At 71.5% G+C, this 115,343-nt stretch carries 68 protein-coding genes and 1 tRNA gene (2 of these 69 only partly in view); 40 read left to right on the plus strand and 29 right to left on the minus strand.

Going from position 1 to position 115,343, the window contains the following annotated elements; translation table 11 throughout:
• The 8 genes from tilS to tsaE form a co-directional block, all read left to right on the plus strand.
• Positions 1-1,124, plus strand: partial view of a tRNA lysidine(34) synthetase TilS gene (gene tilS, locus AABA78_RS28470; RefSeq protein WP_338267728.1) — the 3' portion only. 244 nt of this gene lie to the left of the window's left edge; the window shows 1,124 of its 1,368 coding nt (coding positions 245-1,368); the start codon falls outside the window, past its left edge; its stop codon occupies positions 1,122-1,124.
• Positions 1,125-1,306: 182 nt separating this feature from the next.
• A complete protein-coding gene (gene ftsH, locus AABA78_RS28475; RefSeq protein WP_171412748.1) occupies positions 1,307-3,223 on the plus strand; it encodes an ATP-dependent zinc metalloprotease FtsH in 1,917 nt (638 codons plus the stop codon).
• Positions 3,224-3,386: 163 nt separating this feature from the next.
• Complete coding sequence (folP, locus tag AABA78_RS28480; RefSeq protein ID WP_338267730.1) at positions 3,387-4,610, plus strand: dihydropteroate synthase; 1,224 nt, start codon at positions 3,387-3,389, stop codon at positions 4,608-4,610.
• Positions 4,611-4,774: 164 nt separating this feature from the next.
• Entirely contained in the window at positions 4,775-6,169 is a 1,395-nt protein-coding gene (gene glmM / locus AABA78_RS28485; RefSeq protein WP_171412750.1) for a phosphoglucosamine mutase, read from the plus strand.
• Between the two features lie 101 nt (positions 6,170-6,270).
• Entirely contained in the window at positions 6,271-6,996 is a 726-nt protein-coding gene (locus tag AABA78_RS28490; RefSeq protein ID WP_338267733.1) for a pyridoxine 5'-phosphate synthase, read from the plus strand.
• Between the two features lie 6 nt (positions 6,997-7,002).
• Positions 7,003-7,377, plus strand: coding sequence for a holo-ACP synthase (locus AABA78_RS28495; protein WP_171412752.1), 375 nt, complete (start codon positions 7,003-7,005; stop codon positions 7,375-7,377).
• 14 nt (positions 7,378-7,391) lie between these two features.
• Positions 7,392-8,924, plus strand: a complete 1,533-nt coding sequence (locus AABA78_RS28500) for an NAD(P)H-hydrate dehydratase (protein ID WP_338267737.1) — start codon at positions 7,392-7,394, stop codon at positions 8,922-8,924.
• On the plus strand, positions 8,921-9,406 hold the full coding sequence (gene tsaE / locus AABA78_RS28505; protein WP_338267739.1) for a tRNA (adenosine(37)-N6)-threonylcarbamoyltransferase complex ATPase subunit type 1 TsaE: 486 nt from the start codon (positions 8,921-8,923) through the stop codon (positions 9,404-9,406). The genes AABA78_RS28500 and tsaE overlap by 4 nt, the downstream gene beginning before the upstream one ends.
• Position 9,407: 1 nt before the next feature.
• Here the strand turns inward: tsaE and AABA78_RS28510 are convergent, their stop codons facing one another.
• From AABA78_RS28510 to AABA78_RS28530, 5 genes are all read right to left on the minus strand, one after another.
• The gene (locus AABA78_RS28510) at positions 9,408-10,277 is read right to left on the minus strand and encodes a class II glutamine amidotransferase (protein WP_338267741.1); all 870 of its coding nucleotides are present in this window, start codon (positions 10,275-10,277) and stop codon (positions 9,408-9,410) included.
• Positions 10,278-10,364: 87 nt separating this feature from the next.
• Positions 10,365-11,630 carry an imidazolonepropionase gene (hutI, locus tag AABA78_RS28515; RefSeq protein WP_338267744.1) on the minus strand — a complete coding sequence of 422 codons (1,266 nt, stop codon included), beginning with the start codon at positions 11,628-11,630 and terminating at the stop codon, positions 10,365-10,367.
• A gap of 3 nt (positions 11,631-11,633) precedes the next feature.
• The gene (locus AABA78_RS28520) at positions 11,634-12,353 is read right to left on the minus strand and encodes a hypothetical protein (RefSeq protein ID WP_338267746.1); all 720 of its coding nucleotides are present in this window, start codon (positions 12,351-12,353) and stop codon (positions 11,634-11,636) included.
• Between the two features lie 10 nt (positions 12,354-12,363).
• A complete protein-coding gene (hutU, locus tag AABA78_RS28525; RefSeq protein ID WP_338267748.1) occupies positions 12,364-14,019 on the minus strand; it encodes a urocanate hydratase in 1,656 nt (551 codons plus the stop codon).
• Positions 14,020-14,127: 108 nt separating this feature from the next.
• The gene (locus AABA78_RS28530; protein WP_338267750.1) at positions 14,128-14,559 is read right to left on the minus strand and encodes a hypothetical protein; all 432 of its coding nucleotides are present in this window, start codon (positions 14,557-14,559) and stop codon (positions 14,128-14,130) included.
• Between the two features lie 177 nt (positions 14,560-14,736).
• On the opposite strand from AABA78_RS28530, the gene AABA78_RS28535 reads away from it, so the two are divergent.
• The 5 genes from AABA78_RS28535 to AABA78_RS28555 all read left to right on the plus strand — a co-directional run bounded on the left by AABA78_RS28535 (position 14,737) and on the right by AABA78_RS28555 (position 23,596).
• Positions 14,737-17,097, plus strand: a complete 2,361-nt coding sequence (locus AABA78_RS28535) for an FdhF/YdeP family oxidoreductase (protein ID WP_338267751.1) — start codon at positions 14,737-14,739, stop codon at positions 17,095-17,097.
• Positions 17,094-19,328, plus strand: a complete 2,235-nt coding sequence (locus AABA78_RS28540; protein WP_338267753.1) for a hypothetical protein — start codon at positions 17,094-17,096, stop codon at positions 19,326-19,328. The genes AABA78_RS28535 and AABA78_RS28540 overlap by 4 nt, the downstream gene beginning before the upstream one ends.
• A gap of 193 nt (positions 19,329-19,521) precedes the next feature.
• Positions 19,522-21,276: a hypothetical protein gene (locus tag AABA78_RS28545; protein WP_338267755.1), complete on the plus strand. Its 1,755-nt coding sequence runs from the start codon at positions 19,522-19,524 to the stop codon at positions 21,274-21,276.
• Positions 21,277-21,324: 48 nt separating this feature from the next.
• Positions 21,325-22,671, plus strand: coding sequence for a sigma-54 interaction domain-containing protein (locus tag AABA78_RS28550; protein ID WP_338267757.1), 1,347 nt, complete (start codon positions 21,325-21,327; stop codon positions 22,669-22,671).
• Between the two features lie 52 nt (positions 22,672-22,723).
• Complete coding sequence (locus tag AABA78_RS28555) at positions 22,724-23,596, plus strand: MaoC family dehydratase (protein ID WP_338267760.1); 873 nt, start codon at positions 22,724-22,726, stop codon at positions 23,594-23,596.
• A 48-nt stretch (positions 23,597-23,644) separates the two neighbouring features.
• Here AABA78_RS28555 and AABA78_RS28560 read toward each other — a convergent pair whose 3' ends face one another.
• Positions 23,645-24,106 (minus strand): helix-turn-helix domain-containing protein, encoded by a 462-nt coding sequence (locus AABA78_RS28560; RefSeq protein WP_338267762.1) that lies wholly within the window; start codon positions 24,104-24,106, stop codon positions 23,645-23,647.
• Between the two features lie 110 nt (positions 24,107-24,216).
• Here AABA78_RS28560 and AABA78_RS28565 point away from each other — a divergent pair, with 110 nt between their 5' ends.
• From AABA78_RS28565 to AABA78_RS28590, 6 genes are all read left to right on the plus strand, one after another.
• Positions 24,217-24,624 (plus strand): (deoxy)nucleoside triphosphate pyrophosphohydrolase, encoded by a 408-nt coding sequence (locus AABA78_RS28565; RefSeq protein WP_171412763.1) that lies wholly within the window; start codon positions 24,217-24,219, stop codon positions 24,622-24,624.
• A gap of 29 nt (positions 24,625-24,653) precedes the next feature.
• Positions 24,654-25,580 (plus strand): hypothetical protein, encoded by a 927-nt coding sequence (locus AABA78_RS28570; RefSeq protein WP_338268043.1) that lies wholly within the window; start codon positions 24,654-24,656, stop codon positions 25,578-25,580.
• A gap of 148 nt (positions 25,581-25,728) precedes the next feature.
• On the plus strand, positions 25,729-27,774 hold the full coding sequence (gene ftsH, locus AABA78_RS28575) for an ATP-dependent zinc metalloprotease FtsH (protein WP_370469489.1): 2,046 nt from the start codon (positions 25,729-25,731) through the stop codon (positions 27,772-27,774).
• A 105-nt stretch (positions 27,775-27,879) separates the two neighbouring features.
• Positions 27,880-28,128, plus strand: coding sequence for an RNA polymerase sigma factor region1.1 domain-containing protein (locus AABA78_RS28580; RefSeq protein WP_120527041.1), 249 nt, complete (start codon positions 27,880-27,882; stop codon positions 28,126-28,128).
• An 84-nt stretch (positions 28,129-28,212) separates the two neighbouring features.
• Positions 28,213-28,803 (plus strand): nucleotide exchange factor GrpE, encoded by a 591-nt coding sequence (locus AABA78_RS28585; protein ID WP_338267765.1) that lies wholly within the window; start codon positions 28,213-28,215, stop codon positions 28,801-28,803.
• A 93-nt stretch (positions 28,804-28,896) separates the two neighbouring features.
• On the plus strand, positions 28,897-30,432 hold the full coding sequence (locus tag AABA78_RS28590; RefSeq protein ID WP_338267767.1) for a trypsin-like peptidase domain-containing protein: 1,536 nt from the start codon (positions 28,897-28,899) through the stop codon (positions 30,430-30,432).
• A gap of 9 nt (positions 30,433-30,441) precedes the next feature.
• Here AABA78_RS28590 and AABA78_RS28595 read toward each other — a convergent pair whose 3' ends face one another.
• Positions 30,442-31,077 (minus strand): DUF6066 family protein, encoded by a 636-nt coding sequence (locus tag AABA78_RS28595; protein WP_338267769.1) that lies wholly within the window; start codon positions 31,075-31,077, stop codon positions 30,442-30,444.
• A gap of 199 nt (positions 31,078-31,276) precedes the next feature.
• Between AABA78_RS28595 and AABA78_RS28600 the strand changes: the two genes are divergently transcribed.
• Complete coding sequence (locus AABA78_RS28600; RefSeq protein ID WP_120555309.1) at positions 31,277-31,636, plus strand: PilZ domain-containing protein; 360 nt, start codon at positions 31,277-31,279, stop codon at positions 31,634-31,636.
• An 82-nt stretch (positions 31,637-31,718) separates the two neighbouring features.
• Here AABA78_RS28600 and AABA78_RS28605 read toward each other — a convergent pair whose 3' ends face one another.
• Positions 31,719-33,269 (minus strand): Glu/Leu/Phe/Val dehydrogenase dimerization domain-containing protein, encoded by a 1,551-nt coding sequence (locus AABA78_RS28605; RefSeq protein ID WP_171412767.1) that lies wholly within the window; start codon positions 33,267-33,269, stop codon positions 31,719-31,721.
• A gap of 298 nt (positions 33,270-33,567) precedes the next feature.
• Here AABA78_RS28605 and AABA78_RS28610 point away from each other — a divergent pair.
• The 3 genes from AABA78_RS28610 to AABA78_RS28620 all read left to right on the plus strand — a co-directional run bounded on the left by AABA78_RS28610 (position 33,568) and on the right by AABA78_RS28620 (position 35,407).
• Positions 33,568-33,643, plus strand: a tRNA-Thr gene (locus tag AABA78_RS28610).
• Between the two features lie 67 nt (positions 33,644-33,710).
• The gene (sitA5, locus tag AABA78_RS28615; protein ID WP_440588514.1) at positions 33,711-35,060 is read left to right on the plus strand and encodes a SitA5 family polymorphic toxin; all 1,350 of its coding nucleotides are present in this window, start codon (positions 33,711-33,713) and stop codon (positions 35,058-35,060) included.
• Positions 35,057-35,407 carry a DUF2019 domain-containing protein gene (locus tag AABA78_RS28620; RefSeq protein ID WP_338267776.1) on the plus strand — a complete coding sequence of 117 codons (351 nt, stop codon included), beginning with the start codon at positions 35,057-35,059 and terminating at the stop codon, positions 35,405-35,407. The genes sitA5 and AABA78_RS28620 overlap by 4 nt, the downstream gene beginning before the upstream one ends.
• 7 nt (positions 35,408-35,414) lie before the next feature.
• Here AABA78_RS28620 and AABA78_RS28625 read toward each other — a convergent pair whose 3' ends face one another.
• A complete protein-coding gene (locus tag AABA78_RS28625) occupies positions 35,415-40,271 on the minus strand; it encodes a diguanylate cyclase domain-containing protein (protein ID WP_338267778.1) in 4,857 nt (1,618 codons plus the stop codon).
• A 222-nt stretch (positions 40,272-40,493) separates the two neighbouring features.
• Between AABA78_RS28625 and AABA78_RS28630 the strand changes: the two genes are divergently transcribed.
• On the plus strand, positions 40,494-41,267 hold the full coding sequence (locus AABA78_RS28630; protein ID WP_338267780.1) for a ferredoxin--NADP reductase: 774 nt from the start codon (positions 40,494-40,496) through the stop codon (positions 41,265-41,267).
• Positions 41,268-41,269: 2 nt separating this feature from the next.
• Here the strand turns inward: AABA78_RS28630 and AABA78_RS28635 are convergent, their stop codons facing one another.
• The gene (locus AABA78_RS28635; RefSeq protein ID WP_338267783.1) at positions 41,270-42,412 is read right to left on the minus strand and encodes a hypothetical protein; all 1,143 of its coding nucleotides are present in this window, start codon (positions 42,410-42,412) and stop codon (positions 41,270-41,272) included.
• Between the two features lie 225 nt (positions 42,413-42,637).
• On the opposite strand from AABA78_RS28635, the gene AABA78_RS28640 reads away from it, so the two are divergent.
• Positions 42,638-42,889: a hypothetical protein gene (locus tag AABA78_RS28640; protein WP_171419585.1), complete on the plus strand. Its 252-nt coding sequence runs from the start codon at positions 42,638-42,640 to the stop codon at positions 42,887-42,889.
• Between the two features lie 39 nt (positions 42,890-42,928).
• On the opposite strand, the gene AABA78_RS28645 is transcribed toward AABA78_RS28640, so the two are convergent.
• A complete protein-coding gene (locus AABA78_RS28645; RefSeq protein ID WP_338267787.1) occupies positions 42,929-44,134 on the minus strand; it encodes a DUF418 domain-containing protein in 1,206 nt (401 codons plus the stop codon).
• 341 nt (positions 44,135-44,475) lie between these two features.
• On the opposite strand from AABA78_RS28645, the gene AABA78_RS28650 reads away from it, so the two are divergent.
• Positions 44,476-45,510: a GNAT family N-acetyltransferase gene (locus AABA78_RS28650; protein ID WP_338267789.1), complete on the plus strand. Its 1,035-nt coding sequence runs from the start codon at positions 44,476-44,478 to the stop codon at positions 45,508-45,510.
• Here the strand turns inward: AABA78_RS28650 and AABA78_RS28655 are convergent.
• The 11 genes from AABA78_RS28655 to AABA78_RS28705 form a co-directional block, all read right to left on the minus strand.
• Positions 45,494-46,906: an acyltransferase gene (locus AABA78_RS28655; protein ID WP_338267791.1), complete on the minus strand. Its 1,413-nt coding sequence runs from the start codon at positions 46,904-46,906 to the stop codon at positions 45,494-45,496. The two genes, AABA78_RS28650 and AABA78_RS28655, sit on opposite strands and share 17 nt — an antisense overlap.
• Before the next feature lie 30 nt (positions 46,907-46,936).
• Positions 46,937-47,572, minus strand: coding sequence for an FMN-binding negative transcriptional regulator (locus AABA78_RS28660; RefSeq protein WP_338267793.1), 636 nt, complete (start codon positions 47,570-47,572; stop codon positions 46,937-46,939).
• Positions 47,573-47,592: 20 nt separating this feature from the next.
• Complete coding sequence (locus tag AABA78_RS28665) at positions 47,593-48,723, minus strand: GNAT family N-acetyltransferase (protein ID WP_338267795.1); 1,131 nt, start codon at positions 48,721-48,723, stop codon at positions 47,593-47,595.
• Positions 48,701-49,585 (minus strand): aspartyl/asparaginyl beta-hydroxylase domain-containing protein, encoded by an 885-nt coding sequence (locus AABA78_RS28670; protein WP_338267798.1) that lies wholly within the window; start codon positions 49,583-49,585, stop codon positions 48,701-48,703. Before AABA78_RS28670 ends, AABA78_RS28665 begins: the two co-directional genes overlap by 23 nt.
• 13 nt (positions 49,586-49,598) lie before the next feature.
• Positions 49,599-50,678, minus strand: a complete 1,080-nt coding sequence (locus AABA78_RS28675; protein WP_338267800.1) for a DUF3419 family protein — start codon at positions 50,676-50,678, stop codon at positions 49,599-49,601.
• Between the two features lie 10 nt (positions 50,679-50,688).
• Positions 50,689-51,411: an iron-containing redox enzyme family protein gene (locus tag AABA78_RS28680; RefSeq protein ID WP_171419600.1), complete on the minus strand. Its 723-nt coding sequence runs from the start codon at positions 51,409-51,411 to the stop codon at positions 50,689-50,691.
• Positions 51,408-52,142 (minus strand): GNAT family N-acetyltransferase, encoded by a 735-nt coding sequence (locus AABA78_RS28685; protein WP_338267804.1) that lies wholly within the window; start codon positions 52,140-52,142, stop codon positions 51,408-51,410. Before AABA78_RS28685 ends, AABA78_RS28680 begins: the two co-directional genes overlap by 4 nt.
• Before the next feature lie 226 nt (positions 52,143-52,368).
• A complete protein-coding gene (locus tag AABA78_RS28690) occupies positions 52,369-53,166 on the minus strand; it encodes a DUF3014 domain-containing protein (RefSeq protein WP_338267807.1) in 798 nt (265 codons plus the stop codon).
• A 29-nt stretch (positions 53,167-53,195) separates the two neighbouring features.
• On the minus strand, positions 53,196-53,717 hold the full coding sequence (locus AABA78_RS28695) for an OmpA family protein (protein WP_338267810.1): 522 nt from the start codon (positions 53,715-53,717) through the stop codon (positions 53,196-53,198).
• An 88-nt stretch (positions 53,718-53,805) separates the two neighbouring features.
• The gene (locus tag AABA78_RS28700) at positions 53,806-55,179 is read right to left on the minus strand and encodes a sigma-54-dependent transcriptional regulator (protein ID WP_338267812.1); all 1,374 of its coding nucleotides are present in this window, start codon (positions 55,177-55,179) and stop codon (positions 53,806-53,808) included.
• Positions 55,169-57,295, minus strand: a complete 2,127-nt coding sequence (locus AABA78_RS28705; protein WP_338267815.1) for a sensor histidine kinase — start codon at positions 57,293-57,295, stop codon at positions 55,169-55,171. Before AABA78_RS28705 ends, AABA78_RS28700 begins: the two co-directional genes overlap by 11 nt.
• Positions 57,296-57,453: 158 nt before the next feature.
• On the opposite strand from AABA78_RS28705, the gene AABA78_RS28710 reads away from it, so the two are divergent.
• The gene (locus tag AABA78_RS28710; protein WP_171412252.1) at positions 57,454-58,005 is read left to right on the plus strand and encodes a glutathione peroxidase; all 552 of its coding nucleotides are present in this window, start codon (positions 57,454-57,456) and stop codon (positions 58,003-58,005) included.
• 2 nt (positions 58,006-58,007) lie between these two features.
• On the opposite strand, the gene AABA78_RS28715 is transcribed toward AABA78_RS28710, so the two are convergent.
• Complete coding sequence (locus AABA78_RS28715; RefSeq protein ID WP_338267822.1) at positions 58,008-58,709, minus strand: MBL fold metallo-hydrolase; 702 nt, start codon at positions 58,707-58,709, stop codon at positions 58,008-58,010.
• A gap of 154 nt (positions 58,710-58,863) precedes the next feature.
• Between AABA78_RS28715 and AABA78_RS28720 the strand changes: the two genes are divergently transcribed.
• From AABA78_RS28720 to AABA78_RS28750, 7 genes are read left to right on the plus strand one after another with little or no spacing between them, the layout of a single operon-like run.
• On the plus strand, positions 58,864-60,078 hold the full coding sequence (locus tag AABA78_RS28720) for an NAD(P)/FAD-dependent oxidoreductase (protein ID WP_338267824.1): 1,215 nt from the start codon (positions 58,864-58,866) through the stop codon (positions 60,076-60,078).
• Between the two features lie 55 nt (positions 60,079-60,133).
• Positions 60,134-60,772 carry a carbonic anhydrase gene (locus AABA78_RS28725; protein ID WP_171412255.1) on the plus strand — a complete coding sequence of 213 codons (639 nt, stop codon included), beginning with the start codon at positions 60,134-60,136 and terminating at the stop codon, positions 60,770-60,772.
• Positions 60,773-60,781: 9 nt separating this feature from the next.
• Complete coding sequence (locus AABA78_RS28730) at positions 60,782-62,506, plus strand: sigma 54-interacting transcriptional regulator (RefSeq protein ID WP_338267828.1); 1,725 nt, start codon at positions 60,782-60,784, stop codon at positions 62,504-62,506.
• Positions 62,507-62,548: 42 nt separating this feature from the next.
• Positions 62,549-63,091 (plus strand): latent transforming growth factor beta-binding protein, encoded by a 543-nt coding sequence (locus AABA78_RS28735; protein WP_338267830.1) that lies wholly within the window; start codon positions 62,549-62,551, stop codon positions 63,089-63,091.
• A 52-nt stretch (positions 63,092-63,143) separates the two neighbouring features.
• Positions 63,144-65,174 (plus strand): serine/threonine-protein kinase, encoded by a 2,031-nt coding sequence (locus AABA78_RS28740; RefSeq protein WP_338267832.1) that lies wholly within the window; start codon positions 63,144-63,146, stop codon positions 65,172-65,174.
• A complete protein-coding gene (locus AABA78_RS28745; RefSeq protein ID WP_338267834.1) occupies positions 65,171-65,902 on the plus strand; it encodes a hypothetical protein in 732 nt (243 codons plus the stop codon). Before AABA78_RS28740 ends, AABA78_RS28745 begins: the two co-directional genes overlap by 4 nt.
• 32 nt (positions 65,903-65,934) lie before the next feature.
• The gene (locus AABA78_RS28750) at positions 65,935-66,759 is read left to right on the plus strand and encodes a GNAT family N-acetyltransferase (protein WP_338267837.1); all 825 of its coding nucleotides are present in this window, start codon (positions 65,935-65,937) and stop codon (positions 66,757-66,759) included.
• A 3-nt stretch (positions 66,760-66,762) separates the two neighbouring features.
• On the opposite strand, the gene AABA78_RS28755 is transcribed toward AABA78_RS28750, so the two are convergent.
• Positions 66,763-68,106 carry a GON domain-containing protein gene (locus AABA78_RS28755; RefSeq protein WP_338267838.1) on the minus strand — a complete coding sequence of 448 codons (1,344 nt, stop codon included), beginning with the start codon at positions 68,104-68,106 and terminating at the stop codon, positions 66,763-66,765.
• A 227-nt stretch (positions 68,107-68,333) separates the two neighbouring features.
• Entirely contained in the window at positions 68,334-100,727 is a 32,394-nt protein-coding gene (locus AABA78_RS28760; RefSeq protein ID WP_338267841.1) for a non-ribosomal peptide synthase/polyketide synthase, read from the minus strand.
• 281 nt (positions 100,728-101,008) lie between these two features.
• Here AABA78_RS28760 and AABA78_RS28765 point away from each other — a divergent pair, with 281 nt between their 5' ends.
• Complete coding sequence (locus tag AABA78_RS28765) at positions 101,009-101,482, plus strand: GNAT family N-acetyltransferase (RefSeq protein WP_338267843.1); 474 nt, start codon at positions 101,009-101,011, stop codon at positions 101,480-101,482.
• Position 101,483: 1 nt separating this feature from the next.
• Here AABA78_RS28765 and AABA78_RS28770 read toward each other — a convergent pair whose 3' ends face one another.
• On the minus strand, positions 101,484-102,500 hold the full coding sequence (locus AABA78_RS28770) for an oxidoreductase (protein WP_338267844.1): 1,017 nt from the start codon (positions 102,498-102,500) through the stop codon (positions 101,484-101,486).
• Positions 102,501-102,941: 441 nt separating this feature from the next.
• On the opposite strand from AABA78_RS28770, the gene AABA78_RS28775 reads away from it, so the two are divergent.
• Both AABA78_RS28775 and AABA78_RS28780 read left to right on the plus strand, forming a co-directional pair.
• Positions 102,942-104,513, plus strand: a complete 1,572-nt coding sequence (locus AABA78_RS28775) for a VOC family protein (RefSeq protein WP_338267846.1) — start codon at positions 102,942-102,944, stop codon at positions 104,511-104,513.
• Positions 104,514-104,568: 55 nt separating this feature from the next.
• Positions 104,569-105,591, plus strand: coding sequence for an isopenicillin N synthase family dioxygenase (locus AABA78_RS28780; RefSeq protein ID WP_338267849.1), 1,023 nt, complete (start codon positions 104,569-104,571; stop codon positions 105,589-105,591).
• A gap of 7 nt (positions 105,592-105,598) precedes the next feature.
• Here AABA78_RS28780 and AABA78_RS28785 read toward each other — a convergent pair whose 3' ends face one another.
• From AABA78_RS28785 to AABA78_RS28795, 3 genes are all read right to left on the minus strand, one after another.
• Positions 105,599-106,240, minus strand: coding sequence for an RNA polymerase sigma factor (locus tag AABA78_RS28785; RefSeq protein ID WP_338267851.1), 642 nt, complete (start codon positions 106,238-106,240; stop codon positions 105,599-105,601).
• A 79-nt stretch (positions 106,241-106,319) separates the two neighbouring features.
• Complete coding sequence (locus tag AABA78_RS28790; protein WP_171420428.1) at positions 106,320-106,796, minus strand: redoxin domain-containing protein; 477 nt, start codon at positions 106,794-106,796, stop codon at positions 106,320-106,322.
• Positions 106,793-107,344 (minus strand): carboxymuconolactone decarboxylase family protein, encoded by a 552-nt coding sequence (locus tag AABA78_RS28795; protein ID WP_338267852.1) that lies wholly within the window; start codon positions 107,342-107,344, stop codon positions 106,793-106,795. The genes AABA78_RS28790 and AABA78_RS28795 overlap by 4 nt, the downstream gene beginning before the upstream one ends.
• A gap of 283 nt (positions 107,345-107,627) precedes the next feature.
• Between AABA78_RS28795 and AABA78_RS28800 the strand changes: the two genes are divergently transcribed.
• From AABA78_RS28800 to AABA78_RS28810, 3 genes are all read left to right on the plus strand, one after another.
• A complete protein-coding gene (locus AABA78_RS28800; RefSeq protein WP_338267855.1) occupies positions 107,628-108,194 on the plus strand; it encodes a carboxymuconolactone decarboxylase family protein in 567 nt (188 codons plus the stop codon).
• A 245-nt stretch (positions 108,195-108,439) separates the two neighbouring features.
• Entirely contained in the window at positions 108,440-113,956 is a 5,517-nt protein-coding gene (locus tag AABA78_RS28805) for an acyltransferase domain-containing protein (protein ID WP_338267858.1), read from the plus strand.
• 2 nt (positions 113,957-113,958) lie between these two features.
• Positions 113,959-115,343, plus strand: the 5' end (the start) of a protein-coding gene (locus AABA78_RS28810) for a type I polyketide synthase (protein WP_338267861.1). It continues 1,639 nt past the right edge of the window; only the first 1,385 of its 3,024 coding nucleotides appear in the window; it begins with the start codon at positions 113,959-113,961; its stop codon lies beyond the right edge, outside the window.

The following is a 115,343-nucleotide window of genomic DNA, read 5'->3' on the forward strand; positions in this document are numbered from 1 at the left end:
CGCGCCTGGGCCTGACCTGTCACGTCCGGCGGCTCGCGCTTTCGCCCGGCGCGGGCGTGGAGGCCCGGGCCCGCGAGGCGCGCTACGCGACCCTGGAGGTCCTGCGACAGGAGCGCGGACTGGACGCCGTGGCCACCGGTCACACGCTCGACGACCAGGCGGAGACGCTGCTGATGCGCCTGTCCCGGGGCGCCGCGCTCCGGGGCGCGCGAGGCATCCACGCGCGCGCACCCACGCTCGTCCGGCCGCTGCTCACGTGCTCGCGCGAGGACGTGCTCGCCTTCCTGGCCACCGAGGAGGTGGGGTTCGTGCGCGATCCGATGAACGCGGACCCCTCCTTCCTGCGCACGCGCATGCGCCTGGACGTGCTGCCCGCGCTGAACCGCGCGGCGGGCTTCAGCACCGTGGAGCACCTGGCCACCTTCGCGCGCCTCGCCTCCGAGGACGAAGCCCTGCTCACCGGGCTGGCGGACGCGGCGTGGGAGCGGCTGGCGCTGGAGGGAGGCGGCCTGGACGCCGTGGGGCTGCGCGCCCTGGAGCCGCCGCTGTCGCGCCGCGTGCTCGCGCGGCTCCTGGTCGCGGCGGGCGCACGGGTGGACCACGGCACGCTGGAGCGCGGGCGGGACGTGGTGGCGCGTGGGGGCGTCATGCCGCTCAGCGACGGCTTCCTGCTCAAGGCCACCGGCGGGCGGGTGCGCTGCGTGGGGCCCGGACCCCAGGCGCCTCCCGCGCCGCTGGTGCTGGCGGGGCCGGGGGCGCGGGGGGACTTTGGCGCGTGGCGCTTCCAGGTGGCGGAAGGATCCGCGCCCCCGGGAGTGTTGGCCCTGGTGTTGGAGGAGGGGACGGCGTGGCCACTCACGGTGCGTTCGAGGAAACAGGGAGATCGCGTCCGCACGCGCGCGGGCCACCGCAAGGTGCAGGACGCGCTGGTGGATGCCCGCGTTCCGGCGGAGGCGCGCGACGCGCAGCCGGTGGTGGTGGACGCGCGCGATGCCCTGCTGTGGCTTCCCGGGGTCGTGCCGCGCATCGTCGAGCCTGGCGCCGCTTCCCACACGGCGTCTTGCCGACACTCGCTGTGGGCATTCCCGCCGGCTTCAAGCGAACGGCGGACCCCTCCGTTATAGAGTCGAAGCTTCGAAACAGGGGATGGTCGCGGTCCCCTAAATAGTTGAGGGCTTTTTGCTGTTGCTGATACGGTCCGTCGCTGGCCTGCACACGGGCGGGCGCCGGGCAACATGACGAAACTCGCCGGGGTTCTTCCTGGCACGGCCCTCATCCCGCCGAGTACCGAAAGGGCAGCTGAAACGTGCGTTCGACCTACAAGACCATCGGGCTCTGGGTCATCCTGATCGTCCTCTTCGTCGCCTTCTACAATTTCTTCTCGCAAGGCAACGAGCAGGTGCAGGAACCGACCTTCACCCAGCTTCTGACGAAGGTGGAGGAGAAGAAGGTCCGGGCCGTCTCCGTCAAGGGCAACACCTACTCCGGTACGTTCAGCGACTCGAACGACAAGTTCCGGACCACGGGTCCCGCTCCGGACGTGGCCGTGCTCAACCAGCTCCGCGCCTCCGGCGTGGACGTGAAGTACGAGCGCGAGGAGCAGAACAGCCTCTGGCTGACCATCCTCGGGCAGTGGATGCCCGTCGTCTTCCTGTTCCTGTTCTTCATCTTCTTCATGCGCCAGCTCCAGGGCGGCAGCGGCAAGGCGATGACGTTCGGGAAGTCCAAGGCGAAGCTCCTCAGCGAGAGCCACAACAAGGTCACGTTCGCGGACGTGGCCGGCGTGGACGAGTGCAAGGAGGAGCTGGAGGAGATCGTCGCCTTCCTCAAGGACCCCAAGAAGTTCACCAAGTTGGGCGGCCGCATCCCCAAGGGCGTCCTGATGATGGGCCCCCCGGGCACGGGCAAGACGCTGCTCGCCCGCGCGGTGGCCGGTGAAGCGGGCGTCCCGTTCTTCTCCATCTCCGGCTCGGACTTCGTGGAGATGTTCGTGGGCGTCGGCGCCAGCCGAGTGCGCGACCTCTTCGAGCAGGGCAAGAAGAACGCCCCCTGCATCATCTTCATCGACGAAATCGACGCCGTGGGCCGCCACCGTGGCGCGGGCCTGGGCGGCGGTCACGACGAGCGCGAGCAGACGCTCAACCAGCTGCTGGTGGAGATGGACGGCTTCGAGTCCAACGACGGCGTCATCCTCATCGCCGCCACCAACCGTCCGGACGTGCTGGATCCGGCGCTCCAGCGCCCGGGCCGCTTCGACCGCCGCATCATCGTCCCCCGTCCGGACCTCAAGGGCCGCCTGGGCGTGCTGAAGGTGCACACCCGCCGCGTGCCGCTGGCCCCGGAGGTGGAGCTGGAGGTCATCGCCCGCGGAACGCCCGGCATGACGGGCGCGGACCTGGAGAACCTGGTCAACGAGTCGGCCCTGATGGCCGCGCGCCAGAACAAGGAGCGCGTGGACCTGGCGGACTTCGAGCAGGCGAAGGACAAGGTCTTCATGGGCCCGGAGCGCCGGTCCATGATCATGACCGACAAGGAGAAGCGGAACACGGCCGTCCACGAGGCCGGCCACGCGCTCCTCGCCAAGCTGCTGCCCGGCTGCGACCCCTTGCACAAGGTCACCATCATCCCGCGCGGTCAGGCCCTGGGCGTCACCTGGAGCCTGCCCACCGAGGACAAGGTGAACGGCTACCGCAAGCAGATCCTCGATCAGATCACCATGGCCATGGGTGGCCGCATCGCCGAAGAGCTCATGTTCAACGAGATGAGCAGCGGCGCGGCGAACGACATCGAGCGTGCGACGGAGACGGCGCGCGCCATGGTGTGCCGCTGGGGCATGAGCGAGAAGATGGGCCCGCTGGCGTTCGGCAAGAGCGACGGTGAGGTGTTCCTGGGCCGCGACTTCAACTCGTCCAAGGACTACTCCGAGGACACCGCCCGGCAGATCGACGCGGAGGTCCGCAGCATCGTCGTGGGCTGCTACACGACCGGCAAGCAGCTGCTGACGGACAAGCTGGACGTGCTCCAGCGCGTGTCCGACGCCCTGGTGGAGTACGAGACGCTCGACGCCGAGGACGTGAACATCATCCTCCAGGGCGGCCAGCTCACCCGTGAGCGCCCGGCGCCGCGCGTGTCCTCCTCGCCGAAGCCGACGGAGAAGAAGGACAAGCGGAAGATCCTCGACGCGCTCGAGGGCCTGCCCAACATGGAGCCGAAGAAGGCGTAGCGCCTCTCAAGGCCTCCCGCCTGAAGTGACGAAGGCCCTTCCCGCTACCGGGGAGGGCCTTCTGCTTTGTGAGCCCGCTTCCCGCCGTCCTCCCTTCCCTGGACCGGGCGAAGCGGCGACACTGACCCATTGCCGCCCTCACGCTCTTGAAGGGGTCCTGACCGTGCTGCGCGCCCGCCTCGTCTGCCGTGACCGTCCCGACGACCTGTCGCTGGTCCTCCGCCGCCTGAACCTGTCCGTCCGCAACCGCGAACACCTGACGCGCGAGCTGGGCCACGCGCACGTGCTCGTCACCGGGGGCCGTCCCTCCTACGAGGAGGAGCTGGTGCCGCCGCACGGCTCCAAGGAGCGCGAGAAGCTGCCCACCTGGACGCCGGGCGGACACGTGGACCATCCCGGCGAGGTGCTGCTGTCCGGCAGCCGCCAGCAGTTCGACCGGCTGATTTCGCTCGCCCGCAAGTCGCCCCGCACGGACGGCCTGGCGCGCGTGCTGGAGGAGGTGCTGTCGCCCCCGCCTATGCCGGCGCTGACCCTGAGCGGGCGCCGGTTCGAGTGGGGCACGCGCACGTACCTCATGGGCGTGGTGAACGTGACGCCGGACAGCTTCTCCGACGGCGGCAGCTTCCCGGACGCCTCCAGCGCGGTGGAGCACGCGCTGAAGCTGGTGGACGCGGGCGCGGACATCCTGGACGTGGGCGGCGAGTCCACCCGGCCCGGCTCCCTGCCGGTGTCCGCGGAGGAGGAGCTGTCGCGCGTCCTCAAGGTCGTGGAGGGCATCAAGCGCCGCTCCACCGTGCCCATCTCCGTGGACACCATGAAGGCGGCCGTCGCCAAGGAAGCGCTCAAGGCCGGCGCCCACCTCATCAACGACGTCACCGGCTTCCACTCGGACCCGGCGCTGGCCGGCGTGGTGGCCGCCGCGGGCGCCGCGTGTTGTCTGATGCACACCCAGGGCACGCCGAAGACGATGCAGCAGTCCCCCCGCTACGACGACGTGGTGGGCGAGGTGATGGACTACCTGGAGGAGGGGATGTTCCAGGCCACCGAGGCGGGCATCCCTCGCGAGCGCATCCTCCTGGACCCGGGCATCGGGTTCGGCAAGACGCTGGAGCACAACCTCTTCCTGCTGCGCCGGCTGGAGGAACTGAGAGGGCTGGGGCAGCCCCTGCTGGTGGGCACCAGCCGCAAGTCCTTCCTGGGGAAGCTGACGGGCGGCAAGGGCCCCCAGGAGCGCCTGTCGGCCACCCTGGGCTCCGTGGCCGCCATGGCCGTGCTGGGCGGCGCGGACGTGGTGCGGGTGCACGACGTGGGGGAGGCCCGGGACGCGCTGGCGGTGGCGGACGCCATCCGGCGGGCCCGGGGCGGCGGCGACCTGTACGGCGGCTGACGGAGACAAGCCCTGGCGTCCGGGCTGTTCAGGTCCGCACGCCCGGGTGCTTGCCTGGGTGGCACCGCATCCCTAGCTTCGGGCCCACGTGCCGGACGGGGTATAAGCCCCCGGACGTGAGTGGCCGGAGCCCTTCCGGCAATGGGAAAGGTGGAGCGGCACACATGGCGTACAGGATGGACATGCCCCCCAAGGAAGCGCAGAAGACGGAGCGGCTGTTCGGCACGGACGGCGTCCGTGGCGTCGCCAACGTCTATCCGATGACGGCCGAGGTCGCGATGAAGCTCGGGCGCGCCCTGGCGTACCTCATCCGCAACGGTCCGCACCGCCACCGCGTCATCGTGGGCAAGGACACGCGACTGTCCGGCTACATGCTGGAGCAGGCGCTGTCCGCCGGCCTCATCTCCATGGGCGTCGACGTGGAGCAGGTGGGCCCGCTGCCCACGCCCGGCATCTCCAACCTCACCACGTCCATGCGCGCGGACGCGGGCGCCGTCATCTCGGCGTCCCACAACCCGTACCAGGACAACGGCATCAAGTTCTTCTGGCGCGACGGCTTCAAGCTGCCGGACGAGACGGAAGCCAAGATCGAAGAGCTGGTCTCCAGCGGTGAGATCGACAACATCCGCCCCACGGCGACGAAGATCGGCCGGGCCATCCGCCTGGACGACGCGCGGGGCCGCTACATCGTCTACCTGAAGGCCACGTTCCCTCGCGAGCTGACGCTGGAGGGGATGACCATCGTGGTGGACTGCGCCAACGGCGCGGCGTACCGCACGGCGCCGGCGGTGCTGGAGGAACTGGGCGCGAAGGTCATCGCGCTGGGCGTGTCCCCGGACGGCAAGAACATCAACCACAAGTGCGGCGCGCTCCACCCGGAGGGCCTGTCCAAGGCCGTGGTGAAGCACGGCGCGCACCTGGGCATCGCGCTGGACGGCGACGCGGACCGCCTCATCGTCGTGGACGAGAAGGGCAACGTCGTGGACGGCGATGCCATCATGGCCATCTGCACGGGTGAGCTCGTCGCGCGCAAGGAGCTGAAGAAGAAGACGCTCGTCTCCACGGTGATGAGCAACATCGGCCTGGAGCGCGCGGTGGCGCAGTGGGGCGTGAAGGTCGTCCGCACGCGCGTCGGTGACCGGCACGTCGTGGACGAGATGCGCCGCAACGGCTACAGCCTGGGCGGCGAGCAGAGCGGCCACCTCATCTTCCTGAACCACACCACCACGGGCGACGGCACGCTCGCGGCGCTCCAGCTGCTGGCCGTGATGTGCCGCCAGCAGAAGCCGCTGTCGGAGCTGGCCTCCATCTTCCAGCCGGTGCCGCAGACGCTGCTCAACGTCGTGGTGAAGCAGAAGAAGGAGCTGGGTGAGCTGCCCACGGTGATGAAGGCCATCAAGAACGTGGAGCAGAAGCTGGGCAACGCCGGCCGCGTGCTGGTGCGCTTCTCCGGCACGGAGCCCAAGGCCCGCGTGCTGATTGAAGGCGAGGACGCGGCGCGCAACGAGGCGTACGCCCGCGAAATCGTCGAGGCGCTCTCCAAGGCGCTCAACGGCTAGCGACAGCGGTTGACTTCCGGACGCCGGCCACGAATAGAGGGGCCGGCGCGGGCCCGGGCCTTTGGACCCTCCCGCACCGCGCCAGCGCAAGGAGCGGGACGATGGGACAGCGACTGGGTGTCAACGTGGATCACGTGGCGACGCTGCGTCAGGCGCGGCGCACCGTGTATCCGGATCCGGTGACGGCCGCGGCGATGGCGGAGCTGGCCGGCGCCCGGCAGATCACCATCCACCTGCGCGAGGACCGGCGCCACATCCAGGACCGGGACCTGCGCATCCTCCGCGACACGGTGCAGACCCTCCTCAACCTGGAGATGGCCGCCACCGCGGAGATGGTGAAGATCGCCTACGAGTACAAGCCGGACGTGGTGACGCTCGTGCCCGAGCGGCGCGAGGAACTCACCACCGAGGGCGGCCTGGAAGTGGCCGGCCAGCGCGAGTCCATCGCGAAGCTCATCAAGAACCTCAAGGACGGGGAGATCGCCGTCTCGCTGTTCATCGATCCGGACCTGGACCAGGTGCGCGCCTCGCACAAGGTGAACGCGGACCGGATTGAACTGCACACGGGCCGCTACTGCGAGGCGCGCAACGAGAAGGAGCGCGCGCGGGAGCTGGCGCGCATCGTGGACGCGGCCAAGGCCAGCGCGAAGCTGGGCATGGGCGTGGCCGCGGGCCACGGGCTCAACTACGACAACGTGCAGGCCATCGCGCGCATCCAGGAGATCGACGAGCTGAACATCGGTCACGCCATCGTGGCGCGCGCGGTGCTGGTGGGCTTCGAGCGCGCGGTGCGCGAGATGCTCGAACTGATGCGCGACGCGGGGTAGCCGGCCATGCCCATCGTCGGCCTGGGGTTGGACCTCTGCTCCATCGAGCGCATCCAGCGCATCCTGAGCGGTCCGCGCGCGGAGGCGTTCCTCGCGCGCGTGTACACCGACGGGGAGCGGGCCTACTGCGCTCCACGGCATGACGCGGCCAGCGCGTACGCGGCCCGGTTCGCGGCGAAGGAGGCGCTGGTGAAGGCGATGGGCGTGCCTCCTGGCGTGAAGTGGCGGGACATGGAGGTGGTGCGCGAGGGCGGTCCGCCGCGCTTCGTGCTCTCCGGCGTGGCCCGTGAGGTGATGGAAGCGCGGGGGTGGGAGGCGATGCTCGCGCTCACCCATGATGCCGGCGTGGCCGCGGCCACGGTGGTGCTCCAGACGAAGTAGGGAGGTTGGAAGCCATGCAGCGCGTGCTCACCGCCGTCCAGATGCGTGAGGCCGAGAAGGCCGCCCAAGAGCAGCACGGGATGCCGTCCGGGTTGTTGATGGAGAACGCGGGCCGCGCGCTCGCGGAGGCCGCCCGGAGCCTCGCGGGCCCGGGCGGGCGCTTCACGGTGCTGTGCGGCCCCGGCAACAACGGCGGGGACGGCCTGGTCGCCGCGCGCTTCCTGCTGGAGGGGGGCGCTCGCGTGGTGGTGTCGCTGGTGGGGGACACCGGGAAGCTCACCCCGGAGGCGAAGCGCAACCTCCAGGCGCTGGAGGGCTTCGGGGAGTCGCCGCGCGCCTTCGAAGTCCTGCCTGAGGCGGGCCCGGGCGACGTGGTCGTGGATGCCCTCTTCGGCACCGGCCTGAAGCGCGCGCCGGAGGGCGTCTTCGCGGACGCCATCGGCACCGTGGCGCGGTGGCGGCGCGCGGGGGCGAAGGTGGTGGCCGCGGACGTGCCGTCCGGCCTGCAGAGCGACACGGCGGAGCCCTTCACGCCATGCGTGGAGGCGGACGTCACGGTGGCCTTCGGCTTCGTGAAGCCCGCGCACGAGCTGGAGCCCGGCGCTTCGCTGTGCGGCGACGTGCGGCGCGTGGACATCGGCCTGGGCGGTGAGTCCACGCGCGCGGTGTCCGGGGCGGAGCTGTTCCGCGTGGAGGAGAAGGACGCGCGCGACGCGCTGCCGAAGCGCCGCGCGGATTCGCACAAGGGCACGTACGGCCACGTGCTGGTGGTGGCGGGCAGCCCGGGCAAGACGGGCGCGGCGGCGATGGTGGCCCTGGCCGCGCTGCGCAGCGGGGCGGGGCTCGTCACGGTGGCCACGCGCGCGGAGGCGCTGCCGTGGGTGATGGCGCACTCGCCGGAGATCATGGGCGTCGCGCTGCCGGGTGAAGGCCCGCTGGGCAAGGGCGACCTGGAGGCGCTCAAGGCCGCGCTGGAGGGCAAGGACGCGCTGGTGATGGGGCCGGGCATCCCCCGGGGGCCGGAGACGGGCGCGCTGATTGGCGACCTGCTGGCGTCGGTGGAGGTGCCCGCGGTGCTGGACGCGGACGCGCTCAACGCGGTGGCGGAGGACCTCAAGGTCCTGCGGCAGGCGAAGGGGCCCGTGCTGCTCACGCCGCACCCGGGGGAGATGGCTCGGCTTTGGGGCCGGACGACGAAGGACGTGCAGGCGCACCGCGTGGGCGTGGCGCTCAACATGGCCACGTCGCTCAACGTCACGGTGGTGCTCAAGGGCTCGCGCACGCTCATCGCGGAGGCCGGCGGGCGCGTGTACATCAACCCCACCGGCAACGCGGGCATGGCCACGGGCGGCACGGGCGACGTGCTGTCGGGCGTGTGCGGCGCGTTGCTCGCGCAGGGCATCCCGCTGCCCAGGTCCGCGCGGACGGCCGTCTACGCGCACGGGCTGGCGGGCGACCTGATGGCGCAGCAGCGCGGGCTGATGGGCCTCATCGCCACGGACCTCCTGGTGGGCCTGGGCCACGTGTGGACGCGGTGGGAGCGATGAGCGGAGCGGAGCAGCCCACGCGCTCGCGGCGGCTCGTGTCTCCTTCGCCGGAGGAGACGCACCGGCTGGGCGTGAAGCTGGGGCAGCTGCTCCAGCCCGGGGACTTCGTGGGGCTGATTGGCGACCTGGGCGCGGGCAAGACGCACCTGGTGCGCGGCGTGGCGGAAGGGGCGGGCGTCGCGCAATCCGAGGTGGCCAGCCCCACCTTCGCCATCGTGTACCCGTACGAGGGCCGCATCCCGCTGTACCACGCGGACCTCTACCGCCTGACGGACTACGACGAGCTGTACGCCACCGGGTTCCTGGACCTGGTGGGCGGCGACCACGCGATGCTGGTGGAGTGGTTGGACCGCATCCCCCAGGCCGCGCCGCGCGACTTCCTGCGCGTCACGCTGCGCCATGAGGGCGAGGACGCGCGGAGCCTCGACGTGGAGGCCTTCGGCGCGCGTCCCGCGGCACTGCTCGACGCGTGGCTGGGCTGAATCAGGCCAGGGAGCGCTGGGCCTGCGGCCGCGGGTTCAACACCCCGTCCGCCAGCGTCTGCACCTTCCAGCGGTGGAACACGAGCCGCGAGTCCACGCCCACCACGTCCTCTTCATCCACCTGGACCCAGTGGGGCCCGCCGCAAAGCGACTCGCTGGCCACGAGGAACTGCTGCAGCGGCACGCCCGTGTTGGGCGCGCGCAGGGACTCCGGGCAACCGCCGATTCCGGAGGAGATGAAGAGGGTGCGGTTGCGGCGCGTGGCCACCATCGCCTCGCCGTCCGTGACGAGGAAGTTCATCGCGGAGCGCTCCTTCGGCTCGCGGCTCCCCGGCACGTCCGTCAGCGTGGACACCAGCGTCATCGTCTCCGCGAGCGCCTGCGCCATCGCCTCCACGCTCACCGTGCCGTCGAGCGGCCCGCGCGCCGACAGCCGCGACAGGAAGAGGTAGAAGCAGCGCTCGCTGTCCGTCGTGCCCTTGATGTTGACGCGCAGCTCCGGGTGGATGAGCGCCTCCACGGTGGCCTTGTGCTTCGCGAACTCGCGCAGCGTGCCGTTGTGCACGAAGGACCAGCGGCCGAAGTAGAACGGGTGCGAGTTGCGCAGCTCCACCGCGCCCACGCTCGCCTGACGGATGTGCGCCACCACGGTGCGCGCGCTCACCTGGCTCGACACGCGCTCGAAGTCCGGGTCGCTGTGCGCGGGGCCCACACCATGCGCGACGAGCGGCGAGCACTCCTGTCCGTAGGTGGCGATACCCCAGCCGTCCTTGTGCTCACGCGACTGGATGAGGAGGGAATTCCTCTCCGTGACCAGGGCGGTGTGCACAGCGGCGGGAACAGCGGATCTGAATCCAAATAATCGGCACATGGTGGCAGCTGATCTCTACAACGGCCGGCCCACGAGGGAAGTTCCACCTGCCCCCTCGGCCGATGCCAGTTGTTCAGCGGCATCCACTCAGGGGCAGTGATTCATTCGCGCGCGAAACACCACACGTCCACCCTTCACCACCACGCGCGCGTGACTGATACCCAGATGATAAGGCAGATGCCTGTAGCTGCGACAGGCGAAGACAACAAGGTCGCCCGCATCACCCACGGCCAGTCGTCCCTGCCGTTGCAACCCCAAGCATTGCGCGGCCCCTCGGGTGGCGGCCCAGTAGGCCTCCGCGGCTGACAGCCCGTTCTCCAGGCAGGCGAGCCCCAGCACCAGCGCCGTGTTCTCCGTCATGGAAGAACCGGGATTCACGTTTGAACCCAAAGCAATGTTGACGCCCGCGTCGCGCAGCTTCCGGCCGGGCGCGTAGGGGCGCATGCGCAGGAAGAGGGTGGAGGTGGGCACGAGCACGGCGGTGACGTTCGCGGCGGCGAGCGCGCGGATGCCCTCGTCCGTCACCTGCTCCAGGTGGTCCGCGCTGGCGGCGCCCACCTCCGCGGCCAGCGCCGAGGCACCACATGCGGTGAGCTGATCCGCGTGCAGGCGCGGCGTGAGCCCCAGCGCCTTGGCCGCGTTGAGCAGGCGGCGCGACTCGTCCACGGTGAAGGCGCTCTCCTCCGTGAAGACGTCGCAGAAGCGCGCCAGGCCCTCGCGCGCCACGGCGGGCAGGATTTCGTTGATGCAGAGGTCCAGGTACTCGGCGCGGCGGTCCTTGTACTCCGCGGGCACGGCGTGCGCGCACAGGAGCGTGGGCACCAGCTCCAGCGGTGACAGCGCGCTCAAGCGGCGCACCGCGCGCAGCATCTTCAGCTCGTCGTTCAGCGACAGGCCGTAGCCGCTCTTCACCTCCGCGGTCGTCACGCCCTGCGCCAGCAGCCGCTCCAGGCGGGGCAGGGCGAGCGTGGCCAGCTGCTCCTCGCTCGCCGCGCGCGTGGCGCTCACCGTGTTGACGATGCCGCCGCCCGCCTTGGCAATCTCCAGGTACGTGGCGCCCTGGTTGCGCAGGTCGAACTCCGCGGAGCGCTCGCCCGCGAAGACGAGGTGCGTGTGTGGATCCACGAACCCCGGGCCCACGAAGCCGCCCTCGGCGTCGATGAGCTCTGTCGCGTCCGTGAGCGCGCCCCTGGGGAGGCCGGACTCCGGGCCCACGTAGGCCACGCGCCCGTCCTTCACGCCAATGCCCGCGCCCGGGCGCGGGGTGAGGGCGGCTTCCGCGGGCTCGCGGTGGGTGCCCTCCACGGTGAGCACCTCGGAGGTGTTGCGCACCCACAGGTCCAGGGCTTCCATGCTCTAGCGTCCTCCGCGCACGCCCACGACAGGCGCGTTCCAGCTCGTGTCACCCGAACGCGCCCGGCCGAAGCCGCCGGACAGCTCCACCTTCGTGCGCGTCTCGCCGAACTTGACCTGCGCCGCCACCACGGCGCCGTAGAAGTGCGTCGTCACCTGCGAGCCGGGGTTCACCAGCGACTGCTGCACGCTGAAGAACGGCACCAGGCCCAGCGACATGCCGGGCTCCGGCTGCACGGTGAAGGCGCAGGTGGCCTCCACGCCGAAGAGGCTGCTGGTGCTGTCGTTGTTTCCCAGGCCGAAGTCGGACGCGCCCCGCACGGAGAGGGCCGGGGACAGGCCCAGCCGCTCCGAGCCGACGTAATACGAAACGCCCGTGTAGACGCCGTAGGCGGGCACCGGCAGGCCGACGAACTCGCCCTGCAGGCCCAGGTGCCACGACAGCCGGTCGTCCACGGGCACCGTCACCGAGCCGTCCAGGTCGATGCCCCACTGATCATTCTGGAAGGGCTTCGCGTCGCCCTGGAACGTGCTGTTCTCCCCGCGCTCCGACAGCTGCGGGGCGTTGAGGCGGGGACCGGCGCGCAGGCCCAGCTGGAAGAAGTTCTCGTCGGGCATGCCCGGGCCCATGCGCATCACCATGGGCCCGGCGGTGGTGGGCGTGCAGCCGGCGAGCACCCCCATCACCGCTGTCATCACGAAGGCTGGGACGCGTCGTGGCATCCGGCGCACTCTAGGCGGTGAGGCCGGGAATGCGCACGCCCCGCTCCTTCGCCACGTCGATGGCCTCCGGGTAGCCCGCGTCCGCGTGACGGAGCACGCCCATGCCGGGGTCGGACGTGAGCACGCGCTCGATGCGGCGCGCGGCCTCCGGCGTGCCGTCCGCGACGATGACCTGGCCCGCGTGCAGCGAGTAGCCCATGCCCACGCCGCCGCCGTGGTGGAACGACACCCACGACGCGCCGTTCACCGCGTTCACCAGCGCGTTGAGGATGGGCCAGTCCGCCACCGCGTCCGAGCCGTCCTTCATGGCCTCCGTCTCGCGGTTGGGGGACGCCACGCTGCCGCAGTCCAGGTGGTCGCGGCCAATCACGATGGGCGCCTTCACCTCGCCCTTGCGGACCAGCTCGTTGAAGGCGAGGCCCGCCTTGGCGCGCTCGCCGTAGCCCAGCCAGCAGATGCGCGCGGGCAGGCCCTGGAACGCCACGCGCTCCTGGGCCATGTCCAGCCAGCGGTTGAGCGACGCCTTCTGCGGGAACAGTTCGCGCACCGCGCGGTCCGTGCGGCGGATGTCCTCCGGGTCTCCGGACAGCGCCACCCAGCGGAAGGGCCCCAGGCCCTCGCAGAACAGCGGGCGGATGTACGCGGGCACGAAGCCGGGGAACTCGAAGGCGTTCTGCATGCCGCCCACCTTCGCCTGGCCGCGCAGGTTGTTGCCGTAGTCGAAGACGTGGCTGCCGGCGGCCTGGAAGTCGTTCATGGCCTGCACGTGCATGATCATCGACTCGCGGGCGCGCTTCACGTAGCCCTCCGGGTCGCGCTTGCGCAGCTCCGCGGCGGCCTCCAGCGACAGGTCCGTGGGGATGTAGCCGTTGAGGGGGTCGTGCGCGCTCGTCTGGTCCGTCACGAGGTCCGGCTTGATGCCGCGCTTGTACAGCTCCCGGAACACCGACGCCGCGTTGCCGATGATGGCGATGGAGCGGCCCACGCGCTTCTGTTGCGCGTCCTTCGCCAGGGCCAGCGCCTCGTCCAGGTCCCTGGCCACGACGTCCAGGTAGCGCGTCTCCACGCGGCGCTGGGCGCGGTGCGGATCAATCTCCACGCCCAGGAACACGGCGTTGTTCATGGTCGCGGCCAAAGGCTGCGCGCCGCCCATGCCGCCCAGGCCGCCGGAGAGGATGAGGCGGCCGGCCAGGTCCTCGCTGCCGAAGTGGAAGCGGCCCGCGGCGGCGAAGGTCTCGTAGGTGCCCTGCAGGATGCCCTGCGTGCCGATGTAGATCCACGAGCCGGCCGTCATCTGGCCGTACATCATCAGGCCCTTCTTCTCCAGCTCGTGGAAGTGCTCCCAGTTGGCCCAGTGGCCCACGAGGTTGGAGTTGGCGATGAGCACGCGCGGCGCGTCCGGGTGCGTGCGCAGGATGCCCACGGGCTTGCCGGACTGCACGAGCAGCGTCTCCTCGTCGGTGAGGCTCTGGAGGCTCGCGACGATGCGGTCGAACGAGGGCCAGTCCCGGGCGGCCTTGCCGGTGCCGCCGTAGACGACCAGGTCCCCGGGCTGCTCGGCCACCTCCGGGTCGAGGTTGTTCATCAGCATCCGGAGCGCGGCCTCCTGCACCCAGCCCTTGCAGGAGAGGGTGGTGCCGCGAGAGGCGCGGATGATGCGGGACATGCGGAAGACTCCTGGAGAAGGGGGCGCCCACCCTAACCGAACCCCCGGGGCCGCGGGGGGCTTGCGTGCAGGGACAGCGTCACTCCGGAGCCGGCTGGACGCCGTGCGTCAGTAGTCCTTGCGCGCGTCGATGTAGGCGCTGAAGTGGAACACGTTCGTGGAGTCGTAGAACTTGAAGTAGTTGCCGACGGGCAGGCTCAGGCCGTACGCGGTGCCCGAGCAACCCGTGCAGATGAACGCGCCGTTGCGGCGGATGTTCCAGATGCCGCTGATGTCGTCCACGCTGGTCGCGATGGCGGGCGAGCCCACCAGCTCGAAGTCGTACTCGTTGCCGCCCGCGAACCCGTGGAAGTTCACGAACGCGGTGTTGGTGGACTGGTTCCAGGCGACGACCGCGTTGGAGCTCGTCACAGTGTAGTGACCGGTGTTGTCGTCGACGTAGAGGCCGCGGCTGGACCAGATGCTGTGGACCACCGGGGCGGCCAGGGCGGGGAGGGACAGGAACAGCGCGGCGACGACGGCGGAGCGGAAGGCCTTCATGGGGGTGCCTCCTGAAGCGGGGTGACACGGAGCGCCGGGGGCACTCCGCGTGAAATCCATCCTGCATGCTCCCAGGTAGACTTGAAATAGCGGATTACCTGGATGGCAGCGGCGAAGGCCCCGGCCTGCCGGGAAGGCGCGGGCGCGGTAGAGTCCCGCCGCGCGAAGAGGTGGGACATGGAGCAGGGACAGGACGGGGGCGGGAACGCACTGGCGGTGCCGGCGGCGCAGACACCGCTGGAGGCTCGGGCTCCGGACGTGGGGCCGGTGAAGACGGTGGCGGGCGGGGTGCCCGCGGTGCTGAGCGCGTTCAAGCACGTGCTGTCCGAGGCGGGCCCGTGGCGCGGCGGCAAGCTCGTCTGGAAGATCAACCAGAGTGACGGCTTCGACTGTCCGGGGTGCGCGTGGCCGGATCCATCCCACCGGTCCGTGCAGGAGTACTGCGAGAACGGCGCGAAGGCAGTGGCGGAGGAGGGCACGCAGGAGCGCGTGACGCCGGAGTTCTTCCGCGAGTGGAGCGTGGCGCGGCTGGCGGAGCAGTCCGACCTGTGGCTGGGCAAGGCGGGCCGGCTCACGCACCCCATGGTGCTCCGCGAGGGCGCGGCCCACTACACGCCCCTCTCCTGGGAGGAGGCCTTCGCGCTGGTGGCGGAGGAGCTGAACGCGCTGGGCTCGCCGGACGAGGCGGCCTTCTACACGTCCGGCCGCACGAGCAACGAGGCGGCGTTCCTCTACCAGCTGTTCGTGCGGGAGTTCGGCACCAACAACCTGCCGGACTGCTCGAACATGTGCCACGAGTCCAGCGGCACGGGGCTCACGGAGACGATTGGCATTGGCAAGGGGACGGTGACGCTGGAGGACTTCGACCACGCGCAGGCCATCTTCGTCATCGGGCAGAACCCCGGCACCAACCACCCGCGCATGCTGACGGCGCTCCAGGCCGCCGCGCGCCGGGGCTGCGAGATCGTCAGCGTCAACCCGCTGCCGGAGACGGGGCTCAACCGCTTCAAGCACCCGCAGGAGGTGCTGCACCTGTTCGGTCCGGGCACGGCGCTGAACAAGCTGTTCCTCCAGGTGCGCATCAACGGCGACGTGGCGCTGCTCCAGGGGCTGGGCAAGGCGCTGCTGGAGCGGGAGGCGAAGGCGCCGGGCACGGTGGTGGACCGGGCCTTCGTCGAGGGCAGGACGGCGGGCTTCGACGCGTACGTGGCGCACCTGGGCACGGTGTCCTGGGACGACGTGGTGGAGGAGAGCGGCGTCCCGCGCGAGCAGATTGAAGCGGCGGCGGACATCCTGGCGCGCTCCGAGCGCACCATCTTCTGCTGGGCCATGGGGCTCACGCAGCACCGGAACGCGGTGGGCAACGTGCAGGAGGTGGTGAACCTCACGCTGTTGCGCGGCAGCATCGGGAAGCAGGGCGCGGGCGTGTGCCCGGTGCGCGGTCACAGCAACGTGCAGGGCGACCGCACCATGGGCATCTGGGAGCACGCGAAGCCGGAGTTCATGGACGCGCTGTCGAAGGAGTTCGGCTTCGCGCCGCCGCGCCACCGGGGCCTGGACACGGTGGGGACGCTCCAGGCGATGCATGACGGGCGCGTGAAGGTGTTCTTCGCGATGGGGGGCAACTTCCTGTCGGCCACGCCGGACACGGAGTTCACCGCGCGGGCGCTGAGGCGTGCGCGGCTCACGGTGCACGTGTCCACGAAGCTTAACCGCGCGCACCTGGTGCATGGCCAGCGCGCGCTCATCCTCCCGTGCCTGGGGCGGACGGAGCACGACGTGCAGGCGGCGGGGCGGCAGTTCGTGACGGTGGAGGACTCGATGGGGATGGTGCACGCGTCGCGCGGCGCCGTGGCCCCCGCGTCCGAGCACCTGCTCAGCGAGCCCGTCATCGTGGCCCGGCTGGCCCGGGCGGTGCTGGGAGCGCGCTCGAAGGTGCCGTGGCTGTCGCTGGTGGAGGACTACGACCGGGTGCGCGAGCTCATCCAGCGATGCATCCCGGGCTTCGAGGACTTCAACCGCCGCGTGCGTGAGCGCAACGGGTTCGCGCTGCCCAACGGTCCGCGCGAGGGGCGCTTCACGACGAAGGACGGCAAGGCGCACTTCACGGTGCACGCGATGCCGCGCCACCGGCTGGAGCCCGGGCAGCTGTTGATGATGACGCTGCGCTCGCATGATCAGTACAACACCACCGTGTATGGCCTGGACGACCGCTACCGGGGCATCCACCAGGGCCGGCGCGTGGTGTTCCTTCACCCGGAGGACGTGAAGGCGCGCGGGCTGACGGCGGGGCAGAAGGTGGACCTCACCAGCCACTTCCAGGGAGAGACGCGGGTGGCGCGCGAGTTCCTGGTGGTGCCGTACAACATCCCGCGCCAGTGCGCGGCGACCTACTTCCCGGAAGCGAACGTGCTGGTGCCGGTGGACAGCTTCGCGGAGAAGAGCCGCACGCCCACGTCGAAGTCGGTGGTCATCACCGTTGCCCCCAGCCCCGTGGCCCAGGCGCTGGCTCCGGCAAGTCCTTCGAGGTCCGGGTGAGCCTGTCGCAGCCGTTGGTGGAAGCCTCCTGGCCGGAGCCGCTCCAGGCCCTCCATGCGCGCGTCGCCTCGACAGCGCCGCAAGAGGCCGTGGCGTCGAGCGCGGAGTGGCGCGAGGACTTCGCCCGCTGGGTGCGAGGCGCGTCCCTGGAGGAGCGCAACCGGGCCCAGGCCGCCGCGTGGGAGCGGCTGTCCCCGGGAGAGCGCACCCCGGCGGAGCTCCTCTTCCTGCTGTCCACCCTCAACGAGCTGCTCTGGCCCTACGAGGAGCCGCGCCCGGGCCTGCTGAAGCAGCTGCTCGCGCGGCAGCACGCCGCGGTGACGGCGCTCCGCGACGCGGGCGATACGGAGAGCGCCGAGCGCATCCAGCGCGAGAGCACCGTGACCGTGTCCACGGTGCTGACGCGCTACCTCAAGCGCCACCCGGAGGCGCTGTCGACGCTGGTGCGCGACGTGCCCTGCACGTACGACGGCCGCGCGCTGCGCTTCCAGGACACCGTGGAGGTGGACCTCAAGTACGTCATGGGCGCGGGGGCGAAGTCGGTGGACCTGCTGGAGCAGCTGCGCGCGCTGCTCCCCGATACCCGCGACGGCGGCCGCGACAAGCTCACCGACTTCATCCGCACTCGCGCCGCGCGCATCCCCTGGCGCGAAGCGAGTGAAGTGCTGGGCGAGCGCCTCTTCTCGCTGGCCACGTCGGAGGACGGCCGCGGCGGCATGCGCGGCTTCCTCGCGTGCTACCCCAACGGGCGCAAGGAGCCGGACTGGTGCTCGCGCGCGGGGCTCCTGCTGGCGCGCACGGTGGAAGTGGGCGGGCCGCCCGCGGTGGTGGAGAACCTCTGCGACCTGCTCACGCTCTTCGACGCGCCCCCGGTGGACGGGCTGCGCGGAGCGCTGGGCGCGCTCGTGCAGAGTGACTTCGAGACGGCCGCCGACCTGGGCCACGCGCGCTTCGTGCTCGACCATTGCCAGGGCACGATGCGCAAGGCCGAGCCCGCGCTGGCGCTCACGCTCCTGTGGCTGGAGGAGCGGCTGTTCCGCGCCTCCATCCGGCGCGGCGTGCCGGAGGCCTTCGAGCGGCGCGCCCGTGCTCGCGCGAAGCTGGAGTCGCTGCCCGGCTTCACGCACCTGGTGTGGCTGGCGGAGGAGTGCGCGGAGATGTGGCCGCGCTTCCGCACGCCCGCGCGGCCCGGCCTGGACGGGCTGGTCGCCTGGCGCAAGGAGGTGACCTGGCGCATGGGCCGCAAGCCCGTGCTGCGCAAGGCGGCCATCGAGTTCCTCCTGTGGTGCGCGCCGGAGGAGGCTTCGTCGGAGGCGGAGCTGGCCACGCTGGCCCTGGTGCGCACCGCCACGGATCGGCGGCAGGTGCGCCGCCTGCTGGAGCACCCCTCCCCGCGGGCCCGCTTCCGCGCCCGCTCGCTCCAGGCCTTCCTCCAGGCGGGCGCGGGGCAGGGGAAGCACGCGCCTGACTTCGAGCCCTCCGAGCCCACGACGCTGACAGCCTCCCTGCGCCACCTGCACGCGACGCGCGCGGTGCCCGTGGGCGGCCGCACGTGGCTGCGCGACCGCGACCTGGAGGACCTGCTCGTGGGCGCGGTGGGGCGCGTGGAGGCGGACGTCGCCCAGCGCCATCCCCAGCGCTTCCGCGAGGAGACGTCGGAGCTGGTCGCGGGGCTCCTCGAAGGCCTGCGCTCGGAGCTGGAGCGCGTGCAGGCGGACCTGGGTTCGCTGGTGGCCTCGCCGCTGTCGCTGTCCATGGCCGTGCGCCGCCAGCCGGCTCCGCCTCCGGACGGTGGCGCGGAGGTGGCCTTCGTCGTGTCCGTGGAGCGCGAGGGCTTCGTGCGCACGCGCCGCGTCGTCCGCGTGCCGGTGGCGAAGCTGGAGCAGCGCGGGGAGGGGCAGTGGCTGCCTGGCTTCCGCCTGGGCCGCGAGCGCCTGGACGCGCTGCTCGCCCGCACGGAGGCCGCGTTCTGCCTCTTCCTGGTGCCCGCCTTCGTGCGCCCGGAGTGCTGGGTGGTGCCCGCGCGGCTGGCGCGGGCCCTGATGGAGACGCAGGGCGCCCTGTCCGGCGTGCCTCGCGACGCCGCGCAGGGGGCGTCCCGGTCCCTGGCGCAGTGGCTGGTGTACGACGTGCTGGGCCTGTGGGTGGGCGACGAACGGCCCGACGTGGTGGAGGCGGCGCGCCAGGGCGATGGCGCCGCGGAGTTCGTGGTGGACCTCACGGTCCGCTGACCCCTCGGAAAAAGCCCCCGGGAAATGTCCGGGAATATCCAGAAGCCCCGGCGTAAAGGCCCATGAGGGGTGCGGGAACAACGCCTGGGAGGGGTCCCGGGTGACAGGTCCGGCCGTCGGCTGACGGCGAAGCAGGCATGCCTCCACGCGCGCAGCGTCGCGCGTGTCTCCAGGGAAGACAGAGGCATTCATCATGAAGACTTCGTTGCGTGCGGCGTGGGCCCTCCTGGGCCTGGCCGTCACGGCCGGACTGGGTGCGTGTGGCGAGGGCTCCGGCATGAACGCCGAGCACCGCCTGGTGTCGTCCTCCGATGAGCCCGTCCTCGCGCAGCAGACGTCGGCGCTGTCGGACACGCTGGAGCAGTACGCGGCCAAGTGCGACGCGGCCATCGGCGCGACGGTGCCGGACTTCAACTGCGAGCTGGGCACGGTCGTCCCGACGACGAACCACGTCAACGGCAAGTGTGACCGGCCCAACCGGCTCAACCAGCAGTGTGATCCGGGCAGCCGCTTCCAGGTGCTGAAGGACACGGCGGACGTGTCCATCGTCGCGCATTGCCGCAAGCAGGGGAACGCGGCGAACTACTACGGCGACATCGCCGTCATCCAGACGAACAAGAAGAACGGCGCCACCTGCTTCTACCAGGCGCTGGGCGTACTCTACGGCGCGGACGTGAAGGCCCCCTCCAAGGGCACGGGCGCGTGGAGCTGGAAGACGCCCGCGGACACGGCGTCCATCCGGTGCGTGCGCTGCCATGACAACGGGGCGCTCATCCGCTCGCCGTACCTGACGCAGGTGACGGGCGTGAACAAGCTGCCGGGCGCGGGGGACTTCGGCTTCAACCACGACCAGCCCTACCGCTTCATCGGCGCGGACTTCGCGACGTGGAAGGCCTACAAGGTGGAGGTCGCCGGCAACGTGTGCCTGGGCTGCCACCGCATGGGCACGAACAACCAGCTGGGCTACGACGACGGCGTGGCGCTGGACCTGGGCGTCCGCGCGACCGCGACGTCGGAGGTGGCGAAGAACCCGCACTCGCCCGCGTCCCCCATCTGGATGATGCCGGGCTCCACGTACTACGACGCGAACAACGCGAGCGCCGCCGCCGCGATCCGCGCCTGCGCGCTGCGCCGCAACGAGGTGCCGCTGCCCAACACCTCCGCGTGCCGCATCACCCAGTACACGGACGTGGGCGTCCCCAACCTCCCGGGCACCTTCACCGCCGTCTGGGAGCCGGGCACGCAGTCGGAGCTCCAGGCCTACGCCCGCACCTATACGGAGTACCGCGAGAAGTATGATCAGCTCTGGTCGCAGGGCTGGCGCCTGCACACGCTGCAGCCGTACGTGGTGGGCACGCAGGTGTACTACAACGCCGTCTGGCGCCCGGGCACCGAGGGCGAGCTCCAGCTCTACGGCGCCTCGTACACGGCCTTCCGGGCGAAGTACGACGAGCTGTGGCCGCAGGGCTGGCGCCTGAAGATCCTCCAGCCGTACGTGGTGAACGGGCAGACGTACTACACGGCCGTCTGGCGCCCGAGCACGGAGGGCGAGATCCAGCTCTACGGCGCGACGTATGCGTCCTACCGCTCGACGTACGACTCGCTCTGGCCGCAGGGCTGGCGCCTGAAGCTGCTCCAGCCGTACGTGGTGAACGGGCTGACGTACTACACGGCCGTCTGGCGCCCGAGCACCGAGGGCGAGGTCCAGGTCTACGGCGTCACGTACGCGTCCTACCGCGCGACGTATGACTCGCTCTGGCCGCAGGGCTGGCGCCTGAAGCTGCTGGAGCCGTACGTGGTGAACGGCCAGACGCTCTACACGGCGGTGTGGCGCCCGAGCACCGCGAGCGAGTTGCAGCTGTACGACTCGGACTACAGCGGCTACCGCGGCCGCTACGACGAGCTGTGGCCGCAGGGCTGGCGCCTGAAGATCCTCCGCGCCTACTGAAGCGCGGTCCACCACACGCCACCGGTCCCGGGGGGAGCCGTGTCCTCAATGAACCTGTCGAACGAGGAGTCCGCCGTGTCGCGTTTCCACTGCGAGCTGAAGCTGGAGCAGAAGGGGGCGCACGCGCGGGCCCCGGGTGAACGTCAGGGGACGTTCGTGGACGGGGTCCGGTGGCGTCAGTCGAGAGCACGGGGGCGGAGCGGCTCCGCGGGGGGGCAACCGCCCGCGCGGCACGACGCGGAGGCCGTCGCGCCCGAACGAAGGCAGCCCCTCACGGGCATCGGGCCGGGCCACGAGGAGGCCCTGTCCGCGCACGACCTGCAGTCCGGTTCCGGGTACGCCGAGGCCTCCGCTGGACACCGGATGCAGGCCGAGCCGTTGCACGCGGAGGCCTCACCGGAGCTGACGAACGACGCAGGACCGGTGGCGCCGCCGGAGCGGGCGACCTTCGGAGACCTGGTGGCCACGTCCGTCGCGACGCGGGCCAGCTTCGAGCGGATGGCGTGCGCGGCGGCGTGCAGCGCCACGGTGCTGCTGGAAGGGGAGACGGGCACCGGCAAGAGCCGCGCGGCGCAGGCCATCCACCGCTCCGGGGCCCGCGCGAACGCGCCCTTCCTCGTCGTGGACTGCGGCGCGCTCCCGGCCAACCTCCTGGAGAGCGAGCTGTTCGGCCACGAGAAGGGGGCCTTCACCGGCGCCATCCAGCGGCGCGTGGGCGCCTTCGAGGAGGCCGACGGCGGCACCATCTTCCTGGACGAGATTGGCGAGCTGCCCGCCGAGCTCCAGCCGAAGCTCCTCCGCGTGCTGGAGAACCGGGAGATCCGCCGCCTGGGCTCCAACACGTACCAGCCGGTCAACGTGCGGGTCATCGCGGCCACGCACCGCGACCTGCGCCAGGAGGTCCAGGAGGGCCGCTTCCGCGCGGACCTCTACTTCCGCCTCGCGGTGGTGGGCATCTCCATTCCGTCACTGCGCGAGCGCACGGAGGACATCCCGTTCATCGTCGAGCGCATCCTCGCGGGGCTGGGCGCCACGCCCGAGCAACAGGCGAAGCTCACCACGCCGGACTTCCTCGCGCGGCTCCAGCGCGCCGCCTGGCCGGGCAACGTGCGCGAGCTGCGCAACCACCTGGAGCGCTGCCTCGTCTTCCAGGACGCGCTGCCGCCCACCGAGCCCGATGCCACGAATCCCCTGGCTCCCACGGGTTCTCGCACGGTGGACCCGTCGCTGACGTACGCGGAGGCACGGCGCCGGGCGCTGGAGAACTTCGAGCGCGACTACGTCGAAGCGCTCCTCAAGCTGCACGGAGGCAAGGTGTCCCGGGCCGCCGCCGCCGCGGACATGGACCGCGTCTACCTGTACCGGCTCCTGCGCAGACACGGCCTCAAGAGCTGACGCGCTCACAAAACCCACGCGCGGCGCGGACAGGTGTCGGAGAATCCGCCGCATGTCCGCTCCCATCCTCGACCTGCACGCGCTCCCGTCGATGCCCGCCACGCTCCTGCGCGCGGCGCTGCCCTTCGGGAAGTCCCGGGGCGGCACCGCGCTGCCGGACCTGACGCTGCGGGCGCACGGCTGCCGTGCCTCGCCCGTGCTGCTGGAGCGCTACCGCGCCGCGTGCGGCTTCGACGCCGACGGCTTCCTGCCGCTCACGTATCCGCAGGTGCTCGCGACGCCGCTGCACCTGCGGCTCCTGGGCCTGCCCGACTTCCCGTACTCCGCGCTGGGCATCGTGCACGTGCGCAACCACCTCCAGCAGCACCGCCGCCTGCCGGACACCGCCGCGCTCACCGTGGCCTGCCGCTTCGACGGCCAGCGTGAGGTGCCCGCCGGCCACGAGTTCGACATCCAGACGCGCGTGGAGGCCCAGGACTCGGGCGAGCTGCTGTGGGAGGCCGTCAGCACCATGCTGCGCCGCCACGCCCCCCGGAAGGACAGGGACGGCACGCGCAAGGCCCCGCCTCCCGAGGACACCCGCTTCGCGTCCAGCCGCCCCGCGTCCTGGAGCATCCCCGCCGACACCGGGCGCCGCTACGCGCGGGCCTCCGGCGACTTCAACCCCATCCACCTCACCGCCGTCACCGCGAAGCCCTTCGGCTTCCCGCGCGCCATCGCGCACGGCATGTGGACGCTCGCGAGGTGCGTGGCGGAGCTGGGGGAGGCGGCCCAGGCGGACGCGCTGCGCCTGGACTGCGACTTCAAGAAGCCCCTGCTGCTGCCCTCCCGGGTGACGTTCCAGACGGCTCGCGAGTCCGCGGGCGTGGCGTTCCGGGTGCTGTCGGAGGAGGGGAAGCCGCACCTCGTGGGGCGGCTGGGCTAGAGGAACGGGCGACGCGCCGGCGGGCCGCAGAGGGGCCCGCCAGCCGCGTCAGTCACTCAGCTCCGGGAGGTCCGGCAGGCTGTCCGGGTCCAGCTTCATCAGGGCGCACAGCCGGCTCAGCGTGGGGATGGTGGGGACCATCACCCCTCGCTCGACGCGGGCCAGGACTTCCACGCCCAGTTCCAGATGCTCCGCGACTTCCTCCATGGAGAGCCCCGCCTGCTGCCGCGCTGCCTTCAGCGCGGCGCCAAGCGCTTCGGCCCGCTCTCTCCGACTCTGTGTCATCCCCCGAGCATGGCGCCATCCGGCCCTCTCGTCACTTGAATCCCACACGCCCCCCTCGTGGACGGCGGCCCGGCCGGGGAGCGCCTCCCCGGGACGTGAAGTCCCCAACAGCCCGCTCCCCCCGGGGTCCAGGCTTCCGCCAGCCCTTGCTGATCCCCGGCGCCACGGCCCCGGACCGCGGCCTCCGGGACGGGGCCGGGTGGGGTGGCCACGCGTCCCGGGCATGCGCACGCTGCTCCCTGAGGAGGGGCCTTGCGCATTGGCGCCGGGCAGGGGCTGTGTTACGCCGCCGCACCCCGACTTCCATCTTTGGGACTCCAATCGAGGAGAAGTGAATGACCCGTCGTCACGTGCGCGTCGTCGGCGCGATGCTCCAGAACGAGATGGGTCGCTACCTCATCACCCAGCGTCCTCCCACCGCGTCGCTGCCCCTGCTGTGGGAGTTCCCGGGCGGCCGGGTGGAGGAGGGGGAGCACGACGCGGTGGCGCTCGCCCGCGAGCTCCAGGAGGAGATGGGGGTCCGCATCGAGGTGCTCGAGCAGGTCATGCACACGCACCACGAGTACCCGACCTACGACATCGACTTCCGCGTGTTCCGCTGCCGCCTGAGCGACCCGGACGCGGAGATCCACCACCTGCGCGTGCATGACCACCGCTGGGTGGCGCTGGAGGAGATGGGCCAGTACCGCTTCCCCGATGCGGACGCCAAGACGCTGGCCCGGCTGCTGGACCTGGATCACTGACCGTGCGCCGCTCGACCGTGCGCTCCGCCATGCGCTTCGCCGCCGCCGCGGGCCTCCTGCTGTCCGTCGCCTGCTCCAGCTCCCGCCCCACGCCCACCGGCAACACCGCCCCGGACGCCGGCCTGCGGCAGGTGCCCGCCACGGGGCTCGAGGGCTGCCTGCTGTACACGGACGGCCACCAGACGGGCGCCGTGCCCCGCCAGGTCCCGGAGCTGTCCGGGCTGGCCGCCAGCCAGAAGCACCCCGGCATCTTCTGGGGACACAACGACTCCAACAACGCTTTCGAGCTGTTCGCCCTGGACGAGAAGGGCGCGGTGAAGGCCACGCTCACGCTCACCGGCGCGGATCCGCGCGACATCGAGGACGTCGCCGTGGGCCCGTGCGCGCCGGGCGGCAAGCAGACCTGCATCTTCCTGGCGGACACCGGCGACAACTTCGAGCGCCGCAAGGAGGTGCGCCTGTTCCGGCTGCCCGAGCCCGCGGCCGTGGAGAACGCCACGCTCCCGGTGGAGACGCTGCTCTTCACCTACGAGGACGGTCCCCACGACGCCGAGTCGCTCATCGTCGACGACCGCTCCGGCCAGGTGGGCGTGCTCACGAAGACGCGCGCATCGCTGGGCGACCTGTACGCGGTGGAGGGGCTGAAGCCCGGCGCCACGGGCAGGGCGCGCAAGCTGGGCACCCTGCGCGTGCCGGACGACGTGGACCGCCTGGCCACCGCGGCCGCCCTGCACCCCTCCGGCCAGCGCCTGCTGGTGCGCACGTACACCCGCGTGTGGGAGCTGCGCCGCCCGGACGCGAAGCGGCTGGAGGACTTCGTCCAGGCGCAGGTGGTGGAGGTGCCGGGCGCCAGCCAGGCCCAGGCGGAGGCCGTGACGTTCCTCCAGGACGGCCGCGGCTACCTGTTGGGCAGTGAGTTCGCGGGCGAGCCCCTGGTCCGCGTCGACTGCCGCTGATCGGACAGTCGGGCCCGCGTTCGTTGTCGTCCTGTCACGCCCTGCGGTTGACGGCTTGGCGGGGGTGACCATCTTTGGCCGGCTGAGGGAACCGTCATACGACATGGTGTCGTCTGTACGGGGGAGGGGGAGGGCGAGCGTGCCGACGATGAAGCCACAGGACCTGCCGCCGGGGATGGGCCCGCGCGGAAAGAAGAGCGACAAGCCAACACCCACGAAAGGTGGGTTCAAGTTCGGCTCACCACTGGGCTACATCCTCCTGCTCGTCCTGGGGTTCCTGCTGTTCCGGAACGTGTTTCAGGACGCGGGCGTGCGCCGGGTGTCGTACAGCCAACTGCGCGACGCGGTGGAGAACAACCAGTTCAGCCGTGTGCAGATTTCAAACGAGTGGGTGAAGGGCTTCCTCAAGGAGAACGCCCAGCCGCCTCCGGGCGAGCGAGGCACGCTGCGCAGCGAGCCCAGCGCCCTGCCGTGGATGGCCTACCGCGTCCCTGGTGACGAGGGCCTGGTGCCCCTCCTGGAGCAGAAGGGCATCCAGTTCGAGGCCGTCCCGCAGTCCAGCTTCAGTGAGGTGTTGTGGATCTGGCTCATCCCGATGGGCCTGCTCATCCTCTTCTGGAGCTTCATGATGCGCCGGATGTCCGGCGGCATGGGCCAGGGCCCGCAGAGCGTCATGTCCTTTGGCAAGACGCGCGCGAAGGTCCAGGCGGAGAACGACACCGGCGTGGGCTTCAAGGACGTGGCCGGCGTGGACGAGGCCGTGGACGAGCTCCGCGAAATCGTCGAGTTCCTCAAGACGCCGGAGAAGTTCCGCCGTCTGGGTGGCCGCATCCCCAAGGGCGTGCTGCTCGTGGGCCCTCCGGGCACGGGCAAGACGCTCTTGGCCCGGGCCGTGGCGGGTGAAGCGGGCGTGCCCTTCTTCAACCTCTCCGGTTCGGAGTTCGTGGAGATGTTCGTGGGCGTCGGCGCGGCCCGTGTCCGCGACCTCTTCGCCCAGGCCACCGCGAAGGCGCCGTGCATCATCTTCATCGACGAGCTGGACGCCATCGGCAAGAGCCGCAACTCGGGCGTGGCCGGCGGCCACGACGAGCGTGAGCAGACGCTCAACCAGCTGCTCGCGGAGATGGACGGCTTCGACAGCCGCGCGGGCCTCATCATCCTGGCGGCGACGAACCGCCCGGAGATTTTGGACAGCGCGCTGATGCGCCCGGGCCGCTTCGACCGGCAGGTGCTGGTGGACCGCCCGGACAAGCGCGGCCGCGAGCGCGTGCTGGAGATCCACGCCAAGGGCGTGAAGCTGTCCTCCGACGTGGACCTCAAGGTGATTGCGTCGCGCACGCCGGGCTTCGCTGGCGCGGACCTGGCCAACGTGGTGAACGAGGCGGCGCTGCTGGCCGCGCGCAAGAACCGCGACGCGGTGATGCGGGCGGACTTCGAGGAGGCCATCGAGCGCGTGGTGGCGGGCCTGGAGAAGAAGAACCGCCGCATGAACGAGCGCGAGAAGGAGATCGTCGCGCACCACGAGGCGGGCCACGCGGTGGTGGGCTGGATGCTGCCCTACGCGGAGCGGGTGACGAAGGTGTCCATCATCCCGCGAGGCCTGGCGGCGCTGGGCTACACCATGTCGCTGCCCCTGGAGGACCGCTACCTCATGTCGCTGGACGAGCTGCGCGACAAGATGGCGGGCATGATGGGCGGCCGCGCGGCGGAGGAGATCTTCATCGGCGAGGTGTCCACCGGCGCGTCCAACGACATCAAGCAGGCGACGGAGATCGCCAAGATGATGGTCCGCGACTACGGCATGAGCACGCTGGGGCCGGTGGCGCTGAGCGGTGAGCAGGGGCCGGGCTTCCTCCGGTCCGCGGGCCTGCCGGAGTCGCGCACGTACTCCGAGCAGACGGCGCGGATGATCGACGAGGAGGTCCGCAAGATGGTCTCCGAGGCGCTCGACCGGGCCCGGGAGGTCCTCCACACCAACCGCGACAAGGTGGAGGCCCTGGCGGCGCGGCTCCTGGCGACGGAGGTCATCGAGGAGGAGGCGATGATCGCCATCCTGGGGCCCAAGGTGCAGGCGCAGCGCGGCCTGCTCCACCCGGAGGCCCGCACGGTCATCTCCGCGCACCCCGTGGGCGGCACGGAGTCCGAGCCGACCGTCCCGCCGACGCAGCACGCGGAAGGCAAGCTCGACTCGTAGGCTGAGCCTGCCTGCCCTCCGGGCAGCCCTTCGCCCACCGGATCCACCGCCAGCCTGCGGTGGCCGGTGGGCGAAATTACTTTCCAACGACAAGGAGGCGTCGCCGTGGAGAACCGGATCGGAAAGAGCTACGTCGCGCGGAAAGCGTTGTTCGCCAAGGGCCTGAAGGACGGCCGGCTCACGGTGCAGGAGATCGAGGAGGCGCTGCCCCCGGGGACGCTGACGGCCGCCGAGCGGTGGCTCCTCTACTACTCCCTTCGTGCCGCCCAGGTGGAGATCATCGACGAGGTGACGGGACAGGTGGATCACGGCTTCATGGCGGAAGCGCCGCCGGCGGCCCCGTCCAACCACTAGGCGCGTTGACAGGGCCGCCCTCGCGGTTACGTTCGCGCCGCTCATCGAGGTCCGCTTCTTCCAACCCCTGGCGCAGGTTCGACAATGGACGGCAATCCCCGCAGCGACGAGACCCCGGAGACGCAGGCCCCCGCCGACAGTGAGGCGGAGGGCGCGTCCGCCGACACGCAGGCCGAGGCCGCCCAGGATGGCGAGGTGGCGCGGCTCCAGGCGGAGCTGGAGGCGTCGCGCCGCCGGGTGAACGAGCTGGCCCGGGGGCTCCAGGACCTCACCAAGGACCGGGAGGAGTTCAAGCAGCGCATCACCCGCGAGCGCGAGCGGATGCTCGACGTGGAGCGCGGCAACGTGGCCCGCACGCTGCTGGAGGCCATCGACGAGCTGGACCTGGTGCTGGCCAACAGCCAGCAGGACACGTCGCCCCTGGTGCAGGGCGTGCGGATGATCCGCGACAGCCTGCTGTCCAAGGCCCAGGCCACCGGCATCGAGCGCCTCCAGGTGGTGGGGCGCCCGTATGATCCGAACGTCGCCGAGGCGGCGGACATGGAGGTGACCCCGGTGGAGGGAGACGACCAGAAGGTGGTCGCCGAGTTCCGCGCGGGCTACCGCCTGAAGGACCGCATCATCCGCCCCGCCCGGGTGAAGGTGGCCCGGTACGTGGCCCCGGCCCAGGCCTGAGAAGTCCCTCCTGCCCGCGTCCCGGGGAGCCCCAGGGCTCCGGTGTCGCGGCCGGGAAGGCCGGGGGCCGCCGGTCTGTTGGGCCCTGACGCCATGGCCCGCCGTGTAAGCTGCCGCCCCGTGTCCGTCCGACTGCTCAGCGTCCTGCTCGTGGTGGCGCTCGCCCCGGTGGCGGGAGCCTCCGAGGATCCGCTCACGCCCTGGCTCCAGGCCCGGGTGCGCGAGCACATCGCCTTCTTCGCTTCCCCCCCGCCCGCGACGGCGGACGTCCCCGCCACCGCGGGCATGTCCTCGCTCTGGCGCGAGCGCCCGGCGGGCTACACGGGCCTGCCCCGCTTCACGCCGCCCACGTCGCTGGCGCCGCTCATCCGCGCGGTGGAGGCGGGCGTGGTGAACATCACCACGGTGGGGCCCGGCGCGGTGGCGGGCGCGGTGAAGCGCTCCACCGGCTCCGGCTTCGTGCTGACGCCCGACGGGCTCGTCGTCACCAACAACCACGTCGTCGCCAACGCGCAGGGCCCGGCAGTGTACCCGTCCGGCGTGGGCGTCACGCCCGGCAGGGACGGCCCCCGCGAGGTGCCGGTGCAGCAGGTGTCCGTGCGGCTGGCGGACGGCCGCGAGTTCCCCGCGGACGTGGTGGGCCGCGACGCGTCCACGGACGTGGCGCTCCTGCGGCTCAACGGCGCCGGGCTGGGGACGCTGCCGGCGGTGTACCTGGGCGACTCCGACGCGCTGGAGGTGGGGGACTGGGTGGTGGCCATCGGCAACCCGTTCGGCCTGGACCACTCGGTGGCGCACGGCATGATTTCGGCGAAGGAGCGCGTGCTGGGCGTGGGCCAGTTCGACGACTTCATCCAGACGGACGCGCTCATCAACCCCGGCAACTCCGGTGGGCCCCTCTTCAACATGAAGGGCGAGGTGATTGGCGTGAACACCGCCATCATCAGCGAGGGGCAGGGCATCGGCTTCGCGGTGCCCATCAACCTGGTGAAGGACCTGCTGCCCAACCTGCGGGAGAACGGGAAGCTGGAGCGCGGCTGGCTGGGCGTCGTCATCAACGAGGACGGCGCGGACGCCACCGCCACGGCGCCCGTGGTGAAGGACGTCTACCGCGGCAGCCCCGCCGCCCAGGCGCGCATCCGCCCCGGGGACCGGCTGGTGGCGGTGAACGGCCGGCCCATCGGCAGCTACCTCCAGCTCTTGCGCAAGGTGGCGCTCCTGGCGCCGGGCACGGAGGCGAAGCTGACGCTCTTGCGCGACGGCGGCACCCAGGAGGTGGCGGTGCGGCTCGTCGCCCGGCCCGCGCAGGAGGCCACCGAAGGGCTCTCCAACCGGGGCGGCAGCTCCGCGAACGACCTGGGGCTGGTGCTGCGGGATTTGACGCCGGAGGTGGCGGCGCCCCTGGGCTACGAGGCCTTCCTGGGCGCGCTCGTGTCCGGCGTGGTGCCGCGCAGCCCGGCGGAGCAGGCCGGCCTGCTCGCGGGCGACGTCGTCATGGAGGTGAACCGCCGCCGGGTGAAGGACGCCGCCGGGGTGAGGGCCGCCCTGGAGCGGGGGAGCGCCGGGGCCAGCATCCTCCTGCGCGTGCAGCGGGGCGACGCGCTCCAGTACATCGCCATCGCCCGCTGAACGGCCGCGCTACTTCGCGCCCGCGTCCTTGCCGTTGATCCACAGCCCCAGCTGGTTGCCGGTGCGGCCCTCGGTGACGAGGACGGCCTCGATGCGGGCGTTGACGCCGTAGTTCTTCCCGCCGCCCTTCTTGGGCAGCGTCCACACCGACTGCGGCGTGAAGACGACCTGCGCGCGCACGCCCCGGGCCATGAACATGCGGTTGAACGTGCCGCCGTTCCACATGTCCGGCGCCGTGCCGCTCACCGTGAGGTAGTTCATCACCGGGTTGCCCTGCGCGTCCGTCTTCTTCGGCGCGCCGTGGGACAGCCCGTACTTCCCGCCCGAGAAGAAGGGCGTGATGTTGATGGTGTACTCGTTGGTGCCGGGGTTGAAGTCGCCCGGGGACAGCATGCCCGCGTCGTCCTCGGTGATGATCATGTAGAGGCGCTTGCCCGTGTACTTCTTGCGGAAGGCCTCCGCCTGCTGCTTGCACTGCGGATCCACGAGCGCCCCGTCACACTCGCCCACGTACTTCTCCAGGAAGACCCCCAGGCCGCCCAGGGGCTCGGACTCGTCGCGCAGCTTCGCGAAGCGCGAGTCCACGTCGGCCAGGGCGAGCGTGGGCACAAGGAGGGCAAAGGCGGCGGCCAGGAAGCGATTCACGGCGGGGAACTCCGGAAAAAAGGGGGGGAGGACAGCCCTCGGGATGGTGCCACCGAAGGCCGCTCCGGCGGCAGCGCTTTCCCGTGAAAAGGGACATGGTGCGTCATGGTGCTCCAGGGTGGATGTAGGTGATTATTTGCCTACATCTGGCTACCGTGTAGTTTGCCCCTGTCCCCACCTGTTTCGGAGCCCTCCCCGCATGAACACGCAGCCCCAGGAACGCCGCTCCAATCTGCGCTTCGACAAGATCTTCACCGTGTACCTGTCCACACAGGACGGGATGATGCGGGGCATTGGCCGCAACATCAGCGCGCGGGGCATGTTCATCGAGGTGCGCGACTCGCTGGGGCTGGGCGAGAAGCTGAAGGTGACGTTCGCGGGCGAGGACGGCACGGAGATGACGTGCCTGTGCGAGGTCCGCTACCAGGTGGCGCTGGCCTTTGGCCGCAAGGACGGGCGGCCCGGCAACAGCCGCGGGGTGGGGCTGCGCATCGTGGCGTACGAGACCCTGGATGACGCGCCGCTGCTCCTGGTGGACCGCGAGCGGGTGATGCACTGAGACACCACGGGGCACGGCCCTTCCCCTGTCGAGAGGGAAGACACCGTGCCCCGGGGGGCGCCGCAGGGACTGGACGAACCGGTTACTGCGAGAAGCCTTCCAGCAGGTAGTGGGCCTCGATGCGCTTGAGCGCGAGGATCATCGCGGCGCAGCGGCTGTCCACCGTCCGCCCGATGCAGTACGGGCGGCTGTCGTGCATCTCCGTCTTGCGCGGCTGGTTGCGCGAGATGTCCCGGATGATGCGGTAGTTGCGCTTCATGGCGCGCTCGAGGCGCTGATCGACCTCCGCCTCGCTCCAGCGCTCCATGCGCTTGTTCTGGATCCACTCGTAGTAGGACACCGTCACGCCGCCGGCGTTGGCGATGATGTCCGGGATGAGCTCGATGCCGCGCTTCTGCAGGACGCGGTCGGCCTCCGGGGTGGTGGGGCCGTTGGCGCCTTCCGCGATGAGCTTGACCTTGAGGCGCTCCGCGACGTCCGCGGTGATCTCACCACCCAGGGCGGCGGGGACGAGGATGTCCGCCTGCACGTCCCAGAGGTCCTTCTTCTCGATGCGCTGGGCGCCGGGGAACCCGATGACGGAGCGCTTGAGGTTCTTGGGGTCCGCCACGTAGGCGGCCAGCGCGTTCACGTCGATGCCGTCGCCGTTGAAGATGGTGCCGTCGGCGTCGTTCACCGCGAGCAGGCGCGCGCCCATGTTCCCCAGGATGATGGCGGCGTGGCTGCCCACGTTGCCGAAGCCCTGGAGGACGAAGGTCTTGCCCTTCACGCTCTCGCCGCGGTCGGCGTAGTAGTCCTCGATGCAGAACGCGACGCCCTGGCCGGTGGCCTTGCCGCGGCCCTCGGAGCCGCCGATGCGCACGTCCTTGCCGGTGACGATGCCGCGCAGGTTGTGGCGCTCGCGCTCACCGTCGGAGAACTGGCGGTAGAGCAGCGCCATGATCTCCGGGTTCGTGCCCACGTCCGGCGCCGGGATGTCGATGTTCGGCCCGATGAGGCTCTTGAGCCGGTACATGAAGCGCAGGGTGATGGCCTCCAGCTCCTCGCGGCCGTACTCGCGCGGGTCCAGCTGGATGCCGCCCTTGCCGCCGCCGAACGGCACCTCCGCGATGGCGGTCTTCCAGGTCATCTCCGCGGCGAGCGCCTTGAAGAGGTCCAGGGACACCTCGCGGTGGTAGCGCAGGCCGCCCTTGTAGGGGCCACGGGCCTGGTTGTGCTGGACGCGGTAGGCCTTGAAGCGCTGCGACTCACCGGGGACCAGCTGGTAGACGTGACCGTCCGGCAGGCGCAGGTGGCCGTGGCGGATGGCGACGTCGGAGCCCAGCAGGGCGCGGCCGTTGAGGATCAGGTTGCCGTTGGCCAGGCGCTCCAGGCCGTCCGGGTTGCGCACCTGGGTGACGGGCAGGTCGGCGAAGGACTTGGCCTCCTCGGGGAGGAGGGGGACCAGGCGGTCCTTGAGCTTCGCGGTGACGTAGAAGATGTGCTCGTAGTCGGGCTCTTCGAGCTCCAGACGCACCCGCTTGTCCAGGCCGATGAGATCCGCCGCGAAATTGAAGATCTCCATCGCCTCCGTGTAGATGGTGCGCTTGGGCGTAGGGGCCGGGGCGCGCATGAAAGTCTCTTCGCTGGCCATGATGGAACGTGCTCCTTGAGGGCCCACCCGGATGGGGGCCACTGGGCAAAGCGGCGCCCTTATGAGCACAGGCGCCACGGGAGTTCAACCGCTCTGGCAGCCGACCATTTCTCCAATTTATGGAGAAAAGTCGCGGACTTAGCCGACGCGGTGTGTCACTCCACCGAATGCACCGTGTCATGCGTGTCAGGGCTTCTGGGGGATAGAAGCGGGCATGGGGGAGGGCGCTTGAAAAGGCGCGGAGAAACTCCTTGCCGGGTCCGGATGCGGATGGTACTTACCGCGCCGCTTTCGGTGCGCCGACATAGCTCAGTTGGTAGAGCAACTGATTCGTAATCAGTAGGTCTCCGGTTCAAATCCGGATGTCGGCTCCAAGAAGAAGAAGGCCGGTTGCCCCTGTGGCAGCCGGCCTTTTTCGTTTTCTGGGCTCCGGAGGTCTGCGTGCGGCTGCCGTGGTGGGTGCTGTGCCTCTTCTGGGCGCTGGTCGGGTGTAGCGGCGCGACGAGGGTGGTCCGGCTCGACACGGGGCGCGGTTCGCCGGTCGTGCAGGTGCCTCGCACGGAGCGCGCTGCCGGATTCGTGGTGCTGGATGCGGACGACGTGAAGGAGGCCGTGGCGCGGTTGGGCCAGCGGATCCGTGCGTCGCCGCGTGCTCAGGATGCAGCCCGGCGCCTGTTCGAGGTGGAGCCCCGGAGCGGTTCGTACCTCGTGGACGTGCGGCGCCGTCGCATCACGCCGCTGGGGCCGGGTGAGTCTCTGGCCTCCGAGGCGTCGCTGGCGGACGTTGAGATGACCCGCGCCTACTTGCGTTGGTGCGTGCGGACCGGACGAACGGGCGACTGTCTGGGGCTTCTGAAGGAGAGCCCGGTCATCACTGGAGACGCGCGCTTCGCACTGGCGCTCGCACTGGCGAAGGGGGCGGTGCTGGACGAGCTGTGGGAAGCCGTGAAGGACATGGCGAATCCCGAGGCCCTGGTGCAGGCCGCGCTGTGGACGGCGGCGACCTACGCACTGCTCTGGACCGTGCCGGAGCCCGCGACGAAGGGCGTGGCTGCGGTGCTGACGGCGGCGCTCATCGCCTACGTGGGCATCGACACGTTCTGGGGGCTCATTCAGGGCTTCCAGCGCCTGATGGTCGAGGCGGATGCGGCGCTGACGTTCGATGAACTGCGCGGCGCGGGGGAGCGGTTCGGCAAGGTGATGGGGCGGAACGCGGCGCGGGCCTTCGTGATGCTGGCGACGGCGGCCATTGGAAGCACGGGGGCGTCCCTGGGCGCGAAGCTTCCGGGGCTGCCGGGGGCCGCGCAGGTCGCAGTGAGGGCCGAGGCAGACGCAGGAGTGGTCTACGCGGCGGTCGGCCAGGTTGAGTCCGTGGCCATGGCCGCGGATGGGTTCACGATCGGCCTCGCGCCTGGCGCTGTGGCAATGTCATCGAGTGGCGCGGCGCCCGGCTCTGGCACGCCTGGCTTGAGGGCGTGGAAGTCCTTCAGTGGTTTCAAGAAGGCGATGGGTCCGGCTGGCAACGGGAAGCAGTGGCACCACGTTGTCGAGCAGACTCCTGGGAATGTGCAGCGCTTTGGGCCTGAAGCCCTTCACAACACGGAGAATGTCATTCCACTAGATGAGGCATTGCACCGGCGTGTGAGTGCTTTCTATTCCACCAAGCAGCCTGATGTCACAGGTGCATCAACCCTCACGGTACGCCAGTGGCTGAGCACGCAGTCGTATCAAGCTCAGCGCGACTTCGGCCTGCTATCCATCGAGAATGTTCGAAGAGGCTTGTGGCCATGAAGATGGAAGAGCTCGTCAGTCAGTTCGCGGAGAACGTGGCCGCTCAGACGGATGCAATCTGGCGCGGAGATTCCAAGGCTGGAAACAAGTATGCAAGGAAGTACATCGCCATCTTCGACAAGCTTCGTGCCCACGGCGATACCGGACGCGAGGCGCTGACGGTGTTGTTTGAGCACCCCCGCATGGATGTCCGCGTCATGGTCGCAGCCTACCTTCTTCGCTATCGGACGAAGGACGCCACGGCCGTGCTGAAAGAGGCGGCCAAAGGGGAGGGACTCGTGCCTTTCAAGGCGGGGCAGGCTCTGATGCGCTGGGAAGAAGGCACCTGGTCTCTTGACCCGGAGTAGAGGCGAGTCAGGCCGCTCGCGCCGGAGCGACCCGCACCTGGTTCCGGCCGCCGCGCTTGGCCGCATAGAGCGCTTCGTCCGCCGCGCGGAGGACCTCTTCAATCGCATCCCCGTGCACGCCAAGCTCGCCCAACCCTCCGGACGACGTGACCTTGAACGCGCCGGCTTCGCTCTGAAACGAGAGCGCGGCGACCGTCTGGCGGATGTGCTCGGCCAGGGCCTGCGCTCCGGCCAGGTCGGTGGCTTCGAGCACCACGCAGAACTCCTCGCCGCCGTAGCGGGCCACGAAATCCGTTGCCCGCGTACAGGTGCCCACGGCCTTCGCCACCGTGGCCAGCACCTCGTCCCCCGTTGCGTGTCCGTGCTTGTCGTTCACCGACTTGAAGTGGTCGATGTCCATCATCATCACGGTCAGTGGCAGGCCGCTCCGCCTCGCTCGGGCACTTGCCGTCTGGAGGTGCTCCTCGAGGGCTCTTCGGTTCCTCAGCCCGGTGAGCGCGTCGGTGTTCGCCTGCTGGTGCATCGCCGCCAGGTCTCGCTCCAGCGAGACTCGCTCCAACTGCAAGCGCGCCGCCCGCGCCGTCTCCAGCGCGACCGAGATGTGATTGGCGATGGCCACGAAGATGACCTCGTCCTCGCGGCCAAACACCCCTCGGGCCAGCCGGTGGTCCAGGTAGACGACCCCGAGCAGCCGCCCGTGCAGGAGCAGCGGCGCGGCCATGATGCTTCGCAAGTCATTGGCGAGGATGCTCTCGGTGGCCCGGACCTCGCCCTCGTCGGTGCCCGTGACGACGAGCGGCCGGTGCGTGTCGCGGACCCGCTCGATCACGGTTCGGCTGTATCCGCCCAACTCCGCGAGGTCCACTCCGCCCGCGCCTCGTCCCACACTGAGTGACAGCTCCTGCGTCCCCTCCGGGCAGAGCAACAGGAACGCTCGCTCCGCCCCGAAGATCCGCACGATGACGTCCAGCGCCACCCGCGCCTGCTCCCGTGGCTCGAAGACGTTCGCGCAGGCCAGGCTGACCTCGAGCAGGGCGTCGAGCTGTCGTTGCAGACGCAGCGCGTGCGCCGGGGCTTCTTCCGTGGGATCCGAGCCAGAGGTGCTCCGGCTGGAGGACTCCACCTGGAAGTGGGCCCGCACCCGCCGGGCGCGCGCCTCCCAGCCGGCCTCGTCGGCCAGCGTCAACGCGAGCCGCGCCTCGCGGCGGGAGGACTCCATCCGTCCCCGCTCGCGGAAACGCTGGGCACGCTCGACCATCACCTCGAAGAGCACCCACGGGCAGTCCACCTCGCGGGCCAGTGCCTCGGCCCGTGCGAGCAGCTTCTCGGAGCGGGCCGCGTTGCCCTCAATCCGCCGCAGCATGCCCTCGCAGAGGAGCGCATGGGCCCGGAGCACCGGGGTCGTGGCCGCTCGCTGGAGCTCCGCGATGGCCGCTCGCGTCCTGCCCAGCAGCTCCTCACGGTTCCGGGGCGTGCTCGCCCGGAGCTGCGCGAGGCGCGCGTGGGCGGCGTAGACGAAGAAGAGCCGCAGGTGGAAGGGCGTGAGCTCCGGCCGCATCCCGAGCCGGGCGTGCCGCGCCAACGCCTCCTCGAGCGCGGGCCCCAGCTCTCCCTGCTCCAGGTGGAAGAGCACCAGGTTCTGCAGGTAGACGCTCCAGCGCCAGCGCTCACCTGGCGCCTTCTCCACCATCCGCCGGACGTGCTGAAGCTCCTCGAGCCCGTCCGTGGGGCGGCCGAGGATCGCCAGGATGGCCCCGAGGAAGGACGGGTAGGGGTGCCCGAGGAGCGCCGCGTCCGCGCCCGCGCTCGCTGGGGCCGCACGCGCGTGCGCACGCCGGATCCACGCCTCCGCCTCGCGCACGTACCCTCGGGCGAGCATCGCCCACGCCGCGTCCACGCAGCCGTTGACGAAGTCTCCGGCGTCGAGGAAGCGCCCGTAGGCATCCACCCAGCGCCGGTGCTGCACCTCCGCGCCGGACGAGTCCCCGGCGATGTGCGTCGCGATCCCCTGGTACAGCAGACTTCGGGCGATCAGCGCGCGGTCGTTGAGCTGTTCGGCCACGCCCGCCGCTTTCGCGGACTCCTTCGCCGTGGCCGCCGGACGCCCCAGCACCGCCTGCACGATCGCGTTGTTCCCGAGGAAGAAGACCAGCTCGCGACCCGGCCCGAGCCGCAGTGCCGAAGCCCAGGGCCGGTAGGTCATCTGGAGCAGCAGCAGGTTGCGGACGTCAAAGTAGGCGACGTGCGCCCCCAGGTCGCAGAGCTTGGCGAAAAGGCGGTGGCGCTCTGCCTCTTCGCCGCGCGCGTGTTGCAGGCGCGACCCGAACAGGCTCGTCACCCATCCGACGAGCCAGGCCCAGAGCAGCACCCACACGCCTGATATCAAGCTGCGCGGATGCCGGATGCCAAGCTCGGCCATGCCCGAGGCGATGTCGGACCAGGCCTGTTGGGTGTCGAAGCCTCCCAGGTGGACATGCGCGAGCCGGCAGCGGAGCTCCGCCCGTCGCGCAGGGATGCGTTCGGCGGAGAGGGCCAGGGTGTACTGCTCCACCGCTTCGGCCAGCCGACCCGAGCGAGCGCAGGCATCTCCGCGCGCGGTGGCCAGCTCCGCGTCCCGTGGCAGCCCCAGCTCGCTGGCAGCCCGCTGCGCGGCCTCGAGGAAGCCGTGGGCCTCCTCGTTGGCGCGCTCCTCCAGGGCGAGCTGGCCCGCGGCGAGGTTGGTCTCGTAGCGCCGCCGCGCATGCTCGGGCGCCTCACCGAGCTCATAGTGACGGGCCAGGGCATACGTCTTCGATGCGTCCTGTCCCTCCTGGGCGTCCAGCGCGGTGGCGATCCCCCGGTGCAGCGCGCGGGCCTCGTCCACCGAGAGCCCTCCGAGGAGCGCCTCGCGGACGCGGTTGTGGACGAAGGCGCACGTCCCCGTGTCCTTGAAGTCCACCAGTCGCGCCGTCACCGCCTCGGAGAGCGCCGCCAGCACCTCGTCCTCCCCGAGCCCGCAGATGGGGCCGAGCAGCGCCGTGGAGAACCGCAGCCCGACCACCGCCGCCGCGGTGAGGACCCGCCGGGCTTCGTCCCCCAGCGACCCGAGCCGCCGGACCACGAGCTGGATGACGTCCTGGGGGAGCTGCAGCCGATCCAGCTCCTCGGTGTCGAGCTTCCACGCGCCCCAGTGCGGGACGAGGAGCCCGGAATCCAGCATCGCCCGGACGTACTCCACGACCGCCAGCGGCAGCCCGTTGCTCCGGGACGACACCGCCTCCACGAGCTCCGCCGAGACGGCGCGGCCTCCGAGTTCGCTCGACACGAGCGCCTCCACCTCGGAGGGCCCCAGCGGCCCGAGCCGCAGGACGACCTCCCCGGCGCCTCCGATGGCGTCGGTGAAGGCACGCAGGCCTTCCGCGCACTCGGGCTCGTCACGCGCGGTGCACAGGAGGACCAGGGGCGCCTGCGCGAGCAACGTCGAGAGCCAGCGCATGACCTGGAGGGTGGCCGGATCCGCCCACTGGACGTCGTCGAGGAGGAACGCCGCGCCCGGATGGAACTCGGCGAGGCGCACCAGGAATCGGGCCACGGCGCCGTAGAAGAGGTCCTGCGCCTCATCGGGCCGGGCCTCCTCGCTCGCGTCGCGGAACAGGAGGGAGAGTCCCGGCGACAGCCGCTTGAGGAGCCCGGCCGCGTCTCCGGCGGCCTGGCGGATGCGCTGCTCGGCGGCTTCGCGCTCGGCGCCGGGCAACCGCCGCAGCTGCCGGAGGTGCTCGTCGATGGCCTCGCGCAGGGGGGCGAAGGGCAGGGGATCCGCCTGGAGGCACTTGCCCTCGAGGACCAGCGCCCCGGCGGAGCGCGCCTGTCGCGCCGTCTCGCGCATCAGCCGGCTCTTGCCGCTGCCGCTCTCGCCGTGGAGGAGCGCCACCCCGCCGCGCCGCTCCAGCGCGCGGCTCCACAGCCGGGACAGCGAGGCGAGCTCCGCCTCACGGCCGGTGAACGCGGACTCGGCGACCGGCGTCGCACGGAGCTCCGCCTTACTGGGCAAAAGCCCACCGGGGGCCTCCGGTCCGGAGCGCTCGCAGAGGCGGTCGAGGTCGGCGGCGAGTGCTTCGCCGGACGGGTACCGGTCGTCGGGATCCTTGGCGAGGAGCTTCTCGATGACCGCGACCAGGGCCGGGCTCAGGTCCGGGCGCAGGACGCGCAAGTCCGGCGGGCGGTGCGCGGCGTGCTGCCGCAGCAGCTCGCCCACGTCGGTGGCGGTGAACGGGGGCCGGCCGGCGGCACCCTCGAAGAGGATGGCCCCGAGCGCGTACAGGTCCGCGCGTCCGTCCACGGGACGCTTGAGCATGCCGGACTGCTCCGGCGCGCTGTATTGCAGCGTCCCCGCCAGCTTGCGGCCCGCCTCGCCGCCGGTAGCGCGGGCGACGAACCCGAAGTCGATGAGCGTGGCGCGCCCGGTGTCCGAGACCACCACGTTCTGCGGTTTGACGTCCCGGTGGACCAGCCCGTGCCGGTGGACCTCCGACAGCGCCCCGGCGAGGTCCCGGGCGATGGCAATCAGCGACGCCTCCGTCGGCCGCCCCTGCGCGAACCAGGCCGCGAGGCTGGGCCCGAGGACGAGCTCCAGCAGGAGGTACGGCCGCCCCTCCACGTCACCCACCTCGAGGATCGCCGGCAGGCTCCGGTGCCGCAGACACGCCAGGAGCGCGGCCTCCCGGCGGAAGCGGGTCCGCGAGACATGACCGGAGCGCGCCACGTCCTCACGGAGGACCTTCAGCGCGAAGACGGCTCCCCCTCGCGAGGCCCGGTAGACCACGCTCTGCGAGCCGCGGCCGATCTCCGCCTCGAGCTGTAGGTCGCCGAAAACGCCGTGCCCCATGCCTTCCCATCCTAGCCGTGAATCCGCTGGGGACCGGGTTTCCGCCCGGTCCCCGTCCAGGGGAGCGCGGGAGGAACGACTGGAGAGCTGAACCCGTCGATAAGCGCAAGGCTGGCCGCCCGCCCTCTTCTCCTGTTATCGGCGGGGAATCCGTCGCAGAACGCGGCTTGTTCGGGCGCGAGGTGCTCGTGAAGGCCTCTGACCCTCTTTGGGAGCAATGACGTGAGCAGTCTCATGAAGGAGTCCGTGCTGCGCGTGCATCACTGGACCGACACCCTGTTCAGCTTCGTCACCACGCGCGACCCGGGCTTCCGCTTCGCCAGTGGTCAGTTCACGATGATGGGCCTGGAGGTCGAGGGCCGGCCGCTGCTGCGCGCCTACAGCATGGTGAGCGCGCACTATGACGACCACCTCGAGTTCCTGAGCATCAAGGTGCCCGGCGGGCCGCTGACCTCCCGGCTGCAGCACCTGAAGGAAGGGGACCAGGTGCTCGTCAGCAAGAAGGCGACGGGCACGCTCGTGCTCAAGCACCTCTTGCCCGGCAAGAACCTCTACATGCTGAGCACCGGCACGGGCCTGGCGCCGTTCCTCAGCCTCGCGAAGGACCCGGAGATGTACGAGCAGTTCGACCGGGTCATCCTCACGCACACCTGCCGGCGGGCCGAGGAGCTGGCCTACCACGACCTCTTCCTCCACGAGCTGCCCCACAACGAGTTCTTCGGGGAGCTGGTGAAGCAGAAGCTCACGTACTACCCGAGCGTCACGCGCGAGGACTTCCGCAACACGGGCCGCATCACCGACCTCATCCAGAGCGAGAAGCTGTTCAAGGACGTGGGCCTGCCGCCGCTGAACCCGGAGGTGGACCGCGTGATGCTCTGTGGCAGCCCCGGCATGCTCGCGGACCTCACGACCATGCTGGAGGCGCGCGGCTTCCGGGAGGGCACCCCTGGTGAGGCCGGGCACTACGTCACCGAGAAGGCCTTCGCGGAGCGCTAGTTTCAGAGCACGCTCTTTCCAAGCGCCAGCAACACATCGAGGAAGCGACGGTTGGCGAAGAGCAGGGGCACCATGGGCGCCATGGCCGCGATGAGTACGGCCAGTGCCGCACGGACGTCCACCGGGAACCAGCGCATGCGGCGCGCGACGCTGAAGGACGACCCCAGGTCCACGAGGGACGAGAACTCGGGCGCGCCCAGGAGTTCCTGCCCCGCGGGCAGCTCGCGGTGGAACCACCGTTGCTCGAAGTGCCGCGAGTGCCAGGCGGCCACCCCCGAAAAGGCGTGGTCCCCGCGCCGCTTCGCGATCAGGAGCTGACGGCTGAAGAAGGCCAGCGGGGCGAAGACGACGACAACGCTGAGCAGCGCGAAGGCGAACAGGTGAAGGGCGTAGTCGGTGAGGTCGGCGCTGGGGGCGCGCCCCAGCCGCTGCGCGGTGAGCGTGGAGGCCACCGCGAGGACGATGAGCGCGAAGCTGGCCTGGCAGGTGCCGAGGAACCCCAGGCCCCCCGCCAGGTCAGGATGGGTGGGCACGAGGGCGAGCGGCAGCCGGGAGACCCTGAACAGGAAGACGGCCCACAGGACGCTCCGCCAGAGCCAGCGCAGCAGCAGGAACCGGATGAGGGGCATGCTCACCACGAGGTACCACCCCCCAGCCAGGGTGAGCGGGCCACCGGGCTCCGCGTGGACCCAGGCCGGGTTCGCCTGATGGGGCAGGTCCATGAAGGACACGGCGAAGGAGGCGACCAACAACCCGGCCTCGATGCTGGCGCTGCGCTTCAGCCGCATCACGCCGCGCGCGATGCCCTCGAAGGTGGCCAGGTCCTTTGTCTCAATCAGCTCCGAGACGACGAACTGGCGCACGGCCGCCTTGAGGCTCAGGTCGATGTAGCGCTCGACCGCGATGAGCAGCGGTAGGGACACCAGGAACTCGACGTGGATCCCCAGGTCGCGCAGGAAGGCATGTGACACGGAGGGCCCGCCCTGGAGCAACGACAAGGCAAGGAGCGGCAGCCAGCCCACCAGCGTCAGGACGAGGATGCGCACGGGCCGGGAGACACGGAGGGGGCGGGCGGGGGAGCGCCGTCGATGGAACGCGCTTCCCTGGACGAGCGAGAAGTCGAGCAGTGAGGCGGGGACGTCCATGGCGATTTCAAAGCTGCGCCTTGGGAGCCGCCCTGGCCAGTCATCGCGCCGCTTGCCCTACCGCTGGGGCGAGAGCTTTCCAGGCATCCACGTGCGCCAGGGCTCGCCAGGCGGGGGATTCAATCCCTTTGCAACGGGATGGTTCGTTTGAGAGGCATTGAATTGCAAGCGCCCGCCTGCTTCCGATATTCAGACAGCCGCGGTTCCCACCGAGAGGAGCTCCCGATGCTGACGCGTGTCGTGAAGAGTGCTTTCGTCGTGATGGGGCTGGGGTTTGCCCTGGCCTGTGGTGGCGCGGAGACGACGGACGCCGAGCAGCCGGAAGGAGTCACGGCCGAGGCCCAGGCTCCCGAGTCGGGTGACGTCTCCGCCCAGGTGGGCCCGGGCTGTGGTGGCTTCAAGCAGCGGTGCTGCGAGGGCAAGTACTGCAACACCGGCTTCGAATGCAGTCCTTCGACGCTGACGTGCCTCTACTGAAGCCGCTCCGAGGCACCTCGTGGCTCCGCCCGGGGTGCCTCACCGGAGAGCACCGTAGGTGAGTGAACGCCACAGCCATTCCGCAGGGCCGAAGCGGAAGTGTCTCAGCCAGACGTGGCTGAGCAGCACCTGCACCGCGAAGAGGCCCAGCGCGATGCCGACACAGTGTGACGGCGGCACGCGGCCGATGAGCCCCAGGCCCCAGCCGTTGTAGAGACACAGGCTCAGCACCGTCTGCATCAAATAGTTCGTCAGCGCCATGCGGCCCACGGGGGACAGCACCGCCAGCGCCCGGCGCCAGCGCTCACGCTGGAAGAGCAGCGCGAACCCGGCCAGGTACGCGGCGCCCAGGAGCATGTAGCCCAGCTCCTGGAGTGCCATCAGGAGGAACAGGCCGGCGTGGGTCGCTGGCTCCAGCCTCTGGGCTCGCAGCTGGAACGCCAGCAGTCCTCCCGCGTTGAGCAGTCCTCCCACGCCCAGGCCCCACCCCAGCACCCGGCGGAGCAGGGCGCGGTGGCGCTCCACGTCCTGCAGCCATCGATGACGCCCCGCCAGCAGGCCCAGGAGGAATCGGCCCAGGATGAGCGTGAGCCAGATGAGCAACCGGGGGGAGCTGAACCACGTCCGCAAGACGTAGCGGGCGTTGCCGGCCTGCGCCGTCCAGACCGAGTCACTGGAGAGCGCCGCCAGCAGCTCGGCCCGCAGCTCCGATTCAGGGGCATGCGCCGCCGCGCCGGGCCCCCACAGCTGAAGCGCGAGCACCAGGGGCGGCATCACTCCCAGCAACACCACCACCCAGCGCCACAGCGTCTGGTCCGACCTCCCGGCGAACAGCAGCAGCAGGAGGCCCGCCAGCGCGTACAGGTGGAGGATGTCGCCCATCCAGAGCGCCAGCAGATGCACCGCTCCGAAGCAGAACAGCACCCCCATCCGCCGCAGATGGATGGGGACGTGCGAGGTGCCCCGGTCCTCTGCTCGCGACAGCTGGAGGGAGAAGCCCAGACCGAAGAGGAAGCCGAAGAGGTTGAGGAACTTGTGCGCCACGAAGAACAGGAAGAGGGCGCCGGTCACCAGCTCGGGGAGCGGCGACCCCAGGGACTGGAGCTGCGCGGGTGGCAGCAGGTTGCGGCCTCCGAACCAGAGGAACGAGTTCGAGACGAAGACACCGCACAGCGCGAAGCCGCGCATGGCATCCACCATTTCGACGCGCTCTCGAGACGACACCGGCTGGGCTGAATGAGACACGGGGACATCCTGCGGGGAGCCCCTGACATCGCCGCGGAACCACGGTTGGGTTTTGTGACAGACCGCCGGCAACCCGCCGGAGCCTTCCCGTGTCATGGGGCGCCAGGGCACTGTTCCGCCTCCGATGTCCGCGGAGGAATGACATGCGCGGTAGCAGTGCCGAAAGGCTTTCATCCGTCGAACACGGCTCCGGCGGAGTGACAGTCCGGGATGCCGGTGCGGCGTTCTGGAAGGACGGTGGCGCGCGTGATTGGGATTGCTGGGTTCCCGAGGGACACTTCAATCTCAGCCAGCGCTTCCTCAAGTGCGCCCAGCACATCCAGATGGAGGGGTTCCATCAGGTGCCTGTCACGCTGAGCGACGGGCGCGGGCAGCCTGTCGGTGTCGCCGCCACGTATCGCAACACCATCGACGGGGCGGACCTTGGCAATGAACGGATCCAGCAGGCCGTTCACCTGGTGCGCGGCGCGGCTCCGCGCTTCCTGAAGTACGGCGTCATCGAAGTCGGCAACCCTGCCGGGGTGGGATTCCCGGTGCGCTCGTCGCTGTCCAGCACCGAAGCCATCACGACCCTGGCGCGCTGGGCGCAAGCGGAGGCGGACCGGCAGCGTTCGTCGCTGGTCGTCATCCGGGACATCGAGCCCACGGTCGCGCCTGACGCCGTGGAGGTGCTCCGTCGCCTGGGCTTCGTGCCCTCGCCGCTTCCGGCGGCGTTCGTCGTCCCGCTGCCGTTCACCTCGTTCAATGAATACAAGGCCCACATGCGGGCTCGCTACCGGGCGCGGTTGGCGGGGTGCATGAAGGAGACGGCCTCGCTTCGCGTCGAGGTGGTGGAGCAGTTCGCGGAGCTTGCGCCACAACTCACGGCGCTGTGGCGGACCCTCTACGACCGCGCCACCCAGTACCGGCGGCTGGTCCTCACCGAGGGCTTCTTCGCCTCCGCCAGCGACATGCCCGAGGCGAAGGTGATGCTGCTGCGCCGGCCTGATGACAGCGTCGCCGGGTTCGGGCTGCTGTTCCTCGACGGTCCCATGCTGCGGTTCTCCTGCACCGGCTTCTCGCGAGAGGCGGCGCTGGAGGAGGGCGTCTACTTCCGGCTGCTGTACGAGGTCGTCCGCTACGCCATCGAGCATGGCTGCAAGGCGGTCAACATGGGGATGACCACGGCCGGGCCGAAGATGAGCGTCGGTGCCCAGCCCGTCCACGTGTCGGCCTGGATCTGGCACCGCTCGGCCTTGCAGCGTCAGGGATTGGGCTGGCTCACCCAGAACCTGATGAAGCCGCCGCCTCCCGTGGAGCGGAACGTCTTCAAGGAGGACGTCCCCCTGTTCCAGGACCCGGCGCTGTCGGAGCAGCCGGTCACGCCCCGGCCCTGAGCCGTTCACCGATGTCCAGCCGGATGGCCTCCTGCACGTGGGGCCAGTCCGCCAGGTTTCGCGCCAGCGTCCGGAAGTGCTCCCTCCGGACGCTCACCCGCACCACCTGCTTCATCCGGCCGTCCTCCATGCGGGGCAGGACCGTGCTGTGGAAGGCCGGCAACAACAGCCACTTGTTGAGCTGCGAGCTCCTCAGCAGCGTGACGAAGGCCGCGCCGTCGAAGCGCACGTGCGCCAGTTCCTGACTGGTCCAGTTGGAGGAATAGACGCGGTCCCTCCCGAGCAGCCAGTGGTGATACACGCTGGCTTGGCTGGTGTTGCGGCGCCAGTAGTCCGCCCAGTGCAGGTCCTCGCACAGCTGCGTCCGGCCATAGGCAGACACCACGGCCCGGTTGCGGAGGGCCAGCTCGGTGACGCTCGAGTTCCACAGGTCCGCGCGCCTCAGCACCGCGGACGCGTTCCCCAGGCAGTTGGCCACCGACCCCGGTGGCGCGCCCAGCAGCTCGCGGACGTCGATGGGGAAGTACAGGCCCACTTCGGAGGACGCTCGTGGATCGCGGGTGCACTCGCCGAAGAACTTCAGCAGCGTCGCGTTGACCACGTCGTTGGTGGACACCTTCGTGCCCGAGGCCTGCGCCTGGGTCTTGATGGCGTCGACGCCGTCCTCGTCCAGGAAGAGGCAGACGGGCACGGCATCCGTCACGGCCTGCTTCAGGTAGCGCGCGATGCCCAGCGCCGCCTTCGCGCGCGAGATGTGGACGATCCCGTGACGGCCCTGCCTGGAGGGCTGGACGCCGGCCGCTTCGCCCGGCTCGCCCAGGTGCCTCCAGATGTCTCGCCGGTCGAACACCGGCGGTTCGCCGGGCCCGTGGTCCGGGTCGCTGTAGGCGTCGGAGACCGCTCGCAGGAAGTCGTAGATGCCATGCAGGTCCGTCAGCGCGTGGTTCCAGCTCAGGCCCACCACGGAGGCGTCACGGAAGTGCGTGAGCTTCAGGTGTAGCAGCGGGCGGCGCCCGTCGTGGCTCGGCGGCTTCCCGGGGGCCAGCCGGGAGACGAAGTCCCCTGAGTAGAGGATCCTCCGGTCTCCCGTGGGGAAGGGCGCGTCGACCTCGTCGAGGTCCAGGCCGACGGCGCTCATGCCCTCACGGACCCCGGGGCGCGGCGGGTGGTGGCAGATGACCAGCACCGCGTCTTCCTGCTGCCTCAGGGTGCCGTGGAAGAACGGATAGCGGATCAGCGTCGCGCGGAGTGCCTGGGTGAAGCGCTCGGTGTCGATCCTCCCGCTGAAGACCGCCGCGAAGCTCACGAACATGTCCTTGAGCGCGACGTCCACGGCGCTCAGCGCCCACGTCCGCTTCAGCGGTTCGGAAGGGGTGAGGACTCGCTGCCGTGTCATGTGCGGGGGCCTCCGGCGAGAGGAACTGCGTCAGGGTTTTGTGCGCGTGCGCGACCGCTCGCGCATCAGCTCGACCAGGGCCAGCGCCTCGCCGCCCTGTCCCGCCAGCGCTTCCATCATTCCCGCCTGGTCTTCCGCCGAGCGGTTCTGGCCCAGCTTGAACTTGCCCTGGAGCTCCTCGATGGGCAGCTCGAAGCCGACGATCTGCTCCAGCATCCGCGCGTGCTGCTCATCGGACAGGCGGGTGTCGTGCCCCGGGGCTCCGATGGCGGGCTCGTACTCCGCGATCATCGCGTCGATCAGCTTGGTCAGCTCCGCTTGTGTGTCGATGACCCGGGGCCGCCCGAGCGCGTGTACCACCGCGTAGTTCCAGGTCGGCACCGAGGGCCGCACCTTGTACCAGGTGGGGGAGATGTAGGCGTGGGGGCCATGGAAGACGCAGGTCACCTGCCGCTCGCCGTCGAAGTCCTTCCAGTGCGGATTGGCTCGCGCCACGTGTCCCAGCAGCGTGCCCTTGTCGCCACGGCCGGGCACCAGCACCAGCGGCACGTGTGAGACGTTGGTGCCGGAGCCGTGCGAGATGACGGTGCTGAAGCTGTGCTGCTTCATGAACGCGTGCAGCGCGGGGAGGTCCGACTCCTGGAAGGTGCGGGGCGTGTAGAGCATGCGGTCCTCGACGAGGGCGGTCAGATGCTCAGGGCGGAGAACACCCTGGGCCCGACCGCGTTGTAGATGCGTCGGAGCAACGACCAGGACAGCCTTGCACGCCAGGAGAGGTGAGAGAAGCAGAGCAGTTCGTACTCGGTCAGCGGCGTGGCCCCTCGCTTCTGCTTGAACTGCCCGGAGCCCGAGCTCAGGTTGAGCGGCAGACCCCGCTGTTCGGCCAGCTGCATCAGGTGGCTCATCCCCGCCCGGTACAGGCCGTGCTTGCGCGACAGCACCGGGTCGTGGCCCACCACGGAGCCGATCAGCTCTCCGCCCGCGACGAAGCAGGTGACGAAGTAGGCGAGGCGTCCCTCCACCTCGATGCCGTAGACCTCCAGCAGCCCCTGCCGGAACACCTCCTCGAACCAGGCCTCCGTGAAGAAGGCGTTATGGTCGGAGTACTTGTCGATGTAGAGCGCCCGGTACAGCTCGCGCAGCCGGTCGATGGCGCCCGGCTCGGCGGCCGTGAGCCGGCGCAGGTTCGCGCGGTGCTGGTTCAGCAGGTTGCGGTCCTGCCGGAACTCCCGGGGCGGCTTCTTCCCTTCCTCGTGCCGCCACACGTACATCTGCCGGTTGAAGATGGCGTGCAGCGCCGCGCCCGGGCGCTCCCGGGCCACCGCCGCCGCCGTCTCCGCGGTGGCCCGCTTGAAGACGAAGGCGTGATCCGGGAAGCGCTCGCGCAGCGCCTGCGTCAGCCTTTCAAGCTGCTCCGGCGTGAAGCGAAGCGCCGGCCCCGTGGCCACCATCCAGTGGTTCACGTAGACGACCCGGTCCAGGTGCCTGGGGCGGATGACCGTCCGCACGGCGCGGATGAACGCGAGGAGCGCCCGCCGCGTCCCGGGCTCCTTCACGGAGGCCACGAACTCCTCCGCGTAGGTGATGTAGTTGATGAACGGCGACGTGAGGTAGCAGTCGCTGTCCGCGCCGTCGTTGACGATGAGCGGTGTCACCTCGCCATCCACGTCCGCCAGCAGGACCCGGTGGCGGGTGTTCCCGATGAACGGCGTGGTGCCGCGCTCGACGTAGTGGCCGACGAGCTTCGACGCAAGTCGCGCGCTGTCGCTGCCCTCCGTGGACGGAGGGGCGCGCTCAATGAGCCTGACCGGAGCCATGGCGCACGTCGAACGAGTACACCGGGGTCGTGCCCACGGTGAGCGTCACATCCCGCACCGCTTCGCCACGGAACGTGTAGCGCAGGCGCGCCTCCGGCCCCATGCCCAGCAGGTCCACCGTGTCCTCCGACACCGGCACGGCCTTCAGCATCGGCTGCTCGTTGACGAAGATGCACAGCTCGTTGTCCACCATGCGCATGCCGCCCCTGGCCTCGGCCGTCAGCGGCGCGAGCCCGGTGCCGGGCAGGCTGAAGCCCTGGGGGAGGGTGAAGTCGAAGGCGAAGCGCTCGACGATGCGCGGATCCAGCTCCGCTTCCGTGACTTCGCTCCCCATCGCCTGGAGCGACGGCGGGACTTGCTGGGGCGGGAAGAGGTGGAGCAAGGCGTCGTCCGCCGTCACGTCCAGCACCAGGTGGATGCGGGCCACAGTGCTCTTGTTCACGCCGTGGTGCGGCAGCGAGAAGTCGCCGTACCAGAACTCCCCCGCGCGCCAGACACACCGCTGGCCGCCCACGAAGAACTCCACGTCGGGGTGGGTGACGACGGGGATGTGGAGCCGGACGATGCGCTTGGAGAGGAACGCGTCCGAATGCTCGCGGATGACGCCGCCGGGCTCCAGGCGCAGCAGGCGCGCCAGCCGCAGCTTCAGCCCCAGGCCCGAGAGCAGGTCGCGCAGGTAGGGGGCCTGCTCCAGCACGGGCGACGCCCCCGACGTGGCGGAGTGCAGACAGATGGAGGTCCACCCTTGATGGCCTTCGCCCGGGTAGCCCGCGGGCAGGGCTTCCACCTGACGCCGGACGGCGTGGTACGCCTCTTCCAGCGCCTGCGGGTCGAACGTCTTCGTCAGCTTCACGGCATGCATGGGACGGCGCTCCTCAAGAACGTCGTTGATAGAGATGGATCCGCCAGAGCTGCGTGCGCTCCCGGGCGATGGCGTCCTGGTAGCCGTCGGAGACGACCTCGTAGCCCTGGACCTCCGGGGCGGCCACGCGCAGGTGTCCCCGGGTGACGACCAGGGCGTCCGGCGTGAGGCCGGGCTTCATCGCGTTCAGGAAGTCGCGCTCGCGCTCCGGTGGGAGGAACGAGGGCACGTCGGAGAGCGACACGAAGTCCACGCCCCGCTGCTCCTGGACGTGCTGGATGATGTCGCCCCGGACGTACTCGATGTCGGTGTCGCGCGCGGCCCGCTGCGCCGCCAGGAAGACGTCGGCGTCGCACTCGATGGGGTAGCCCTCCGGGTAGCGGAGCTCTCCGAAGAAGACCAGCTGGAGGAAGAAGCTGGAGCGCACCGGCAGCGTGCGGAAGAGCCGGTCGAAGATGTCCCAGTAGATGCGGAACGCGCTGCCCGGGAGGTTCTTCTTCGGGAAGTCCCCCCGGTAGAGCAGCGAGTTGAGCACCGCCGAGTTCCCCATCAAGAGGAGCACCAGCTTCCAGGCTCCCTTGGGGAACCCGCCGTCCAGATACGTGCGCTGACCCGCGACGTCCGGCTGGTCGAACATCCTCCGCCCGCGCTGGCCGGTGAACAGCCCGACGAAGCGCGACAGCGTGCGCAGCATCCCCTCGAAGCGGCCCAGGTAGACGATGCGCTCGCCGGCCTGGACCGCCTTCCACACGGGGTCCAACGCCGTCCGCGCGGAGCCCGACAGGGGCAGGGTGGCGAGCAGCTCCAGCCGACGCTGGATGGACATGGCCTCGTAGCCCAGGAGCCCCAGGTACTCCGCGTGGTTCAGCTGGCGGAGCGCGGCGATGCGCAGCTCGGTGAGCGCGAGCTGGGTGTCGGAGATGTCCACGCACGTCAGCTTCCGGGGCGCGCGGGCGAGGAGCGGCACCACGCGCCCGCCGCTGCCGGCGACGGCCACCACGTGCCGGGCATCCGCCGGCAGGGCGTGCAGCTCGACGCTGGAGTCCTCGTCGCCGAGCGAATAGTTCAGGTGGCTGAAGTAGGCGCGTGCCATGGCGTGGGGCTCACAGCGCCTTGAGGAAGGCGGCCCGCTCGCTGCGCCCGTCGACGAGCTGGGCGTAGGCGTCCGCCACCTCGTCCATCATCCGCCACGTCAGCCGCAGGCTGGTCTCCATCACCTGGGCCACGTCCTCCCAGTCCTCGGGCGTCCTGCACTTCTTGGCGATCATCTCGTCGACCGCCTGCGAGTGCTCCGCGTCGATGTCCGAGTGCGCGACGAAGAAGGTCATCTGCGCCGGGGTGAGCCCCAGCGTCTTCTGCACCTTGCCCAGGAGCGGCCGGATGTAGTCGTAGCAGCTCTCCGCCCAGAAGCTGTACCCCAGGCGCTGCAAGGGATTGCCCTGGTAGGAGACCCAGTACAGGTACGCGATGAGGACCTCCGTCGCCGGCAGGGCGCGCGGGATGGGGAACCCCGGCGCAAGGCCCATGCTGGCCACGTCGTGCAGGGCCATCTGCTCGTGGCCGACCTCCTCCTCCGCGTGGTTGAAACAGAACTTCTGGTAGTGCCGGTCGTCCTCACAGCGCACGCCCACCAGCGCCTGGTTGCGGGCGTTGTGACGTGTGTAGTGATACGTCTCAATCAGATACAGCGCGTAGAGCGCCTTGGTGACCTCACCCTGCTGGACGGTGCGGACGAAGCGGGACTGGGCCAGGAGCTCGTCCCAGACCTGGGAGCGGCGGTGCTTCAGGGCCTCCAGGCCGGGGGCTGCCTGTGTCGTGTCGGTCATGTCTGTTCCACCTCAACCAAGCGGGAGTAGGCGTCCGGTGAGTCATTCAGCCGGAGGCGGGTGAGTCGTTCGGACATCCGGGTGCTCGCGGCGATGAGCTGCGGCCAGGTGCCCGCCATCAGCGTGTAGGGCTGGGGGCCCCGCATGGGCACGCGGTGCTGCTCCTCCGAGGACGCGGCTAGCCCGTAGCGCTCGAACACGGTGCGCGCGGCCCGGCGGCACAGCCCGACGATGCCGATGTAGCCCTCCGTCATGGCCCAGGTGCACGCCGCGACGAGCAGGCGCGGCGTGACGGAGGGGCTGCGCGCCTCCGGGTCCACGACCAGGCGGCTGAACTCCGCGTAGCCGTGGAACCGGGACGCCTCACCCTCCAGGGAGGGCGCGAGCGCCTGGAACTCGAAGGGGCCGGGCGTGATGCGCAGGCTGCCCACGAGCTGGCCGTCGCGGCTGGCGTGGAAGTGCGCGCTGCGCTCGTCCAGCTCCAGCCGCCAGTCCAGCTGGAGCTGCTCGGGGCTCAGCAGGTAGCTCAGCCGCGCCCGGTACTGGGCGTCGCGGAACTGGCGCACGCGCTCGACCTCGGCGGGGGTCGTCGCATGGAAGAAGGGGCCTGCCAACACCACGGGCGTCTGGCCCGCGCCGAGCCGGGCCATCCGCGTCTCCAGGACGCTCATCGCCGCGAGACGGGAGGCGAGCTCCTCGTCGCGGGATGCGCCACCACCTGTATCAGCCACGGACTTCCCCCTCTGACTCTCGCAATGCTGCCGCTGGCGGCGGGCGCCGACGCAAAGGCATACGTGTTCAAGGAATTGGAGGCGAGGTGTCTCGCCTGCAACAGAACAGTCGCCTGGATCGGCATGCCGCGTAAAGCGCGCCAGGGGTAGACATCCCGTCGCGGCGGGAGACTCCCTTGCGAGTAGAGCGCTTGCCCATTCGAGGCAAGACACCGCACGTCCGGGGCTACGGCTGGCGGGCCTGCTCCGCCGACGGAAGGCCCAGGGCCGCCGCCAGTTCGGTGAGCTTCGCCTGCACCTTGCGCATGTTCTCCGGCCCCATCCGCAGCAGGTGTTTCTCCGCCGCGCTCAGCGCTTCCAGGCTTGGATCCGCGTAGACGTAGAGCGCTCCCTTGGGTGCCAGCTCCACGGGCGCCTTCGGCACGGGGACCCGGGTGAGACGCCCGATGGCCTGGGACAATGTTTCATCCAGGCTCCTGCCCGGCGGGGCCAGCTCCGCGTGGGCGGCATCCAGGAGCGGCTTGAGCTCCTGATACACCTGCCCCGCGGTCTTCGCGTCCAGTGAGGTGATGACGCGGGTCACCCCGTCGTACCGGGTATGGCTTTCCGGCGCCGCCACCGTACGGCCCTGACGCTTTGTCACGCGGAAAGGGCCCGCTGGCGCCATGAAGGACAGGGGCATGCGCGGGCTCTGCCCGTCGGCGATCAGGTTCGCGGAGGCAGCAAAGCGGCGGACCAGGTCCTCGGCGGCCAGCCAGCGCGCGAAGTCCGCGTCGCTGGAGAGCCCCTTCAGCAGGTCCCGCACGCGAGGGTCGGTGCCGGAGAGCTGCACCGCCGGGGGCGCGGGCGGGGCCGGGGGTGAGGGCTGGGCCGTTTCAGGCGCAGGGGCGGGGGGCGGCTCCGGCGTGCGCAGGATGAAGAAGCTCGCTCCTGCCAGGAGGGCCACTCCGGCGGCGATGCCCAGGGGCCAGCGCAGGGAACGGACAGGAGAGGGCGGACGGGGGGCGTTGTCGGTGGGGAGCATGGGCGTGGAGCGCGTGGGGGTGAAAGGGATTACAGCTCGCCGGCGTGGGCCTGCTCGGCCAGGCGGAAGGAGAACTCCGCGCGGCGGTTCTTCTCCGGGGCGTTCACGTCCGCGGGCCGCTCCTCTCCATAGGAGATGACGGAGATGCGACCGGGCTCGACGCCCAGGTTCACCAGGTAGGCGCGCACGCTGGCCGCCCGGCGCTGGCCCAGCGCGACGTTGTATTCCGTCGTGCCCAGCTCGCAGGTGTGGCCCGCCACCGTCACCTTCGCGAGGCCGCGCTGACGCAGGGCCTGGGCGATGCGCGCCAGCTCGTCGGTGGCCTCGGGCGGGAGGATCGAGGAGTCGAGCGGGAAGTAGATGGGCGTGGCGCTGAGCGCCGCGAGCGCCTGCTCCGCGTCGTCGCCGGGCGCGGGCTTCGCCGCGTTGCCGCGATCGCTGACGGACGGGGCCGGCGTGTGGGCGTCGGCCGTGCTCGGGTTGGCCGCGCGACGGGCGCAGCCGGTGAGGCCAATGACTGACAGCAGCAGGAACAGGTGGGTTCGGTTCATGCCCTGATACATGAGCAAGGGCTGTGCCGCTGTCCTCCCGTCGGGCGCCGCTCGCGGTGCGGCGCAATGACTGGCAAAGCGCGTCGTCCTAGCGTTGCGAAACGCCGCTGTCGGTGCGCTCCCTGCGGTGGATGGTGGAGACATCAATCCCCAGCAGCTCCGCCGCCCGCGTCTTGTTGCCTCCACAGCGGGCGACCACCCACGCGATGTATTCACCCTCCAGCTGCCTCAGTGGCACCACCTGTCCATGGGCCGCGGCCAGCGGGTGGGCCTCCGGCGCCGCGTCCGTGGTGTGCAGCTTCAGCTGGGCCAGGTCCACGGTGGGCTGCGCGCCCAGGACCACCAGGCGCTCCACCAGGTTCTCCAGCTCGCGCACGTTGCCGGGCCAGGGCATGCGCGCGAGCGTGGCCACCACCTCGGGGGCCAGGGTGGTGACGGGGGAGCGCGGATTGCGCGCCCGCGCCTGCGCCACGAAGTGCTCGGCGAGCTTGGGGATGTCCTCCGTGCGCTCACGCAGCGGCGGGACGCGGAGGGACACGACGTTGAGCCGGTAGAAGAGGTCCGCCCGGAAGCGGCCTTCCTTCACCCGCGCGTCCAGGTCCTGATGCGTGGCGGCCAGGATGCGCACGTCCACCCGGCGCGAGCCGTCCGCGCCCACGGCCCGCACCTCGCCGTCCTGGAGGACGCGCAGCAGCTTCGCCTGGAGCTCCGGGGGCATGTCCCCGATTTCGTCGAGGAAGAGCGTGCCGCCGTCCGCCTCCAGGAAGAGGCCTCGGCGCGTGGTGGTGGCGCCGCTGAAGGCGCCCTTGATGTGGCCGAACAGCTCGCTCTCCAGGAGGGCGTGGGGCAGGGCGGTGCAGTTGACCGCCACGAAGGGCGCGGGGCTCCGGGGCCCCTCCGAGTGCAGCGCCCTGGCGACCAGCTCCTTGCCGCTGCCGCTCTCCCCCCGGATGAGCACCGGCGCTTCCGAGGCGGCCACGCGGTCGATGAGCTCGTAGAGCGTCCGCATGGGCACGCTGTGGCCCAGCAGCGCCCCCAGGCCGTTGCGCTGGGCCACCTGCCGCTTGAGGTCGCGGTGCTCGGTCTTCAGGCGCCGGGCCTCCAGCGCCCGCCCGACGTGGAGCAGCACCTCGTCCAGGCGGAAGGGCTTGGTGAGGTAGTGCCAGGCGCCCCGCTTCATCGCCTCCACCGCGCTCTCCACCGCGCCGAAGGCGGTCATCAGCAGCACCGGCAGCTCCGGGTCGTGCCGCCGCGCCGCCGCGAGCACGTCCAGCCCGTCCACCTCCTCCATGCGCAGGTCGCACAGCACGACGTCGTAGACGCGGGCCTTGAGCTGGGCGATGGCGTCCGCGCCGCCCGTGGAGAGGTCCACGCGATAGCCCGCGTCCGTGAGGGGCTCCTTCAACATCTGTCCCATCTCCTCGTGGTCATCCACCACGAGGATGCGCGCGCTAGACGGCATGACGTTCCTCCCAGCCAGGCGCGGCGGCCACCGGCCACCGCAGCGTGACGACGGTGCCCCGGCCGGGCTCGCTGTCGACCCCCACCTGGCCCCCATGGTTGCGGACGACCTGGGCCACCACGCTCAACCCCAGGCCCGTGCCCTGGCCCCGCTTCTTGGTGGTGAAGAAGGGGTCGAACACCTGGTGCAGGTGCTCCGGCGCGATGCCCCGGCCGTCGTCCTGCACGCGGATCTCCACCTGCTCCACCGCCCCGGCGTCCGCCGCCGCGCACGCCCTGGCGCTCAGCCGCACGTGGCCTCCGGCGGTGCAGGCGTCACAGGCGTTGAGGGCCAGGTTGAGCAGCACCTGCTGGAGTTGATCCGCGTCCGCCGCGAGGCACGGGAGCCGCTCGGGCACGTCCCACTCGAAGTGGACGCGCCGGCGCTCGGCCTCCACGTCGAGCAGCTCCTGGAGGCCCCGGACGACGGGCGCGAGCGGGACGACGCCGGCCCGCGCGGGCTGCAGGCGCGAGAGGTCCAGGAGCTGCCGGATGATGCGGCTCACCCGGTCGATCTGCGTGACGATGGCGCTGAGGCCCCGGCCCTGCGGGTGCTCCACGCCGCCCACCTTCTGGAGCATGTACTCGGCGTGCCCCCGGATGATGCCCAGTGGCGTGCCAATCTCATGCGCCACGCCCGCGGCGAGCACGCCCACCGTGGCCAGCTTCTCCGCGCGCAGCAGCTGGTCCTCCAGCATGCGCACGTTGCTCAGGTCCTCCAGCACCAGCAGCGTGCTGGCCTCGCCGTCGCCGTGCTCCAGCGGGACGGCGTGGACGTTGAACTGGTCCTTCTCGTTGAAGAGGCTGAGCGGTTCGCCGTGCAGGCTGCGCACGGCGCCCTTGTCCCGCGCGGACAGCACCAGCGCCCCCAGCCGCTGCACCGCCGCCGAGGGCGCCGTGGGGAAGGCCTCCGGGAGGGTGCTGCCCACGGCGCTGTCGGGCAGGCGTGCCCGGAGGGCCTGGTTCACGGCGCTGATGCGGCCTTCGTGGTTGAGGGCCAGGATGCCCGTGGGGATGTGGTCGAGGATCTTCTGCGTCTTCTCGTGCAGGTGCGCGAACCTCGCCGCGTGGCGCAGGCTCTCCCGGAGCGCCACGGCCCGGCGGTTGGCGAGCACCACGTAGGTCCCGAACGCGACCAGGAACACCGCGACGAGCAGCGCCGCCAGCGACAGGCGCAGCACCAGGGTGCGCTCGTGGGAGCGCAGGGCGTTCGTGGAGGAGAGCGTCGCCACGGACCAGGACGCCTCGCCGCGCATGCGCAGGGGGCGGAACGTGGCCACTGCGTCCGCCTGCCCCAGGCCCAGGCGCTGCGCCTCCGCTTCGTTGAGCCGCAGCGTCCCGGACGCGCCCGCGCGCATCCGCGCCACCAGCGCGCGCAGCCCCGGCACGAGCGTGCCCGCGGAGTCACCCAGCCGTCCGTGCCAGGACGCCAGGGCCGGGTCGCTCATGGGCGCGGGCGTGCCGTGCGCGCCCAGCAGGAGCAGCCGCGCGTTCCCGTCCACCGTCACCATGCGCAGCGGCGCGAAGAGGGGCTCGGTGTCCACGAGGATGGCGACGGCGCCTCCGCCCCCGGGCGCGTCGGAGTCGATGCGGGTCGCGAAGACGCGCATCCACCCGGACGACGCGGCACCTTCGATGGGGTGCGAGGGGATGACGTGCCCCACCGGGGCCGCGAGCGCCTGACGCGCGGTGTCCGCGAGCGCCGGGGGATGGACGGCGTCCCTGGGCAGGTGGCGCGACTTGTGGTCCACCAGGAAGAGCCGCTCCTCGCCGTCCGGGCCCAGCACGGCGATGGCGCGGTACTGGCCCACGGACTCCAGGAGCGCCCGCAGCTCGTTGAGGTGATCTCCAGTGGAGCCGGGCTGGGCGAGCAGCTCGCTCGCGAAGCGCAGGTTGTCCCCCAGGTCCTCGAGCGAACGGGCGACGCCGCTGGCGGCTTCCTCCAGCTGGGCCTGCCGGTCCCTCCCGAACTGTTCCACCAGCGCCTGCCGGTCGCGCTGGATGAACCACACGGCTCCGCCCGCCACGCTGGCCAGGGCGAAGAGCAGGAGCAGGAGGGGAGCGAGGAGCCGGTGCATGGGTGGGAGGGAGTCCACACAACGCAAGGCCCGGGCCAGCCGTTCCCTCCAGGGGCCCGCGCCTCTGGCCCTGCCGGGACCGCCGCAAATCACCACACCGGGACTGGCACTTTGCCGCGCTAGAGTGGCCGCCCCCTCGAACGGAGACCGAGCTGAACATGAGCCAGAACCTCTTCGACATCCCCCTCAAAGGCATCGACGGCGCCCCCCGGACGCTCGGTCAGCACAAGGGCAAGGTCCTGCTGGTGGTGAACGTCGCGTCCAAGTGCGGCCTGACGCCCCAGTACGAAGGCCTGCAGAAGCTCTACGCGAGCAAGCAGGCGCAGGGCCTGGAGGTGCTGGGCTTCCCCGCGAACGACTTCCTGGGGCAGGAGCCGGGCAGCGAGGCGGAGATCCAGCAGTTCTGCACGCTGAAGTACGACGTGACCTTCCCGATGTACTCGAAGATCTCCGTGGTGGGGCAGGACAAGCACCCGCTCTACCACGCGCTCACGGGCGCCATCCCGGAGGCCACGGGCGAGGGGCCCATGCGCGCGAACCTCAAGGGCTACGGCATCACGGCCAACCCTCCGCCGGAGGTGCAGTGGAACTTCGAGAAGTTCCTCATCGGCCGGGATGGCCGCGTCGCGGGCCGCTTCGCTCCGGACGTGGCGGCGGAGGATCCGCGGCTCGTGCAGGCCATTGACGCGGAGCTGGCGAAGCCGGCCTGACGTCAGGCCCCCGGCACCGGGGGCTCCGTCCGTCCACAGGCGCGGTTGGCCGGGACGGCGAGGTCGATCTTCCTGGGGCGGGGCAGGTTGAGGGCGTTCATCACCTGGATGAACTCCTCGCGGCTCTTGCCCGCGAGCCGCGGGTTGTGGCGCTTCTCCTCGCCGATGCTCGTCGCCGTGTTCCCGTGGTAGTCGTGCCCGGGATAGACGAGCGTCGCGTCCGGGAGCTGGAAGAGGACGCCGGTGATGGTGTCGTAGAGCTGGCCGGCGCTGCCGTTCTGGAAGTCGGTGCGGCCGTTGCCCCGCACCATCAGGGCGTCCCCGGTGAAGACGCGGTCGCCCAGCAGGTAGCTCACGCTGTCGTCCGTGTGGCCCGGCGTGGCGAGCACCTGGAAGACGCACTGGCCGACGTACACCGTGTCTCCATGCCGCACGTGGAGGTCAGCGCACTCGGCCCCTCCCGCTCCGGCCACCACCTTGCACCGCGTGCGCTCCCGAAGCACGCCGGACGCGGTGACGTGGTCCGCGTGCACGTGGGTGTCGAAGACGTGGGTGAGGACCAGTCCCAGCTCGGCCACCAGCCGCAGGTCGCGCTCCACCTGCTCCAGCACCGGGTCGATGAGGGCGGCCTGACGCGTGGCCTCATCCCCGATGAGGTAGGTGTAGGTCGAGGACTCGGAGTCGAAGAGCTGGCGGAAGATCATGTCGGGGCCTCCGGGTTCGGGCGCGTGAATCCTGCTCCGGAAGCCGGGGGCCAGGAAAGGGTGTCCACCTCTCAACGTGAACTCGCCCCGGAGCGCAGTTGCCTGGGGGCACTCGCGCACGCAGGCTCGCCCGCGCTCACACGGAAAGGCAGGCATGTCCGCTCCCACGCAGCACCACCGCGTGCTGATCATCGGCGGCGGCACCGCGGGCCTCACGGTCGCGGCACGGCTGCGGCGCAAGGGCGTACGGGGTGTCGCCGTCCTTGAGCCTTCCGCGCATCACTACTACCAGCCGCTGTGGACGCTGGTGGGCGGAGGCGCCGCGGACATCGCGAGCTCCGTGCGGCCCCAGGCGGACTACATCCCGGCGGGGACGCAGTGGGTGCAGGACCGGGCGGAGGAGGTGGACCCCGTCCTGCGGCAGGTGCGCACGCGAGGGGGTGAGTGCCTGGCCTATGACTTCCTCGTGGTCGCTCCCGGCATCCAGCTGGACTGGGACCGGGTGCGCGGCCTGCGCGAGGCGCTGGAGACGCCCTTCGTGTCCAGTAACTACGACTTCCGGCTGGCGCCGAAGACGTGGGAGATGGTGCGGGCGTTCCAGGGCGGCACGGCCCTCTTCACGCACCCGGCCACGCCCGTGAAGTGCGCGGGGGCGCCGCAGAAGATCATGTACCTGGTGGCGGACCACCTGCGCCGCAGCGGGCTCGCCGGGAAGTCTCGCGTCGTCTTCGGCTCGGGGGCCCGGAGCCTCTTCGCGGTGCAGCCCTTCGCGCGGGTGCTGGAGGGCGTCGTGGCCCGCTACGGCATCGAGACGCACTTCGGTCACGATCTGGTCGAGGTGCGCGCGGCCACCCGCGAGGCCGTCTTCGCGGTGACGCGGGACGGGCGCAGGGAGGAGGTGACGGTGGGGTATGACCTGCTGCACGTCACGCCCCCGCAGAGCGCGCCGGACTTCATCAAACGCAGCGCGCTCGCGCACCAGGACGGCCCGAACGCGGGTTGGGTCAAGGCGCACAAGCACACGCTCCAGCACCCGGAGCACCCGAACGTGTTCGCCATCGGAGACGCGAGCGACCTGCCCACGTCCCGCACCGGCGCCGCCGTCCGGGCGGAGGCTCCAGTCCTGGTGGAGAACCTGGTCGCCGTGATGGAGGGGCGGGAGCCCACGGCCCGGTATGACGGCTATGCGTCCTGTCCGCTGGTGACGGGCTACGGGCGGATGCTGCTCGCGGAGTTCGACTACGAGGGCAAGCCCGCGCCGAGCCTTCCGTTCATCAACACACTGGTGGAGCGCCGCGACCTGTGGCTGCTCAAGAAGTACGGGCTGCCGCGCCTGTACTGGGACGGGATGCTGCGGGGGCGCGCCTGACACTTGGGAAAGGGACCTCTCGACGAGGGGGCCCACCCGTGCCAGCGTCCCGGCCGTGACTCCCTACGACAAGATCTTCGAGAACAACAAGCTCTGGGCGGAGGAGCAGCTCCGCGCGGATCCGGACTACTTCACCAAGCTGTCGGTGTCGCAGCAGCCGGACTTCCTCTACATCGGGTGCTCGGACAGCCGGGTCCCCGCCAACCAGATCATGGGGCTGCCGCCCGGTGACGTGTTCGTGCACCGCAACGTCGCCAACCTGGTGAACAACGTCGACCTCAACGTGATGTCGGTCATCAACTACGCCGTCCGGCATCTGGACGTGAAGCACATCATCGTCTGCGGCCACTACGGCTGCGGCGGCGTGCGCGCGGCGATGCAGCCCAAGGACCTGGGCATCCTCAACCCCTGGCTGCGCAACATCCGCGACGTGTACCGCTTCCACAAGCAGGAGCTGGACGGCATCGCGGACGAGACGAAGCGCTACGAGCGGCTGGTGGAGCTCAACGTCCTGGAGCAGAGCATCAACATCATCAAGACGGCCGCCGTGCAGAAGTCCTACGTGACGCGCGGCTTCCCCATCGTGCACTCGTGGGTGTTCGACCTGCACAACGGCATCCTCCAGGACCTGAAGCTGGACTTCGTCCAGACGCTCCACAACATCCAGGAGGTCTACGACCTCACCAAGGAGTGAGGCCGTGGCATGCGCTTCTTCCTGACCCTTCCGGACGGGCGTTCCTTCGCGCTGGAGAAGCCGGTGGTGTCCGTGGGCTCCGAGCCCGCGTGCGACGTCGTCCTCTCCGCGCCCGGGGTGAAGGGCAGCCATGCCTTGCTGTTCCGGGACGCGCGGGGGTGGACGGTGTCCGCCGCCAGTCCAGACTGCGACGTCCGGGTGCGTGGCAAGCGGGTGGAGCTGTCGCCGCTGGAGCCGGGGGCCTCCTTCACCCTGGGCAAGGCCTCGCTCACGCTGACGGCTTCCGAGCCCGAGGTCGCGTCGGTGCCTTCCGTGGCGCCCTCCCGCCTGCTGGGCGTGCTGACGGACTTCGCTTCGCGGCTGCTCGTGCAGCGTCCCGCGTCGGAGCTGCTGGAGGCCGCGCTGCGGGGCATCGCGGACGTCACCTCCGCGGACGTGGGCTTCCTCGTGTCGGTGGAGGGCGACCGGCGGCAGGTGCTGGGGGCCACCGGCTCCGTGCCGGCGTCGGTGGTGGTGGACAGCCTGGTGGATCAGGTCGTGGGCTCCGGGGCTCCGGTGCTGGTGCCGGACGTCGCTGCGGAGGCGGCGCTCGCGGGCGCTCCCAGTGTCCTGGCCCTTCGGTTGACCTCCGCGCTCGTGCTGCCACTTCGCGCGGCCTCCGCGCCCCTGTGCGCCGTGTACCTGGGACGGCGCCTGGGCAGTCCTCCGTTCTCTCCGCGTGAGCTGGAGGAGGCCATGGCGCTCTCCTCGCTCGCGGCGCTGCTGCTGGCGACGTCGCGAGAACTGACCGACCTGCGCGCCCAGGTGGACAGCCTCACGCAGCGCATCGCCGCGGCCACGTTCGAAGGGCTCATCGGTGAGTCGCCCGCGATGCGCAACCTCTACCGGCAGGTGGAGCGTCTGGGCCCCACGTCCCTGCACGTGCTCATCCAGGGGGAGACGGGCACGGGCAAGGAGGAGGTGGCCCGCGCCCTCCACCGGCGGAGCGGCCGGCGCGGACGGCTGGTGGCCATCAACTGCGCGGCGCTCCCGGAGTCGCTCATCGAGCGCGAGCTGTTCGGCCACGCTCGCGGGGCGTTCTCCGGCGCGACCTCCGACCGCGCGGGGCTGGTGGAGGCGTCGGACGGGGGCACGCTCTTCCTGGATGAGATTGGGGACATGCCGCTGACGCTCCAGTCGCGCCTGCTGCGCGTCGTCCAGGAGCACGAGGTGACGCGGCTGGGAGAGCACCGTCCCCGCAAGGTCGACATGCGCGTCATCGCCGCCACGCACCAGCCGTTGAAGACGCTCGTCGCCCGGGGCGCCTTCCGCGAGGACCTCCTCTTCCGCCTGGACGAGGTGCGCCTGGAGGTGCCCCCGCTGCGGGAGCGCGGAGAGGACGTGCTGCTCATCGCGCACCACGTGCTGAAGCAGCAGGGGGCTCGCGCTCGGGGCTTCACGCAGAAGGCGGCGGAGGCCCTGCGCGGTCATCCCTTCCCGGGCAACGTCCGCGAGCTCGTGTCCCGGGTGCGGCGCGCGGCCATCCTCGCTTCCGGGGAGCTCATCGGCGTCGAGGACCTGGACCTGGCCGCGGACACGGCGCCGCTGGTGCCCCTGGACGAAGCGCGCGATGCCTTCGTGCTGCGCTACGTGCGCGAGGCCCTGGCCCGCAGCGGCGGCAGCAAGAAGGAGGCGGCCCGGGCCCTGGGCATCGGCCTGCGCTCCGTGTTCCGCTACCTGGGCGAAGAGGACTGAGGGGCTGTCCTTCCTCCTTCGCGTTGAAGTACTCCTGCGCCCATGCGCTGCCCGTTCCCGTTCCTCCTCGTGCTCGGGGTCCTGCTGGTGGGCCCGGGGTGCCCGCTCGACATCCAGGTGCGTGAGGCGCCGGACGCGGGCTGCGCCGAGGAGTCGTGCGTGCTCGCCTGCTCCATGGACCGGGAGTGTCCGGAGGGACAGCGCTGCAATGACTTCTACGATGAGTGCGAGCCCGGCCCGCGCCTCACCGAGCCCTGTTCGGACAACATCGCCTGCTCCGGAATCGCGAGCTGCAAGGACGGGCGCTGCGCGCGGCGCTGCTCCGTGCAGGACTGTCCCCCGGGCTACCAGTGCTCGCCGAGACCGGAGTCCCTGTGCGTCGAGACCTGTGAGGGCCTGACCCCCGGGAACCTGGGGAGGTTCTGCGAGTCCTCGCTGGAGTGCACCCGCTGCGGCCTCTGCACCGACTCCGGAAGTGGGAAGAAGTGCCACCAACCCTGCCGGTCGGATGCGGAGTGCCCCGATTCCCGGCCCGGGGCGTGTGTGCTGATCCCCGGCTCCACCCTTCGCGTGTGCCAGCAGTGACGGGGCCCCTGGGTTTGCCCGCGCGGATCGCGCTTCCTAGACTGCGCGCGCGATGACGGGCGAAATGCTGGCCGGCCGCTACCAGTTGGAGCAGGAGTTGGGGCGGGGCGGGATGGCGACGGTGTTCCTCGCCCGCGACCTCCGGCTGTCCCGCCGCGTGGCGGTGAAGGTGCTGCACCCGGGCATGGAGGCCCGCCTCACCGAGCGCTTCCGCCAGGAGGCGGAGGTGGTGGCGTCGCTCCAGCACCCCAACGTGCTGGCGGTGCATGACTTTGGCGAGGACGCCGTGCGCGGCCCGTTCCTCGTCTGTGAGTGGGTGCAGGGCGAGAACCTGCGCGAGCTGGCGCGGCGCCTGGCCCCCATGCCGACGGAGGCTGTCGCGCTCCTGGGTTGGGAGCTGGCCCGGGCGCTGGAGGCGGCGCACGCGCGCGGCGTCGTGCACCGGGACGTCAAGCCGGAGAACGTGCTCGTGGCTCGCGGCGGTCCGCTGAAGCTCGCGGACTTCGGCATCGCGGCGCTGGCGGACGGGGCCCGGCTGACGAGCACGGGCGCCATCATCGGCTCGCTGGCGTACATGGCCCCCGAGCGCATCGACACCGGGGCGTGGTCTCCGGCGTCGGACGTCTACGCGGTGGGCGTCGTGTTGTTCGAGCTGTGCGCGGGCACGACGCCGCACGCCGGAGAGGGCAGTGCCCGGCTGGCGGTCTCGGTGATGACGCGCGATGCGCCGTCGCTGCTGGACGTCGCGCCGGGCACTCCCGCGCCGCTGGGGGCGCTGGTCGCGCGGTGTCTTGCGCGGGATGCGCGCGACCGGCCCGCGGAGGGCGCGGCGCTGGTCCAGGAACTGGAGGCGGTGCTGCGGCCGTGGGTCGGTGCGCCCGTTGAAGCGTCGCGCGCCTTCTTCCTGGCCCCGGAGGCTTCCGTGGCCCGCTGGCGCGAGGACGGGTTCCAGCGGCTGTTGAGCGAGGGCCGCGCGCTGCTCGCGGCAGGGCAGGGGGCACAGGCCGCCCGGTGTCTCAACGCCGCGCTGACGCTCCAGCCCGGAGCGCCCGAGGTGCTGGCGCTCCTGCGCTCGCGTCCCGTGAAGAAGGGGCTGGCCCGGCGTGCGTGGGATGCGCTTCCGGGTTCGTGGCCGGAGCGAGCGAAGGGGCTCGTGGCGGGCGTGGTGATCGCGGGAGTGCTGGGGAGCCTGGGGACGTGGGGATGGCGCTCTCGTGAGCGTGCGGAGGACTTGAGCTCCCCTGTGCATCCAGCGTCTGTCGCTGGTGCGGACACAGTGGGGGCTCCTGCTGCTCCAGTGGGTGTGGCTTCCAATGCGACGAAGCGCTCCTCCGTGCCGCCCGCTCCCGTCGCGGGTTCGGACGCGGTGGAGGCTCCCACTGCTCCAGTGGGTGTGCCTCCCCTGTCCGTCGCGAGCTCGGAGACGGTGGAGGCCTTCGCTCCTCCGCCTGTCGTTGGTTCCAATGCAACGCGGGGCAACTCCTTGGACTCCGCGTCTGTTTCGAGCACGAACGCGGCGGGTGCCTCCAAGGTTCCTTCACGTGCCTCGGGGCCCTCGGCGCACGGGGCGGCTGGCACTTCGCGGCCTCGGGGCTCACGTCCCGAGACGACGGAGCCCGTCCCTGGCGAGGATCTGCCCGTGCGTGTTCCGGACGCCCAGGACCTCGCGACCCTCACGGTGGCGACGCGCCCCTGGGCCGAGGTGTTCGTGGATGGCCAGAGCCGGGGCTACACCCCACGGCTGCGCGAGCTGCGGCTGGCTCCCGGGACGCACCGGCTCCGCTTCGACAACCCGCTGTGCGAACCCGTCGAGGAGGTGCTCGAAGTGGCTGCCGGCGAAGCGGTGTCCCGTGAAGTCTCCCTCCAGGTGCGCGCCGCCGAGGTCACCATCGTCGCGCCCGCGGCGTCCCGTGTCTTCGTCGACGGTGTGGAGGTGGGCGTGGCCCCGCTGCCGGCTCCCGTGAAGCTCACGCACGGGGGGCACCTCGTGTCGGCCCGCGACGCCGGAGGCAACGTGCTGAGGCAATCGCTCAACGCGGTGGCGGGCACCCGCACCACGGTCGTGCTGGAGACGTCGCCATGAAGACCGCCATCGTGTCCCTCGTGCTCGCGGCGTCCCCGTCGCTGGGCCCCGCCCGTGAGGCTTACCAGTCCGGCGACCTGCCTCGGGCCCGGGCCTCGCTGGAGGGGCTGCTCCAGCCCCTGCGGCTCACCAACCTCCAGGAAGAGGCCGAAGCCCACCTGCTGCTCGCCGCGACGCTCCATGCGCAGGAGGACCTGCCGCGCGCCGAGCAGGAAGCCGTGGAGGGACTCGCGCTCGACCCCGACACGAAGCTGGATCCGCTGGTGTATCCGCCGGACTTCATCGCCTTCGTCGAACGGGTCAACGTCCAGCGGCGCGAGCGCATCGCCCGGCGCGCCGCCGAGCGCCGGCCTCCCGTGCTCCTGCCCCGGTCCTCCGGCTCCGCCCCCGTCCTCGTCGAATCCCGCCCGGCGTCGCAGGGCTGGTATCTGGTGCCGTTCGGCGTGGGCCACCTGGTGCACGGCCAGCGCTCCAAGGGCACGGCGCTGGCGGTGGGGCAGGGCACGACGTTCGCCGTGTCCGCTGTCTCCCTGGGCGTGGCCCTGTCGATGCGCGGCTCCGACGGCCGCTACTCCGCGCAGGACGCGCCCACGGCCCGGGCCTTCAACGTCTCCTATCTCGTGGGGGCCTACGCCTTCGCGGCGCTCTATGCCTACGGGGTGCTGGACGGGCTCCTGGCCTCACCCGAGCCGCTCGCATCGACCCCGGGCCGCGTCCCCGAGCACTGACGCGGCGGCCCGCCCCGGTGTAAAGGGAGCGGATGAACGACGTGAACCTGGTGGAGATCGCTCGGCGGTTCGAACGCAAGCAGGCCACCTCCGCGGTGGCGCTGGCGACGGACTCCGCGCCGCTCGCCGACGGCTGGATGGCGTTCGGCGGCGTGGGCTCGTACATCAACAAGTCGTGCGGCTACGGCTTCGAGCGTGCCGTCACGGACGCGGAGCTGGACGCACTGGTGGACTTCTTCGCCTCGCGCGGGGTGGAGCCCAAGGCGGAGCTGAGCCCCTTCGCGCCGCAGGCCCTGCTGAAGGGGCTGGCGGACCGGGGCTTCGTGCTGCGCGAGTTCGAGACGGTGCTGTACCGGCCGCTCCCCGCGGGAGAGGACCTGTCGCTGCTGGCGCGGAGCGCGGCTCCGAGCCTGCGCGTCGAGCGGGTGGATCCGTCCGACGACGCGGCGGTGCGCAGATTCGTGGAGGTCGCCGGCAGCGGCTTCGTCCCGGAAGGCGAGCCGATGCCGGAGATCTTCTGGGAGATGGGATTGAAGGCGGCGCGCAACCCCTCCTCGGACTCGTACATGGCTTGGCTCGACGGCGAGCCGGCGGGGGCGGGGAGCTGCGAGGTGAGCGACGGGCTCACGACCCTGTTCGGAACGTCGGTGCTGCCGGCGTACCGGCGGCGCGGCGTGCAGCAGGCGCTCATCGCCGCGCGGCTGGCTCGGGGGCGGGAGAAGGGCAGCGACCTGGCCGCCATCATGTCCTCGCCCGGCATCCCCACGGAGCGCAACGCCATGCGCCTGGGCTTCCAGATGGCCTACTCCCGCGCCGTGCTGGTGAAGCCCGGCGCGGGGCTGGAGCCGTCGCCCTGAGGGCTACGGCTGCGGCACGGTGTACGCCAGGGGCAGCAGCGCGCCGTTCTGGTTGAACGGGTTGTAGCTGCCCTGGGGGCCCACCCAGCCGCAGCCGCCGTAGCCGCGCATCTCCACCACCTGGTTGTTGGCGCTGAACGCCCACCACGACGAGCTGCTGGAGGGGCCGAACTTGCCAATGGCCCCCGAGCGCACGGAGAACGGCGTGCCCCGCAGGTCCACGTTGGCCAGGCCCGTGCGGCTGCACCCCATGGCCGCCGCGTAGGTCATGGCCGTCACCGGCTCCTTGTCGACGTGCCTGAGCGCCCCGGTGGACGTCGCGAAGGTCTGGTCCCCGGTGTCCACGGCGAGGGTGACGGGGTTCATCCTGACGCGCGTGTATCGGGTCCGCACGTCGGTGCCCGGCGAGTTCCCTCCCGCCGTGTACTGCGAGTAGTTGGCGCCATCCTCCGTGTGCACGAGGGGCAGGTACTCCTTGGGCGTGCCGGCCATGTCCTTGCACCACGCCGTCCAGCGCTTCAGCGGATCCTTGTTCACGAACAGCGCGTACTCACCGTCCGGCGCGCCAGGGCGGGCGGCGCGGAGGTCCTGGCACGTCGCGGGACGGTCCCCTCCGCGGTAGTGGAGCTGGAGCGTGCCGCCCTGCTGGTTGTAGGGGTTGAAGCTGCCCACGAGCCCCACCCAGCCGCAGAAGCCGCCGCCGGACAGGTCGACGACCTGGCCGTCCTCGCGGATGACGGCGGCACCGGACGCGCTCGCGCCGCCCACGCCGAACGACTCCGCGTCCACCGTGAACGGGGTGCTCCGGAGGTCGATGTTGCCCACGCCCTGTCCGCCGCCGCACGCCATGGCCACGCCGTAGGGCATGGAGGTGACGGTGTCCGGCGAGTGCGTCAGCTGGCCCGTGGAGGTGGCGAAGGTCTGGTCGGCGGTGTCCACGCGCAGGGTCGCGGGGTCGATGCGCAGCTGGAGGTAGGACGTGCGGACGTCGGTGCCGGGCGAGGCGTCGCCCGCAGTGTACTGCGAGAAGTTGGAGCCAGGCTCCTTGTGCGGCAGGGCGAGGTACTCCTTCGGCGTGCCGGCCATGTCGCGGCAGTACGCGGTCCACGACGCGGTGACGTCACCGGCCACGTACAGCACGTAGGACCCGTCCGGCGCTCCGGGCTGGGCGGTGCGGATGTCCAGGCAGCTCGCGGGCAGCGCGGTGAGTGCCTGGGTGTTCGTCGCGGGCGTGCTGGAGGTGTCGCTGGCGCCGCAGCCGGCGGCCGCGAGGGCCAGGAGGCTCCAGGTCAGGGTCTTCGCGCGGCGGGAGAAGCGGGGGACGGCGGCGGACTTCAAGTGGTTCATGGGTGAAGGCTCCTTGGGGGTGCGGAGCCTTCCCATGGCAAGGGCGGGGCCAGGAGGGCCGCCCGGGCTCCACCGCTGGGATTCCGGGACGTTGCAGGCGCGCCCGGCCTCTGTACCGAGGGGACGGCCCCACGAACGTGCCAGTCCTGGCACGCGCGCGGGTGTTGCCCAGGGGACGGCGCTGTCATGCCCCCCGGGCTTCCACGGCGGTCACGGTGGACTCCGGCCTACCGCGAGGTGTCCCGTGCCGCGCGCCGGAGCGCCTCCGCCAACCGCTCCGCGAGCCGCTGGACGTGGGGCGCGCGCAGCAGCGTGTAGTGGGTGCCGGGGAAGACTTCTCGCGTCAGCTCACCGTCAACGTGCGCGCTCCAGCCGTCGTCCCGAGGCACCGGATTGTCGCCCGCCTGGAGCAGGAGGACGCGCCCGGTGAACGTCCCGGGACGGTGGTGCTTCAGCGCCCGCAGGTTGTGGGTGAAGACGTTCAGGAGCGTGCGTCCCGAGTCGGTGGATGCCTCCGGCGACTCGAGCTGTCCCTGCTCGAGCTCGAACAGCGCGGCCACCTGACGCGCGTCATCCACGTCGAGCGGCACCCGGTCATCCGCCGCCGGGCTCGGGTCGATGAGCGCCACGAGCTCCACGCTCTCTCCGCGGGACTGGAGCTGGCGGGCCATCTCGAAGGCCACCACGCCTCCCATGGACCAGCCTCCCAGGCGATACGGACCGTGAGGCTGCACGGTGCGCAAGGCGGCCACGTAGAGCGCCGCCATCGCCTCCACCGTGCCGAGCGGCGGACGGCTTCCATCCAGCCCCTGCGATTGGAGTCCGTAGAAGGGCTGATCCGGGCCCAGCTGCTTCGCCAGCGCCGCGTACGCGAGCACGTTGCCGCCCACCGGGTGGACGCAGAAGAAGGGCCGCTGCGTGCCCTCGCGCTGGATGGGCACGAGCGGGGAGAAGACCGTGGGCGCCTGCTGGAGCAGCCGGGCCAGCGTCTCCACCGTGGGCGCCTGGAAGAGGGCGGCCAGGGGCAGCTCGCGGTGGAACCGCTCCCGGATGCGCGCCATCAGCTTCACGGCGAGCAGGGAGTGGCCCCCCATCTCGAAGAACGGCCGCGTCACGCCGATGGGCCGGACGTCCAGCAATTCCTCCCAGAGCGTCACCAGCTCCCGCTCCAGGTCGTCTCGCGGCGCGACGTCAAGGGCCTCGGAGGGACGGGAGGCCGGTGCCTCCGGGACGTGCATCCGGCGCAGCTCCTCGTGTGTCAGCAGGGACGTCCGGTCCAGGAGCGCGTCGGGCGCCGTGAGGAGTGTCTCCAGCAGCGTGCTCCAGCGCTCCATCAGCCGCTGGACTGTGGCGGCTTCGAAGAGGTCCGTGCTGTACGTGAGCGCGCCCTGGAATCCGCCGGGCAGCCGCGTCAGCGCCAGGTCCAGGTCGAACTTCGCCGTCGTCGAGGCGACCTCCACCGCCTTGAGCGTCAGGCCGGGGAGCACGGCCTCCGGCTCCGGCGTGTTGTGCAGCGCGAAGAGGGCCTGGAAGAGCGGGGTGCGGCCCAGGTCGCGCTCGGGCTGGAGTGCTTCCACCAGCCGCTCGAAGGGCAGGTCCTGGTGTTCGTACGCGCCCAGCGTGGTGGCGCGCACCTGCGCGAGGACCTTCCGGAACGACGTGTCCGCGACGAAGCGGGCCCGGAGGACCAGCGTGTTGACGAAGAAGCCGATGAGCCCTTCGGTCTCCGCGTGGCGGCGGTTCGCGATGGGCGTGCCCACGAGCACGTCGTCCTGTCCGGCGTACCGCGACAGCAGCAGCTGGAACGCGGCCAGGAGCACCATGAAGGGCGTGGCGCCCTCGCGCTTCGCGAGCGCCTCCACCGCGTCACTCAGGGCCGGTGACAGCTGGACTGGCAGCCGCGCGCCCAGTGCGGAGCGTCGAGGTGGACGGGGCCGGTCGGTGGGCAGCGCCAGTGCGTTCGGCGCCCCTTCGAGTTGCCGCTTCCACCAGTCGAGCTGGCCCTCCAGCACCCGGCCCTCCATCCACGCGGCCTGCCACCGGGAGAAGTCCGCGTACTGCACGGGCAGCTCCGGCAGCGGCGACGGCTGGCCCTTCCGGAACGCTTCGTAGAGCGCCACCAGCTCGCGCACGAGCACCCCGAAGGACCAGCCGTCGGAGACGGTGTGGTGCGTGCACAGGAGGAGCACGTGCTCCGTCGCGTCCAGGCGCAGCAGCGTGAAGCGCGCCAGGGGGCCGCTGCCCAGGTCGAAGGGACGCAGCGCCTCCGCGTCCGCCCGGCGCCAGACCTCGGCCTCGCGCTCCTGCTCGGGCAGGGCTTCCAGGTCCTCCGTGCGCAGCGTGCCCGTGGGGGCCGCGTGGATGCGCTGGCGTGGCGCTCCGTCGTGGGACTCGAACGTCGTGCGCAGGGTTTCATGCCGCTTCACCAGCGCGTCGAAGGCCCGCTGGAGGGCGGACACGTCCAGCGCTCCGGACAGCCGCAACGCGAAGGGCATGTTGTAGAGCGGACTGCCCGGCTCCAGCTGGTCGATGAACCACAGCCGCTGCTGCGCGAAGGACAGGGGCGCGAGTCCTTCCCCCTGCGTCCGCGTCAACGGCGGCAGCGTGGGGGTGGGCGCCGCGTCCGGCAGCCTCCGCGCGAGGCCCGCGATCGTGGGGGTTTCGAAGAGGGCTCGGACGGCCAGCTCCACGCCGAAGCGGGCGCGCACGCGGGCCACCACTTGCGTGGCCAGGAGCGAGTGTCCGCCCAGCTCGAAGAAGTTGTCATGGCGGCCCACGCCGGGCACGCGCAGCAGCTCCTCCCAGAGGGCCGCGAGGCGCTCCTCGGTGGGCGTGGCCGGAGGTTCGGAGACCCGTGCGGGGAGCCGTGAGGCGTCCGGCACGGGCAGCGCCTTGCGGTCCACCTTGCCGTTGGGCGTCAGCGGCAGGACGGGCAGGGCGAGGAGCGCGGCGGGCACCATGTACTCGGGCAGGTGCCGGTGCAGGTGCTCGCGCAGCGGAGCGGTGTCCACCTCCGGCGTGACGTAGGCCACGAGGCGCGCGTCGCCCGGAACGTCCTCGCGGACCAGCGCCACCGCGTCCCGGACCTCTGGATGCGCTCGCAGCGTGGTTTCGATTTCACCCAGCTCGATGCGGTGGCCGCGCAGCTTCACCTGGAAGTCCAGGCGGCCCATGAAGTCGAGCGTGCCGTCCTCCCGCCAGCGGGCCTTGTCGCCCGTGCGGTACAGCCGTGCGCCCGGCTCCGTGCCGAAAGGATCCGGCATGAAGCGCTCCGCCGTCAGGTGCGGACGGCCCAGGTAGCCGCGCGCGACGCCTTCACCGGCGAAGCACAGCTCTCCGGGCAGACCGAAGGGCACCAGCTCCTGACGCTCGTCGAGGATGTACGCGCGCAGGTTGTCCAGCGGCCGACCGATGACGGGCAGCGCGTGGGACGTCCCCTGTACGTCCCACACGGTGGCGTCCACGGTGCACTCGGTGGGGCCGTAGGCGTTGAAGGCCCGCGTGCGTGAGGTCGCGGCGAGCCTCCGCCACATCACCTCGTCCAGCGCCTCGCCGCCCACCAGCATCAGCGACGGCAGGCGGGGGCGCTCCAGCATCCCCGCGTCCAGGAGCAGCTTCAGTTGCGCGGGCGTGCAGTCCAGCGCGTCCACCCGCGTCCGCTCCAGCCACTCGAGCATCCGCTCCGGCTCCAGCCGGAGGTCGTCCGGGACGGGGCACACGCAGTGGCCGCCCAGCAGCTGGAGCACCTGTTCGATGGAGGCGTCGAAGAACAACGGCGCGTTGATGCTGACGCGGAGCCCCGGGGGCTGTCCCGCATAGGCGGTCCGCAGGAGCGCGTGGTGCAGGTGGAGCAGCGAGCGGTGGCGCACCATCACGCCCTTGGGCGTGCCCGTGGAGCCGGAGGTGTAGATGACGTAGGCGAGGTTGTCCGCGCCCGCCGCCGGCGGCGGGTTGTCCGTGGACTGCTCCGACAGTCGGACCAGTTCTTCGTCCAGCCGTACCAGGTGGGCCACCTCTGGCCGCCACGCTTCTTGCAGCGCCCGCGTCGTCAGCAGCACGGTCGCGCCAGAATCCTTGAGGACGAAGGACTTGCGCGCGGCGGGCGCGGACGGGTCCAGGGGCACGAACGCGCCTCCGGCCTTGTTCACCGCGAGCAGCGCGATGACGCTCTGCGCCGAGCGCTCCAGGCACAGGCCCACCGGGACCTCCGGCCCCACGCCCAACGAGCGCAGGTGCCAGGCGAGCTGATTGGCCCGGGCGTTGAGCTGCTGGAAGGACAGCGTCGTCTCCCCGAACACCACGGCGTCGGCGTCCGGGGTCCGCGCCACCTGCTCCTCGAAGCGGCTGTGCAGCGTGCCGTCGCTGTCGAAGGGCGACACGCCTCCGGCCAGCTCGCCCAGGAGCCGCTGACGTTCCTCCGCCGAGACGAGGGACACGCCGGACAGCGGTGCGTCCGGTTGCATGAGCACCGCCTCCAGCAGCACGCGCAGGTGCGTGAGGAGCCGGGCCATGGTGGGACGCTCGAAGAGGTCCGTGGCGTACTCGAGCTTGCCTCGGAAGCCGTCCTCGCGGCGGTCCAGGTCCAGGCTCAGGTCGAACTGGGACGTGGTGCGCTCCCCGAGGGCCGCGGGCCGCACGGTGAGCCCGGGCAGCGACAGCTCCGGCACCGGCGCGTTCTGGAGCGCGAACATCACCTGGAACAGCGGCGTGCGCCCCAGGTCGCGCGTCGATTGCAGGGACTCCACCAGCCGCTCGAAGGGGAGGTCCTGGTGCTCGTACGCGCCCAGCGTGGTGGCGCGCACCTGGGCCAGCAGCTCCCGGAACGTCGTCCGGGCGCTGAAGCTTCCGCGCAGCACCAGCGTGTTGACGAAGAAGCCGATGAGCCCCTCGGTCTCCGCGTGGCGGCGGTTCGCGATGGGCGTGCCCACGAGCACGTCGTCCTGGCCGGAGTAGCGGTGCAGCACCGTCTGGAAGGCCGCGAGCAGCACCATGAAGGGCGTGGCGCCCTCGTGTCGGGCCAGGGCCTCCACGCGCTCCGACAGGGGCAGGGGCAGGTGCACCGGCACGGTGTCGCCGCGCTGGGTGGAGATGGCGGGGCGGGGCTTGTCGGTGGGCAGCTCCAGGGCTTGGGGGGCTCCGGCGAGCTGCTGGGTCCACCACGCGAGCTGCGCCTCCAGCGCCTCGCCCTGGAGCCAGCCGCGCTGCCATAGCGCGAAGTCCGCGTACTGCACGGGCAGCTCCGGGAGCGCGGGCGGCCGGCCCTCGCGCAGGGCCGCGTAGAGGGCGGTGAGCTCGCGCACCATCACGCCCAACGACCAGCCGTCGGAGACGATGTGGTGCAGGTGGAGCACCAGCACGTGCTCCTCCACCGCGAGCTTCAGCAGCAGGGCGCGGATCACCGGCCCCCGCTCCAGGTCGAACGGCCGCTGTGACTCCACCGAGGCCCGGCGCTCCGCTTCGCGCAGCCGGGCTCCGGCGTCCTCCAGCGCCGTCAGGTCCACGCGCTCCAGCGGCACGGTGGAATGGGCGTGGAGGTGCTGCACGGGCTGGCCCGCCTCCGTGCGGAAGGTGGTGCGCAGGGCTTCGTGCCGCGCCATCAGCGCGTCCAGGCTCCCCTTGAGCGCGGACTCGTCCAGCGCGCCGAGGAGCCGCAGGGCGACGGGCATGTTGTAGAGGGCGCTGCCCGGTTCGAGCTGATCGATGAACCACAGCCGCTGCTGCGCGAAGGACAGTGGCACCAGCGGAGGCCTGGGCGCCCGGGTGAGCGGCGGCACGTGGCCATGGGGGTTCGTGGCGGTGTCCAGGTGCCGCGCGAGCGCGGCCACGGTGGGCGCGTTGAACAACTCACCCAGGGGCAGCTCCACGCCCAGCACCGCGCGGATGCGCGACACCACCTGCGTCGCCAGCAGCGAATGGCCGCCCAGGTCGAAGAAGTCGTCGTGGATGCCCACGGCGTCCAGGTGCAGCACCTCCGCCCAGATGGCCGCGAGCCGGGCCTCCAGCGCGTTCCGGGGAGCCTCGCGCGTGGACTCCGAGGACCGGGGCGCTTCGGGTGCGGGCAGGGCCTTGCGGTCGACCTTTCCGTTCGGCGACAGCGGCAGGGACGGCAGCGCCACCCAGGCGGACGGCACCATGTAGTCGGGGAGCTGCCGCTGCGCGTGCGCCTTCACGCGGTCGGTGCTGGCGCCGTCTTCGTCGAAGACGACGTAGGCCACGAGCCGTTTCTCACCGGGCACGTCCTCGCGCGCGAGCACGACGGCCTCGCGCACGTCCGGGGCCTGGCGCAGCACGGCCTCCACCTCGCCGGGCTCGATGCGGAAGCCTCGCAGCTTGAGCTGGAAGTCGGTGCGGCCCAGGAACTCCAACGTGCCGTCCTCGCGCCAGCGGGCCCGGTCGCCCGTGCGGTACAGCCGGGCGCCCGGCGTGGCGGAGTGGGGATGGGGGATGAACCGCTCGGCGGTGAGGTCCGGCCGCTGGAGGTAGCCCCAGGCCAGGCCGTCGCCACCCACGAACAGCTCTCCAGGGAGCCCCGGCGGCAGGGGCTGGAGGTGCGCGTCCAGCACCCACGCGGTGGAGTTCGCCAGCGGCCGGCCGATGGGCACCGAGCGCTCCACCGTGTCTCCCGCGCGCAGCGTGTGCGTGGTGGAGAAGGTGGTGTTCTCCGTGGGGCCGTACCCGTTGACGAGCACGGCCTCCGGCGCCATCCGCGCCAGGTGTTCCCGCACGCGAGGCACGGGCAGCACGTCGCCGCCCGCGAGCACCTGCCGCACGCCCGCGAGCGATGGGCCTTCGTGCAGGACCATCTGCTCGAAGAGGGCGGCGGTGAGCCACAGCGTGGTGACGCCCTCCACGGACAAGAGCGTGCCCAGCTCCGACAACGAGAGTGCACGCGGTGGCGCCAGCACCAGCTTCGCGCCGTGCAGCAATGCGCCCCAGAGCTCCAGCGTGGACGCGTCGAACGCGACCGGGGCCGCATGGAGGAACACCTGCTCCGGGCCGAAGTGGATGAGGCCGTTGCCCCGCACCAGGCGCACGATGCCCCGGTGCGGGACGCTGACGCCCTTGGGACGGCCCGTGCTGCCCGACGTGAACATCACGTAGGACAGCGCCTCCGCGGGCACGCGCACGTCCAGCGCCGTGTCCGGCTGCTTCGCGATCCGCTCCGCCTCCGCGTCCAGGAGGACCAGGAGCCCGGCCACCGCCGGCAGCTCATCCGCCAGTACCTCCTGCGTGACGAGCACGCTGACGCCCGCCTCCTGGAGCACCCAGGTCGTGCGATCCGCGGGGGCCTTCGTTTCCACGGGCACGTAGGCCGCGCCCGTCTTGAGGATGCCGAGCATGCCGGTGACGAGCTCCGGCGAACGCTCCACGCACAGCCCCACGCGGTCTCCGGGCCGCACGCCCAGCCGCCGCAGGTGGTGCGCGAGCTGGTTCGACCGCCGATCCAGTTCGGCGTACGTGAGCTCGCGCGCCACGACCGGCGGCGCGTCCTCCGGCGGGAAAGCCCCGGCGCTCGCGGGCATCCTCACGGCGATGGCGTCCGGCGTGCGCGCGGCCTGCTCCGCGAACAGCGCGGGCACGGAGGCGTCGCGCGGGTACTCCGACGCGGTGTCGTTCCAGGTGACCAGCACCTGCCGCCGTTCCTCTGGCGTGATCAGCGGCAGGCGCGTCAGCGGAGTCGCTGGCGCATCCACCGCGGCGTCGAGCAGCACCTCCAGGTGCCGAGCCATCCCGGCCACCGTGCCGGGCGTGAACAGGGCGGTGTTGAAGTTGAGGCCTCCCGTGAAGCCCTCCGGCGCACGGTGCAGCAGCAGCTCCAGGTCGAAGCGGATGGCGCCCGGGTCTGCATTCATCGGCTCGAGCGTCAGGCCGGGCAGGGCGAGCACCGGCAGCGGCGCGTTCTGCAATGTGAAGATGACCTGGAAGAACGGCGTGCGAGACGGGTCGCGCGCGGGGTGCAGCTCCTCGACGAGCTTCTCGAACGGGAAGTCCTGGTGCTCGTACGCGCCCAGGGTGGTGTCCCGCACGCGCTCCAGCAGCGAGCGGAAGGAGTCGTCCTCACGCAGCCGGGTGCGCAGGACCACGGTGTTGGCGAAGTAGCCGATGAGGGCCTCGGATTCGGCGTGGCGGCGGCCCGCGATGGGGGAGCCCACCAGCACGTCGTCCTGGCCGGCGTAGCGGCCCAGCAGCACCTGGAACGCGGCCAGCAGCACCATGTACGGCGTGGCGCCCTCGCGCTTCGCCAGGGACTCCAGGGCTTCGCTCAGCGCGGACGGGAGGGTGAACGGCATCAGCGCGCCCCGGAAGGTCTGCCGGGCCGGACGCGGATGATCCGTGGGCAGCTCCAGGTGCGCCGGCGCGCCTTCCAGCTGCCGCCGCCAGTAGCCGAGCTGCGCCTCCAGCACCGCGCCCTGCAACCAGCCGCGCTGCCACAGCGCGTGGTCGGCGTACTGCACCGGCAGCTCGGGTAGCGGGGACGGGAGGTTCCGGGAGAGGGCGGCGTAGAGCGTGCCCATCTCGCGCACCAGGACGCCGGTGGACCAGCCGTCGGAGATGATGTGGTGCAGGTTCAGCACCAGCACGTGCTCCGTGGACGACAGCTTCAGCAGCAGGGCCCGCAGGAGGGGCCCCTGCTCCAGGTCGAACGGCGTGCGGGCTTCTTCCGTGGCGAGCCTTGAGGCCTCGACGCGGCGCTGCTCCAGGTCCGGGATGACGGTGAGGTCCACCTGGCGCAGCGGCAGCGGGCCCGGTGCGTGGATGACCTGCTCCGGCGCGCCTTCGTACTCGCGGAACGTGGTGCGCAGCGCTTCGTGACGGCGCAGCAGCCGGTCGAAGCTCCGCTGGAGCGCACCGACGTCGAGCGTGCCCTCCAGCCGCAGCGAGAACGGCATGCTGTAGGCCGTGTCCGCGGCGCCCAGTTGATGGATGAACCACAGCCGCTGCTGCGCGAACGACAGCGGCAGCACGGCGGGCCGTACCCCACGCGTCAGCGGCGTGAGGCCGGTCGATGCGGTGGGATCGGGCTGAGCCGGAGCGGGGGCCACCGACCCGGGCGGAGCGATGCGCCGGGCGAGCGCCTCCACCGTGGGGGCTTCGAACAGCGTGCGCAGCGGCACCTCCCGGCCCAGGCGCGCACGCACGCGCGCGGCCACCTGGGTCGCCAGCAGCGAGTGCCCCCCCAGCTCGAAGAAGCTGTCCCGCACGCCGACCCGCGCGAGGCCGAGCACCTGCGCGAAGATCTCCGCCAGGGTGCGCTCGGTGTCGTCGCGCGGGGCGATGGGCTCGCCGCGAACAACGGCGGGCGCGTTCGCCGCAGGCAGGGCCTTGCGGTCCACCTTGCCGCTGGAGGTGAGCGGCAGTGCCTCCAGGCGGACGAGGGCGGAGGGCACCATGTACTCGGGCAGCCGCGAGTGCAGGAACGCGCGCAGCCCCGCCGTGTCTAGCGTCCCGCCGTCGACGGTGACATAGGCGACGAGGCGCGGTCCTCCCATGTCGTCCTGCCGCACGACGGCCACGGAGTCGCGCACGCCGGGCCAGGACTGGAGCGCGGCTTCGATGTCTCCCAGCTCGATGCGGAAGCCGCGCAGCTTCACCTGGAAGTCCGCGCGGCCCAGGTACTCCAGCGTGCCGTCGGTGCGCCACCGGGCGATGTCGCCCGTGCGGTACAGGCGCGCGCCGGGCGTGTCGCTGAAGGCATCGGGGATGAAGCGCTCGGCGGTGAGGGTGGGGCGGCGCCAGTAGCCCCGGCCCACCTGCACGCCGCCGATGAACAGCTCTCCCGGGATGCCCACGGGCACCGGCTGTCCGTGGGCATCCAGGACGTACATGCGCGTGTTGGCCACGGGCCGGCCAATGGGGACGACGCGGAGCGAGGCGTCGCGTGGGCACTCCCAGGACGTCACGTCCACGGCGGCCTCGGTGGGGCCGTAGAGGTTGTGCAGCGTGGCGTGCGGCAGGCGGGCCTGCGCGCGAAGCACCAGGTCCGCGGGCAGGGCTTCGCCGCTGCACATCACCTGACGCAGCCGCGTCAGGGACTCCAGGCCTGGCTCCTCCACGAAGACGCGCAGCATGGACGGCACGAAGTGCGCGGTCGTCACGCCCTCGCGGGCCATCAGCGCCACCAGGTAGTCCGGCTCCTGGTGTCCGCCGGGCCGCGCGAGCACCAGCCGCGCGCCCGTCATCAGGGGCCAGAAGAACTCCCACACGGACACGTCGAAGCTGAACGGCGTCTTCTGCAACACCGTGTCCGAAGGCGTGAGGCCGTAGCGCGCCTGCATCCAGCGCAGCCGGTTGACGACGCCCGCGTGCGCGTTCATCGCGCCCTTGGGACGGCCGGTGCTCCCGGACGTGAAGATGACGTAGGCGAGGGCGTCATCGCCGGTCAGCGGCACGGGCCGGGCCGTGGACTCCCGCGCGAGGAGCTCCCCCTGCGTGTCCAGCGCGATGACGTGCGAGGTGCCGCGGGGCCGCGAGGCGCGGGCTCCTCCCCGCGCATCCTGCGTGAGGGGTTGCTCGGCATGCGAAGGCAGCGCGGCACGGAGGCGCTCCTGGATGAGCAGCACGGACGCGGCGGTGTCCTCCAGCATCCCGGCGAGCCGTTCCGGGGGCGTGGCCGGATCCAGCGGGACGTAGGCCGCGCCGGACTTCAGGATGCCCAGCAGCGCGACGACCATCTCCACGGAGCGCTCAAGGCACACCCCCACCAGCGTCTCCGGACCCACGCCGCGAGCCCGCAGGTGGTGCGCGAGCTGGTTGGCCCGGGCTTCGAGTTGCGCGTAGGTGAGGCGCTGGTCCTCGAACTGGAGCGCGAGGGCCTCTGGCGTCCGTTCGGCCTGCGCTTCGAAGAGGTGGTGGAGCGTGGCGCCACGGGGGAAGTCCACGCGCGTGTCGTTCCAGCCGCGCAGCACCTGTTCGCGTGCGGCCGGCGTGAGCCACGGCAGGGTGGAGACGGGGACGTCCGGCGCGGCGACGACGGCCCTGGCCAGCTCGGTCAGGTGCTCCGCCATGCGGGCCACGGTCGCGGCGTCGAAGAGGGCGGTGGCGTACTCCAGGCGGCAGCGCAGACCGTCGCGCTGTTCCCAGACCTCCAGGGACAGGTCGAACTTGGACGTCGTCACCGGCACGGTCACGCCGCCAATCTGGAGCCCGGCGCCTGCCGTCGTCTGGGCCTCGGGCACGTTGATGACGTTGAGGACGGTCTGGAACACCGGCGTGCGGCTCAGGTCGCGAGGCACCTGGAGCACGTCCACCAACTGCTCGAAGGGCATGTCCTGGCGTCCGTAGCCGCCCAGGGCTTGCTGCTTCACGCGCGACACGAGCTCGCGGAAGCCCGGCGCTCCGTGCAGCTTCGCGCGGAAGGCGAGCGTGTTGACGAAGCAGCCCAGCAGGCCCTCCACCTCCGGACGCGACCGTCCGGCGATGGGCGTGCCCACCGCGAAGTCGTCCTGTCCGGAGGTGCGGGCGAGCAGCACCTGGAACAGCGCCATCAGGACCATGAAGGACGTGGCGCCTTCACGGCGGCCCAGGGCGAGCAGGGGCTCGGACAGCTCCCGTGGCAGGTGGAATGCGTGGGCGGCGCCCGCGTAGGACTGCGTGGCGGGACGGGGGCGGTCGGTGGGCAGCTCCAGCGGCGGCGTGCCCTGGAGCAGGTCCTTCCACCAGCGGGCCTGCTCCGCCAGCACCGGGCCGGACAGCCACGCGCGCTGCCACACGGCGTAGTCGGCGTACTGCACCGGCAGCGGCGGCAGGACGGACGCAACGCCCGCGCTGGCGCAGGCATAGAGGACCGGCAGCTCCTGGCTGAGGACCAGGGCGCACCAGGCGTCCGAGACGACGTGGTGCAGGAGCAGGTGGAGGACGTGCGTGTCGGGAGCCAGCCGCAGCAGGAGCGCGCGGGCGACAGGGCCGGTGTCCAGGTGGAAGGGCGTGGCGGTGTACGCCTGGCAGCGCAGAAGCATGGCGGCTTCGCGCGCTTCGGCCGTGTCGCCGGGGACGTCCTCCGTCTGCAGGGGAAGGGTGCCCGTCGCATGGATGACCTGCACCGCTCCGTCGTCGGCCAGCGCGTAGGTGGTGCGCAGGACCTCATGGCGTTCCACGAGGGAGTGGAGCGCCGCCTGGAGCGCGGGGGTGTCCAGCGTGCCCGTGAGTCGGAAGATGATCGCGTTGTTGTAGGCGGTGCTCTCCGGCTCCAGCTCCTGGAGGTACCAGAGCCGCTGCTGCGCGAACGACAGCGGCAGGGGCCGGTCTCGCGGCGCACGCGGAATCGGTTGGAGGGCACCGGAGGACACGACGGTGGACACTGTCGAATGGGCCTGCACGGTCGTGGCCTGGGTACCCGTGAGCGGCACCGCGCCTTGAGCCGCGATCTGGGCCGTCACGGCCGCAGCGCTCGCAGCATCCGTGGACCCCCTGCGCTTTGCCGGCAGCTTGAACCCAGGGAGGTTCACGGCCTCGACGCGGCCCTCCGCGCGCAGGCGCACGGGACGGCCGGTGCGGTAGAGGCTCATGGCCCCACTCAGCGGATGCGGCACCAGTCGCTCCGCCATCTCACCCGCAGCCCTCCAGAGCGCGGCCGGCAGACCCGCGCCCGACAGGGCCAGCTCTCCCACGACGCCCGCGGGCACGGGCTTCCCGGCCGCGTCCAGCACCCAGACGTCCAGCCCCGAAGGCAGCTTCTCCTCCGGTGCACGCGGCAACAGGCCTCCGTCACGGGCTTCACCCGCGAGCAGCACGTCGCAGCCCGCCGTGCGCTGGAGCGCCGACGCCAGCTCCTCCGACGCGTTCTCCAGGACCCATGCCCCCACCGGGGCCAGGGCCTCACTCGCCCCCGCGAGGTCCGTCACCGCGCGGGCCAGCCGTGCCGTGGTGTTCACCAGCACCGCCCCCGCCTGCCGTGCGAGGGACAGCAGTTCCTCGGCGTCCGTCTCCTGCTCGCCGCGCACGCGCCGCGAAGGTGTCGCCGCATCAGCGGCCAGGGCCTCCCGCGCCGTGGCCAGCCGCCGGAGCCCTTCCAGGACCACCGGCGTCTCCAGCCCGAAGTCGATGAGGCACGTCACCTCGTCCACGTCCGAGGCCCGCACCTCCCGCAGCCGCTGGATGCCGCTCTCCACCGTGCCGATGAGGCCCGTGCCCTTCGCGTGGTGCTCGAAGGTGTGCTCCAGGAGCGCGTCGATGTCCTCGCGGGACACCTTGGCGATCTCCCCCTGGTACCCCTGCGCGGCGAGCAGCGACGTCGTGATGTCCGCCGAGCTCCGGAAGTACGCGAGCAGCGGCTTGCGCACCTGCCTCAAGACCTCCGCCTCGTCGTCCCCGAGGTACGTGTGCAGCATGCACGTGATGTGGCCCCGGCCCGGGTGCCCGTTGCGGCGCCACGCCTCGCGGTAGAGGGCCACCTTCGGCTTCAGCTCCTCCAGCGAGTGGGCGAAGAGGCCCGTGAGGACGCCCGCGCCCAGCTCGCCCGCGAGCCGGAACGTCTCCGGGTTCGCGGTGGCGGTGAGCCACACGGGCAGCTCCTTCTGCACCGGCTTCGGGCGCAGACCCACCTCCACGGTGACGCCGTTGCCGCCCGGCCGCCGCAGCCGTTCGCCCCGCCAGAGGCCACGCAGCGTCTCCAGGTTTCGCAGCAGGATGTTGCGCCGGTCGGCGTAGTTCCCCGGCGCGAAGACGAAGTCCTGGACGTGCCAGCCCGTGGCCACGGACACGTCGACGCGGCCCTGCGACAGGTTGTCCACGACGGCCCACTGCTCCGCGACGAGCAGCGGATCATGCAGCGGCAGCACGACGCTGCCGGAGCGCAGGCGCAGGTTGCGCGTGATGGCCGCGAGCGCCGCGGAGACCACCGCGGGCTGCGGGTAGATGCCGCCGAAGGAGTGGAAGTGCCGCTCGGGCGTCCAGATGGCGGAGAAGCCGTGCGCGTCCGCGAACTTCGCGCCCTCCATCAGCAGCGTGTACTTGGGCCCGGAGAGCGAGTCCTCGTCGTTGGCGAAGTACGACAGGCTGAGCTGGAGCGGACGCGAGGACTCCTCGGCCGATGCACTCCTACGCGACGCGCTGGCCTCGGAGGGGAAGAGCACGCGCAGGCCGCGCGACAGGGCCCAGAGGGCTTCCAGCTCGGGCTTCTCGGGCGCCGGTTCGGACGCGGCGAGCCAGGTGGTGCCCGGCGCGGGATGAAGCCGCGCATCCAGGCCCGCGAAGAAGCCCGTGAGCGACGTGTGACTCAACGCCCACGCGGGCTGGCCCGCGCCCATGGGCAACAGCCACGCCAGGGACTCCGCGGAGGGAAGCGGAAGCGCCGCGTCTCCTGCCACGGACGGCGCGTCCCCCAGCACTTCTTCCACGTGCAGGACGCGCGAGGACTCCAGGCGCGTGGAGGTGAAGAGCCCCCGCCAGGTCACGAGCCGGGGCACGACGCCGCCTTCCACGGCGTAGACGGCCAGTGAGTCCAGGTCCGTGGGGCCGAGCGCCACCGGAGCGCCACCGGCCTCCAGGACACCCCACAGCGCGGCCAGCTTCTCCGGCGACGCACGCAGGCAGAGCGCCACGGGTTCCCCCGGCTGGAGCCCTGTTTCCCGCAGCCGCAGGGCGAGCCGTCGCGCGCGCGAAGCCAGCTCCCGCCACGTCCAGGTCCGTCCTGCCTGCTCCACGGCGATTGCTTCCGGCTGGCGCAGTGCGTGTTCGCGCAGCCGGGCGGAAAGGACCGGCGCCTGCGTGACGGGCGGAGGGACGGGCCAGGCCCGGCGGTCGGCGTCGGTGGCCAGCGGCAGGCGGGAGAGGGGCTCCTCGGGCCGGGCCAGCGCCGCGCCGAGCAACACCTGGAGATGCTCCAGCATCCGCCGCGCGGTGGAGGCGTCGAACAGCTCCGTCGCGTACTCCAGCGCGCCGTGCACGCGGCCGGGCTCCTCGGTGAGGATGAGCGTCAGGTCCGACAGCGTGGCGCCCCATTGCACGGGCGTGCCCGGTACCTCGATGAAGGTGCCTCGCGCCCCGACGGCCGCCAGCGCGTCGCCGCCCATCTCCAGATTCGAGTGGTAGACGAAGACCGTGTCCGTCATGCGCTCGCGGCCGACGTCCCGGCCGGGGACGAGCTGTTCGACGAGCATCTCGAAGGGCACGTCCGGTCGCGACTGCACGTCGGTGACCTCGCGCCGCACGCGGTGCAGGAGCTCGCGGAAGCTCGGGTCGTCTCCGACGTGCGTGCGGAACGCGGCGGAGTGCGCCACGTAGCCGATGAGCGGCAGCAGCTCCGGCCGCGTGCGGTTGCCGATGGGCGTGCCGACGATGAGGTCCGTCTGTCCGGTGTAGCGGTGCAGCAGCGCGTTCCACGCGGCGAGCACCGTCATGTACGACGTGAAGCCCTCGCTGCGTCCAAAGGCGACGAGCGCCTCGGTGAGCGCCGGTGGGAAGTCCAGCACCATGCGCTCGGAGGTGAGCGGGCAGTTCGCGGGCCGGGGCCGGTCCGTGGGGACGCCGAGCTGCCGGGGCATGCCGGCCAGCCGCTGACGCCACCACTGTTCCTGTTCAGGGAAGCGGGCCTCCGCGAGCGACTGCCGCTGCCACGCGCCGAAGTCCGCGTACTGCACGGGCAGGGGCGCCAGCGGGGACGGCCTGCCCTGGAGGAAGGCGGCGTAGAGCTGCCCCACCTCCTGGAGGAAGAGGGCCGAGGAGAGCGTGTCGCAGACGATGTGGTGGATGGCGCAGACCAGCAGGTGCAGGTCCGCGCGCAGGCGCACGAGCGTGGTGCGCAGCACTGGGCCGTGCACCAGGTCGAAGGGGCGTGCGGCGTCCTCGCGGGCGATGCGGAGGGCAGCCTCCTCGCGTTCCGCTGGCGAGCCCTCCACCTCCACGACGGGAAGCGGGATGCGCACGAAGGGATGGAAGCGCTGCACGGGCCGGCCGTCCACGGCGTCGTAGGTGGTGCGCAGGGCCTCGTGGCGCTGGACGACCTCCTGGATGGCGCGCTCCAGGATGGCGGCGTCGGCGGGGCCTTCCAGGCGCAGGACGAAGGGGATCGTGTAGGCGGACAGGCCGGGCAGGTACTGCTCCAGGCGCCAGACGCGCTCCTGGACGAAGGACAGGGGCAGTGGCTCCGTCCGGGAGCGGGGCACGAGGGGCAACTCGCGCGTGGGCTCCGGGGCGGGGGCGTGCTGGAGCAGCGGCTCGATGCGGGAGGCAAGCCCCGCGACGGTGGGCGCTTCGAAGAGCGCGGCCAGCGGCACCTGGACGTGGAAGGTGTCGCGAAGCTGGTTGAGGAGCTGCGCGGCCATGAGGGAGTTGCCGCCCAGCTCCAGGAAGTTGTCGTCGCGTCCGACGAAGTCCACGCCCAGGCGCTCACGCCACAGCATGGCGATCCGCACCTCCACGTCACCGCGGGGCGCATCCTCACGGCCACCCGGGACCGGCGAAAGAGCAGGGCGCTCGGCCGAGGGCAGCGCCCGCGTGGCCGGAGACAGCGGTGCATGGGTGCCCGTCAATGCGCCCGTGCCCACGGGCAGCGCGGAGGATGGGACCTGGCCCATCGACGCATCAACCGGATGCGCCCGTGAGGTCGGAGCGATCTCCGTTGTGGCGAGAGCGGCCTTGGACGCGGAGGACGAGGATTGGCCCGCCGACGCATCCACCGGGAGCGCAGGCGAGGCCGGAGCGGCCCCCGAGGAAGCGGGAACCGCCGGCTTCGGTGTCGTTGCCTCCGTGGCGGGCACGGCCCTGGAGGCGGAGGACAGGGCCTCCGTCCGGGCCCCAGCCTCGGCGAGGTGATGCGCCGCGGACGTTTGCGCGACGCCGTGTCCGGGACCGCCAGCGTCCACGGAGGGATTGCCCTGGACGCGAGGCTCCACCCAGCAGCGCTTGCGCAGGAACGCGTACGTCGGCAGGTGCACGCGGCGGCGCTGCTCGTGGGCGTAGAACGCGGTCCAGTCCAGCTCCAGGCCCTGCATCCACAGCTCACCCACGCACTGCAACAGCCCCGACTGCTCCGTCGTCGCACCGCCCCGGCGCAGCGAGGCGAGCGCCTTCACGCGCTCCTTGTCCTCGCCCAGGCACGCGCGCATCAGCGGGGTGAGATCCTGGCCGGGCCCCACCTCCAGCAGCACGCCGCAGCCCTCTTCCAGCAGGGCCCCCAGCGCGTCGGTGAAGCGCACGGGCTGCCGCATCTGCGTGGCCCAGTAGTCCGGAGCGCTCAGCTCCCCAGGCCGCGCCAGCGCGCCCGTGAGGCTGGAGACGTACCGCACGGAGGGCTCACTCCGCTGGAGCGAAGCCACCACGCGCGCCAGCTCTCCCATCAACGGCTCCACGTCCGCCGAGTGGAACGCATGACCCGACGGCATGCGCACCGCGCCCGCCTTGCGCTGCTGCAACACAGCCTGGAAGCGCTCCACCTCGTCCACGGGCCCGGAGACGACACACCGGTCCGGCGCATTGATCGCCGCGAGCGTCAGGCGGCCGGAAAGCAGGGACTGGACCTCCGCCGCCGGCAGCGCCACTCCGAGCATCGCGCCCGGAGGCAGCCGGTGCATCAGTTCCCCGCGCGCGACGGCCAGCCGCAGGGCCTCCGGCAGGGACAGCACGTCCGCGACACAGGCGGCGGCGTACTCACCGAAGCTGTGTCCCAGCACCGCGTGCGGGACGATGCCCCACTCCCGCCACAGCCGGGCCAGGGCCACCTGCACCGTGAACAGAGCCGGCAGCGCGACGCGCGTATCGGAGAGCGCGGCGGAGGCCTCGGCCTCCTGGCCCGGTCCAGGACGCAGCAGCGCCTCCACCCGCGAGCGCAGGGGCGCGTCCAGCAACCCAAGGCACGCCTCCACCTGCGCGCGGAACGCCGGCACGGACGCGCACAGCTCCCGTCCCATGCCCACCTGCTGTGAGCCCTGGCCGGAGAAGACGAAGGCCACCCGCTTCCGGCGGGCTCCCTCCACGTCCTTCAACCGCGCGGGCGTGGCAGGCTTGCGAAGCTGCTTCGCCAGGTCCGCCGCATCCCTCGCGACCACCATGCGCCGGTATTCGAAGCCCCGCCGTCCCACGGCCTGCGTGTACGCCGCGTCCGCGAACCCGCTCGCATCGCTCGCGACGTCCACGGAGAACCGGGCCGACAATTCCTCCAGCGCTTCCGGCGAGCGCGCCGACAGCACCCGCAGCGCCAGTTGCTTCGCCGCCGCCTCCAACGCTTCTGGCGAGCGCGCGGACAGCACCTGATCCGCCAGCTTCAACGACGCCGCTTCCAGCGCCTCAGGAGACCGGTCCGCCAGCACGTGCGACGCCAGCGCCAGCGCTCCCGCCTCCAGGGACTCCGGCGAGCGTGCGGACAGCACGAAGAGCTGGTGCGAGCGCGACGTGGGCCCGCTCCGGGCTGCCGGGGCCTCCTCCAGCACGGCGTGCGCGTTCGTCCCGCCCACGCCAAAGGAGCTCACCGCCGCGCGCCGGGGCGTCTTCCCCCGAGGCCACGGCCGCAAGCGCGTGTTGACGAAGAACGGCCCCGCGTCGAAGTCGATGCGCGGGTTCGGCGACTCGAAGTGGAGGCTGGGGGGCAGCTCCTCCTCGCGCAGCGACAGCGCGACCTTGATGAGCCCCGCGAGCCCCGCCACCGTGTCCAGGTGGCCCACGTTCGTCTTGAGCGACGCGAGCGCGATGGTGCCCCGGTGCTCGGGCCCCAGGCCGTAGGCGCGCTGGAGCGCCGCGACCTCGATGGGGTCGCCCAGGGGCGTCGCCGTCCCGTGTGCCTCCACGTAGCCGATGTCCCGCGCCGTCACGCCCGAGCGACGCAGCGCTTGCGTGATGACGGCCGCCTGGCCCTGCACGCTGGGCGCGGTGAAGCCGGACTTGTCGCGCCCGTCGTTGTTGACGGCGGTGGCTCGGATGACGGCGTGGATGGGGTCGCCGTCGCGGACCGCGTCCTCCAGCCGCTTGAGCACCACCGCGGCCACGCCGCTGCCGGAGACGGTGCCCTGGCCCTTCGCATCGAAGGCGCGGCAGTGGCCGTCCGGGGAGTAGATCATCCCCTCCTGGTGCACGTAGCCGGTGCGCTGCGGCACCGACAGCCGCGTCGCGCCCGCGAGCGCCACGTCCGACAGGCCGGACAGCAGGTTCTGACACGCGACGTGCACCGCCACGAGCCCGGTGGAGCACGCCGTGTACACGAGCATGCTCTCGCCGGTGAGCCCCAGCTTGTAGGACACCTTCGTCGGCAGGCTCTGGTAGGTCGCGGTGCCGAACAGCTCGAAGAACGCCGCCGAGTCCAACGGCAGGTGCCGCTGCACCTCGTTCGCGTAGCCGGACTCGTTCGCCCCCGCGAAGAGGGAGATGACGCCGGGGAAGCGCGCGGGGTCGAGGCCCGCGTCCTCCAGCGCGGCCCACGCACACTGGAGGAACATCCGCTGCTGCGGGTCGGTCCACTGCGCCTCGCGCAGGGACATGTCGAAGAACGCGGGATCGAACTGGTCGATGTCCGCGAGCACGCCGTGGGCGGGCACGAACCCCGGGTGCTGTGACAGCTCCACGCCCGGAGGCAGGCCGGGCATGGACTCCAGCTCCTCGGGAGTGAAGCGGGAGATGGACTCCACGCCTTCGCGCAGGTTGCGCCAGAACTCCTCCACCGATGCGGCACCGGGGAAGCGCCCGGACATGCCGATGATGGCGATGGCGTTCGACGGCAGCGCCGCCGTCCCGTCCGTCGCGTGCGCGGACGGCACCGGCGCGGCAGTGGGAACGGACAGCTCAGGCAAGGACACGGACTGCGTGGGCACGGTGGCCGCGCGCGCGCTCAGCCCCTCCCGCTCCAGCCGCCGGGCCAGTCCATGGACCGTGGGGTGTTCGAAGAGCCAGACCACGGGCACATCGCGCTGAAGCGCCTCGTGCAGCCGACTGGCGACGCGGACCACGGTGAGCGACGTGCCGCCCAGGTCCTCGAAGAAGTGGTCGTGGACGCCGACGCTCCGGGCACCCAGCTCCCGGGCCCAGAGGGCGGCGAGCTGTTCCTCCAGCGGATCCGCGGGCTCCACGAACCGGCCCTTGCGAGCACTGGCTGTGACGTCTGGCGCGGGCAGGGCCCGACGGTCCAGCTTGCCGGTGGCGGAGAGGGGCAACACGGGCAGCGGGACGAACGCGGCCGGGACCATGTACTCGGGGAGCCGCTGCCGCAGGTGTTCGCGCAGCGCGGGGACGTCCAGCACGCCCGCGACCACGTAGGCCACCAGCCGCTTGTCGCCGGGCACGTCCTCGCGCACGAGCACGGCCGCGTCGGTGAGGGCGGGCCAGTCCCGGAGGGCGGCTTCGACCTCGGACAGCTCGACGCGGTAGCCGCGCACCTTCACCTGGCTGTCGATGCGGCCCAGGAACTCCAGGCTCCCATCCGCGCGCCAGCGCACGCGGTCGCCCGTGCGGTACACGCGCTCTCCGGGCGTGGTGGCGAAGGGGTGGGGGATGAAGCGCTCGGCGGTGATGTCCGGGCGGGAGAGGTAGCCCCGCGCGAGCCCGTCCCCGCCAATGAGCAGCTCCCCCGGCACGCCCACGGGCACCGGCCGCAGCGAGCCGTCCACCACGAACGTCCGCGTGTTCGGCAAGGGAGGCCCGATGGGGATGGCCTCCGTCCGGACGTCCTCGGGTCGCTCCATGCGGAGGCAGCAGGCGAAGACGGTGGCCTCCGTGGGGCCGTAGCCGTTGACCACCGGCAGGCCCAGCGTCTCCACCACGCGGCGCGTGTGCGTAGGGGACAGCACGTCCCCGCCCACGATGAGCTGCCGCAGCCCGCGCAGCACCTCCAGCTTCACGTCCACCACCTGCGCGAACAGGCCCGCGGACAGGTAGAGCGACGTGACGCCGTGACGGCGGATGACCTGTCCCAGCAGCTCCAGGTCGGTGGGAGGCTGGGGCGGGAAGACGACCAGCCTGCCGCCGGACAGGAGCGGGCCCCACAGCTCCAGCGTCGACGCGTCGAAGGACAGGGGCGCCATCAGCAGGAACGTCTCGTCCGGAGTGAAGCGGGCCCAGCTGGCACCGTGCAGCAGCCGCAGCACGCCCCGGTGCTCCACGGCGACGCCCTTGGGACGGCCGGTGCTGCCGGAAGTGAAGTCCACGTACGCCAGGTTCCGCGAGGAGAGGGCCACGTCCGGAGCGGAGGAGGGCTGCCCCTCCAGGCGCAGCTCCTCCACGAAGACGCACGGCACGCCCTCCGCGGCCGGCAGCGAGGCGCGCAGCGCTCGGGTGGTGACGAGCAGCCGGGGCGGCGCGTCCTCCACCATGAGGGCCAGCCGCCGCGCCGGATACGCGGCATCCAGGGGCACGTAGGCACCACCCGCCTTGAGGATGGCCAGGAGCGTGACGACCAGCTCCACGGAGCGCTCCAGGCACACGGCCACCAACGCATCCGGCCCCACGCCCTGCGAGCGCAGCACCCAGGCCAGCGCATTCGCCCGGGCCTCCAGCTGCGAGTACGTCAGCCGAGCGTCCCCGAACTCCAGCGCGATGGCCTCCGGACGCCGTGCGGCCTGGAGCGCGAAGCGTTCCGCGACGTTCGACTCGCGCGGGTAGTCCACGCCCGTGGCGTTCCAGGTCGTGAGCACCTGCTCGCGCTCCGCGGACGTGAGCCACTCCAGGCGGCTCAGGGGGACGTCCGGAGCGGCGACGACGGCGTCCAGCAACGTCCGCAGGTGGCCGGCCAGCCGCTCCACGGTGGGACGCTCGAAGAGGTCGGTGCTGTACTCGACGACGCCGCGCAGGCCGTCCGGCGCCTCATGCAGCAGCAGGCCCAGGTCGAAGCGCGCGGTGGCGTTGTCCACGGGCACTGGTCGCAGCGTGAGCCCCGGTGCCTTCAGCTCGCCGGTGGGCGCGTTCTGGAGCGCGAACACCGCCTGCACCAGCGGATTGCGGCTCAGGTCGCGAGGCACCTGAAGCTCCTCCACCAGCTTCTCGAAGGGCAGGTCCTGGTGCTCGAAGGCGGCGAGCGCCGTGGCCCGCACCTGGGCGAGCAGTGCGCGGAACGAGTCCCCCGGGCGCACGTGCCCGCGAAGCACCAGCGTGTTCACGAAGAAGCCGACCAGCCCCTCCAGCTCCGACTGGCCGCGGCCCGCGATGGGCGAGCCCACCAGCAGCTCCTCCTGCCGCGAGTACCGCGACAGCAGCACCTGCCACACCGCGAGCAGCGCCATGTACGGCGTCGCGCCTTCCGAGCGGCCCAGCGCCACCAGCCGGTCCACCAAGTCCGACGGCAGGTGCACGGGAAGCAGTGCCCCCTTCGTGGACTGGAGCGCCGGACGCGCCTTGTCCGTGGGCAGCTCCAGCACCAGGGGCGCCCCGGTGAGGTGCTGCTTCCACCACGCCACCTCCCGCGCCAGCACCTCCCCCTGGAGCCAGGAGCGCTGCCACACGGCGAAGTCCGCGGGCTGCACGGGCAGCGGCGGCAACACGGGCGTCCGGCCGGAGGCGAACGCCTCGTAGCCCTCGGCCACCTCGCGGACCAGCACGCCCAGCGACCAGCCATCGGAGACGATGTGGTGCATGCACAGGAGCAACAGGTGTTCCCGCGCCTCCAGATGCAGCAGCCGCGTGCGCAGGACGGGGCCCCTGCCCAGGTCGAAGGCCCGCGCGGCCTCCTCCACTGAGCGCCGCTGGGCTTCGTCCTCGCGGGACTCCCGGGGCACGGTGGTCAGGTCCGTGACGGGCAGCTCCCACGCGCCCGCCGCGTGCACCCGTTGAAGGGGCTGTCCGTCCTTCATCGCGAAGGTGGTGCGCAGGGCTTCGTGGCGGGAGACGACGAGCTCCAGGGCGCGGCGCAGCGCCTCCACGTCCAGCGCGCCGTCCAGCCGCAGCGCGGTGGCGATGTTGTAGTGACTGCCGCCCGGACGGAGCTGCTCCACCACCCACAGCCGCTGCTGCGCGAAGGACAGCGGCAGATCCCGGTCCCGCGACGTGGCGACGAGCGCCGGGATGCGCGGGCCCGCGACGCGCGAGAGGAGCTGCACCTCCACCCGCTCCGTGAGCCGGGCGACGGTGGGCGCATCGAAGAGGGCGCGCAGCGGCAGCTCCACCCCGAAGGTCGAACGCAGCCGGGAGACGAGCTGCGTGGCCAGCAGGGAGTGACCCCCGATGACGAAGAAGTCGTCATGCAGCCCCACCGACTCCAGGCCGAGCAGCTCCTGGAACAGCGTGGCGATGCGCTGCTGGAAGAGGGTCATCCGCTCCGGAGCCACGGGCCCGCTGGCGACCGAGCGCGCATCCGGAGAGGGCAGGGCCTTGCGGTCCACCTTGCCGACGGGCGTGAGCGGCAGCGCGTCCAGCGACACGAACGCGGAGGGCACCAGCGGCGCGGGCAGCCGTTCGGAGACGAAGGCGCGCAGCTCCGCCGCTTCCACAGGAGCGCCCGGCACGTACCACGCCACGAGGCGATCCGCGTTCACCCCGGCCACCGCTGCCTTCACCGACGGGTGCTGCCGGAGGATGGCCTCCACCTCGCTCAGCTCAATGCGGAAGCCGCGCAGCTTCACCTGCGTGTCCATGCGGCCCAGGAAGTCCAACGTCCCATCCGCCAGCCACCGCACGCGGTCGCCCGTGCGGTACAGCCGAGCCCCCGGCACGTCGCCAAACGGTGAAGGGACGAAGCGCTCCGCCGTCAGCGCGGGGCGGCCCAGGTAGGCCCGGGCCAGTCCCTCACCGCCCAGGTACAGCTCGCCTGGGACGCCCACGGGGACGGGCTGCCCTTGCGCATCCAGCACGTACGTCTGGACGCGCGTCATCGGCCGGCCGATGGGCACCGACGTCGCGTGCTCCGGCAGGTCCACGATGTCGTGCGTGGTGACGCCCACGGTGCACTCCGTGGGGCCGTACAGGTTCACCAGCCGGCCCGGGGGCCCCGCGCGCAGCACCGCGCGAGCCGCATCCGCGTTCGCGGCCTCACCCGCGTAGATGACGGTGCGCATCGTGGCGAACGCGTCCGGCACCTCGCGCGCCACGGTGTGGAACAGCGCCGTGGCGAACAGGGCCGTGGTGGCGCCCACCTCGCGCAGCGTGCGCGCCAGATCCGCCGGAGCCAGCGTCACCTCGCGCGGCAGGATGACGAGCCGGGCGCTGTTGAGCAGCGCGCCCCAGACCTCGAAGGTGGCCAGGTCGAACGACGGTGTCCCCGCCTGCACCATGCAGTCGTCCGGCCCCAGCTGGACGTAGTTCGTGTCCCGCACCAGGTGCACGATGGAGTGGTGCGTGATGCCCACGCCCTTGGGCGTGCCCGTGGAGCCCGACGTGTAGAGCACGTACGCCAGCTGCTCCGGCCGCACGGCGACGTCCTCGGAAGCGGGCGCCGGTTCCTGACCGGGCTCCTCCGTGTCCGGCCCCAGGTACACCGTGGGCAGGGAGTGCGCGGGGAGCGCGTCCAGCAGCTCCCGTTGGCCCACCACCGCGGCGACACCCGCGTCCTCGAACATGAACGCGAGGCGGGAGCGCGGATAGGCAGGGTCCATGGGCACATAGCAGCAGCCCGCCTCCAGGATGCCGAGCATCCCCACCACCAGCTCCAGCCCCCGCTCCACGCACAGCGCGACCCGGGCCTCGGGCTTGAGTCCGGAGGCTCGCAGGCGCAGGGCCAGCCGCCGCGCCCGCGCCGCCAGCGCCGAGTAGGTGAGCACCCGCCCCTCGTGCTGGACGGCCACCGCGTCGGGAGTCCGCAGGACCTGGGCCGCGAACAGCTCCGGCACGGTGTGGGGCATCATCGGACGGTGCGTGGCGTTCCAGTCCCCGAGCACGCGCTGGCGTTCCTCGCCGCTGAGCAGCGAATGCTCCCGCACCGGCGCCTCGGGGCGGGCCGTGAGCGCGCCGAGCAACACCTCGAAGTGCGCCATCATCCGGTTGACGGTGGCGGGGTCGAAGAGGTCGGTGCTGAAGTTGAGGTCGCCGCTGAACGCGCCGTCCCGCTCCTGGAGGCTGAAGTCCAGGTCGAACTTCGCGGTGGTGATGGCCCCGCCCCGCAGCGCCAGGCGCAGGCCGGGAAGGTCCAGCGCTGCCACGGGGGCGTTCTGGAACGTGAACGCCACCTGGAACAGCGGAGAGCGGCTCAGGTCCCGAGCGCCTTGCATGCCCTCCACCAGCTTCTCGAAGGGGAGGTCCTGGTGGGCATACGCCGCGAGCGTCGTCGCCTTCACCTGGGCCAGCAGCGTCCGGAACGAGTCCCCCGGGTCGATGCGCGCGCGCAGCACCAGCGTGTTGACGAAGAAGCCGATGAGCCCCTCCGTCTCCGCGCGGTTGCGGTTGGCGATGGCGGAGCCCACGAGCACGTCGTCCTGCCCCGAGTAGCGAGACAGCAGCAACTGGAAGCCCGCGAGCAGCACCATGAACGGCGTGGCGCCTTCCCGGGCCGCCAGCGCCTTCACCGCGTCGGACACGCCCGTGGACAGCGACACGGGAAGCGACGCCCCCCGGAACGACTGCGCGGAGGGGCGTGGCCGGTCGGTGGGTAACTCCAGCGCGGTGGGCGCGCCATGGAGCTGCGCCCGCCACCAGTCCAACTCGGCCTGGAGCACGTCCCCCTGGAGCCAGGAGCGCTGCCACACCGCGAAGTCCGCGTACTGGAGGGGCAGGGGCGCCAGCGCCGGAGCCTGTCCGGCAGCGAAGGCTCGGTACAGCGAGCCCAGCTCGCGCGCGAAGACCCCGATGGACCAACCGTCGGAGACGATGTGGTGCAGCGTGAGGAGCAGCCAGTGACGCCGTGGCTCCAGCCGCAGCAGCACGGCGCGCACGAGGGGCCCCGTGCCCAGGTCGAATGGCCGAGCCGCCTCGGAGGCGGCGTGACGGTGCGCCTCGGCTTCGCGGCGGTCCTCGGGAGTGGCCTCCAGCGAGACGACGGACAGCGTGAGCGTCCCATCGGAGTGGAGCCGCTGGACCGGCGAGTCCCCTTCGGACGCGAACGTGGTGCGCAGGACTTCATGGCGCCGCACCAGGGCCTGGAGGGACCGCTCCAGCGCGGAGGCATCCAGCGCTCCGTCGAGCACCAGGATGCCGGGCACGTTGTAGAAGGCGCTGCCGGGCTGGAGTTGATCCAGGAACCACAACCGCTGCTGCGCGTAGGAGAGCGGCACGGGGCCGGAGCGAGGCACCGCCACGAGCGGCGGAGTGCCAGGGCGGGAGTCGCCCCGCGAGCGCAGCGCCGCCACCCGGACCGCGAGCGTCTCCACCGTGGGCGCGGCGAAGAGGTCGCCCAGCGGCAGCTCCACGCCCAGCGTCGAGCGCACGCGCGACACCACCTGCGTGGCCAGCAGGGAGTGGCCCCCCAGGTCGAAGAAGTCATCGTGGATGCCCACGCGAGCCAGGTGGAGCACCTCGGCGAAGAGGGCGGCGAGCTGTTCCTCCACCGCGTCGCGAGGCGCGACGTACCGGTCCCCGGAGACCACGGGCGCCTCGGGAGCGGGAAGGGCGGAACGGTCCAGCTTGCCGTTGGCGTTGAGGGGCAGGGCTTCCAGCACCACGAAGGCGCTGGGGATCATGTAGTCGGGAAGCCGCTCGTGGAGCGCGGAGCGCAGGGCCTTCCCCTCCAGCGACTCGCCAACGACGTAGGCCACCAGGCGCTTGTCTCCGGCGACGTCCTCGCGCACCACGGCCACGGCTTCCCGCACACCCGGCAGGAGGCGCAAGGCGGCCTCGACCTCGCCCGGCTCGATGCGGAAGCCGCGCAGCTTCACCTGGAAGTCGGTGCGCCCCAGGAACTCCAGCGAGCCATCCGCGCGCCAGCGCGTCCTGTCGCCAGTGCGGTAGAGCCGCGCACCCGGCGTCGTGCTGAACGGATGGGGCACGAAGCGCTCGGCGGTGAGGGCGGGCTGGTGGAGGTAGCCCCAGGCCAGCCCTTCGCCGCCGACGTACAGTTCCCCAGGCATGCCAGGAGGCACCGGCCGCACCGCCGGGTCCAGCACGTAGGCGGTGGAGTGGGGCAGCGGACGCCCGATGGGAACGGAGGTCCCCACCGCGTCGCCCGCATGCATCGGGTGGGTGGCGGAGAAGGTGGTGTTCTCCGTGGGCCCGTAGCCGTTGATCAGCACCGCACCCGGAGGCAACCGGGCCAGGTGTTCCCGCACCCGAAACGCCGGGAGCACGTCGCCGCCCGCCAGCACTTGCGACACGGAGGCGAGCGACTCCGGATGGTGCACGGCCATCTGTTCGAAGAGGGCGGCCGTGAGCCACAGCGTGGTGACCTGGTGCTCGGTGAGGACCGCCGCGATGCGCGCGAGGGACAGCTCGCCCGGAGGCGCCAGCACCAGCCGGGCCCCATGCAGCAGCGCTCCCCAGACTTCGAGGGTGGAAGCATCGAACGCCGCCGGCGCGAGCTGAAGGACGACCTCCTCCGGGCCGAAGCGCATGAAGCCGGTGTCCACCACCAGCCGCAGCACGGCGCGATGCGGAACACAGACGCCCTTGGGCGTCCCCGTGGAGCCCGAGGTGAAGAGGACATAGGCCAGCCGGTCCCCCTCCGAGCGCTGCTCCGGCACGGCGGTCTGCGGACGTGACGCCACCCGGTCCGCGTCCGCGTCCAGCAGCACCAGCGGCGTCATCAGCGAGGGCAGCTCATCCGCGAGCGCCTCCAGCGTAATGACCAGTGCCGCCCCGGACTGCTCCAGCAGGAGGGACTTGCGCTCGGGCGGGGCATGCAGGTCGATGGGGACATAGGCCGCTCCGGCCTTGAGCACGGCCAGCAGCGAAACGATGAGCTCCGGCGAGCGGGGCAACAGCACCGCGACGCGGCTGCCCTCCGCGATGCCCGAAGCGCGCAGGTGGTGCGCGAGCTGGTTCGCCCGGGCCTCCAGCCGCGCATAGGTCAGGTTGCCGGCCTCGGACACGAGCGCCACCGCGTCCGGCGTCCGCGCGACCTGCTCCGCGAAGCGAGCCGGGATGGATCGCGTGGAGAAGTCCCGGACGCCAGAAGCTCCGCTCCAGTCCTCCAGCACCTGGCGCCGTGCCTCCGTGGGCATGAGCGGCAGGAGCTCCACCGGAACCTCCAGCCGAGCGGGAAGCGCCTCCAGCAACGTGGCGTAGCCCCGCATCAGCCCCTGGAGGAAGGCCGCGTCGAAGAGGTCGGAGTTGTAGTGGAGGCTCCCGGTGAAGCCCTCCGGAGACTCTTCCAGGATGAGGCTGAAGTCGTACTTCGACGGCGTGAAGGACGGAGGCAGCTCGCGCAGCATGAGGTCCGGCAGTCGCCACTCCGCGGTGGGCGCGTTCTGGAGGGTGAGGGTGACCTGGAAGAGGGGCGAGTGGCTCGGGTCGCGCGCGGGCTGGAGCTCCTCCACCAGCTTCTCGAAGGGAACGTCCTGGTGTTCGAAGGCGCCGAGCGTGGTGGCGCGCACCTGCGCCAGCAGTGTCTGGAACGAAGCGCGAGGGTCGATGCGCGCACGCAGCACCAACGTGTTGACGAAGAAGCCGATCAACCCCTCCGTCTCCGAACGGGTGCGGCCCGCGATGGGAGCGCCCACGCTGACGTCGTCCTGCCCGGCATACCGCGACATCAGGAGCTGGTACGCGGCCAGCAGCACCATGAACGGCGTGGCGCCGGACTGCCTCGCCACCGCATGCACGCCCTCCATGAGCTTCCGGGGCAGTCGCACCGGAAGCAGGTTCCCCGCGAACGTCTGCACGGCAGGACGAGGCCGGTCCGTGGGAAGCATCAAGAGCGGAGGCGTTCCCGCGAGCTGCTCACGCCACCACGCAAGCTGCGCCTTGAGCACCTCCCCCTGGAGCCACTGCCGCTGCCACGCGGCGAAGTCCGCGTACTGGATGGGAAGTGGCGGGAGCGAAGCCTGCGCGCCGGAAGCAAAGGCCCGGTACAGGGCCACCAGCTCGCGCACGAGCACCCCCGTGGACCAGCCGTCCGAAGCGATGTGGTGCGTGAGCACGAGCAGCACGTGCCGCGTCTCCTCCATCCGCACGAGCACCGCGCGGAAGAGGGGGCCCCGAGCTAGATCGAACGGCTGCTGTGCCTGTTCGGAGATGAAGTCCCTCAGCCGGGCCTCGCGCGCATCGCCGGACCGTTGCACGTGTGTGCCCGCCGCCACGGCACCGATGTCATCTGGCTGTCCCGCGTCACGCGCGTGTTGATCGTGGGCGCTCCACTCCACGGATCGGATGCCACTCCGCCGCGCAGCGGCTTCGCGCGTGCTCGGCGGCAGCGCGTCCACGTCCACGAGTTCAAACGGGCACGCCGCCTGGGCCGCGATGCGCTGGACGGGTCCATGTGCCCCGGTGGCGAACGTGGTGCGCAGCACCTCATGACGCAGGACCAGCGCATCCAGGGCCTGCCGCAGCGCGGGAACGTGGAGCACGCCTTCCAACAGCACGTTCCCAGGCAGGTTGTACGCAACGGAGCCGGGCTGGAGCTGATCCAGGAACCACAGGCGCTGCTGCGCGAAGGACAGCGCCAGCTCTCCATCCCTGGACACAGGCCGCAGGGGCGGCGCCTGAAGACCCGTAATCCGACCCTGCGCCTCATCCAGCACCGAAGCCAGGGCCGCGAGCGTGGGCGTCTTGAACACCGAACGCAGGGGCAGCTCGACCTGCAACGCCGCCCGGATGCGCGAAAGGAGCTGCGTGGCGAGCAGCGAATGGCCGCCCAGCGCGAAGAAGTCGTCATGCACGCCCACGCGCTCCACGCGCAGCAACTCCGCCCACAGCGAAGCCAGCCGCGCCTCCGTGGGCGTGCGCGGCGCCACATACTCGGGAGCCACGGCCGTGACGACGTCCGGCGCGGGCAGTGCCTTTCGGTCGACCTTGCCACTCGCCGTCAGGGGCAGGGCGTCCAGCGGGACGAAAGCACCGGGCACCATGTACTCGGGGAGCTTCTCCGCGAGGAACGACCGAAGGGCCTCCGCGCCCGGCACGTCCGCCCCGCCGACGAGGTACGCCACCAGCCGCGTGTCGCTCGCCGTGACGCCCGCGAGCGCCACGACGACGGCCTGCCTCACGGCGGGGTGCTGCTCCAGCGCGGCTTCAATCTCCCCCAGTTCGATGCGCAGCCCGCGCACCTTCACCTGGAAGTCGGTGCGGCCCAGGTACTCGATGGCGCCGTCGGGCAGCCACCGGGCGAGGTCCCCGGTGCGGTACAGCCGGGCCCCGGGCGTGTCGCTGAACGCGTCCGGGATGAAGCGCTCCGCGGTCAGGTCAGGCCGGTCCAGGTAGCCACGCCCCACCTGCACGCCGCCGATGAACAGCTCCCCGGGCACGCCCTGGGGCACCGGCCGCAGCGACGCATCCAGCAGCCGGATCCACGTATTCGCCACCGGATACCCGATGGGCACGGAACGCCCGAGCGCCCCACGGACGCACTCGTACGCGGTGACGTCCACGGCGGCCTCGGTGGGGCCATAGAGGTTGTGCAGCCGGACGCCGGGCAGCCGCGTCAGGCACCGTTCGGCCAGCTCCAGCGCCAGCGCCTCACCGCTGCAAACCACCCGGTGCAGCGCCGAGCACCGCTCAAGGCCGGACGCGTCCAGGAACGCCTGGAGCATGGACGGCACGAAGTGCGTGACGGTGACGCGCTCCCGGGCGATGAGGTCCGCCAGATAGTCCGGCTCCTGGTGTCCTCCGGGCCGCGCCACCACCAGCCGAGCGCCCGTCATCAGTGGCAGGAAGAACTCCCACACGGACACGTCGAAGCTGAACGGCGTCTTCTGCAACACCGCATCGTCCGGCGACAGCGGCAGCGCCCCCTGCATCCACAGGAGCCGGTTGACGATGCCGGCGTGCGCGTTCATCGCGCCCTTCGGCCGCCCCGTGCTCCCGGAGGTGAAGATGACGTACGCCAGGGCGTCCGCGGAGCCCACCGGAGGAAGCACCGAGGACGGCTGCCGCGCCACCTCCGCCCACTGGGAGTCCAGCCAGAGCGCCGGCACGGCCTCACCGGCCGGCAGCCGCGCCGCCAGCCGCTCCTGGAGGAGCACCATGGCGGGCCGGGCATCCTCGAACATCCACGCGAGCCGCCGCGCGGGCAGGGACGGATCCAGGGGAACGTACGCTCCTCCCGCCTTCAACGTCGCGAGCAGCGCCACCACGAGCTCCAGCGACCGCTCCAGCATCAATCCAACGCGAACGTCCGGCCCCACCCCCATCGACCGCAGGTGCCACGCGAGCTGGTTGGCCCGCGCATCCAGCTGCGCATACGTGAGCGCCGTCTCCCCAAACGTGACGGCCACCGCGTCCGGCGTGCGAGCCACCTGCGCTTCCACGAGCTGATGCAGCAGCACCCCACGCGGGTGCGCCTCGCGAGGCCCGTTCCACGCCTGGAGCACGCGCTGCCGCTCCGCCGCATCCAGCAGGGCCAGCTCCGACAGGCGCGCCTCCGGCCGTGAGACGGCGTCCTCCAGCAGGACCCGCAGGTGGCCCATCAGCCGCACCATCGTGGCCTCCTCGAAGAGGGCGGTGCGGTACTCGGCGGTGAGGCGCAGGCCGTCAGCCTGTTCGAAGGCGAAGAGGGTCAGATCGAACTGCGCGAAGCCGCTGTCCACGAGTTGCGCGTCCAGCGACAACCCCGGCAGCCGCACGGCCGGAAGGGGCGTGTTCTGCAGGACGAACATCACCTGGAAGAACGGCGGCACGTCCAGGTGGCGCGGAGGCTGGAGGACCTCCACCAGCTTCTCGAAGGGCACGTCCTGATGGGCGAAGGCCTCCACCGACGTCGCCTGCACGCGGCTGATGAGCGCGCGGAACGACGGGTCCCCCGCGAGCGATGTGCGCAGCGCGAGCGTGTTGACGAACAACCCGACCAGCGGCTCCAGCTCCGCGCGCGAACGTCCCGCGACAGGCGTGCCGACCGTGAGGTCATCCTGGCCGGAGTAGCGCAGGAGCAGCAGCTTGAAGCCCGCGAGCAACACGGTGAACAGGGTGGTGCCCTCCTGTCCCGCCAGGGCCGTGAGCCGCTGGATCAGCGCGCCCGGCAGCATCGAGGACACGGTCGCGCCGCGGCTGTCCGCCTGTCCGGTCCGGGGCCGGTCCGTGGGCAACGACAGCACGGCCCGCGCATCCAGCCGCGCACGCCACACGTCGAGCGCCGCCTCCAGGGCCTCGCCCTTCAACGCCTCGCGCTGCCACACGGAGAAGTCCCCGTACTGCAACGCCAGCGAGGGCAGCTCGGGTGTTCCCCCTGAAGCCAGGGCTTCGTAGACGACGCCCAGCTCGTGCACCAGCAGGCCCATGGACCAGCCATCGGACACGGTGTGATGCATCGCGAGCAGCAGCAGGTGTTCGGCCGGAGAGACGGCGAACAGCACGGCGCGCAGCAGGGGCCCCTGCTCCAGGTCGAACGGCGCGCGGGCCTCCTCGTGCAGCCGGCGCCAGGCCTCCTCGGCGTCAGCTACCGGCACGACGGGAAGGGGCACGTCCAGTTCGGGCGCGATGCGCTGCCACGGCCGGCCGTCCTGCTCCACGAAGGTGGTGCGCAGCACCGCGTGGCGGCGCACCACTTCGTTCAGGCTGCCCGCCAGTGAGGGCACGTCGAGCCGTCCCGCCAGGCGCACTGAAAAGAGCAGGTTCAACCCGGCCTGCCCTGGCGCCAGCCGCTCCTGGAACCACATGCGCTCCTGACCGAACGACGCCGGGACACGCGACGTGGGGCGGCGCTTCTCGCGCAGCAGTTCCGCCAGCCGCGCGCGCTTCTGCTCAGGGGTGGACGCCATGGGCCTGCGACTCCTTGGAGGGGGACTCGCGAACGCACGGGAAGGCGGTGTGACGGCTTCCCCGGCTCGCGAGCGCGCGGGATAGTAGACAGGCCCTCCGACACGGCCGCAGCGATTTGCGCACGGGGGCCTGGCTGTCAGCCCGCTCGGGCGCGCGGAGGCACGAAGAGGGGAACAGCGCGGGAATTCCGCTCCACGCCCGGTGTCTGGTCACATGTCTCAGCGGTGTTTCACCGTGGAGTTGGAACGCCCGCGCCTGATGTTTCCACTAGACTTCGGGAATGCCCGAGTCCTCCCTGATCCGCGAAGCCGTGAGCACCGACGCCGCGCGGCTCACGCAGGTCCTGCGCGACGCCTTCGAGGAATATCGGGGCCACCTGGATCCGCCCTCCAGCGCGCACGGCAAGACGGAGGCCGTGGTGAGGCGCGAGCTTTCGGACGGCGGCGCCTTCGTCGCGGAGGCGGACGGCGTCCTCTTCGGCTGCGTGTTCTTCCATCCGAAGGCGGACCACCTGTACCTGGACCGGCTCGCGGTGCTGCCGTCGTATCGGGGGCAGGGTGTGTCGCTGCGCCTCATGCAGGCGGTGGAGTCCCGAGCGCGCGAACTGGGCCACACGCGCGTGCGACTGTCGGTCCGGCTCGCGCTCACGTCGCACCATGCGTGGTATGCGCGCCAGGGCTACGGCTTCCATTCCCACGGCACGCACGCGGGCTACACGTCGCCCACGTTCCTGGTGCTGGAGAAGGTGCTCTGACTCAGCCCCGAGGGGGCACGGTGATGCGGCGGCCCTCCCGGTCGCTCTGGAGCGCGGCCTGGATGACGCGCACCGTCTCGCTCGCGCTCAGGGCCGTCACGGGCACCGGCGCGCCGTGGAGGATGGCGGCGCCGAGTTGCTGGTAGAACTGGCCGTAGTCACCGGGCACGGTGGCGACGGTTTCTCCCGAGGCCAGCAACCGGCCATGGCGCTCCACGGGTTCGCGGCCGAAGTCCGGATGGCCGGGACGCAGGCCGGCTTCGAGCTGGCCCTCTTGCGGATCCAGCGCGGACTTCACGTACGCATCCCGGTCCCCCTGCAACACGAAGCGGGGCCACGGGTCGTGCACCACGGAGCCGGAGTGCAGCACCACGCGCAGCGTGCCGAAGCGCAGCACCAGGTGGAACCAGTCCGTGCCCTGCGCCCCCGGACGCTGCCGGCCCAGGTCCGCGGCCACGGACTCCGGCAGGCCGAAGAGCTGTACGGCCTGATCAACGAGGTGCGAGCCCAGGTCCCACAGCGTGCCACCCCCGGCCACGTCCTGTTCCTTCCAGCGCGCCTTGACCTGGGGCCGGAAGCGGTCGAAGTGGCTTTCCACGCTGTAGAGCGTCCCCAGCCGTCCCTGCTTCAGCAACTGGCGTACGGTGAGGAAGTCGCCGTCCCAGCGCCGGTTATGGAACACGGTGAGGCACAGCCCCCGCTCCTTCGCGAGCGCGTCCAACCGAAGCGCTTCGTCCGCGTCCAGCGCGAAGGGCTTCTCCACCACCACGTGCTTGCCCGCGCGCAGCGCCCGTTCCGCGAGCGACGCATGCAGGTCATTGGGCGTGCACACCACGAGCACATCCAGGTCCGGATCCGCCAGCAGTGACTCCACGGTGCCGGTGCGCACGCCCGGCCAGTCGCGAGCCACGGCCTCCGCGCGGCTCGAAGCCACGGCGGCCAGGGTGAACGCGGGCTCCGCGGCGATGAGGGGCCCATGGAAGCGCGAGCCGGACAGGCCATAGCCAAGCAGGCCCACCCGCAACGGGGAGCCAGGGACGCGAGCGGAGGTCATGGGCCGGGAGGGTAGCGGGAAGTGGCCCCGGTGCGGACAGCCATGAGGCCCTGTCCCTGCCGCCTTCCCGACACCGCCGCGACCGACAGGCCGACAGCAGTCGGTCACGCATGCTGCGACCCGAAGCGCTCCTCGAAGCCGCGCCCCTCGTGGAGCGCAGTGGTGGGCCGGCACGGTGGGCTTGAGCGGAAGCCAAGGCGGGGCCATGGGCAGAGGCGCCCCGCCGGGAGCGATGTCCGCCAACTGGTCCGACAGTCGGACCAGTTCGCGCCACTTCGGCCCCGAGGCCGGCCCTGTCCCAGCAGGGGATGCGGGTGGATTGCCCACGCGTCCATGTCAGACCCCTCTGGTTGGATGGGCGAAGCATTGGCGAGAAGGGCGGCGGCGATGGTGCGGGTAGGGCTCGTGGCGTACGTGGAAGAGCAGCTTGAGCGGGACATTTCGCTGGGGCGGCTGCCGAGGAACGGGCGGTTGGCCTCGGAGCGGATGCTGGCTCGCTGGTATGGGGTGAGCCGGGGCACGGTTCGCGAGGCCCTGCGGCGGCTGGCGGCACGAGGCCTGGTGGTGCAGCACCCCGGTCGTCAGGCGCAAGCGGTGGCGCTGGACGAATCGCTGACGCTGGAGAACCTGGGTCTGGCGCTGCATGGCGAGCCCTCCGAGGAGGGTCGTCGGCTCCTGGACGGCTTCTTCAGCCTCAAGCGGCAGGTGCTGGTGGAGCTCCTGGTCGACTGCTGCGCGAATGCCTCCATCATGGACCTGGGGCCGTTGGAAGACACCTGCTTCCAGCTCTGGGACGAGGCGCGCTGGCATCCTGGGGAGCGTTGCGCGCAATTGGAATTCCAATTGCTGCGGCTGGCGGCCCAGGTAGCTGCACGTCCCGGGCACCTGCTCCTCATCCAGTCGCTGCAACGGGCCTTCAGGAGCATTGCGGCCCGGTTGCTGCCCTTCATGGGCGGTGAGCCGCTGCGCGAATGGGCCATCTGCGCGAAGAACGCCCTGCAAGACCGCGACATGCAGGCGCTTCAGCACCAACTGCCGGCGTTGCTGAAGGCGTGCGACGAGCGCGTGCTGAACGACTTCGCCCCTGTGCCCCAGAAGAATGAGTCTCCCGAGGACGACCGCACCCAGGAGGACGTGCTCGGCGTCGCCGCGTCAGCTGCCGCGCAGGTCGATGCGAACGATGAACGTCTCAGCGTTGAGGCGCGGGGCCTTCGCTGTCTCGCGCAGGCAAATGATGACGCTGAGGCACACGGGGGGACACCTTGTCCCCGTGAGCAGGCCCACCTCATGGAGCCCGACAGCGGGGCGCTGCTGTTTCCAACCGTCTCCGAACCCGTCCCCTGCAGTTCCGATGAGGCGAGCACCGGAGGGGACGTGATGAGTGCGGCCCTGGGAAACCTGTCCGAACCACCACCCACCAGCTCCCTCGTGATGCAGTATGAGGATGGCGGGCTGCCTCGTGGCTCACAGAGCCCTCATCCCCGACCGGGACACGACCCGCTCAGTTCGGCCACCATCGTTGGAGAACTCCTCGACATGACGCTTCGGCGGATGGACCACGTCGGCATTGTTGTCGACGACCTCGCGGCTGCTATCGCGTTCTTCGTCGAACTGGGGCTGGAACTGGAGGGCGAGGCGCCAGTCGAGGGACGTTGGGTTGACCGCGTCGTCGGGCTCGACGGCGTCCGAGCCGACATCGCGATGATGCGGACTCCGGATGGCCACGGCCGACTTGAGCTGACGAAGTTCCACGGGCCGACGGCGGCCAGCGCTGAGCCGAACAACGCACCGGCGAACACGTTGGGCCTCCGTCGCATCATGTTCGCCGTTGAAGACCTCGAGGACGTCGTTGCCCGCCTGCGCGCCCATGGCGCGGAGCCCATTGGCGAGCTGGCGCAATACGAGGACAGCTATCGGCTCTGTTACGTCCGCGGCCCAGCGGGCATCATCGTCGCGCTGGCTGAGCAGCTCCGCTAAAGCGTTCCTCGCACGCGACCTTGCCCACTGGGGTCAGGCGCTCCTGGAGTCCGCCATGGACACCGTGCCCCTCATCGATGTCCGAGCCCTCGTCGACGCTTCGTCGAGCCCCCAGGCCCGCAGGGAGGTCGCCGCCCGCATGGGCGCGGCATGTCGCCACACCGGCTTCTTCTACGTCGTGGGCCATGGCGTGGGCGTGGAGCTCCAGTCGCGGCTGGAGGCGCTCGCTCGGGACTTCTTCTTGCGGTCGGAGGAGGAGAAGCAGCGGGTACGCATGGCGCTCGGGGGGCGGGCGTGGCGGGGCTACTTCCCGGTGGGCGGGGAGCTCACGTCGGGCCGGCCGGATCGCAAGGAGGGGCTGTACTTCGGCACGGAGTTGCAGCCAGACGACCCGCGCGTGCGCGCCGGCACGCCGCTGCACGGGCCGAACCTGTTCCCCCGGGAGCCGGAGGGGCTGAGGGGCGCGGTGCTGGAGTACATGTCGGCGCTGACGTCGCTGGGGCACGCGTTGATGTCCGGCATCGCGCTCAGCCTGGACCTGGAGGCGGACTTCTTCGCCACGCGGTACATGGCGGATCCGACGGTGCTGTTCCGCATCTTCAACTACCCGCCGGGCCCGGAGGCGGACGCGGACGGGCTGCCGGTGTGGGGCGTGGGCGAGCACACCGACTACGGCGTGCTCACCATCCTCAAGCAGGACGACGCGGGCGGGCTCCAGGTGAAGACGCGCCAGGACGGGGACACGCGCTGGGTGGACGCGCCACCGGTGGAGAACGCGTTCGTGTGCAACATCGGCGACATGCTCGACCGGATGACGCGCGGCGCGTACCGCTCCACGCCGCACCGGGTGCTCAACCGCGCGGGCCGCGACCGGCTGTCCCTGCCGTTCTTCTTCGATCCGGACTGGACGGCGGAGGTGCGCGCCATTGACTCACCCGCGTTGAAGGACGCGGGCGCGGACGACCACGCGGAGCGCTGGGACCGGCAGAGCGTGCACGCCTTCCGGGGCACGTATGGGGACTACCTGCTCGGCAAGGTGGGGAAGGTGTTCCCCGACCTGCGCGCGGAAGTGCTGTAGCGCCCGCTCAGGAGTGCCGCGGCCGCCGGTCCTCGACGGCGCCCTGCAGGGAGCGCGGCGCGGTCTCCGTGGCGGCCAGGTGCGACGGCCCCGGGGCCTGCATGGCCAGCACCAGGCACTCCCGCAGGCGCTGGCGCGCGCGGAACAGCAGGATGCGGACGTTCTCCGGCGACACCTCAAGCAGCGTGGAGACCTCCTCGCCCGGACACTCGTCCAGCAGCCGGAGGCGGATGACCGCCTGCTGCATCTGCGAGAGCTGCTCGACACAGCGCACCAGGCTCACCCGCGCCTCCGCCTCCGCCACCAGCGTGTCCGCGGAAGGCAGGTCGGCGGCCACTTCGGGCAGGTCGAACTCGGTCGGCAGTGCCCGGCGCGCCAGCTTGCGCCGCTGGTTCAGCGCGGCGTGGGTCACCAGCGTCGACAGCAGGCGCTCCACCTCGCTGGAGCGGACGGACAGCGTCGTGGCCTCCGGCATCCGCAGGAACGTGACGAAGGCATCCTGGACGCAGTCGAGCGCGTCCTCGGGCGGCAATCCCCGGCGCCTCGCGATCGTCACCAGGCGTGCGCGGTGCTGGTGGACGAGCAGGGTGATCCAGGAGAGGAACGCGGCGCGCTCGGTGTTGGAGTCCGGGGGGATGTCATCAGCCATGGCTGCGCCATCCTAACCCCCTTCGGCGAAGGCCGCCGAAGAGGGAAGGTGGATGACGCAGGATGACACGCGTCGTCGGCTAATCCGGGCGATGTGCCCCACGCGCGAGCGCGGTCATCAGCTCCTTCTCGTTGAAGCCCAGCGGCGGGAGGGCGGACTGCCTCCCGTAGACGACCTCCCGGGAGGGGGCCAGCAGCACGGTGCCGCTCGGCTGAAGCTTGCCCCAGAACCGAGGCTCCAGGCCCGCTTCCGCGTGCGACCCCGTGGCGCTGGTGAGCACCGGCACCGGCAGCCCCAGCCACGTCTCCAGCTCCCGCGCCTCTTCAGGCCCATCCGGGACGACCGAGATGACCTTCGCCCGGTTCGCCTCGATGTCGCCCTGGCGCTTCGCCAGCGTCTTCAAGTGGTTGCGGCACACCGGACAAGCGGCGTTGCGCAGGAAGAACACCACCGCCGCCTCGCCGCCCATGGCCTCGCCCAGCCGCGTGGGCCTGCCCGTGCCGTCCCGCAGCTCCAGGTCTGGAAAGCGGGCCCCGGGCTCGAAGGTCGCGGTCACGCGTGGATTCCGTCGATGACCGCTGAAGGCACCAGGTCCACGGGCGGGATGTCGATCTCCGTCTGGGCCAGGTGGTTGAGGTAGTTGCCGAAGGTGGTGGCGACGACCTGCGCCAGGATCTCCACCACGTCGCCGTCGTTCCAGCCCGCGGCGCGCACCGCCGCCAGCTCCGCGTCCGTCACCGCCCCGCGGCGCGCGGCGATCTGCCGGGAGAACTGGAGCGCCGCTTCCACCTTGGCATCCGGCGCCTTGCCCGAACGCGCCTGGTCCAGCTCCTGGTCGGACAGGCCCGTCTTGCGGCCCAGCTGCGTGTGGTGCGACACGCAGTAGCGGCAGCCCTGCGCGTTGCCCACGGCCAGGGCGATCTGCTCCCGGATGCGCGGCGTCAGCTGCCCCTGGCCCAGCGTCCCGTGCAGCGCGAAGAAGGCGCTCATCGCCGCGGGCGAATTGGCCAGCACCCGGACCGGCGGAGGCAGGTTGGCGCCCAGCTTCTCCTTGATGGGTTTGAGCGTGGCGTGCGAAGCGTCGACAAGGTTCAGACGGGACATTGAGAACTCCTGAGGCCGCATGATTGCGGCTTGCCAGTCATTAAGGTCGCGACCCCTGGCCGGCGTTACGCCGGACCCGCAGAATCTTCCTGGTGATTCTCAAGTGCCCGTATTTGCTGTGGATTTAAATGGCATTAATCATACATAAATGCCGGTAAATGCCGCCCGGTGTTCGCAAGGGGAAATTTGAGAGGGATGAAACTATTTGTTGAAACGCATTTTTCGAGGTGGCATTGTCAATTGAATTGAACATTCCAGTTGGGGAGGGTGAATCTTGGGGCGATTGAGGATTCATACGATTGAGAGCGCTCCGGAGCAGTCCCGTCCGGTGCTGGCCGCGGTGGAGAAGGCCGCGGGTTTCCGTTCGAACCTGCTGGGGCTCATCGCGGAGTCGCCCAGCGCGACGCAGGGCTTCGCGCAGATGGGTCCGCTGCTGGCCCAGTCCTCGCTGGGCGCCGTGGAGCGCGAGGTGGTCATCATGACCATCGGCTGGGAGAACGACTGTTCGTACTGCATGGCCTTCCACAGCTACCTCTGTCGCAAGCTCCAGGTCCCGGATGCGCTCGTGGCCGCGCTCCGGGCGGGGACGACGCTGCCGGATCCTCGGCTGGAGGTGCTCGCGGAGTTCACCCGGACGGTGGTCCGTGAGAAGGGGTACGTGGGAGACGACCTCTGGAGCCGGTTCACGGCCCAGGGCTTCACGAGCGCCAACGCGCTCGACGTCCTCCTGGCCCTCTCCCAGCAGGTGCTGGTGAACTACGCAAACCACCTGGGCGGCGTGGAACTGGAGCCGGCGCTGAAGGAATTCGCGTGGACCCGCCCGTCCGGGGCGGCGGCGCGCCAGGCGTAGTTCGCGGGGGCCCTGGGGCTGGCCCCAGGGCTTCCTCCCAGACATCTGATGCTTCGCGCCCAGGCCCTTGCGTGCTGGCGCGCGAGTCCGCGTTCGCGGTGACGGTCTTGTCGTGTCTTGAGTGGCTTCAAGCGCGGGCGGGGTCTGCCTTGCGCTGATGTGGAAACCAGGCCCTTGGGGAAGGGCTGTCAGGGGGAATTGCCTTGGGTGCGCCGACGAACTCTGCTCCTGTGACGGAAGCGTCCGTGCTGTCCGCGATCAGGCTCCACCTGCTGGAGGCGTTGGCGCGCCGCAACGGCCTGTCGCCGGAGCAGATCGACGCGCGCCGGCCCTTCAGCCACTACGGGCTCGACTCGCTGGGCGCGGTGGCGCTCGGACGGGCGCTGTCGGAGCTGGCGGGACGGGAGCTCTCCCCCACGGTCTTCTGGCGTCACTCCAGCGTGGACGCGCTCCTGCGGCACCTGGCCACGGGGGACGTGGACGCCCCGGCCGCCGTGGAGCCCGCCGGCCCTTCCGTGGCCCGCGACGAGCCCATCGCGGTGGTGGGCATGGCCTGCCGCCTTCCCGGCGCGCCGGACCTCAGCGCGTTCTGGGAGCTGCTTCGCACCGGGCGCGACGCGGTGTCGGAGGTCCCCGCCGGGCGCTGGACGGATGGGCGCCTGCAGCAGGCGGATGGCGGTGGGCAGGGCGTGCCGGTGCCGCGCCGCGCCGGGTTCCTGCCGGACATCGCGGGGTTTGATCCGCTGTTCTTCGGCATCTCCCCGCGCGAGGCGGCGGAGATGGATCCGCAGCAGCGCCTGTTCCTGGAGCTGGCGTGGGAGGCGCTCGAGGACGCGGGCATCGTCCCGCGGGAGCTGCACGCGACGGCGACGGGCGTGTTCGTGGGCGCCATCTGGCGGGACTACGCGGAGCTGGGCGGAGCGGAGCCGGGGCGCATCACGCCGCACACGGCCACGGGGCAGGCGCTCAACATGATCGCCAACCGGCTGTCGTACGTGCTGGGCCTCCAGGGGCCCAGCCTCGTCATCGACACGGCGTGCTCGTCGTCGCTGGTGGCGGTCCACCTGGCCTGCCAGAGCCTGTGGGCGGGGGAGAGCACCACCGCCATCGTCGGCGGCGTCAGCGTGATGGCCTCGCCGCACACGATGGTGGCGCTGTCCCGCTTCGGTGGCCTGTCGCCGGACGGCGCGTGCAAGGCGTTCGACGCGAGCGCGGACGGCTTCGGACGCGGGGAGGGCGGGGGCGTGGTGGTCCTCAAGCCGCTCTCCGCCGCGCTCGCCGCGGGCGACACCGTCCGCTGCGTCATCCGCGCCACGGGCAGCAACAACGACGGGCCGAGCAACGGCCTCACGGCGCCCAACCCGGAGGCCCAGGAGAAGCTGCTGCGGCAGGTCCACGCGCGCTCGGGCGTGGCGCCGGGCGCGGTGGGCTACGTGGAGACGCACGGTACGGGGACGGCGCTGGGAGACCCCATCGAAGCGGGGGCGCTCGGGGCCGTGTTCGCGAAGGCGCGCGGGGAGGGCCCGCCGCTGGTCATCGGCTCGGTGAAGACCAACATCGGCCACCTGGAGGGGGCCGCGGGCATCGCGGGCTTCCTCAAGGCCTGCCTGTGCGTCGAGCAGCGCACGGTGGTGCCCAGCCTCCACTTCACGCGGCCCAACCCGCTCATCCCCTTCGAGGCGCTGCGCCTGGAGGTCTCGCGGGAGACGCGCGCGTGGCCGGTGCCGGACGGGCCGGCGGTGGCGGGCGTCAGCGCGTTCGGCTGGGGCGGCACCAACGCCCACGTCGTGCTCCAGGAGGCCCCTGCGTCGCGGCTCGCCTGGGTGGGGCTGGCGGCGTCCGGAGCCGAGGGCCTGAAGGCCGAGGCCCGCCGTGCGCTCGACGCCCTGCGGACCGGGATGCCGCTCGACGCGCTCCACGCGGCGCTGGCGCCGGAGGCCTCCGGCCCGGAGCGGCTCACCGCGTGCGTGCGCACCCGGGGTGAGCTGGAGTCGCGCCTTCGCGGGTTCCTGGACGGCGCGGCGGGGACGGTGACGCTGGGGACGGCGTCCGGCCGGGCTCCGAAGGTGGCCTTCGTCTGCGCTCCGCAGGGCGGCCAGTGGGTGGGCATGGGCCGGCGCATGCTGCTCACGGAGGACGCCTTCCGCGCGGCCTTCGAGCGCGTGGACGCGGCGCTGGCGGTCCACTCGGGACAGTCGCTCCGGGAGGAGCTGTTCAAGCCGGAGGGCACCGCCCGCTACGACGACGTGGACGTGGTGCAGCCGCTGCTCTTCGCGTTCCAGGTGGCCCTGGCGGAGCAGTGGCGCGCCTGGGGCATCACCCCGGACGTCGTCGTGGGGCACAGCCTGGGGGAGATCGCCGCCGCGCACATCGCGGGCATCCTCGACCTGGAGGATGCGGCGCTCGTCATCCACCACTACAGCCGCCTGCAGAAGCTGCTGGCGGACAGGGGCGGCATGGCCGTGGTCAACCTGCCGCCCGAGGCGCTGACGGGGTTGCTGGAGGCCACGGGCGGGGCGGTGGTGCTGGCCGGCCACAACGGCCCCCGGTCCACCGTGCTGTCGGGCGACCCGGCCGCGCTCGACGCGCTGCTCGCGGAGCTCAAGCGCCGCAAGGAGCTGTGCGCGCGGATCCGCGTGAACGTCGCCGCGCACAGCCCGCAGATCGACGAGATCCTCCCGGAGCTGGAGACGGTGCTCGCCGGGCTGCGTCCGAAGCCCGCGCGCCTGCCCATGATCTCCACCGCCCTGCGGCGGCGGATGGAGGGGCCGGAGGTGGACGGGCGCTACTTCGGCCAGAACCTGCGCACGCCGGTGTGGCTCGCCCCGGTGCTCGCGTCGCTGGTGGCCGACGGCGTGGACGCGCTGGTGGAGCTCAGCCCGCACCCCGTGCTGGTGGGCGCCCTGCAGCAGGCCGCCGAGGGCCGGCAGCCGCCCCCTGTCGTCCTGCCGTCCACCACGCGGGACGAGGACGAGCGGCTGGCCCTCTACGAGGCGCGCGCCACGCTGTTCCGCCTGGGATGCGCGGGGGCGGCCCCCCTCGCCGCCCGCGACGCGCTGGTGCCGCTGTCCGCCCACACCCCGCAGGCGCTCCGGGAGCTGGCGGCGCGCGTGGCCGGGACGCTTCGCCAGGCGCCCTGGACGCGGGTGGAGGACGTCGCCGCCACGGCCGCGCTGCGCCGCACGCACCATGCGGAGCGGCTGGCGGTGGTCGCGCGCGGCGGGGAGGACCTGGCCCAGGCGCTGGACGCGTACGCCCGGGGCGAGCCCCATGAGCGGCTGGTGACCCCGGCGCTCGCGAAGGCGCCCTCGGTGGTGTTCGTCTTCCCGGGGCAGGGCTCGCAGTGGCACGGCATGGCCCGGCAGCTCCTGCGCGAGGAGCCGGCCTTCCGCGCGGAGCTCGGGCGGTGCGACGCCGCCATCCACGCGCTCACCGGCTGGTCCGTGCTGGAGGAGCTGGAGGCGTCCGAGTCCGCGTCCCGGATGGCCCGGGTGGACGTGGTGCAGCCGGTGCTCTTCGCCGTGGAGGCGGCGCTGGCCGCGCTCTGGCGCTCCTGGGGCGTGCAGCCGAAGGCGGTCATCGGCCACAGCATGGGCGAGGTCGCCGCGGCGTATGTCGCGGGCGCGCTGGGCCTGGCGGACGCCGCGCGGATCATCTGCCGCCGCAGCCAGCTGCTGCGCCGGGTGAGCGGGCAGGGCGCCATGCTCGCCGCGGAGCTCACGCTGGACGAGGCCCGGGAGGTCCTGCGCGGCCACGAGGCGCACGTCGCCGTGGCCGTGAGCAACAGCTCCCGCTCCACCGTGCTGTCGGGCCAGCCTCAGGCGCTGGAGGTCATCTCCCAGGCGCTCCAGGCCCGCGGCGTCTTCTGGCGCTGGGTCAAGGTGGACGTCGCCTCCCACAGCCCGCAGATGGACGCGCTGAAGAGCGAGCTGCTGGAGGTGCTGGCGGAGGTCCAGCCCTCGCCGTCGGCGGTGCCCATCCACTCCACGGTGCTGGACGCGGTGACGGACGGCCGCGACTTCGACGCGAGCTACTGGGTGCGCAACCTGCGCGACCCCGTCCTCTTCGCCTCGGCGGTCCGGCGCGCGCGCGAGGCGGGACATGACGTCTTCATCGAGATGAGCCCGCATCCCATCCTGCTGCCCGCCGTGGAGCAGGAGCTGGCGGACGTGGGCCAGCCGGGCGAGGTGCTGCCGTCGCTGCGGCGCAACGAGTCCGAGCGCGAGACGCTGCTGCGCTCCGTGGCGGCGCTCTACACGCGGGGGCTGGAGCCTGGCTGGAGCGCCCTCACCCGCGCGGGGCGCCCCGGGGTGCCCCTGCCCACCTACCCGTGGCAGCGCGAGCGCTTCTGGCTGGAGCCGGCGTCCGCGGTCCGTGCGCCCGTCGCCGCCAGCCGTCCGAGCGGCGAGGGGCTCCTGGGCAGCCACTTCCCGTCCGCCATGGAGCCGCGGCTGCACCACTGGCAGGCCGAGTGGGGCGCGGACGTGTCCGGCTTCCTCGCCGACCACCGCGTGGCCGGCGACGCCGTGGTCCCCGGCGCCGTCTTCCTGTCCATGGCCCTGCGCGCCGCGAAGGAGGCGCTGGGGACAGCGCCCGTGGCGCTGAGGGACATCGCCTTCCCGCAGCCGCTGGTGCTGGGCTCCGGGCCCGCGCCGCGCGTGCAGACCGTGCTCTCCGTGCGCGACGCGCAGCGCGAGCTCCAGGTGTTCTCCCAGGGCGAGGGCCGCACCTGGGTGCCCCACGCGCGGGCCCTGGTGGACGCGGGGCCAGCGGCGGCGGTGGGCCGGGAGCGGGCGCAGGAGGCGCTGGCGCTTCGGGACTCGCTGCGCGGCTCCGCGGCGATGCTGCTGGACTCCGTGCGGTACTACGAGCTGCTGGCGGGCTGCGGGCTGGAGTACCGCGCCGCCTTCCGTGGCGTGGACTGCGTCTGGTCCCGCGAGGCGCAGGCGCTGGGGCGCGTCCTTGCGCCCGCGGCGTCCGTGGACCCGGAGCTGGCCCAGGTGGCCTGCATCGACTCCGCGCTCCAGCTCTCCATCGCCACGCTGCCGCCCAGCCTCGTGTTCCGGGGACGGCAGCTCATCAGCGTGGGGGTGGACGGGTTCGTGCTCCACCGCCTCCCGGAGGGGGCCTTCCACGTCCACGCGCGGCGCCGACCCGTCGGCGAGGGCCCGGTGTTCCTGGTGGACGTGGTGGCGTTCACCGACGCGGGCGAGCCCCTGTTCCACGTCGACGGGTTGAAGGTCCGCGTGCTCGACGTGGCGCGCCCCGCCGTCCCCCGGAGCGACGAGGCCCGCCCGGCCACGCTCGCGGCCCGGACGTTGTTCGACGAGCTGGGCGCGCTGGAGCCCTCGCGGCGGCGGTCCCGCGCCGAGGACGAGCTGCGGCAGGTGGTGGCCACGGTGCTCAAGCTGGCCCCGGCGCGGGTCCCCATGGACCAGCCGCTGCGCACGCTGGGCATGGACTCCGTCATGTCGCTGGAGCTGCGCAACCGCATCGAGGCGCGAACCGGCATCCGGCTGTCCGCCACCGCGCTCTGGAACCATCCCACGGTGGAGGCGCTGACGGGGTTCGTCCTGAGCCAGGCCCCGTCCGCGCCCGCGCCCGCGTCTCGGCCCGCACCGGCGCGCGCCGTCCCGCCCGCGCCCGTCGCGCCCGTCGCGCCCGCCGTGCCCGCCGACGTGTCACTGCCTTCCGACCTGGAGCTCGAGCGGCTCTTGGAGGCCGAGCTCGCCCAGGTCCATCAGCTCATCAAGGAGTCCTGACCATGACGGCCCCACTGCCCACCGCGAATGACCCCACGCTGCTCAAGCGCAGCCTCGACGCGCTGAAGGACCTCCGGGCCCGGTACGAGGCCCTGGAGTCCCGGGGCCGGGAGCCCATCGCCATCATCGGCCTGGGGTGCCGCATCCCGGGGGGCGGGGAGACCCCGGAGTCCCTCTGGAAGATGCTGCGCGGCAAGGTGGACGCCGTCAGCGAGGTGCCCGCGGACCGCTGGGACCTGTCGCGCTACTACGACCCGGACGTGGCCGCGCCGGGGCGGATGCACATGCGCTACGGCGCGTTCCTGGACGCGCCCGACCGCTTCGACCCGTACTTCTTCGGCATCTCGCCCCGTGAAGCGGAGCAGATGGATCCGCAGCAGCGCCTCTTCCTGGAGGTGGCGTGGCACGCGCTGGAGGACGCGGGGCTGAGCGCGAAGGCGCTCGCGGGCACCGACACCGGCGTCTTCGTGGGCGCCAACGGGAACGACTACCTCCAGCTCCAGCTCTCCGAGCCGCAGGTGCTGGGCACGTATTCGCTGGTGGGCGGCACGAACTGCATCATCCCCAACCGGCTCTCGTACCTGCTGGACCTGCGCGGGCCGAGCATGGCCTTCGACACGGCCTGCTCGTCGTCGCTGGTGGCGGTCCACCAGGCCTGCCAGAGCCTGCGCCACGGAGAGAGCTCCACCGCCATCGCGGGCGGGCTCAACCTGCTGCTGTCGCCCGTGGTGTCGGTGGCGCACTCCAAGGGCCTGCCGCTGGCGCCGGATGGGCGCTGCAAGACGTTCGACGCGCGCGCGGATGGCTACGTGCGCGGCGAGGGCTGCGGCGTCGTGGTGCTCAAGCGCCTGTCGGACGCGCTCGCGGCCGGGGACCCGGTGTGGGCCGTCATCCACGGCTCGGCCGTCAACCAGGACGGGCTCAGCAACGGCCTCACCGCGCCCAACGGCGGGGCCCAGCGCGCCGTCATCCGCAAGGCGCTGGAGCGCGCGCGGCTCACCGGCGCGGAGGTGGGGCTCGTCGAGGCGCACGGGACGGGCACCTCCCTGGGCGACCCCATCGAGGTGGAGGCCCTCCGCGAAATCTACGGCGACGCGGAGGGCGAGCGGCGGCCCTGCGCGCTCGGCTCCATCAAGACGAACATCGGGCACCTGGAGGCGGGCGCCGGCATCGTCGGCATCCTCAAGGTCGCGCTGTCGCTCAAGCACGGCGTCATCCCGGCGAACCTGCACTTCCAGGCGCTCAACCCGCACATCTCGCTGGACGGCTCGCGGCTCTACGTGCCCACGGAGTCCACGCCGTGGACGGACCCCGCGGAGCGCCGGTACGGCGCGGTCAGCTCGTTCGGCGCGGGCGGCACCAACGCGCACGTCGTGCTGGGCACCCT

Origin of the sequence: Corallococcus caeni (assembly GCF_036245865.1) — a bacterium.
In the GTDB taxonomy this organism is placed as follows: Bacteria; Myxococcota; Myxococcia; order Myxococcales; family Myxococcaceae; genus Corallococcus; species Corallococcus caeni.

Excerpts from the sequence above, each read along its gene's own strand:
- AABA78_RS28700 (WP_338267812.1), bottom strand. The coding sequence starts at position 55,179 with ATGCCGTCTAGCGCGCGCATCCTCGTGGTGGATGACCACGAGGAGATG.
- AABA78_RS28535 (WP_338267751.1), top strand. The coding sequence starts at position 14,737 with ATGGAGCAGGGACAGGACGGGGGCGGGAACGCACTGGCGGTGCCGGCG.
- AABA78_RS28720 (WP_338267824.1), top strand. The coding sequence starts at position 58,864 with ATGTCCGCTCCCACGCAGCACCACCGCGTGCTGATCATCGGCGGCGGC.
- AABA78_RS28635 (WP_338267783.1), bottom strand. The coding sequence starts at position 42,412 with ATGGACGTCCCCGCCTCACTGCTCGACTTCTCGCTCGTCCAGGGAAGC.
- AABA78_RS28605 (WP_171412767.1), bottom strand. The coding sequence starts at position 33,269 with ATGGCCAGCGAAGAGACTTTCATGCGCGCCCCGGCCCCTACGCCCAAG.
- AABA78_RS28585 (WP_338267765.1), top strand. The coding sequence starts at position 28,213 with ATGGACGGCAATCCCCGCAGCGACGAGACCCCGGAGACGCAGGCCCCC.
- AABA78_RS28620 (WP_338267776.1), top strand. The coding sequence starts at position 35,057 with ATGAAGATGGAAGAGCTCGTCAGTCAGTTCGCGGAGAACGTGGCCGCT.
- AABA78_RS28555 (WP_338267760.1), top strand. The coding sequence starts at position 22,724 with ATGTCCGCTCCCATCCTCGACCTGCACGCGCTCCCGTCGATGCCCGCC.
- AABA78_RS28680 (WP_171419600.1), bottom strand. The coding sequence starts at position 51,411 with ATGACCGACACGACACAGGCAGCCCCCGGCCTGGAGGCCCTGAAGCAC.
- hutI (WP_338267744.1), bottom strand. The coding sequence starts at position 11,630 with ATGGAAGCCCTGGACCTGTGGGTGCGCAACACCTCCGAGGTGCTCACC.
- AABA78_RS28745 (WP_338267834.1), top strand. The coding sequence starts at position 65,171 with ATGAAGACCGCCATCGTGTCCCTCGTGCTCGCGGCGTCCCCGTCGCTG.
- AABA78_RS28590 (WP_338267767.1), top strand. The coding sequence starts at position 28,897 with ATGGCCCGCCGTGTAAGCTGCCGCCCCGTGTCCGTCCGACTGCTCAGC.
- AABA78_RS28570 (WP_338268043.1), top strand. The coding sequence starts at position 24,654 with ATGCGCTTCGCCGCCGCCGCGGGCCTCCTGCTGTCCGTCGCCTGCTCC.
- AABA78_RS28780 (WP_338267849.1), top strand. The coding sequence starts at position 104,569 with ATGGACACCGTGCCCCTCATCGATGTCCGAGCCCTCGTCGACGCTTCG.
- AABA78_RS28495 (WP_171412752.1), top strand. The coding sequence starts at position 7,003 with ATGCCCATCGTCGGCCTGGGGTTGGACCTCTGCTCCATCGAGCGCATC.
- AABA78_RS28640 (WP_171419585.1), top strand. The coding sequence starts at position 42,638 with ATGCTGACGCGTGTCGTGAAGAGTGCTTTCGTCGTGATGGGGCTGGGG.
- AABA78_RS28550 (WP_338267757.1), top strand. The coding sequence starts at position 21,325 with ATGAACCTGTCGAACGAGGAGTCCGCCGTGTCGCGTTTCCACTGCGAG.
- AABA78_RS28660 (WP_338267793.1), bottom strand. The coding sequence starts at position 47,572 with ATGCTCTACACGCCCCGCACCTTCCAGGAGTCGGACCTCCCCGCGCTG.
- AABA78_RS28715 (WP_338267822.1), bottom strand. The coding sequence starts at position 58,709 with ATGATCTTCCGCCAGCTCTTCGACTCCGAGTCCTCGACCTACACCTAC.
- AABA78_RS28750 (WP_338267837.1), top strand. The coding sequence starts at position 65,935 with ATGAACGACGTGAACCTGGTGGAGATCGCTCGGCGGTTCGAACGCAAG.
- AABA78_RS28490 (WP_338267733.1), top strand. The coding sequence starts at position 6,271 with ATGGGACAGCGACTGGGTGTCAACGTGGATCACGTGGCGACGCTGCGT.
- AABA78_RS28675 (WP_338267800.1), bottom strand. The coding sequence starts at position 50,678 with ATGGCACGCGCCTACTTCAGCCACCTGAACTATTCGCTCGGCGACGAG.
- AABA78_RS28695 (WP_338267810.1), bottom strand. The coding sequence starts at position 53,717 with ATGAACCGAACCCACCTGTTCCTGCTGCTGTCAGTCATTGGCCTCACC.
- AABA78_RS28670 (WP_338267798.1), bottom strand. The coding sequence starts at position 49,585 with ATGCATGCCGTGAAGCTGACGAAGACGTTCGACCCGCAGGCGCTGGAA.
- AABA78_RS28510 (WP_338267741.1), bottom strand. The coding sequence starts at position 10,277 with ATGTGCCGATTATTTGGATTCAGATCCGCTGTTCCCGCCGCTGTGCAC.
- AABA78_RS28760 (WP_338267841.1), bottom strand. The coding sequence starts at position 100,727 with ATGGCGTCCACCCCTGAGCAGAAGCGCGCGCGGCTGGCGGAACTGCTG.
- AABA78_RS28765 (WP_338267843.1), top strand. The coding sequence starts at position 101,009 with ATGCCCGAGTCCTCCCTGATCCGCGAAGCCGTGAGCACCGACGCCGCG.
- AABA78_RS28545 (WP_338267755.1), top strand. The coding sequence starts at position 19,522 with ATGAAGACTTCGTTGCGTGCGGCGTGGGCCCTCCTGGGCCTGGCCGTC.
- AABA78_RS28710 (WP_171412252.1), top strand. The coding sequence starts at position 57,454 with ATGAGCCAGAACCTCTTCGACATCCCCCTCAAAGGCATCGACGGCGCC.
- AABA78_RS28565 (WP_171412763.1), top strand. The coding sequence starts at position 24,217 with ATGACCCGTCGTCACGTGCGCGTCGTCGGCGCGATGCTCCAGAACGAG.
- AABA78_RS28740 (WP_338267832.1), top strand. The coding sequence starts at position 63,144 with ATGACGGGCGAAATGCTGGCCGGCCGCTACCAGTTGGAGCAGGAGTTG.
- ftsH (WP_370469489.1), top strand. The coding sequence starts at position 25,729 with ATGAAGCCACAGGACCTGCCGCCGGGGATGGGCCCGCGCGGAAAGAAG.
- AABA78_RS28705 (WP_338267815.1), bottom strand. The coding sequence starts at position 57,295 with ATGCACCGGCTCCTCGCTCCCCTCCTGCTCCTGCTCTTCGCCCTGGCC.
- AABA78_RS28690 (WP_338267807.1), bottom strand. The coding sequence starts at position 53,166 with ATGCTCCCCACCGACAACGCCCCCCGTCCGCCCTCTCCTGTCCGTTCC.
- hutU (WP_338267748.1), bottom strand. The coding sequence starts at position 14,019 with ATGTCCCGCATCATCCGCGCCTCTCGCGGCACCACCCTCTCCTGCAAG.
- AABA78_RS28655 (WP_338267791.1), bottom strand. The coding sequence starts at position 46,906 with ATGACACGGCAGCGAGTCCTCACCCCTTCCGAACCGCTGAAGCGGACG.
- AABA78_RS28530 (WP_338267750.1), bottom strand. The coding sequence starts at position 14,559 with ATGAAGGCCTTCCGCTCCGCCGTCGTCGCCGCGCTGTTCCTGTCCCTC.
- AABA78_RS28600 (WP_120555309.1), top strand. The coding sequence starts at position 31,277 with ATGAACACGCAGCCCCAGGAACGCCGCTCCAATCTGCGCTTCGACAAG.
- AABA78_RS28735 (WP_338267830.1), top strand. The coding sequence starts at position 62,549 with ATGCGCTGCCCGTTCCCGTTCCTCCTCGTGCTCGGGGTCCTGCTGGTG.
- AABA78_RS28795 (WP_338267852.1), bottom strand. The coding sequence starts at position 107,344 with ATGTCCCGTCTGAACCTTGTCGACGCTTCGCACGCCACGCTCAAACCC.
- AABA78_RS28560 (WP_338267762.1), bottom strand. The coding sequence starts at position 24,106 with ATGCCCGGGACGCGTGGCCACCCCACCCGGCCCCGTCCCGGAGGCCGC.
- AABA78_RS28730 (WP_338267828.1), top strand. The coding sequence starts at position 60,782 with ATGCGCTTCTTCCTGACCCTTCCGGACGGGCGTTCCTTCGCGCTGGAG.
- tsaE (WP_338267739.1), top strand. The coding sequence starts at position 8,921 with ATGAGCGGAGCGGAGCAGCCCACGCGCTCGCGGCGGCTCGTGTCTCCT.
- AABA78_RS28500 (WP_338267737.1), top strand. The coding sequence starts at position 7,392 with ATGCAGCGCGTGCTCACCGCCGTCCAGATGCGTGAGGCCGAGAAGGCC.
- AABA78_RS28755 (WP_338267838.1), bottom strand. The coding sequence starts at position 68,106 with ATGAACCACTTGAAGTCCGCCGCCGTCCCCCGCTTCTCCCGCCGCGCG.
- AABA78_RS28520 (WP_338267746.1), bottom strand. The coding sequence starts at position 12,353 with ATGCCACGACGCGTCCCAGCCTTCGTGATGACAGCGGTGATGGGGGTG.
- AABA78_RS28665 (WP_338267795.1), bottom strand. The coding sequence starts at position 48,723 with ATGGCTCCGGTCAGGCTCATTGAGCGCGCCCCTCCGTCCACGGAGGGC.
- AABA78_RS28625 (WP_338267778.1), bottom strand. The coding sequence starts at position 40,271 with ATGGGGCACGGCGTTTTCGGCGACCTACAGCTCGAGGCGGAGATCGGC.
- AABA78_RS28785 (WP_338267851.1), bottom strand. The coding sequence starts at position 106,240 with ATGGCTGATGACATCCCCCCGGACTCCAACACCGAGCGCGCCGCGTTC.
- glmM (WP_171412750.1), top strand. The coding sequence starts at position 4,775 with ATGGCGTACAGGATGGACATGCCCCCCAAGGAAGCGCAGAAGACGGAG.